Source organism: Rhodanobacter hydrolyticus (assembly GCF_044904645.1).
Genome location: NZ_JADIKK010000008.1, coordinates 3,717,813 through 3,833,155 on the forward strand (window position 1 = coordinate 3,717,813; position 115,343 = coordinate 3,833,155).

Below are 115,343 nucleotides of genomic sequence, written 5' to 3' on the forward strand. Positions count from 1 at the left end.
TCCACAGCGTGACGATGTCCAATGCCGACATGGGCTTCCCGCATGCCGTGCGCCGCTACTACGGCCTGGACACCTTCCTGGAGCATCCGTTCGACGGCAAGTGGTACGCCAAGATCGATTACACCTTCTCGCGCAGCTATGGCAACAGCGAAGGCGAGGGGCAGTCCGACATCAAGGCCATCGGCGGCACGCAGAACGTGGACTGGGATTTTCCGCCGCTCATGGTGTATGCCAACGGCCCGCAGGGCAACGACCACACCAACGTGATCAAGGCCTACGGTTACTACGCGGTCACGCCGGAGTGGCTGGTGTCGGCCAACCTCAACCTGACCTCGGGTGGACCGAAGTACTGCCTCGGTTACTACGGCCCCAATGGCAGCGATCCGGTTGGCTACGGTTCGCTCTACCACTGGTGCAACGGCCAGCCGTCGCCTCCGGGAGCGCAGGGACGTTTGCCCTGGGTGAAGCAGCTTGACCTGGGTGTCCACTATCGCCCGGCGTTCGCCGACCACAAGCTCTCCTTCAGCGTGGACGTGTTCAACGTGTTCAACGGTCAGGCGCCGCTCAACTTGTCGCCAGAGCTGAATACGAGCAGCTCTACCACGTACAGCGCGCTCTACGGCACGCCACTCGTGCTGCAGCAGCCACGGTACGTGCGGTTCGGCGTCACCTACGACTACTGAGCCCGCTTGCAACAACCCGCGCCGCCCGGCAACACCGGGCGGCGCTTTACTTCGAGCCGCATCGACCGGTTTCTCCACGCAAAGGCCCGGTCGATGGCAATGGACCAACACGAGAGGCAACCATGGCAGCATCGCATCCGCATTCCCTTCGTTCGTCGCGCATGAGCGTGCTGGCTTCCTGCCTGCTGGCCGTGCTGACAGGTTTCGGCGCGGCACACGCCGAGGACAGCGTCGCCACCGGCAAGCGGGTGCTCGAACCCGGTGCTGCAGCGTTTGCCGACCGGCAGGGCGCGGAGAGCTTCGGCAATGCCGCGATCGAGGCGAACTGGAAGCTGGATGGCAAGCATCTCGTCGACTTGACGGTGACCGACCGCGTGCACAACCGCACGTTCGCGGTACCCGCGCCGTTCGCGCTGGCAATGGCCGACGGAAGCACGATCAAGGCTTCCGACATGGATCTGCTGTCGGCGCCGCGTGTGGTGGCGCTGCCGGTGGACGTGCAGGCTTCGCGCTATTCCTCGCGCATTCCCGGCAAGGCGGTGGAGGCCAGCTTCGGCGATGCGGGCGGCCGTTTCCGCGTGGACTGGAAACTCGTACAGCGTGACGGCTCGCCCTACCTGCGCGAGGAGGTGAGCATCACCGCGCTGAAGCAGGACGAGAAGATCGCCAAGGTGTCGCTGCTGCAGTCGAAGGTGGAAGCGCCTGAAGTGGTGGGCACGGTGAACGGCTCGCCGGTAGTCGACGGTGACGTTTACCTCGGCTTCGAAAACCCGCTGTCCGACAGCACGGCGTACCACAACCTGGCGAAGCTCACGCTGTCGCGCACGCTGCCGCTGGAGAAGGGCAAGACGGTGGATTACTCCGCGGTGGTCGGCGTGGTGCGCGATGGCCAGCTGCGCCGCGATTTCAACAGCTACGTGGAGCGCGAGCGCGCGCATCCGTACCGCACCTTCCTGCACTACAACTCCTGGTACGACATTGGCTACTTCACGCCGTACACCGAGGCGGAGGCGCTGGATCGCATCAATACCTTCGGCCAGGAACTCGCCGTGAAGCGCGGCGTGAAGCTCGACTCCTTCCTGTTCGACGACGGCTGGGACGACCGCAGCGGCGCCTGGAACTTCAGCAAGGATTTCCCGCACGGATTCGTGCCGCTGCGCGACGCCGCCGCGAAGTACGGCGCCGCGCCGGGCATCTGGCTGTCGCCGTGGGGCGGCTACGGCAAGCCGCACGACGAACGCATCAAGAACGGCAAGGCAGCCGGCTACGAGATCATCGACGACGGCCTCGCGCTGTCCGGGCCGACCTACTACCCGCGCTTCCATCAGGTCGTGATGGACATGATCGACAAGCAGGGCATCAACCAGTTCAAGTTCGACGGCACCGGCAACGTCAGCAGCGTGTTCCCCGGCAGTCGCTTCGACAGCGATTTCGCCGCGGCGATCCAGCTGATCAGCGACATCCGCAAGGACAAGCCGAATACCTTCATCAACCTCACCACCGGCACCTGGGCCTCGCCGTTCTGGCTGCGCTACGCCGACACCATCTGGCGCGACGGCGAGGACGATTGGTACACCGGCGTGGGCACGATGCGCGAGCAGTGGATCACCTACCGCGACCAGCAGACCTACCAGAACATTGTGCTGAAGGGCCCGCTGTTCCCGATCGACTCGCTGATGCTCCACGGCATCATCTACGCGCAGAAGAACCCGCGCCTCAACACCGACCCGGGCCACGACTTCGCCAACGAGGTGCGTTCCTACTTCGCCACCGGCACCGAGCTGCAGGAGATGTACATCACGCCCTCGCTGCTCACGCCGCAGGACTGGGACACGCTGGCCGACGGCGCGAAGTGGTCGCGCGCCAACGCCGACGTGCTGCGCGATAACCACTGGATCGGCGGCGACCCGGGGCGCCTGGACGTCTACGGCTGGGCCGCGTGGTCGCCGAAGAAGGCCATCGTCACCTTCCGCAATCCCGACGACAAGCCGCAGATCGCGGTGGTCGACCTGCAGCGCCAGTTGCAGCTGCCGCCGGGCGTGGCGTGCCGCTTCAGCGTGCACGACGTGTGGAAGAACGGCGGCACTGACGTGCCGAAGACGCTGGACGCCGACCATGCAAGCACGATCACGCTGGCGCCCTTCGAGGTGCTGACGCTGGAACTGACGCCGGCATCCGTGGATTGAAGGGCACCAGCCATGCTCGAGCCAAAGCGAAGGTATTTGCTGACTGGGCGAGGAGGTGATGAGCAGCCGACACATCCGCGATCTGCAAAGCTGCATCGCTTTGCCGGCGTCGCTTTGGCGCCGGCGTTGGCCTTGGCCTGCGCACTGTTCTTTGGTTTCGTGCCGCCTACGCGCGCATGGGAAGCCGCAGGGAATGACGATCACGTTCCTCGTGCGGCAGCCAAACTCGCTCCGGCACAGGATGCAGCAGTGCTCGAGGCGCAAGGTGTCATCGCGCGGGAGTTCGGGCAGGAGGCATTGCGGAATGTGCAGCTTGACCTGATCAAGAGCGCGGATCAGAACGACGTCTTCGAATATGAGGCGACCAAAGGCCGCCTCACGGTGCACGGGTCATCCGCCGTGGCGTTATGCAGCGGGTTCTACCAGTACATCAAGCGGAATCATCTCGGCATCGCGAGCTGGTCAGGGAATCGACTCGACCTCGCGCATGGCTGGCCGGACGCGGCACTCGAGCGTGAGAGCTCGCCGTATCGCTATCGCTACTACCTCAACGTCGTGACCTACGGTTACACGATGCCCTACTGGACCTGGGATCGCTGGCAGCGGGAAATCGACTGGATGGCCTTGCATGGAATCAACATGCCGCTGTCGCTCGTCGCTACCGAGGCCATCGGCGAGCGGGTCTGGAAGAAGCTGGGATTGACGCAGAAGGAAATCGACGCCTATTACACGGGGCCGGCGTACCTTCCCTGGGAGCGGATGGGGAACATCGCCGGACTCGACGGTCCGCTGGCTCCCGATTGGAACAAGAGCCAGATTGCTCTGGAACACAAGATATTGGACCGCGAACGGGCGCTGGGGATGTATCCGGTCGTGCAAGGGTTCGCTGGCTTTGTTCCGACGCAGCTGGACCGCCTGCATCCCGGGATAAAGCTGTCCTCGATGGCATGGGCGGGGTTTTCAAAGCAGTACCGGAACCACATTCTCCCGCCCGATTCCCCGCTCTTTTCCAAGATAGGATCGTTGACCATCAAGGAATGGGAAGCCGAATTCGGCAAGGTCCGCTTCTTTCTTTCGGACAGCTTCAATGAAATGCATATACCGGCCAGCACGGAAGCTGCGAAGGATGCACTGCTCAAGCGCTACGGCGCAGCGATCTACCGTTCGATCCGCGATGGCGATCCCGACGCGGTCTGGGTGATGCAAGGCTGGATGTTCGGCTACATGCGCGATGTGTGGACGAAGGATTCGCTGCGCTCGCTCCTGAGCGATGTCCCCGACGACAAAATGCTCATCCTCGACGAGGCCATGGACTACAACGCCAATTTCTGGCGCAACGGCATGGATCGCGATGTCTACGACGGGTTCTGGGGAAAGCAATGGATCGGCGGCTATATCCCGAACATGGGAGGCAAGACCGCGTTCACAGGTGTTCTCGACTTCTACGCTCATGCGGGCAGCGATGCGCTTGCATCGAAGAATCGCGGCAATCTCGTCGGGTTGGGCATGGCGCCCGAGGGCATCGAAAACAATGAAGTGATCTATGAGCTGATTTCGGACACGTTCTGGCAGTCGGGTCCGGTCGACCTCGATGCCTGGATCGCCAATTACTCGTTCGCGCGTTACGGAGCCCAGGACGACGACATCGCGAAGGCATGGCACCTGCTGATCGAAAGCAGCTACGGATCGTTCGTCGACCACCCGCGTTTCATCTGGCAGCTCGAGCCTGGCAGCAGTCGGTCCAGCATCAGCCCGGATGAGAAGGTGATCGAGGCGGCGGAGCATTTTCTGGCCGCGTCAGGCCGATTGAAGGCAAATCCCCTCTATCGGGACGATGCCATCGAAGTCGTTGCCATGGCGGCAGGAATCCGCGCCGACCAGCTGATCAAGCAGGCGACGAAACTTTACGAGGCGCATGATTTTTCCCGTGGAAGAGCCTCCGCGGACAGGGCGTTCGCGATACTCGGGGATCTCGACAGGCTGCTCGCCTCCCATCCGAATCTGCAGTTGAAGAACTGGGTCGATTCTGCAAGGGCCTATGGGGCGACCCCGTCGGAAAAGGACCATGACGAGCGGGATGCAAAGATGCTCATCACGCTCTGGGGCCGCAATGGGGAAATCGACGACTATTCGAGCAGGATGTGGTCGGGTCTGATCGGCGGCTATTACATACCGCGCTGGCGCATGTACTTCGAAAACCTTGCCGGAGCACACAACGACATCCGGGCGTGGGAAAAGCAGTGGGTGCGTTCGGCTGCCGTGGATCAGCCGCAACCCTTTCCGGACCCCATGGAGGCTGCCGGAAATATCCTCGCCCATTTGCGCGATAAGACGCCGGAATAGGCTTCCCTGATGCGGAGTGTGCGCGGCATGTCGAGCCTGTATTCCCCCTTCACGCGAGCACGGCCACGCTGGCACCTTTCATGGCGCAGGTGCCGAGCCGGCATGGGAGCGCCTGCATGACGGTGCATCACTTGCGACGGTCGCTGCTCCGGTGCGGCGTTGGCGCGCTTGTGCTGGCGTGGCTGCCCATGCCGTCGCTGGCGCAGGCGGCGCAGCCCACGGACGCGGATGCGCGCGCAGAGCGCATCGTGCAGAAGATGCCGCCGGAAGCGCTGCATGGCCTGGTGCAGAGCTACTTCATGGGCGGCACGGCGAAGCAGCCGCCCGGCAGCATCGGCGCGGCTGGTTACGTGCCGGCGCTGCCAGCCTACGGTATCCCCGCGCAGCAGCAGAACGATGCCGGCATTGGCCCGAACAATTATCCGGTGGGTTTCGACGCGCGCGGCTGGCCCACCGGCGTGCGTGGCAACGCGGGCGATGCCACGCCACTGCCGTCGACCTTGGCACTTGCCGCCACATGGAATCCCCGTTTGGCCGAGACCGGCGGCAGGATGATTGCGGACGAGGCCCGTGCACAAGGCATCAACGTGCTGCTGGCCGGCGGGATCAATCTTTCGCGCGAACCGCGCAACGGGCGCACCTTCGAATACTTCGGCGAGGATCCGCTGCTGGCCGGCACCATGGACGGCGCGGAGATCCGTGGCATCCAGTCCCGGCACGTCGTCTCCACCATCAAGCATTTCGCGCTCAATGCGCAGGAGACGAACCGCCTCGCGATCAGTTCCGACATCGGGGAGCGCGCGATGCGCGAGTCCGACCTGCTGGCATTCGAGCTGGCGATCGAGCAGGGCCACCCTGGCGCGGTGATGTGCGGCTACAACAAGGTCAACGGCATCTACGACTGTTCGAACGCGCACCTGCTCAACGACGTGCTCAAGCGCGACTGGCACTACCCGGGCTGGGTGATGACAGACTGGGGCGGCGACCACGGCGTGACGGACGCGCTGGCCGGGGTGGATCAGGTCTCGGGCGAGGATTTCACCGGGGATGACAATGGCAAGGGCAATTTCGGCGCGCCGCTGATGCGCGCCATCGCCGACCACACGATTCCCGTGAGCCGCCTGCAGGACATGGCGCGGCGCATCCTGCGCTCGATGCTGGCGAATGGGTTGTTCGATGCGCCGCCGCCGAAGCCGGTGGATTTCGAGGCCGATGCCAAGGTGTCGCAGGACGCCGAGGAACAAGCACTGGTATTGCTGAAGAACGATGCCGCGCAATTGCCGCTGGACGCCCATGTGCAACGCATCGCCGTGATCGGTGGCCACGCCGATGTGGGCGTGCTTTCCGGCGGCGGTTCCGCGCAGGTGTGGCCGGTGCATGGCCCGGCGATCAAGCCGGTGCATCCCGATCTGCACGACAGCGCCTCGCCATGGATCGTGTACGACCCTTCATCGCCGCTGCGGGCCCTGCAGCAGCGTTTTCGTAAGGCGCGCATCGACTACGTCGACGGCGACGATCCCGCGCGCGCCACAGCATTAGCGAAGTCCGCCGATGTGGCCATCGTGTTCGCGACGCAATGGGAGGCCGAGGGCATCGACTTGCCAAACTTGTCTTTGCCTGGGCATCAGGATGCACTGGTCACCGCGGTGGCAGCGGCGAATCCGCATACCGTCGTTGTGCTGGAAAGCGGCACCGCGGTGCGCATGCCGTGGTTGCCGAACGTGGCGGCGGTGTTGGAAGCGTGGTACCCGGGTGCGCGTGGCGGCGAGGCCATTGCAGACGTCTTGAGCGGTCGCGTGAACCCCAGCGGTCGCTTGCCCATCACTTTTCCGCGCGACGAGCGGCAATTGCCGAGGCCGGTCATTGCCGGCGGCGCTTCCGCCGACTACGACGTCGAAGGAGCGGCGGTTGGTTACAAGTGGTTCGACCGACAGAAACTCGAGCCGCTGTTTCCCTTCGGCTATGGCCTCTCGTACACGCGCTTTGTCTATTCGGATCTCAAGGTGAGCACGGGGCCGCGCGTGACGGTGAGTTTCGTGGTGCGCAACATGGGCTCGCGCGCCGGCATGGATACGCCCCAGGTCTACGTCGACATGCCGACTGCCGATGGTGAAGCGCCGAGGCGGCTGGCCGGCTTCGACAAGGTTGATCTGAAGCCGGGTGAGCAGGCGGTCGTGTCGGCGACGATCGATCCGCGGCTTTTTGCGGTGTTCGACGTTGCCGCGAATCGCTGGCGCATCGATGCCGGCCGCTATACGGTCGAGGTAGGCCATTCGTCGCGCGATCTCGCGTTGTGTGGAACCACCGACATGAAGGCGGCGAGCATCGCGCCATGAGCGCGGCCGCTTCCATTGAAAGTGCCGCCAAGGATGACCGCCTGTTTGATCTTGGCGATCAAGGATGATTGCAAAGGTATTGAGTAGTACGGCCAAGGATGGCTCGTCCATTCGAGCTTCGCGATCAAGGATGATCTCAACGATTCGAGAAGTGCGCCACGGATGGTCGTTGTTTGATCCACGCGATCAAGCGCGATCGCAAAAAACTGAGGAGTGTGCAGATCATGGTGAACAAGTCACGCCGCAACCTGCTCAAGGCCACCGCGCTGCTGCCGCTGGCCGCCGCCTGCGACGGCCTGGTCTGGGGGGCTGACGCATTCGCGGTACAGGCGAACTTCGCGTTGGACATGACTGGCTCGGGGCGGCGCGTCGACACCAGCCTCGCCAGCCTCAGCTACGAGACACTGGAACTTTCCGATCCCACCTTCTTCGCAGCGGACAACCACGGCCTGGTGCGCCTGTTCCGCGAGATGAACCCGCACGGCGTGCTGCGCATCGGGGGCAACACCAGCGACGACACCGTGTGGGGCGGCTACAAGGGCAAGATGCCGACCTATGTCCCGCGCAGACACGGCAAGCTGCTGCAGCCGCATGTGCTCAAGCCCGAGGGCCTGGAAGCTCTGGCCGGCTTCGTGCGCGCCACCGGCTGGAAACTGGTGTTCGGCGTGAACCTGCGCATTGGTTCGCCGGAGATGGCGCTGGACCTGGCGCAGACCGTGCAACATCTCGTGGGCGATCAACTGCTGGCGATCCAGATCGGCAACGAGGCGAACAACTACGAGCACGACTACGCCGAGTTCGATGCGGCGTGGGTACCTTATGCCAAGGTGCTGCATGACGCCGGCCTGCCCATCGCCGGGCCGGACACCGGCGCGAACACCGACTGGGTGATCGAGTACGCGAAGCGCCACGCCGGGGAGAACGTCTTCCTCAGCCGGCACTACTATCGCGAGGCGGCGGAGAACGGCTCGATCCCGGACATGCTTGCCGGCGATCCCGGTTTCTTCGGTGAGGTCGAGCAGATCATGCGCGTGGCGGACCAGTACGCGTTGCCGTTCCGCATCTCCGAAGGCAACTCGTACTACAACGGCGGCCGCGACGGCACCAGCAACGTGTTCGCTTCCGCGCTGTGGGGAGCGGATTTCATGTTGGCACTGGCGCAGCGCGGCGTGGCCGGCATGCACTTCCACGGCGGTACGCTGCTCTCGGTGGAAACCTCGCTGGGGCGCGTGGCGAAGGCGCCCACGGGCGGCGACATCGTGGCGCAGCGTGATGCGCAGGCCTCGCGCTACTCGGCCATCGCCGGCAGCCGCGCTCTGGGCTACCAGCAGCGACCTCTGTTCCATGGCATCACGCTGGCGCAGCGCTTCGCCGGCGCGCAGATGCTGCCCGGCCAGCTCGATGCCGGTGGCGCCAACCTCACGGCCTACGCCGCGAAGCAGGGCGATGCGGTGCTGGTCGCGCTGATCAACAAGGACGCGCAGCGCGATGCCTCGGTAGCGTTGAGTGGTTTGCCGCATGGCGCGAAGGGCGAATTGATGCGCCTGCGCGCGCCTGCACTGGACAGCCGACGCGACGTGAGTTTTGCGGCGGATGGCCATGTGTCGGCGGATGCTGGCGGTGCGTGCCGCATCGCGGTGCCCAAAGCCAGCGCTGCCTGGGTGCGCTGGGCGTGATGACCGCCGTGGCTCGGTTGCGCAAGACCGGGTCTTGTCTCCCCTCTACCGCTTGCGGGCATGCGGAGAGGCGCCATGGATGGCGCCAGCTTTGGGGAGCGAGGAGAGGGGTCGAGGGAGAGGGGCTTTTGTTTCTGCTTTCTCGCAAGCGACGAAGCGGTTTCGAGCCGCTGCCGCGGCCCGAGTTACTTTTCTCTGCGTGGCCAGAGAAAAGTAACCAAAAGAGAGGCCACCCCGATGCGGTGCTCTCCGGGCATCCTGCCCTTCGAGTGCGTGAGGCGTGGCCGGGCTTTTCGGCCGGGCTTCCTGCCCGGTCGAAAAGGCATCGCCGTCCATGGCGATGCCCGCTGCGCGGCCTGATCGTCCACGCCTCACCGTCGCATAGGGGCCCCGAAGAGCAGCGTGCTCCTGCGCGCAGAAGCAAAGCGCAGAAGCAAAGCGAAAAGGCGGGATGCCGCGAGATTCGGTTCCTCAGCTCCCAGATACGACGCGGCATGGCGGTGGCAATGGGCGTGTCGCGGGATGTAGTTCCAGCATCCTCGAAACAGCCCGCTTGTAATTCCGGCGGATTAAGCAAGGCCATTTCTTTGGGTCACCTTTCTTTGGGCCAGCAAAGAAAGGTGGCTCGAGCGCTGGCAGGCGATCGAAAGGCCGCCGCAGGCGAGCCAGGTCGCGGAAGTGAAAGGTTGTCGCGAGCAACCAACCCTCACTCCGTCCCTCTCCTCGGACGGGAGGCAAGGGCCCCGTCGATTGCGACGGAAGAAAATTCAAGGAGTGACCGATGAAAACCATCATGCGAACGACGCTGATGCTGGCGCTGACCTGTCTGCTCCCGATGACCACGGTCGCCACCACCCTCAGCGACCAGCCACTGCCGCTGCCCGGCCCACGCCCCAGCGCCGCCACCGTGCAAGCCTGGCAGGCGCGCAAGTTCGGCCTGTTCATCCACTTCGGCCTGTACTCGGAACTGGGCGGCGTGTGGGACGGCAAGCGCATCACGAATGGCTACAGCGAACAGATCCAGTCCTTCGCACCGGTGCCCATCGACCGGTACGAGGCGCTGGCCAAGCGTTTCGACCCGGAGAAGTTCGATCCGGACGCCATCGTCGCGCTGGCCAAGGCCGCGGGCATGAAGTTCATCGTGATCACCGCCAAGCACCACGACGGCTTCGCGATGTTCCACACCGCGCAGGACGACTACGACATCGTCGACGCCACACCGTACAGGCGCGACGTGGTGAAGGAGCTGGCCGATGCCTGCGCGCGTGCGCACATGCCGTTCGGCGTGTACTACTCGACCATCGACTGGCACTGGATGCACGGCCAGTACCTGCCCGACAACGACAACCCGATCACGCCCGCGCAGGCCGATTTCAACGTGGCGCAGATCAGCGAACTGATGAGCCATTACGGTCCGATCAGCGAAGTGTGGTTCGACATGGGCAAGCCCACGCCGGCGCAGAGCGCGCGTTTCGCCCGAACCGTGCATGCGCTACAGCCGCAGACCATGGTGTCCGGTCGCGTGTGGAACCACCAGGGCGACTTCAGCGTGATGGGCGACAACAGCGAGCCGGGCGAGGGCATGGAGAAACCCTGGCAATCACCGGCGTCGATATTCCCCGAGACCTGGGGCTACCGTTCCTGGCAGGTGCGCAATGACCTGCAGGGCAAAGTGCGCGAGAACATCGCGCGGCTGGTGCGCGTGGTGAGCGGAGGCGGCAACTACATCCTCAACATTGGCCCGGAAGGCGATGGCTCGGTGGTGCCTTACGAGGCCGACGTGTTGCGCGGTATCGGCGCCTGGCTCAGGCCGCGCGGCGAGGCGATCTACGGAACTCACGCGTCGCCGTTCAAGAAGCTGGATTTCGGCTACGCCACGGTGGGCGCCCACATGTTGTACCTGTTCGTGGAGAAGCCGCCGGCGGATGGCGTGCTGCATCTGCCCGGCGTGGTCGATACCCGTTTCGGGCAAGGGCACGTGCTGGGCGATACGCAGGCGAGCGTTGGTAGCGTTGCGGTCGATGCGGCGGATGCGAGCGTGAAAGTGAACGGCCTGGCCAAGGCGGGCTACATGCCGGTGGTGGCGATTCCGCTGGCTGGTGCCCTGCATGTGCGGCCCGATGCCGTGGCGCCGGGCGCGGATGGGCGCATGGATCTTGCGGCCGCGCAGGCCGAACATTTCCTCAACTACAACGGCTATGGCTACGACGATCCATCCACCCTCTACAAGCTGCGCTGGCATGCGCAGGCCGGCGCAGGCGATTACACGCTGACTCTGCGCTACCGCGACGCGCATGCGCCGGCGCAATTGGATGTCTGGGTGGACGGCCATCCCCGCACGCTGGCGCTGCCGGCAGGCAAGGGCACCGCCAGCCTGCGTGTGAGCCGCGACCTGCATGCCTTCCCGTATGCGATGCAGGTCGAGCTGACCCCGGTGGCGCCCTTCCACAAGGGCGACAAGCTGCCGGCGGCCATCGAGGCGGTGGAGCTTGCGCCGCTCACGAATCCATCCACGCCGCAACACGGAGGATGAAGATCGATGCCCCATGCACGTTCACCGAGACCATTCCGCCGGGCAGGCATCGGCTTCGTCCTGGCCGGCCTGCTGCTGATTTTGCCCGCACTGGCCGTCACGAAGCAGGCCCAGCTCTCACACGATGACGAGGCGGATGCGCCCTACAAGGTGTGGAACAGCACGCCGGCGATCACCATGCCGCCATTGCTGCTCGACGTCTCCGGCTCGTCGGTGGTGGTGGAGTGGATGACCGACAGCGACAGCGACGGCAGCGTGCGCTATGGGGAGCACGCGCTGGACCACACCGCGGTGGCCGCACGCGACGGTCTGCTTGATGTCGGCGCCTTTCATCGCGTGGTGATAGCCGGCCTCGAACCGGGCCACAGCTACCAGTACCAGGTGGCCTCGCGCCGCGTGGTGGCGGTCAAGCCCTACTGGCCCGAGCGCGGCAACACCGTGCAGGGCGAGACCCTGCGCTTCACCACGCTGGATGCCATGCGTGGCACGGCACGCTTCGCGGTGATCACCGACACGCACGAGAAGGTCTCGCGCATCCACACCCTGCTCGGCGAGATCCGCAAGACGCCCGAGGACTTCGTGGTGCACCTGGGTGACACGGTGAACTGGGCGGCGAGCGAGCAGCAGTTCAAGGACGTGTTCCTCTCGCCCACCGCGGAGGATCTCGGCGGCAGCACGCCGCTGCTCTACGTGCACGGCAACCACGAATACCGCGGCTCGTTCGCGCGTGAGCTGGGTTCGTACCTGCACGCACAGAACGGCCGCTACGACTACGTCCGCGACGACGGCCCACTGCACCTGATCGCGGTGGACACCGGCGAGGACAAGCCCGACGACACCAACGTCTACGCCGGCCTCAACGACCTGCGCGACTACCGCCGCGAAGGGCTGGTCCGCTTTGGCGCGACGCTGGCCGAAGCACGCACACGCAGCGCGCCGTTCACCGTGGTGCTCGGCCACCAGCCGGACTGGGGCTGGACCGGCGGCGACAACGCGAAGTGGACGCAACTGGCCAACCAGGCGCACGTCGACCTGTTCATCGCCGGCCACCTGCACTATTTCAAGCACATCAAGCCCGGCGAGCAGGGCAATGACTTCCCCATCCTTGTCGTTGGGCAGAACCAGGTGGCACGGGTGGAGGCCACCGACACCGCGCTGAAGGTCAGGGTGACGGACAGCAACGGCAAGTTGATCGACGCGTTCACGCTGGCGCGCAAGACCAAATAAACACAGAGGCCCACACATGAATCCCATCCTGACACGCCGGCAATTCACCAAAGCCATCGGTGGCCTCGCGGCGGCATGCGCCATTCCGCTGGCGGCGAAAGCAAGCGCGGCAACCGCCGCCGCCTCGGACGCGCAAGGCAGCGCAGCGAAACGCGTCTTCCCCAAAGGTTTCGTGTGGGGCACCGCCACCGCGGCCTATCAGGTGGAAGGCGCGGTCAAGGCGGATGGGCGCGGCGAGTCGATCTGGGACGTGTACGCACACACACCGGGCAGGATCGTGCATGGCGACACCGCCGACGTGGCCGACGACAGCTACCACCGTTACCCCGAGGACATCGCCCTGATGCGCGGGCTGGGCGTGGGTGCGTACCGGTTTTCGGTGGCCTGGCCGCGCATCTTTCCCGAGGGCACGGGCAAGCCGAACGCCAAAGGCGTGGATTACTACAAGCGCCTCGTCGATGCGCTGCACGCGGCCGGCATCGAGCCGTATTGCACGCTGTACCACTGGGACCTGCCCGAGGCGTTGCAGCGCAAGGGCGGCTGGCAGAACCGCGACACCGCCAAGGCGTTCGCCGATTACGCCGGCTACATGGCCGGCCAGCTCGATGGTCGCGTGCGGCACTTCATGACCATGAACGAGATCAGCACCTTCATCGGCAACGGTTACGGCAGCACGTCGATGGCGCCGGGACTGGGGCTGAAAGGGCAGGCCCTGGAGCAGGCGCGGCACTACGCCTTGCTGGGCCATGGTCTGGCCGTGCAGGCGATACGCGCGGCCACCAACGCGAAGACCAGGGTGGGTTCGGCCGAAGGCATCAATGCAGCCATGCCGGCCTTCGACGCGCCCGAGCACGTGGCCGCCGCGCGCAAGGCCGCGGTGGAGCAGAACGCCGGCTACCTCACCGCCATGCATACGGGGCGCTACACCGACCAGTATCTCAAGACGCTAGGCGCGGACGCGCCGAAGTTCACCGCCGACGAGATGCGCATCATCGGCAGCAAGACCGATTTCCAGGGCCTCAACATCTACACCGGCGATTACTACATCGCGGCCGACAACGAGCGCGGCTACGAGGTCGTGCCGTTCCCCTCGTCCTATCCGAACATGCAGAGCAGCTGGATCCAGTTTGCGCCGGGTGCCATTTACTGGGGGCCGAAGCTGATGGCGGAGGCGCTGGGCATCAGCGACATCTACATCACCGAGAACGGCACCTCCAGCACGGCAGCGCCGGACTCCCAGGGGCGCGTGCTGGACACCGATCGCGTGATGTTCCTGCAGCAATACCTAGCCGAGCTGCAGCGTGGGATCGCGGACGGCGCGCCGGTGCGCGGCTATTTCCTGTGGAGCCTGCTGGACAACTTCGAGTGGAGCCGTGGCTTTTCCGAACGCTTCGGCATCACGTATGTCGATTTCGCCACGCAGAAGCGCACGCCCAAGCTGAGTTCGCAGTTCTACCGCGGCGTGATTGCGAGCAACGCAATATGAAACGACCACTGCAACGATGGTTGGCTTGCCTGCTGCTGGCCTGTGCCGGCGTACCCGCCGTTTTTGCCGCCACGCCGACGAAACCGGCCTTCGACACTGCACCGGCACGCGCGGCGCTGCAGCGCCTGCTGCCGCGCTGGCAGGCGCAGATCACCCTGGAGACGCTTGATCCCTTGAAAGGGCCGGATCGTTTCGTGATTTACGGCACGTCTGGACACATCGTCATTGCAGGCACCACACCGGCGGTGCTGCTTGCCGGCGTGGAAACCTATCTGCATGAAGTGGCGCACGTCGACATCGGCTGGCCGGGCGACAGCCTGTCGCACTTGTCTGCCACGCTGCCGGCGCCCGACGCGCCGATAAAAAGTTGGGTCGCGGTGCCGGACCGCTACGCGCTCAACGACACCGACGATGGCTACTCGAATGCCTATCTCGACTGGCCAGCGTGGGAGCACAAGATCGACCTGCTCGCCTTGCACGGCATCGACGAAGTGCTGATGACGGTCGGCACCGAAGAGGTATATCGCCGCACCTTCCGGGATTTCGGTTACGACGATGCGCAGATGCGCGCGTGGATTCCCGCCACCGCGCACCAGCCGTGGTGGCTGCTGCAGAACATGTCCGGCTTCGACGCGCCGCTGTCGCCGCAGCAGTACGCGCGGCGCGTGGCGCTGGCACAGAAGATCGTGGCGCGCCTGCGCGAACTGGGCATCACGCCGGTGTTCCCCGGTTACTTCGGCACCGTGCCGCCGGGCTTCGCGGCGAAGCATCCAGGCGCAAACGTGGTGCCGCAGGGCAGGTGGGTGGGCTTCACACGCCCCGACTGGCTCGACCCGCGCGATCCGCTCTACGCGAAGGTTGCGGCGGATTTCTACCGCCAGCAGCGTGCGCTGTTCGGCGACAGCTCGATGTACAAGATGGATCTGCTGCACGAAGGCGGCCGCGCCGGCAACGTGCCGGTGGCGGATGCCGCGCGCGGCGTGATGGCCGCGCTGCAGGCCGCGCATCCGGGCGCACGCTGGGTAATGCTGGGCTGGCAGCACAACCCATTGCCGGCGGTGATTGATGCGGTAGACCGTCAACGTCTGTTGATCGTCGACGGTCTGTCGGATCGCTACGACGGGCTGGACCGCGAGAAGGACTGGCACGGCACACCGTATGCTTTCGGCAGCATCCCCAACTTTGGCGGTCATACCACGCTGGGCGCGAATGCAGACGTGTGGCTCAAGCGCTTCGCTGCGTGGCGAAGCAAGCCCGGCAGCAAGCTGCGCGGCATCGCCTGGATGCCCGAGGCTAGCGGCATCGATCCGGCGGCGTTCGCCCTGTTCACCGCGCTGGCGTGGGAGCCGGTGCCCGATGATGAGTCCGCATGGTTCAAGTCCTACGCCGACAGCCGCTATGGCGGTATCGACACGCATGCCGAAGCTGCGTGGCGCATCCTCGCCGAAACCGCCTACGCAATGCCATCCGACGGCGACTCGGAGCCGCAGGACAGCCTGTTCGAGGCGCGTCCCTCGCAGGACGTGTCCACGGCGGCGAGCTGGTCGCCCAGGGCGATGCGCTATGACGCCGGACATTTCGCGCAGGCCATCTGCGAACTGCTGCAGGTGGCACCGGCGCTGCGCGACACCAGTGCCTGGCGCCATGACGTGGTGGACGTGGCGCGACAGACGCTGGCCAACCGTGCCCGCGTGCTGCTGCCGCGGATCGAGGCGGCCTACGCTGCGAAGGATGCCGCACGTCTGCATGCACTCGATACCGAATGGCTGAGCGACATGGCCCTGCTCGACCGCCTGCTCGCCAGCGATCCAGACTTCCTGCTCGGCAACTGGCTCGCGCCGGCACGCGCGGAGGCGGGCAACGAGGCCGAAGCGGCGCAGTTCGCTTACGACCAGCGCGCGATCATCACCGTGTGGGGCGAACGCGAAGGCGCCGACGTGGGTGGCCTGCACGATTACGCCAACCGCGAGCTGTCCGGCCTGGTGAGCGGTTTGTACGAGCCGCGCTGGCGGCGTTTCTTCGCTTCGCTCGAACAGTCGCTGGCCACGGGCAAGCCGCCGGAAAAGATCGACTGGTACGCGATGGAGCATGCGTGGGCGGTCTCGCATGAGGAGGAGCCGGCCACGCCGCAGGGCGACCCGTGGCAGCTGGCGACCGAAGTGACGCAGCGGCTGGGGCTATGCAAGCCGTGAGACTACCAACGAAAGAGGTAATGCTCCATGCATTTGGATGAGTACATGTCGTTTGCGCAAACGTCGCCGAGTGAATCCCTCTCCCTCCGGGAGAGGGTGGCAGCAGCCGGGAGAGGGTTCGGTCGAAGCGAGGCGCAGCGGTGTACCCGAACCCTCATTCCCAACCCATCTCCCGAGGGGAGAGGGGCTTTGCGTCACGGACTTGCGTTTGCTGCGTTGTTGCTGTTGCCGCTCGCATCCCATGCGCAAACCCTGCACGTCGCGCCTGGGGGGACGGCCAACGGCACCTGCGATGCGTCATCACCTTGCACGCTGCAGTCCGCGCAGGCGCGGGTACGCACGTTGCGTGCCCAAGGCCGCAATGACATCACCGTTCAATTGCAGGACGGCACCTATCGCCTGCAACAGCCCTTGCAATTCGATGCCTCGGACAGCGGCTCATACGGCCATTCGGTGCGCTGGCAGGCCGCGCCGGGCGCGCATCCGGTGCTGTCCGGCAGCCAACTCGTGCAGGGCACGCGCAATGGCGTGCTGTGGAGCTTCGCGCTGCCGTCGAATGATGCGCCATCGAGCATCTACATTGACGGCCAGCGCCGCTGGCCGTCGCGCACCGAAGCCTGCCCGCATTGCGTGGTAGATGCGAAGGGCTTGTCGAAAGTGCCGCCGGCGATCCTGCACAGCCTGCGGGTGGGATCGCTGGCGGTGATGCACGAGCGCTGGCGCGACTTCCGCTGCAGTGTGGTTGCACTGGGTCGGGATCGTGTCGACCTTGCGCAGCCGTGCTGGCGCAACGTCACGCTGGACTCCGTCAAGAACGGCTGGTCGGTGGCCAGTCCCGTGGGCAAGTACTACGCCGGCGTGGACTGGTTCGAAAACCTTGCCGGCGATCCGTCCGCCCCCGGTGGCTATACGGTGGATACGGCGCACCACGTGCTGCGCTATCGGCCGCTGCCCGCTGAAGCCGCGCATGCGCCTTCCATCGAGCTGCCCGTGCTCGAACAGCTGCTGGTATTGAACGGCACCCTCAAGGCGCCGGTGCACGACCTGGTGTTCAGCGGCATCACCTTCGCCGGCACCGAATGGCGCAAGCCGGCATCCGCCGATGGCTACGTGCCGCTGCAGGCGGGTTACCTGGTCGACGGCAACAGCCGCGCAGCACTGCCCGACAATGGCGAGGGCATGACGCGCATAGCCAGCGCGGTGGCCGTGGAGGCCGGCCGCGACATCGTGTTCGATCGCGACAGCTTCCAGCATCTTGCGGCGGCAGGCATCGCCCTGGCGGGCGGCACGCACGGCGCGGCGGTGACGAACTCGCGCTTCACCGACATCGGCGGTGGCGGCGTGTTCGCGGGCGATACAGAGGGGCACCCCGTCGACCCGGCCAGCAAGACCTCCGACATCGTGATCGCCGACAACCACATCGACCATGTGGCGCTGGCCTACCGCGACAACGTGGCGATCATGGCCGGCTTCGTCAACGGCCTCGTCATCGCGCACAACACCATCAGCGACCTGCCGTACAGCGGCATCTCGGTGGGCTGGGGCTGGGATTACGAAGGCGAGGCGCCGGTGCAGTCGTCCATCCACATCGTGGCCAACCGCATCGAACGCGTGATGCTGCAGCTGGCCGACGGCGGCGCGATCTACACGCAGGCGCAATCGACGCCGGGCACCTCGTGCGTGGTTCGCAACGTCACCGATATGCGCCACAGCGGCGAAGGCAACGGTATCTACCTCGACGAGCACAGCACGTATTTCGACGTGGAACGCAACGTGGTGCTGGGCGCCTGGATAAGTGCGTGGGCCTCGTGGAGCGGCCACCTGCGCATTACCGGCAACTGGACGGATGACGCAGGGAAACCGCACAACGCCGGCCCCACCAAAGTGTGGTCGCCCAACTTCACTCATCTGATAACGCTGCCGGCTGCGGCGCTGGCGGTGCAGCAGGCGGCTGGTGCGCGCGATCACGCGATTGCACTAGGCCTGCCGATCCATGTCAACAGGATGTGCCCGGCACCTTGAGATCGGCCATGGGTCGAACGGGGTCGATACGAGCCCCGTACTTCGCGACCAGCCATGTCATGAAATCACAAGATGACGAAACCATTGACAAGAGCGTCTTGCATGGTTACGTTACAAAACGTAAGTATATGTAGTATTTTATGCTTACATTTTCATTCGTGGCTTGCGGTCACTTGAGTGGAGTGACCGCAACATCCAATCGATCCGATAGTTGCCGATCAGGCCACTGGGCCGTCGGATGCGCGGTAGGGGAGGGTGTCGTGGCAATTTCAGATGTTCCTCTGGGGAGCTGTGAAGGCTGTCTGTCCGAGAGAGTCGTCCACGTCGAGTGAGATGCCACTCGCAAAGCAAAGCGTGCCCCTGAATCTGCGGAACCAGGCTGTGTCTGATCTCGCCAGCCCACTGGATGCGAGAACCCGGGCATGCGCTTGGCAAACGCGCACGTTGAGCACGTCACCAAAGACGCTACCTCCGTCTATGGCGGTAGTCGGGTGAGGTGCTGGCGCTTGATCGAGATAGCAAGCAGGTTCACCCGCTTGCGGAAGTTGTCCTGATGCCCGTGCTGATGCCCATGTTTCTTTTCTGGCAGTGGGAGCAATCGGCGCTTTTCGACTTTTCTTTGAAGGAGGTGATGAGCATGCGCAAGGCAATGAAGACATCGGGTCGACAGGGAACAGGCGAGCGCGTTTCACTGACGCTTGCTGTGATGCTTGCACTTGGAGCCTCGGGAGTCGCCTCTGCACAATCCGTGACCGGTGGCATATACGGGCAGGCAGCGGCAGGCGAAACCATCCATATCCAATCCGCGACGACGGGTGTGCAGCGCACTGTGGCACCGGGCGCCAACGGTCAATTCATGATCAATGCGCTGAATCCCGGGTCGTACAGCGTTGAGTTGCTCAAAAGCGGGGCCGTGGTCGGAAGGGCTACCGTGGTCGTGCGTGCGGGCATGATGTCGCCCGCCTCGGTGGCTTCGTCCGCAACTGCACCGGTCGGCGGAGAAAAGTCGGCCACGAACCTCGGAGCAGTGCAAGTCAGCGCAACCGAAGCGCCTGAGAAGCAGAAATTCGACATCAGTCCGATCGACGTGAGCACGTCGCAGCTCATCAGTCACTACAGCATGGACCTGGTCAATGATTTGCCCACGGGACGAAGCGCGGAAAGCATTGCGTTGCTCAACTCGAACACCACATACGATTCGCAAACCACCGGAAGCATCGAGATGAACGGCGCGACATCGGCCGAAAACCGTTTTTACGTCAACGGATTCGATGCGACGAACAACAGTACCAACATCGGCAGCTTCAACATACCGGCCGAGGCCATCGGCAGCACGAACACGATAGACGGCAACTTTGATGCATCCTGGTCGAACACGACGGGTGGCATCCTTGCCTCCACCGTGCGTCAGGGCGACAACACCTTCCGGGCCGGCTATTCGATGTATTTCACGCCCCCTACGTCTGCCCTGTTGATGCCAATCGGTCACAACACGTTCAATTCGATAGGCGATTACTACAGCTACCGCACCACGGCGGATCACTATGCGCCGTCGACCACCCAGTACGAATGGGCATCGGGCCCGATCATCAAGGACAAGTTGTTCGTGTTTGCGGAACTTGGCCAGACCATTCCCGCTACAAGCACTACATACGGTGGATATTCAGCCTCGACCAGCAGCAATCGCGATGACAATCAGCTTCTCAACCTGACGTGGAACATCACCAACAACCAGACCCTGGATGTGCTGGCCATCCACGACTCGGGAAGCTCGTTCTCGACCAACTACACCCTCAACACGCCCTATGTCCCCTCGTCGATCGGCGCTTCAACAGGATGGTCGCATCCGGAGAACTGGTCCCATCTGCTGATCGGCGATTACCAGTGGGACATCAGCGACAACTTCAGCATGCATCTGATGGTGGGCAATTCCCAGCAAGGCAGCGTGACGCCATCCTCGAGCAACAGCGGCATCAGCGCGCCCTACGTTTCCTCGACCAATCCCCTGACCCAGGTCACCACGGTCATCGGTCCAACCAGCCAGTTCTTCGTCTATTCCCCGAGCATGGTGACCGAGCACGGCTACAAGGCTGATTTCGACTGGTGGGTGGGGGAGAACAAGATCAAGTTCGGTGCCGAGTATTACCGTGACTTCCAGTCCGGGCAGTGGGGAACCCAGCCCGACGGCAACTACATGTATTACGACCAGCCGGGTGCCGTGCTGGCCAATGGATCCACGGTGTCGAGTACCAACGGCAACTATGTCGAGCAGTATTTCGACAACGAGTGGTTCGCCGTGCGGAGCCACCGGAAGTCCGCCTATGTGGAGGATACTTGGCAGGCGTCGACCAACGTGGTGCTGTATGGCGGCGTCAGGTGGGACAGCAACACCTACACTGATGGCCTCGGCGACCCGGTCATGACCCTGCCCATCTTCACGCCACGTCTGGGCGTGTCCTGGGATGTGGATGGCGACAGCTCATTCAAGGTGGGTGCGAACCTTGGGCGGTATTCGATCGCCATGCCGGCAAATTTCAATGCCGGTATCGGCATGGCGCAACTGCAGTACGAGAATTTCTATACCTACACCGGGCGTGACGGCAACAACGCACCCACCGGGTTGACGCAAATTGGCCCGACGTTCCTGATGAACAACGGACTGCCGGCCACGCCAGATCAGATTGGTGCGAAGAACATCCATGCGCCATACCAGTACGCTGCAAATTTGTACGCGCAAAAAACCTTTTCCGACGGCTGGAGCGGGCTGGGTGTACTTGGTTTCACGGATCTGAAGCGCTTGGTCGAGGATACCTGCGAGGAGGATGCCATTACGGCATACGCCCAATCGCATGGATATCCCAACTACGTTGCGAGCAACGAGGTTCACCAATGCTATGAAGTGAATCCCGGCAACCACCAGGTGCTGATTCGTGATTTTGCCGGCAATGGCGGATTGCAGGAGTTGGACATCCCGGCGTCCGTGCTCGGCATCAAGCCGCCGCTGCACAAGTATTACCGCATGACGCTGGGCCTTACCCATCAGCCCACGTCGACGGCGCATTATTACCTCGACCTCAGCTACACGTTTGCGAGGTCCTTCGGCAATACCGATGGCCTGCTCGATCTGTCGCACCGCGATCCAGGCTACATCGGGCAGACATACGCGTTCTACTACCCGGAGATACAGGTTGCCGGGGATGGCAACCTGTCCGATGACGTCCGCAATACCTTCGTCGCTTCGGGTGCGTACTACTTCCAGAACGGACTGAAGGGGCTGCATGTTGGTTCGATCCTGCGCATGAATTCGGGTGCCCCCATCAGTTGCCTGGGTAGTTATCCGGATGCTTCATCTCCTGCGAACTACAACGTTGGTCCGAATACCTACTTCTGTGACGGTGTGCCCAACAGTCGTGGTTCGATGCGCTTGCCATGGATGTGGACGCTTGGGTTCAGCGTGGGCTATGACTGGAAGATCGGCAACCAGAACAAGCTCAGCCTGAATCTGCAGGTGCAGAACCTGACCGATCACCAGGGCATCAATGACCGTAACCAGACCTTTGATACGGGCCAGATGATCAGCCAGACGCAGGCGGTGCAAAGCGTCAACTACATGGCTTACACCTTGACCGCGCCCCGGACCACATCGCTGATACTGCGTTACCGGTTCAACTAGTGGGCACGTTGCAGGCAGCGCGACTCGAAAGCTGCACAGGCATGACGGCCTGTGCAGTCCAATCCATGTCCTTGGTCAGGGATTTACAGTCAGGGTGATGCCGGCAGGTCGCCTGTCTGCATCGTCTCCGACTCCACCACATCGCGTGATCCTGCATGACCCAAACTCCCGATCCCGGTGTCGCCGCTGATCCACGACTGTCATCTCCGACGGCGGCCCGTCTCTTCAGGCAGGCCACGACCGAGTTCAATCAGCGGCGATTTGCGAATGCGGCGCATGCGTTAACCAGCGTGCTGGCGCTTGCGCCTGACAATCCCACGGCGCTCAAGATGATGGCGGTCGCCAGCCAGCGCCTGGGCAATCACGCTGGCGCCGTCGAATGTTTCCTCAGGACCACCCGGACCTGGCCCGAGGATCCGATGCTGCGGATCGGACTGGGGGTTTCGCTGACCGAACTGGATCGTGGCGACGAGGCGATCGAACAATTCCGCCTGGCCTGCAAGTTGGCCCCGACCTTCGCGGATGCGTGGTATGACCTGGGCGAGGCGCTTGCCCGGCAGAGCTACACGCAGGAGGCGGCGACTGCGCTGCAAAAGGCGCTGGCACTCAGTCCGGATCATCTGCTGGCCAGGTTGTCCCTTGCCAGGGTCTGGACGAACTTCGGTCAGCTCGACGAGGCCGTGAAGGAGTTCCGCGAGGTGTTGCGCCGTGATCCAGGCAATGCCGAGGGTTGGTTCGGACTTTCGTACCTGAATACCGATTGCTTCGAACCCGGCGATTTCGAGCTGCTCGCACGTGCGCTGGAGCGCCCGGGGCGACCCGCCGACGAGCAGGAGCGACTCTGGTTTGTGCAGGCCAAGCTGCTTGAAATGCGCGGCGATTACATCCGGGCATTCGATGCATTCCGGGCCGCAAACGAACTGGGGCGCAAGCGGGTGCGCTGGAACCCTGCTGCCGCGCATGAACGCGCGCAAGCTGTGCTCGGGGCTTTCCAGGGAACGATTCCGTCCCCGTCAGACACCGAATTCGGCCGCGAGGCCATCTTCGTTGCCAGCATGCCGCGTTCGGGGTCGTCGCTGGTCGAGCAGATCCTCGCCTCACACCCGGAGGTGGAAGGTGCCAACGAGATAAAGAACATGGCGCAGGTTCTGGAAGCCGAGACACGGCGCCGGCGCTCGCTGTTCCCAAGCTGGATACCGGATGCCGGCGCGCAGGACTGGTCTCGGCTGGGACACGAATACCTCACGTTGACTTCCCGCTGGCGCGAGACGAAACCACGATTCACGGACAAGAGCCTGGCCAACTGGCTGTTCGCGGGTACCGCGCTGTCCATGCTGCCGGGGGCACGCGTCATCGTGGTCCGACGCGATCCGGTGGAAACCTGTCTGGCCTGCTACCGGCAGTGCCTTGGTTCCATGTATGGCTTTGCCTGCGATTTGGCCGACGCTGCCGACTATTACATCGATTTCATGCGGCTGACGCGCTTCTGGATCCAGAAGCATCCGGATCGTGTGATGGATCTCGAATACGAGGCGCTGGTGACTGAGCCGGATGCCACCATCCGTCGACTGCTGGACTTCTGCGACCTGCCTTTCGACCCTGCCTGCCTTGCGTTCCACAAGACGCGCCGTGCCGTGCAGAGTTTGCCGAGCGCAGTGCAGATTCGGCAGGGCATGCGCTCCGATACTGCCCGGGCAGCGTGCTATGGCAATCAGCTGGATGCGTTGCGCGCCCGCTTGCGGGCGGGCGGTATCCAGCTCGCCGACGATCCATGACAAGAACGTGCTGCGAACCGTGGTGATCCATGTACATAGCCATGGATACATCGATCCTCAGCAAGGGACTCTGCATCGGCAATTCACCTACTGATGGCTTGAGCGGGCTGCGTGCGGCATGAAAGGTTTGAATGCATGAAATTGTCGCGCCGTGGCTTCAACAAACTTGCGCTGGCCACCTTGGCCAGCCCGCTGCTTGCACGCGCCGGCGCGGCTTCGCTGCAGGGGCAGGGGGCAGGCCATACGCTGGGCTGGAACGACGACTGGCGCTTCAAGCTCGGCGATGAACCTGCGGCATCCGATGCCGGTTTCGACGACGCGGGCTGGGAGCGGGTGAACCTGCCGCACTGGGGGCGGCTGGAGGCTTGGAACGTTTCCCATACCTACCAGGGTTTCTGCTGGTACCGCAAACGGCTGCGCATCGATGAAGACCTGCGCGGACGCAAGGTGTGGTTCCTGAGCGAAGCCGCCATGCAGGTCGCCGACGTGTGGGTGAACGGTGTGCACCGATTGCGGCACGCAGGCGGCTACCTGCCGTTCGGCGTGGACCTTTCCGACGACCTGCGCGCGCGCGGCGAAGCGGTGATCGCGATACGGCTGGACAACCGCTACAACCCCGACGTGCCACCCGGCAAGCCGCCGGAGCAACTCGATTTCTGCTACTTCAGCGGCATATACCGCAACGTCGCGCTGCGCGTCGGTGATGCCCTGCACATCACCGATCCGGTGCTGGCCGGCAGCGTCGCAGGTGGCGGTGTCTTCGCGCGATGCATGCAGGCTTCGGCGAGGCGAGCCGTGCTCGATGTGTCGACGCATGTGCGCAACGACGGCGACGATGTCGCCGCGTTCGTGGTGCATGCGACGCTGCATGATGCGGATGGCCGACTGGTGGCGCGGGCCGAAACCGGCCGCCAATCCTGCAATACAGAGCAAAGCGCGACGGTGCGGCAACAACTCGAAGTCGATTCGCCCGCGTTGTGGTCGCCGGAGTCGCCCAGCCTGCATCGGCTCACGGTACGCCTGCTGCGTGACAGCAAGGTGGTCGATGAAGCGCGCCAGTGCATCGGCATTCGCTGGCTGGAAACCGACCCGCGCCGCGGCTTCTTCCTCAACGGCAAGCATCGCGTGCCGTGCGGCGCAAACCGCCACCAGGCCTACCCATACGTCGGCAATGCATTGTCCGACCGGGCGCAGTACCGCGATGCGAAGAAGCTGAAGGCGGCCGGCTTCGACCTGATCCGTCTGTCGCACTACCCGCAGTCGCCCGCGTTCCTCGATGCCTGCGACGCGCTGGGCATGATGGTGATCGAGTGCATTCCCGGCTGGCAGCACTTCACCGACGACGCGGTGTTCCGTGCCGCGGTGGAGCAGAACCTGCGCGACACGATTCGTCGCGACCGCAACCACGCCTGCGCCGTGCTGTGGGAGGTCACACTCAACGAGACCTACGGCCACGACGATTTTTTCCGGCACATGGTCGACGTGGCACGCCAGGAATACCCGGGCAGCCAGATGCTGACCTGCGGCGATGCCGAAGGCCACGACGACGCGCTGATCCGCAGTTACGACGTGCCCTACAGCGGCTGGGACGATGCAACGCACAGCCGCCCCAGCCGCGCACACGGTGCGATGAGCCTGCACCGCGAATATGGCGACAACCAGTTTGGCGCGTACAGCCGTTACGACCGCGGCAGCGGCGAATACCTGATGCTGGTGCAGGCGTGGAATTACCAGACGGCGCTCAACCAGCAACTGCAGCTGCCGTGGACCTGGGGCCAGTGCGCGTGGGAGGCCATCGACAACAACCGCGGCATGTCCACGCAGGTCGCCACCTGCGGTGCGATGGACCTGTTCCGCCTGCCCAAGTTCCTCTACCACTTCTTCAGGAGCCAGCGCCCGCCCGGGCTGCGCGATCCGCGCTTCGAAAGCGGCCCCGTGGTTTTCATCGCCAATTACTGGACGGCCAAATCCCCGCATGACGTGGTGGTGTTCTCCAATGCCGACGAAGTGGTGTTGCTGGTCAACGGACGCGAGGTGCAGCGGCGGAAACCGGACAGCGGCCCGGACGTTCCCTTTGGCGACGGCAGCGGTTTCGACCTCAATTACTGGCAACACCAGTCCGGCGCGCCGCGCGACGAACGCGCCAGCAACGTGAACCAGCCTATCTACGGCGGCGGCAACGCCAGGGCGCTGGCGCATCCGCCGTTCACCTTCAAGGATGTGACCTTTGAAGCGGGCGAACTGAAGGCGGTTGCGTACATAGGCGGGCATGTCGTGGCGAGCCAGGTGCGCAAGACGCCGGGCGAAGCCGTCGCGTTGGCCATGGATGTGGATCTGCAAGGCATGGATCTTGCCGCGGATGGCAGTGACCTCGTGTTCGTGCATGCCACGGTCGTCGACGCACACGGCACCACGGTGCCGGACGCCACGCAGCTCGTTGCCTTCGAGGTGGATGGCCCGGCTGAACTGATCGGCGACAACCCGCGCATGGCCGAGGCAGGCATCGCTTCGGTGCTGCTGCGTTCGCGCAAAGCGAGCGGAATGATCCGGCTGTGCGCCAAGGCACCATCGCTGGCTGCGGCGGAATTCGAATTGCGTCCCCGGAAACCGGGATAAGCCTCAGAGCTTGGCAACAGGAGAGAACCGATGCAACGCAGACACTTTCTCAAACTCGGTGCGCTCAGCGTGGCTGGCACGCTCGCCGCGGACTTTCGCCTGCGTGCCGACGCACTACCCGCGCAAGACGACCACGCGCCGCGGCCGAACGACGGCAAGCCGCACCGCTTCAGCTTCGGCAAGCGGCAGTTCCTGCTCGACGGCAAGCCGTTCCAGATCAAGAGCGGTGAGATGCACCCGATCCGCATCCCGCCCGAATACTGGCGGCAGCGCATCCGCATGGCGAAGGCGATGGGCCTCAACACCGTCAGCCTGTACCTGATGTGGAACGCCTACGAATCCGAGCCCGGCGTGTTCGACATGACCACAGGTGCGCGCGACTTCGCGCGCTTCATCCGCCTGTGCGCGGAGGAGGGCATGTGGGTGTACCTGCGCCCCGGCCCCTTCGTCGCTGGCGAGTGGGACTTCGGCGGATTGCCGTCGTACCTGCTGCGCGACCCGAGCATCGTCGTGCGCACTAAGGACGACGCGCGCTACATGACGGCGGTGCGCCGCTACTTCGATCATGTCGCACCGCGCATCGCGCCGCTGCTGGTGGCGAACGGCGGGCCGATCCTGATGCTGCAGATCGAGAACGAATATGCCTCGTATGGGCGCGACCTCGGTTACCTCGAAGTGCTGCGCCAGCTGTGGCTGGAGCGTGGCATCGAAGGCCCGTTCTCGATTTCCGACGGACTCAGCCAGATCCAGTCCACACATACCTACCTGCCGGGCGTCGCACTCGGTCTAGATGGCGATACCGATTTCGAGGCGGCACAAGCGATCGCCGGCGATCATCCGGTATGGATGGGCGAGGGCTATCCCGGCTGGATTTCCTCCTGGGGCGAGAAGGATTTCCCGAAGGACGATTTCGAGCCGACGCTGAAGCAACTGCTGGCCGCCGGACGTTCGTTCAATCTCTACGTGGTGCACGGCGGCACCAACTTCGGCCTCACCTCCAGCGGCATTTCGTGCGCGGACGGCGGTGGCTTCCTGTCGGTGACCACGAGCTACGACTACGGCTCGCCGATCAACGAACACGGTGCACCCGCGCCGGCCTATCACCGTTTCCGCGCCTTGCTCGCGCAACACTCACCGCACAGCCTGCCCGAAGTGCCGGCGACGCCAGCCATCGCGGGTTTCGATCCGGTGCAGGCGAAGCCGGTGGCCTCGCTGTGGGATCTTCTCCCGGCGCCGCAGAAGGTGCACGCGCCGCGCTCCAACGAGGAACTGTTCGCGCAGAACCAGGGCATGGTGCTCTATCGCAAGCGTGTGCGCGGCCGGCAACTGCAGCTCACCGGCGTGCACGACTACGCCACGATGTTCACCGACGGCAACTATGTGGACTACGTCTCGCGCGTCGTCGACCCACGCCTGCATACCGCGGGCAAGTTCGTTCTGGACGGGCAGGAGCGTGTGCTCGACCTGCTGATCGACAGCTTCGGCCATATCGGAAACGCGCAGATATACAACGACCGCAAGGGCCTGGTCGGCAACGCGCAACTGGATGGCCAGACGCTGCTGGACTGGGACGTGTACAGCCTGCCGGTGGATGATGCGCTGCTGCAGCGCGTACGCAACGCGCCATCACCGTCGGCACCCGATCGGCCGGGCCTGTTCTTCCGCGCCGAAGTCACGCGCGACGTCGAAGCGGATGCGTACGTGGACATGAGTGCGTGGCGCAAGGGCTACCTGTGGGTCAACGGCCACCTGCTGGGGCGCTACTGGAACCTGGGCCCGCAGCAGCGGCTGTATTGCCCCGCGCCGTGGTGGCGCAAGGGCGTCAACGAAATCCTTGTACTGGATTTCCACCGCACGAGCGGTGTGCCTATTGGCGGGGCCACCAGCTTGCACCGTTGAGATATGTGTCGAGGCTGGCTCTTTCGCTCGCCATCCCGGCGCAGGCCCACCGCTGTCGGGAATAATTTCGAACCCCGATGTCCACGTAGAACGCATGCCGCCATCGTGCTTTGTTCGTCATTCCGGCGCAGGCCGGAATGACGATCTGGGTAGCCGAGGCCTTACGGCAAGCCGATATGCCTCGTGCCCAACGTTTTCGGTTCGCTGGCCGCGCTGCCGTTGATGGCTGCATACGGAAGATTCGCGCTCGGTTGATCGACACGCTGGATCAGATAAGCGTTGCCGGCCTGGGCATCGAAACTCAGCACGTTCTGCTTGTCTGCCCCGGCAACGCGCTTGCCGCTACCTGACTCGACGGCTTCGATCGATTTTCCTGGCCACGGATTGCGCACCGTCATGCGTCCATCGGCTCCCGCCTCGATCACTACCGTGCCAGGCACGCCATCGCGTATCTGCAGGTCGACCTTACTGCGCTGCTTGATGTACACCGTGGCGTCGGCGTTCCAGCCTTTCGGCCATGCAGGCGCGATGCGGATCAGGCCGTCGTGGTCCTGCACCAGCGCGTCCTGCAGCGTGGCGGCGACCACGCCGATCTGTTCGACGTAGAACTCGCCGCCGGTGAATTTGGCGAAGCCGGAGGGGTATTGCTGGTACTTGCCGGTGAGCGTGAGCAGGGCGGTTTTCACCTCATCGGCGAGGCCGAGGCGCGCAGCCTGCAGCGGATCGGAGCTCCAGTCGTTCTCGAACTTGTTCGGGCGCTGCAGGTAGGTGTGCACGCCAAGCGCATGCTGCGGGCCGTCCTCGTCGATCAGTGCATAGGGCCAGACGGGTTCGAGGCCGATGTTCTCCGTGTTCTGGATTTCCGCGCCGGCGTCGTATGACGGACCGATCACGCTGCCGTCGCCGGATTTCTGCGGCGGGAACGCGGGGATCTTTGGCAACGCCCCCCGCAACTCGGCGACCAGCGCGGCATCGGTGTGCAGGGTCTGCGCCGCCTCGATGATGACGGGGAACACCGCCTTCATCGCCGCGATGTCGGTGGTGGGGTCGTGCACGTCCCATTGCGTTTCGTGCGCGTTGGAGGGGAAGGTGTGCCGCAGGCCGTCCACGCCGGGTCTGGCGTAGGCGAGCAGGAAGCGCGCAGAGGCGGCCATCACCGGATAGTTGGCGGCGAGAAAGGTGCGATCCTGCGTGGCGAGGTATTGCTGCCAGATCCACAGCGAGACTTCGGCGCCGGTGCTCAGCGTGCGTGCGTTGTAATACGGCGGCGACTTCGCGCTGCAGTTGATGCCTGGGCCGCCCATCCAGCTTTCGTTCTCGTAGCCGCGACCGTTGAAGCGCATGGTCTCCGGCACGCAGGCGCCGGGGCGTCCATCCATCTGCGCCTTTGTCCATGCCTCGATGTTGGCGAGGTTGCTGCGGTAGAGGTTGAAGTACGGCGCGTTCAATTCGTACAGGCCGGCGCCGAGGTTGGCGGCGACCTGCATGCGCAGATTCCAGTGCCAGTACGCGGAAGGCGCCCAGCGATGCTGGTCGCGCGTGGAGGCAAACAGGTCGGCGAGGCCGGCCTGCGAGCCCGGCAGCGGGCCACGGCTTTCGGCGGCGGTGGCGTACAGGTCGATCGCGCGCAGGTTCTCCATGTATTCCGCACTGCCGTCGGTGGAGCCGAGTTTCATCAGGCCGGCGCGCTGCCAGAACGCGTTCCACCAGTCGCGGTGCGCGGCGTCGGGCATCCTGCCGGCGTCGGCGAGCAGCGCCTGCGCGCGCTGCAGGGCATCGCCGCCTTTCCACTCCGGCGCGGCGACCAGTACGCGGAACGAGCCGTCCGCCTCGGGTCTGAACGACAGCTCCACCGCCTGCGGTCCTTGCACCTGCGCGCGCACGTCGCGGGCCTGCGCCGTGATCGCGGCCAGCGAGCCGAAGGTCTGCCCGGAGGCGCCCGCTTCGCTGTCGTCCCTCCACGTTTCGGCGAGCACGGCCACGCCTTGCTGCGCGATGGCCCGTGGCTTGCGCGGTTGCCACAGGTGCAGCAGCACCGACTGCCGCACATTTGGATCGGCGCCATGCACTTCGACCACGGCAACGTCGGTGTCGGGTTGCACGTAGACCGTGGCCTGCATGCCTGCGCCGCTCTCGCGGAATTCGCCATCGTGGAGGGCGAGCCGGCCCGCGTAGTCGGGAGCTTTGGTCAAACGCTTGAGGCCAGCGAGCACGATCTGGCCCGGTGACAGGCGGCCCGGCAAGGTATCCGCGCGGTTGAGCTGCAGGGTCAGACCGTCTTCCGACCACACGGCGAGGCCCAGGCGCCCGTTGCCCAGCGGCATCGCTTCGTCGGCGCGCAGGTTTGCGTGTTTCAGCACGATGTCGGAGCGGCTCACCACGCCGCCGACGTTCGCGTCGAAGCGCCGGTCGTGCCATGCGGTGGTGGTGTCGGCGGCATGGCATACGGGTATGACTAGACCGGCGGCGAATGCGAGCGTGGCAAGCACAGTGCGCTTCATCACTTGCGCTCCGGGGACAGCGCGCAGGCTTGCAACACGGGTGGTGCACTGCCCAGTTGTCCAGACAGCGCCCGGTACTTCGGCAGCAGCACCGCCGCCTGCGCATACAGCGCGGCGCTGTTGTGCGGATCCCAGGTGCCGCCGTAGCCCTTCAGTCCGGCCTTTTGCCGCTCGATGTCGAAAGGCTCGCTGGTATGTACGAATTCCTGATGTGCGCGCCGGCCCTCGGCATAGGGTTCCAGCCAATCCAGCGCGGCGGCGATGGAGCTGCCGGTGGAGGAGCGGCCCTCGAGCAGGTTGTCCTTGCCATAGGGCGAGAGTGCCAGTGCGGCCTGCACCAGCGGTTCCAGGTCGTAGGTGACGTAGTGCAGGGCGTCGCGTTGTGCGAAGTCCACCGTCCTGCCATCGGGGCGAATGTTGGCGGCCACCTGGAGAAGCAGCCGCTCGCGCGCTGCGGCGATCAGTGGCGGATCGCCCAGCGCGGCGGCACTGACGGCAAGCAGCTTGATGCGATGGCTCTGCCAGTTGTTGATGTCGTTGATGTAGGTGGAGCCGGCCTTGGCCTGCAGGCGGGCGAGGTAGCCCTCGGCAATACGGTGTATCAGTGTGGCCATTGCGTTGCGGGTGGCCGCGGGCAACGCGTCGCGGGTGAGTGCGTAGGCTTGGAACAGATTGGCGAGGTTGGTCTCGTCGATGGGGTTGAAGTCGGGCTGGTAGGTGTTGGCCCAGGCGTCGAGGTAGCGCGCCGTCTGTTGCAGCAGCTCGGGCTTGCCGCTTAGTCGCCATGCCACCGCGGCGCGCAACGCCAGCGGCCAGTCGCGTTCGGCTTCGTCGCTGGCGTCGTGGATGCCTTGGTGCGGCAACAGGCCCTGCGTGTGCACGTGGGCCATGGGGTGTGGCTGGGCATCCAGGTGCGCGAGCGCGTCGGTTACCACGGCATCGTTCGCATGCGCGGGCGATGGTGCGGTCAGCGGGCACCACCAGCGGGGCGCATCGCCGGCGTGGGCTGCGGCGCAGGTGAGAGTGAGCAGGGCGACGGGAATGAGGTGGCGCGTGTTCATCGCGATGTCTCCTTGCTCAGCGCATCGACTTCGCCGGCTGCAAGCAGGAAGGCACCCACGCCGTACACGTAGCTGGCGCCGGGCGGGTAGTCGCCCGGCGCGGCACCGATGGGCTGGATATCGCCGAGGCGGCCATCGGCGTAGATCTCGTCGACCAGCCCGCGCCAGCCGCGCGCTATCACTGGACGATAGCCGGCTTCGTCCAGCACGCCGTGGTGCACGCCCCACGCCAGTGCGTAGACGATGAAGGCGGAGCCGGAGGTTTCGGGGCGCGGGTAGTCCGCCGCATCGAGCAGGCCAGCGCGCCAAAGGCCATCGCGGCCCTGCAGTTGCGCCAACCGTGCGGCCATCTCGCGGAACTGCTGCACGTAGCGCGGACGCTGCGGATAGTCGGCTGGCATCAGCGTCAGCACGCGCGCCAGGCCGGCCATCACCCAGCCGTTGCCACGGCTCCAGAACAGCTTGCTGCCGTTGCGCTCGTGCTTGTGCAGGTAGGAAGCGTCGCGGCTGTAGAGGTGTTCCACCGGGTCGTACAGCAGCGCGCTGGTGATCCACCACTGGCGATCCATGTAGTCGAGGTACGTCTTGTCGTGCGTGGCGTCGGCGAGACCGGCCCAGGTTGCCGGCGCCATGAACAGCGCGTCGCACCACCACCACAGCGGATGCTGGGCGTCGTCGGCTGTGCGCATCTGCATGTCGTAGCGTTCGCGCAGCGGCGCGAGCATCGCGGGGTCGGGCATGCGCGCATAAAGCGCCAACCACGCCTGCGCCACCGCCTGGTCGTCGGCGTGGTGCACGCGCGGGCCGAGACCCCAATGCGTGTGTTCACCCACGCTGCGCACGTAGCCTGCGTAACGCGGGTCATGCAACTGATCGCTGGCGCTGAGAAAGCCGAGGTAGAGCGGAGCGAAGGTCCAGTCCAGGATGTCGTCATCCTTCGCCCGCGCGTATTGCCACGCGGCGACCTTGGCTGCGGCGCGGCGGATGTCGGCTGCACGCATCGCGCCGGAGAGCTGCGCACGCGGTCCGGGGGCGGTCGGCGCGTCGCCGGCCCTGGGGTCGTCGGCGTGCGCCGGGCGTGGCAGGGCCAGCAGCGTGGCAGCCAGCAGACTGAGCACGTACAGCAGCAGGCGCGATGAGAACAGGGGCGGGGCGAGGCGTGCAGCGGGCATGTCGGTTCCGGCGCGGGCTGGCGTGTTGTGACCGGAACCGAGCTTAGGCTAGAGTTTCAAAAAGTTTCAATAACTTTTGAAACTTTCGAATTCTTTCTGTCGGACAAAGCAGACATGACGGCAGCGACACGCGGCATCAGATGGGGCTTGGCGTCGTTGACGGCGTTGTGGATGGTTGCGGCTGCTGCCGCGCCGGTGGCTTCAGCGCCGCTGGAGCTGACAGTGCGCAACCCGCTAGCGCTGGCCAGGCACGGCGAGGTGCTGACGCTGCCGATGGCCGACGTGCTGCAACGCCGGCCGCAGTGGCGCACGCGCGCGCTGGCCGTGCGCGTGGCGGGCAGCGTCGATTGGTTGCCCGCGCAGGCGTATGCCAGCGATGGCGGCAAGACGCCGGATCAATTGCTGGTGCAGTTGGACATCGCGCCGAAGGCGACCGAGCAACTGGAAATCCTTCCCGCGCCTGCGTCGATGCCGGAACCCGCGAACCCGCTGTACGCGCGCCTCGTGCCCGAGCGCGACGACGACTTCGCGTGGGAAAACGAGCAGGTGGCGTATCGCATCTACGGCACCGCACTGGAAAAGGCCGGACAGGTGTTTCCGGGCATCGACGTGTGGTCGAAGCGGCCGCCGCGGCACGTGGTGGATGCCTGGTACAAGCGCGACGCCGAAGGACAGCGCCTGAACGACCCCTCGATGTCGTACCACATCGACCACGGCGATGGCCTGGACAGCTACGACGTGGGGCACACACCGGGCGACGGCGGCACCGCGGGCTGGCTGGACGATGCGCCGGTGGCTTCGCGCAACGCTTCGCAGGTACGCATCACGGCGCTGGGGCCGGTGCGGCTGCGCTTCGAGGTGGACTATCCGCCATGGCACGTGGGCAACGCGCTGCTGCATCAACACAAGGTCGTCACGCTGGATGCCGGCTCGCATCTCAACCGGCAGTTGGTGACGTACCGCATCGAAGGCGCGTCGCGCGCCACCGTGGCCGCGGGCGTGGCGGTGCATGCCGGGGCCGATGTCGTGCACGACGGTGCCACCCGGATCGCCGTGTGGGATACACCGCAGAAAGCCAGCGCCGGCCACATCGCCACAGCGCTGCTGCTGGCGCCGGGCGAAACGGCGCGCTACGCAAGCACGCGCGATGCGTCATGGGCATTGTTCGACGTCAACGATGGCAGCGTCATTCGCTTCGCTTCCGGCTCGGGCTGGTCGCAGGGCGACATGCCGGACTTTCGTGCATGGCAGTCATATTTGTATGATTATTCGATGCGCTGGTCGAATCCCTTGCAGGTGCACTGGCTGCGCGATCGCCAATGACGAAATCCACCGAGGAGTACGCCATGCAACGTCGAACCTTCCTGCGCCTGAGTATGCTGACTCCATTGGCTCTTGGAGCCAGTTGGCGTATCGACAAGGCGAATGCCGCTGCGGCTACGGCCACACCCGGCGTCAGGCCGGATGGCAAGCCGCACCGCTTCGGGCTTTCCGCACAGCATTTCCTGCTCGACGGCAAGCCGTTCCAGATCATGAGCGGTGAGATGCATCCGATCCGCATCCCCGTCGAGTACTGGCGCCAGCGCATCCAGATGGCGAAGGCGATGGGACTCAACACCATCGCGGTCTACCTGATGTGGAACACAATGGAATCGGAACCCGGCGTGTTCGATCTGCACACCGGCAACCGCGATTTCGCGAAGTTCATCCGCCTCTGCCAGGAAGAGTGCATGTGGGTGTACCTGCGTCCCGGTCCCTACGTCTGCGGCGAATGGGACTTCGGCGGCTTGCCGCCGTACCTGCTGCGCCATCCGCACATCCGCGTGCGCGACAAGGACGACGCCGACTACATGGCCGCGGTGCGCCGCTACATCGCCACCGTGGCACCGGTGGTGAAGCCGCTGCTGGCGGAGAACGGCGGTCCGATCCTGATGGTGCAGGTGGAAAACGAGTACGCCTCGTTCGGCCGCGACCTCGCTTATCTCGAAACGGTTCGCACGCTATGGCAGGAAAACGGCGTGCACGGGCCGTTCTCGATCTCCGACGGGCTGGCCCAGGTGCGCGAAGCGAAGACCTACCTGCCCGGCGCCGCACTGGGCATCGACGGCGACACCGATTTCGCGGGCGCGCAGGCCATCGCGGGCGAGCTGCCGGTATGGATGGGTGAAGGCTATCCCGGCTGGATCACCCACTGGGGCGACAAGGAATTCGCGCGCGGCGATTTCGCCGGCACGCTGGCCAAGCTGTTGGCCCAAGGCCGCTCGTTCAACATGTACGTGGTGCACGGCGGCACCAACTTCGGCTTCGGCGCGGGCGCCAATGCGGACAACGATTATTCGAACTTCCAGCCGGTCATCACCAGCTACGACTACGGCTCGCCCATCGACGAACATGGCGCACCCACCGCGGACTATCACGCCTTCCGCAAGCTGATCGCCGCGCACACGAAGCAGCAGCCTCCCGCGTTGCCGGCGGTGCCGCCGATGGCGAGCTTCGCCGCCGTCACACCGCAGCCGTACGCTTCGTTGTGGGACAACCTGCCGGCTGCCCGGCATGTACAGCGGCCGCAGCCCAACGAACTGCTGTTCGCGCAGGACCATGGCATGGTGCTGTATCGCCGCGGCTTGAAGGGCGGCGGCGAACTGACCCTGGACGGCGCGCGCGACTACGCCACGGTGTTCCACGGCGGCCGTTACGTGGATTACGTCTCGCGCGTGAAGCATCCCAAGCTGCGCGCGGACAACAAGGTGCAGCTGCCGGCGAGGCAGGACGAGGCACCGTTGGAAATCCTTGTCGACAGCTTCGGCCACGTGAACTTCGGCCACGCCATGGCGGACCGCAAGGGCCTGGTCGGCGACGTGCAACTCGACGGCAAGCCGCTGGAAGGCTGGAAGGCGGTGGGCCTGCCGCTGGACGATGCGTGGCTGGCCGCGCTGAAACCGCTGCAGGGCAAGCCAGCGCGCCCCGGCATCTTTTTCAAGGGCGCGTTGTCGCTCGCGCAGCCAGGCGACTGCTATCTCGACATGGCGGACTGGGCCAAGGGCTATCTGTGGGTCAACGGCCACCTGCTGGGCCGTTACTGGAACCTTGGTCCGCAGCAGCGCCTGTATTGCCCTGCGCCATGGCTGCGCACCGGCGACAACGAAGTGCTGGTGCTCGACATGCATCGCACCGAGGCGGCGGCGATCCGCAGCGCCGCAGGCTTGCAGTAGCGACCACTATCGCGGCGCCCTGCAATAGAATCCGCAGCCTGCGCGCCTCGGGGCGCGTTCCGTTGCATCCGCATGAACCATCCCTGCCTGAGCTGCGGCGCCTGCTGCGCCTATTTCCGCATCGCCTTCCACTGGGCCGAGGCCGACCCGTCGCTGGGCGGGACCGTCCCCGTCGAGCTGACCGAGAAACTCGATCCGCATCGCGTCGTGATGCGTGGCACGCAGTCGAAGACGCCGCGTTGCGTGGCGCTGGTGGGCGAGATCGGTGTGGCCGCGCACTGCGGCATCCACCCGATCAAGCCTTCGGTGTGCCGTGAAGTGGAGCCGTCGTGGGAGTTCGGTCGGCACAGTCCGCAGTGCGACAAAGGCCGCATCGCCCACGGCCTGACGCCGCTGACGCCGGAGGACTGGATCGATTTTTCGGATGCGGCTCTTCCCGCACCGCCAGAAAACGTCTAGCGCAAGTCGCTGCCGTCCGATGCCTGGCGCAACTTCTGCGTGAATTCGTGCAGGGCGGCTGGATCGACGTCGGAGACCACAACGTACTGCATGCCGCCCTCGGTCCAGCGCAGTACGGTGTAGCCATGCTGCTGTGATTCGCTCAAGGTGGCGCTGGCCGCAGGCGCGGCGGCCGGCCACTCGTACACGCTGATCAGGTGCAGGTGTCGGCGATACACCAGCGCGGCCACGCTGCGCCCGCCCAGGGCATCGAGGCGGCCGCCCACCAGCGGAAAGCCCGCGCCGGCCAGGTCCACCACGCGCGGCGAGAAATCCAGCTTGCCATCGAACCACGGTTTCACCGTGTGCTGGTCGGTCGATACAACGTCCATCAGATGCTGCGGCTGCAACGCGCGCAGGTGGCTGGAGACTGCCTCGTCGGTCAGCATATCGCCGGCCGCGCCGTGCTGCTGCAGGGCATAGAACAAGGGCGTAGCCAGCAGCAGCGCGCCGGCAAAGCCTGCCGCCAGTGCCCAGACGACCGGTCCACGCCGCGATCGATAGGGTGCCGCGGGCGCGACGGCGTCAGCGGGTTCGCGCCGTGGTGTCCAGCGTTCGCGCAGTGCCGCCGGAGCGTGCCGGTACAGGTCCGGTTGGGCCAACGCGTGACGCAGCCGCTCGTGTTCGCGAAAGCCGGCGGCGCAGGTGGCGCAACCCTGCAGATGGGTGGCCATCGCCGCGCTCTGGGCGACGTCGAGTTCGTCATCCAGGTAGGCGTGCAGCAGCTGTCGGGCATCAGCGCAGATCATGACGGCGCGCCTCCCCGGATCGACCGGACAATTCGAGTTTCAATCGCTCGCGGGCGCGGGCGAGCCGGGACATCACGGTGCCGATTTTCTGGCCGGTGATGCTGGCGATTTCCTTGTAGGAACATTCTTCCAGCTCGCGCAGGACGATGACTTCGCGCCACGGCGCCGGCAACCGCTCCAGCGCCTGTCGCAGCGAGCCGATATCGACCGCGAGCAGGGTCAGTGCCTCGGGCGAGGCCTGTTCGTCGACCAGTGGATGCACGTCCTCGTCGATGGGTTCCAGCAGATGCCCGGGCAGCGCCTTCGTGCAGAGCGTGAAGTAGGTGTTGCGTACGATGGCCAGCAGCCACACGCGCGCATCGCCACCGCGGAAGCTGTCGAAATAGCGCAGCGCGCGCAGCATCGCCTCCTGTACCACGTCCTGCGCGTCGGCGTCGTCGCGAGTCAGCCAGCGCGCGAGGTTCCACGCGGCATCCAGCCACGGCAGCACCACGGCTTCGAAGCGTGCGCCGATGGCGGGCTGCAGGGGGGGAGGTGCGGCTGGCGCTTCGATGGGCATAAAGGAATTACCGCGTTGGCGGCGACTTTATTCCCGGCCCGAAAAAACCGGAATAGGGCGCCTGGAGGCACGGTATTGCATGGCGAAGGGCGCCTTCCGCACCCGCCATGGAGTGAACGTACATGACAAACCAGCGCGACAACGAGAACCCGGACCGCCGCGGATTCCTCAAGTGCATGGCCTGGGCCGGAGCCGGCACCCTGCTGATGATGAAGGGCGGCGTGCTGCACGCGCGCGTCCTGGGCGCCGACGCGGGCACCGAGGCGAAAGACGCCACCTTCAGCTTCGCCCAGATCAGCGATTCGCACATCGGCTTCCATTTCGCGCCGAACCCGGACCCGGCCTCGACGCTGCGCGGCGCGCTCGCCCAGGTCGACGCATTGCCGGTGCGTCCGGATTTCCTGTTGCATACCGGCGATTTGACCCACCTCTCGCGGCCGGATCAGTTCGACACGCTGGCCGGGCTGATGCAGGAATCGCGCGCCGGCAAGGGCAAGGCGTTCTACGTGCCGGGCGAGCACGACGTGATCGGCGACAACGGCGCCGAATTCTTCCGGCGCTTTGGCGAGCGGCAGCAGCCCGGTGGCTGGTACAGCTTCGATCATCGTGGCGTGCACTTCGTGGGGCTGATCAACGTGCTTGCCCTCAAGGCCGGCGGCCTGGGTTTCCTGGGTAACGAGCAGCTCGCGTGGCTGAAGAAGGACCTGGCGCCGCTTTCCGCCGAAACGCCGGTGCTGGTGTTTGCGCACATGCCGATGTGGTCGCTGTATCCGGCGTGGGGCTGGGGCACCGACGACAGCGCGGAGGCGATGGGCTATCTGCGCCGCTTCGGTTCGGTCAGCGTGCTCAACGGCCACATCCACCAGATCCAGCAGAAGGTGGAAGGCAACATCACGTTCTACACGGCGCGCTCGACGGCCTATCCGCAGCCGGCACCCGGCGTGGGGCCGGCGCCAGGGCCGCTGAAGACCGTGGTGCCGGATCGGCTGCACAGTTACCTGGGGATCCGCAGCGTGCGCCACGTGCAGGGCAAGGATGCGTTGGCCGTCACCGAGGAGGTGATGGCATGAACCGTCTTGCCTGCGCGGCATGTTTGCTGTCGACCTTGGCGGCCTGGACGCCGCCGCACGCTGCCGCGAGCAGTCGCGTGCCTGCGGAGAAGTCGAATCAGATCGAAATTCGCAATTTCATGTTCACGCCGAAGACGCTCACCGTGCCGGTGGGCGCCAAGGTGGTGTGGATCAACCGCGACGAGGAGCCGCACACTGTAGTGAGCGCAAACGGACAATTCGCGCCGTCGAAGGCGCTGGACAGCAACGACAGCTACGTGGCTACTTTTGGCAAGCCAGGCACCTACGTGTACTACTGCACGGTGCATCCGTTCATGACCGGAACCATCGTCGTGAAATGACGGCCGGGTATGCGACGCTCAGTGCGAGGATGCGATGGAGCTGTTCGGCGCGTAGAGCGTCCAGTCGTCTGCATGGCCGTCAATGGCGACGCGTGCGACAAATGCCACGCAACCGGGGTCCGGGTACGGGCTGTCGCTATCCGTGCCTGCTGTGGCAGGCACATCCATCGCGTAGGCGTGATTGCTATCGATTCCGCGGCACAACGCAGGCAGGCCGGCGACAATCTTCATCACCATAGGCTTGGCGCAATCGTGCTTGCCGTCGAACACCTGACCCTTGAACTCCTCTGCCATACAGGCCGCGAAGCAGGCTCGAAACTCGCGTGCGTGGTTTGCGGCAAGGCGCAAGGTCGATCTCGTCGACCAATGTGGGCATCGTGAACTTGCGGCCGTAAAGCAGGAAGCCATCCGCCACGATCATGCAACCGGGAACGCCGTCCGGCTTGGTTCCTGCCAGCGCAGCGGCTTCCTGCTTGCGTGTCGCGCACCTTGGCATGCACGCCGTAGTGGTCAATCGAAGCGATAGATATCCATCGCCAGAAAGCCCAGGTCGATGCCCGCATCGATGCGTTGCGCATGGGTACCCTCGCCCGCTGCGCCGAGTGCGAAGAACAGCGGCAGAAGATGCTCGTCGGTCGGATGTGCATGCTGGGCGAACGGCGCCTGGCGACGGTAGTCGAGCAGGGCATCGACATCGCCCGCCGCGAGTTTCTGTTCGATCCAGCCGATGAACGGACGCACGTACGGCGCCTCGCGCTCCGCGCTATAGCCGCTGCGCAGGTCATGCAGGTTGTGGGTGATGCTGCCTGAGCCGATCAGCAGCACGCCTTGCTCGCGCAGCGGCGCCAGCGCGCGGCCCAGCGCGTATTGGTGCGCGGGACCTGCTTGTCCGGGCTGGACGGAAACCGGCACCACCGGGATGTCGGCGGCTGGATAGAGCAGGCGCAGTGGCACCCACGCGCCGTGATCCAGTCCGCGCTGTGGATCGAGGCTGGGTGCAAGGCCGGCCTGGTCAAGCAGCTCGACCACCTGTGCGGCGAGCGCGGGCGCGCCCGGCGCCGGGTAGCGCAGCTGGTACAGCTCGGGCGGAAAGCCGTGGAAATCGTGGATCGTTTCCGGCTGCAGGGCGCCGCCGACCAGCGGCGAATGCGCCAGCCAATGCGCGCTGGCGATCACGATGGCCTTGGGGCGCGGCAGGGCACGCGCCAGCTCTGCCAGCCGCTCGCCGGTGGCGCCGGGCTGCAGCGCGGTCATCGGCGAGCCATGGGAGACGTACAGGCTGGGCAGGGCAGGCATGGCGGGTCGCCTCGTGGGGGATCACCCCAGAGTAAGGGCTGCGGCCGCATTTGCAGCAGGCACGACCGGAACGCTGCGTTGCCGCCCGCGAACACTGGTGTTCTCCTCCCGTCATCAGCGGAGGAGGGAGCAGAGTCTTATTTGCGCGGCGGTTTGCCGCCGTGCGTGCGTGGCTTGCGTGCGTCGGATTTGGGGCCACCGGGCTTGAAGCCGCCAGGCTTGCGGAAGCCGCCTGGGCTGCGCGCGGGATGCGCGCCCTGTTCGCCGGCGCCGTCGTCCTTGCCGTCCCACGCATGGATCTGCAACTGCTGGCGCGCCACCCAGACCTTCTTCAAATGCTCGAAGACTTCCTTCGGCATGCCTTCGGGCAGGTCGACCAGGCTGTGGTCGCCGCGGATGCTGAGGCGGCCGATGTATTGGCTGTCCAGGCCCGCCTCGTTGGCGATGGCGCCGATGATGTTGCCAGGCTTCACGCCGTGCTCGTGACCCACTTCGATGCGGTAGGTGATCTTGCCCGCCTCGGTGTGGTGCGGGCGCGGCGCATGGCCGGCGAAGGCACGCGGCTGTTCGCGTTCGTGACGATCGCGCGCCTGGTGCTCGCGCGGCGCGCGTTCAGGCCGGCCATGGTGATCGCCATGTTCACGTGGCGCGGCGGGTTCGCGCTTCGGCGGGGGCGCCAGCAGCAGCGGGCGGTCGCCCTGGGCGATGCGCGCCAGCGCGGCGGCGATCTCGATCGCCGGTATGTCGTGTTCCTGCTCGTACTGTTCGATCACCTGCTGGAACAATTCCAGCTCGCCAGCCGCCAGGGTGTCGCTGATGCGCTGCTTGAACTTGGCGATGCGCTGGTCGTTCACAGCTTCCACCGTGGGCAGCTTCATCTCCTCGATCTTCTGCCGGGTGGCGCGCTCGATGGCATGCAGCATGCCCTTTTCGCGCGGCGTGACAAACAGGATCGCATCGCCGCTGCGCCCCGCGCGTCCGGTGCGGCCGATGCGGTGCACGTAGCTTTCGGTGTCGTAGGGAATGTCGTAGTTCAGCACGTGGCTGATGCGCTCCACGTCCAGGCCGCGCGCGGCCACGTCGGTGGCGACCAGGATGTCGAGCTTGCCGTCCTTCAGCTGCTGGATCACCCGCTCGCGCTGCGGCTGGGCGATGTCGCCGTTGATCGCGGCGGCGGCAAGGCCTCGCGCCTGCAGCTTCTCGGCCAGTTCCTCGGTGGCCTGCTTGGTGCGCGCGAAGATGATCATCGCGTCGAACGGCTCGGCCTCGAGAATGCGCGTCATCGCGTCCAGCTTGTGCACGCCGCTGACAAACCAGTAGCGCTGGCGGATGTTCGCCGCGGTGGTGGTGGCCGCCTTGATGGCGATCTCCACCGGCTCCTTCAGGTGCCGCTGCGCGATCTTGCGGATCGGCACCGGCATGGTGGCGGAGAACAGCGCCACCTGGCGGGTCGGCGGCGTTGCCTCCAGCACTTTCTCCACGTCATCGACGAAGCCCATGCGCAGCATCTCGTCGGCTTCGTCGAGCACCAGGTACTTCAGCTCGGAGAGGTCGAGCGTGCCCTTGTCCAGATGATCGATCACGCGGCCAGGCGTGCCCACGATAACGTGCACGCCCCGGCGCAGCGCATGCAGCTGCGGGCCGTAGCTTTGCCCACCATAGATCGGCAGCACCTGCAGGCCGGGCAGGTGCGCGGCGTAGCGCTGGAACGCCTCGGCCACCTGGATCGCCAGCTCGCGCGTGGGTGCCAGCACCAGCGCCTGCGGCTTGCCGGGCTTGAGGTCGATGCGCGACAGGATCGGCAGCGCGAACGCGGCGGTCTTGCCGGTGCCGGTCTGCGCCTGGCCCAGCACGTCGCGGCCCTCCAGCAACGGCGGGATGGTGGCGGCCTGGATCGGCGAGGGCGACTCGTAGCCCACGTCGGCCAGCGCTTTCTGCACCTCGGGCGAAAGCGCGAGCGCGCCGAAGCCGGCGGCAGCCGGGGCGGAATCGGAGGACGGGGCGGACATGGGGAACCTCGGGGTGGCATGCGCGGCGGCATGCGGGAGAATGGGTGATTGTACCAGTCCCCACGTCATCCCATCGGGAGAGAACCATGCAGAACCGTTTGAAAGACCGCATTGCACTGGTAACCGGCGCCTCCTCCGGCATCGGCGAGGCCACGGCACTGGAGCTGGCCCGGCAGGGCGCAAGGGTGGCGATTGCGGCGCGTCGTCGCGACCGGCTCGATGCACTGGCAAAGGAATTGACGGCACTTGGCGCCGAGCCGCTGGTGCTGGTAGCCGACCTCGCCGACGAAGTCGATGCGCAGCGCATCGTGCACGAGACCGAGCAGCGCTTCGGCCGTCTGGACATCCTCGTCAACAACGCTGGCGTGATGTACCTGGAACCGATCGCCGAAGCCGACCTCGGTCGCTGGCGTCACATGCTGGAGCTCAACGTGCTCGGCCTGATCGCTTCCACGCAGGCGGCGCTGGCCGGCATGCGCGCGCGGCGCGACGGCCATATCGTCAATATCTCCTCCACCGCCGGCCGCATCGCCAACCCGAACGCCGGCGGCTACTCGGCCACCAAGTTCGGCGTGGTGGCGTTCTCCGAATCGCTGCGCCGCGAGGTATACAAGGACAACATCCGCGTCAGCGTGATCGAGCCGGGCGCAGTGGCCACCGAATTGCGCGAGCACATCGGTCACGCCGCCACCAAGGACGCGCTCAATGCCTGGGCCGACAGCATGCGCCAGTTGCAAAGCCAGGACATCGCGGAAGTAATCGCGTTCTGCGTCGGCCGTCCTGCGCACGTCAACATCAACGAAGTACTGATGCGACCGACCGACCAGGAGCGTTGAGATGGGCTTCTCGCCACGATTGCTGACGGAGCGTACGCGCATCCGCCTCGCCGAGGAGGCCGATGCGCCGGAATTGCTGCGTTATCGCGTGGCGAATCGCGCGCATCTCGCGCCGTGGGAGCCGCTGCGCGAGGAAGCCTTTTACACGCTGGGCCAATGCGTGCAGGCCGTCGCCGAATGGCGGGAGCATGCGCGGCTGGATCGCGGCTATCCGTTGCTGGTATTCGACCGCGACGAGCGGGAAGTCCTCGCCACACTTACCTTTGCCAACGTCGTGCGCGGCGCGTTCCAGGCCTGCCATCTCGGCTATGGCACGGCGGCGCGGGTGCAAGGGCAGGGCCTCATGCATGAGGCCCTGCAGGCCAGCCTGGCCTGGGCCTTCGGCGAACTGGACCTGCATCGCGTGATGGCCAACTATTTGCCGCGCAACGAACGCAGCGCACGCCTGCTGGCGCGGTTGGGCTTCGAGCGCGAGGGCTATGCGAAACGCTACTTGCAGATCGCCGGCGCGTGGGAAGACCACGTGCTTACCGCCCTGGTCCGGCCCAGAGTGGAGTAGGAGCGCACCCTGTGCGCGATTGCCTCTGCCTTGTATCGAAGCGCAGGGCAGTCGCGCACGGGGTGCGCTCCTGCGCAAAGGCATGTGCGTCGCGCATGTCGATTTTCCGGTGCGTCATCCGTCGTACCCATGTCGACCGGGTGAGCGGCCACATTGGAGTGGCGGCCTGACATGCCACCGTTGCCTGGTTTCCGAGGGTGGCCGATACGAGAGAGGAGACGCCAGATGCATGACTCCCGATACCGCTGGGTGATCGTCGCCGCGGGCGGCCTGATGGGTTGCGTGGCGATCGGCGCGATGTTTTCGCTGCCGGTGCTCCTGCGATCCATCGCACGCGACACGGGCTGGTCGATGACCGGCATCTCCGCCGCGATGACACTGGCCTTCATCGCGATGGCGTTCGGGAGCATGGCGTGGGGAAGCCTGTCGGACCGCATCGGCACGCGTGCAGTCGTCATGACCGGCGCCGTCCTGTTGCCGACGAGCGTCGCGCTGGCCAGCCGTGCGCCCTCGCTGCTCGCGTTTCAGCTGATCTTCGGCGTTGCCGTCGGCGGTGCGACGGCCGCGGTATTCGCACCGATGATGGCCTGCGTCACCGGCTGGTTCGACACGCACCGCAGCCTCGCGGTGTCGCTCGTGTCGGCCGGCATGGGCATGGCGCCGATGACGATGTCGCCGCTGGCTGCGTGGCTGGTGTCCAGGCACGACTGGCGCACGTCGATGCTGATCCTTGCCGCGTTGGCGGCCGTTGTCATGATTCCCATGTCGCTACTCGTGCGCCGAGCGCCCGCGCTTGAAGGAGCACCGGAAGTGCCGGCCAACGGACCAGCGCCGATGTCGGTCAAGGATGCGCTGCGCTCGCCGCAGTTTGTCGTCCTGCTGCTGACCAACTTCTGCTGCTGCGCGACGCACTCCGGCCCGATCTTCCATACGGTGAGCTACGCGGTGACCTGCGGGATACCGCTGATCGCCGCCGTGTCGATCTACAGCGTCGAAGGACTCGCGGGCATGGGAGGGCGGATCGTGTTCGGCTTCCTGAGCGACCGCATCGGAGCGAAACGCATGCTGGTGGCGGGACTGCTCACGCAGGCGCTCGGTGCGCTCGGCTACTACTTCGTGAACACGCTCGACGGGTTCTATGCGGTCGCGACGCTGTTTGGCTTCATCTACGCGGGCGTGATGCCGCTGTACTCAGTGCTGGCGCGCGAAAACTTCCCGCTGCGCATGATAGGTACCGTGATCGGCGGCTGTGCGATGGCCGGCAGCCTGGGCATGGCTACGGGGCCGGTCGCCGGCGGCCTGATCGTCGACACGTTCGGCAGCTATGGAGGGCTGTACATCGGTTCGTCCGCGATCGGGCTTGGTGCATTCCTGATCGCGACGACGTTCCGTCCGTTCGCCAAGGTGCGGCCCGAAACCGCTGTGGCGTGACGACGCGTCCCGCAATCGAAGCGGGACGGTCTTGGTTTCGCCGGATTGGCGAGGCTGCGCTCGCCTGTCGTCACTAGGGAGGACAGGGAGCGCTGCTGCAAATGCGCCGGTCAGGCCTTGGCGGCGGGACGTGGCCGACGATGGCGCTTGCGGTTGCCCGCAGCGTGCTCGCCGCTGCTCTTCTGTGCATGCCCATGCGGGCGGTGCGCCTGCGACGAGCCTTGCGAACGCTGCTGCTGGGAGCCCTGCGAGCGCTGCGGTGCGCGCGGCTGGCGCTGGCCCTGATTGGGACGCGGCGCGCCAGCGTCCAGGCGCAGCGGCGAGGAGGGCTCGAAGCCGGCCACGTGGTCGATGGCGATCTCGTCCTTGAGCAGCTTGCGGATGTCGCGCAACAGGCCGGATTCGTCGTGGCTCACCAGCGACACCGCCATGCCCTCGCTGCCGGCGCGACCGGTGCGGCCGATGCGGTGCACGTAGTCCTCGGCCACCATCGGCAGGTCGAAGTTGATCACCATCGGCAACTGGTCGATGTCGATGCCGCGCGCGGCGATGTCGGTGGCCACCAGCACGGTGATGCGGCTGCTCTTGAAGTCGGCGAGCGCCTTGGTGCGCGCGTTCTGGCTCTTGTTGCCGTGGATCGCGGCGGTGCGCAGGCCAGAGGCGTTGAGGAAGGTCACCAGCTTGTCGGCGCCATGCTTGGTGCGGCTGAACACCAGCGTCTGCCGACGGCTGTCCTGGCTCAGCACGTGCAGCAGCAGGTCGCGCTTGCGCGAGGCATCGACCGGATGCACGTGATGGCTGACCAGGGCGGCCACGGTGTTCGGCGGCGTCACCGTGACCTCGCGCGGCTCGCGCATGAACTGCATCGCCAGCGCCTTGATCTCGGGTGCGAAGGTGGCGGAGAACAGCAGGGTCTGCCGCTGCCTGGGCAACGCGCCGAGGATGCGCTTCAGCGCCGGCAGGAAGCCCATGTCGAGCATGCGGTCGGCTTCGTCCAGCACCAGCGTCTCGATGCCGGAAAGGTCGATCGTGCGCTGCTGCATGTGGTCGATGAGGCGTCCCGGCGTGGCGATCACGATGTCCACGCCGCGGCGCAGCGCGTTGATCTGCGGGCCCATGCCGACGCCGCCGAAGATGGTGGCGGCGCTGATACGCAAGTGCTTGCCATAGGCCTGCGCGTTGTCGAGGATCTGCGCGGCCAGCTCGCGGGTAGGCGTGAGCACCAGTGCGCGCGGGCGGCGCGTCATGGTGGCCGGCGCGTCGATCAGCTTGTGCAACAGCGGCAGCGCGAACGCCGCGGTCTTGCCGGTGCCGGTCTGCGCGGCAGCGAGCAGATCGTGGCCTTGCAGCACCAAGGGGATGGCGCCGGCCTGCACCGGGGTGGGTTCGGCGTAGCCCTGTTCGGCAAGCGCACGCAACAACGCGGGCGCGAGGCCCAGCGATTCGAAAGACATGGAACGACTCCTGTGCAACCCGGAGCGTTCAAGCAGGACCGCGTTGCGATATTTGAGAGGGAATGGGGGCGGCGAGGCCGCCAACGGCTGGGGAGCCGTGGCGCATAGTGTAGCCGATAAGCGTGGCGGCCGTATTTTTGCTGCATGCTAGCCTGCGCCACCGCCTCACGGAGTGCCTTCCATGTCGCTGCTGTCGTCCCTGCGCGAACTGAACCATGAGCAGCGCCACACCGTGCTGGCCAGCTTTCTCGGCTGGACGCTGGATGCATTCGATTACTTCCTGCTCACGCTGGTGATCGTGGGTGTGGCGCAGGAATTCCACACCGACAACAAGGCGGTGACCTACGGCCTGTTCCTCACGCTGGCCGCGCGCCCGCTGGGCGCCCTGATCTTCGGCCGGCTGGCGGATCGCTACGGCCGGCGGCCGGTGCTGATGGTGGACGTGATCCTGTTCTCGGTGTTCGAGCTGGCCACCGCCTTCTCGACGTCGCTGACCATGCTGCTGGCGCTGCGCTTCCTGTTCGGTGTGGCGATGGGCGGCGAATGGGGCATCGGTGCCTCGCTGGCGATGGAGTCGATACCGCCGAAGTCGCGCGGCCTGGTTTCCGGCCTGTTGCAGAGCGGCTACCCCTGCGGCTTCTTCCTCGCTGCACTGGCGAACTGGCTGCTGGTCGACGCCATCGGCTGGCGCGGACTGTTCGTGGTGGGCGCGCTGCCGGCGGTGCTGGTGCTGTACATCCGGCGCAAGGTGCCGGAGTCGCCGGTGTGGCAGGCCGGGCGGCACGAGCATGCCCGCGCGGACGTGTGGCAGGCGATGCGCGGCCACTGGAAACTGTTCGCCTACATGATCGTGCTGATGTGCGCGTTCAACGCCTTCAGCCACGGCTCGCAGGACATGTACCACACCTTCGAGGAAGTGAACCTGCACCTGCCCACCGGCTCAGGCACGGCCTTCGTACTGGTGGCGCTGCTCAACCTCGGTGCCCTGGTGGGCGGCCTGTGCTTCGGCGCGTGGTCGGAGCGGGTGGGACGTCGCAAGGCCATGATCATCGCCGCGCTGCTGGCGATTCCGGTGATTCCGTTGTGGATGTATGGCGGTTCGCTTTGGCTGTTGGGCCTCGGCGCCTTCCTGATCCAGGTGATGGTGCAGGGCGCCTGGGGCGTGGTGCCCACGCACCTCAACGAACTCTCGCCGGACGCGGTCCGCGGCACCTTGCCAGGCTTCGCCTATCAGCTCGGCAACCTGCTCGCGGCCGGCACCGCCACCGTGCAGACATGGTTGGCCCACCAGCACGGCGGCGATTTCGCCTGGGCGATGTCGCTGTGGATCGCGGTAGTGGCCGTGGTGCTGGCCCTGCTGGTGTGGTTGGGGCCGGAGGCGCGTGGCGTGGGCTTCGGCGAGCATCGGTCTTGAGGGCCTGTTCACGATCTCCCGTGGCCCGTGCCGCGAGCTGTTTGCGCGCCTGCCCAAGGAAGTAAAGAGTGGTGGACGTCCGTCCGCGACCGAGCGATGACGCCTGCATGCGGGCAAACAAACCCGGCCCTTTGGGTTGCGTTGCCGTGGCCATCATGCGGCAGCGCGCGGCATGATCTGTCAGCCAGGGAGGCGCTGCGCCACGCACTACCACCTGGCGGCCACAGCAAGGCAACGCGGGCCACGGGAGATCGTGAACAGGCTCTGGCAAAGCACTCCTGATAAACTTCGCGCTTTGCATCATTCGAGAGACGGGCAATGAAGGCTGGCAAGGACAAAGTCGTCGCGCTGCACTACACGCTGCATGTGGACGGTGAAAAGGTGGAAAGCTCGCACGACAACGGCGAGCCGTTGTGGATCCTGCTCGGTCACGGTCAGCTGATCGCTGGCCTGGAAAAGGCGCTGGAAGAGCACGCTGCCGGCGACGAGGTCAAGGCGACGATCGCACCGGCTGACGGTTACGGCGAGCGCCAGGGTGGCCAGGTCCAGCGCGTGCCGAAGAAGTATTTCCAGCACGCCAAGCACCTCAAGCCCGGCATGACCGCCGTGCTGGCCCTGAAGGAAGGCGGCCACCGTGCCGTGACCGTGCTGAAGGTCGGCATGAGCACCATCGACGTCGACCTAAACCACCCGATGGCCGGCAAGACGCTGGACTTCGACGTGAGCATCCAGGAAGTGCGCGACGCCACCGAGGAGGAAATGCAGCACGGCCACGCGCATCCGCCGGGCAGTGCTCCGCACTGACCGACGGATCAAGGGTCAAAGTAAAACGGCGCCCGGGGCGCCGTTTTTTCGTTTGACCCTCTCCCCTCCGGGGACAGGGCTTGGGTGAGGAGGCCGCGCCCGCGGAAGACTGCTTTCGGCCCAGTCTGCCGGCGAGCAGCCAGCAGCACTTCAATCCAGCACCCGCCTCCCATACTCGAAATGGTCGCGCCAATATGGCCCGTCGATGTCGTCCAGTCGTACGGTGCCGCCGCTGTTGGGGGCATGTACGAAACGGCCCTTGCCCACGTATACGCCCACGTGGCTGATGCGGCCATGGTTGCCGAAAAACACCAGGTCGCCGCTGACCAGGGCGGTCATGCCTCTGATCTTTTCGCCCATATCGGCCATTTCGCCGGAGGTACGCGGCAACTGCATGCCGGTGGCGTTGCGGTAGATGTAGCCGACCAGGCCGCTGCAGTCGAAGCCACCGGCGGGCGTGTTGCCGCCCCAGTGGTAGGGCGTGCCGACCAGGGCCATCGCACGGAACAGCACATCGTTGACGGCGGCGGCCTGGCCGTCGGGCGCACGCGCGGGTTCGTTGGCGAGGGCGGACTCTGTGGCCAAGGCGGATGCGTTGCGTCGCGGTGCACTGGCGCAGGCGGTGAGCAGGGCGAGAACGACGGCCAGCAACGCGAAGCGGGCGATGCGCGTGGGTGAAGCTGCGGATCGGGCGACGGACGGCGGGTTCACCGGACAACCTCGGCGTGGGCTGCGCCGAGGTTATCAGGGTGATAAACCATATTCAAATCAAAAAGCTCTGGGGTGTTTTGAAGCTGATTTATCAGCTTCGTTGGGCGGTCTTTTCAGGAAGCGATTCGAGGTTGAACGTGACGGGGACGCGCGCATAGCCATCGACTGGTTTGCCGTCTTCCATCTGCGGGCTGAAGTGCCATCGTTCTGCGGCCTCCATGGCTGCCCTGCCAAGTGCGGATGAAGCATCGCTTACGGGATCGATGGTGATCTTGCGTGGGCTGCCGTTTTTGTCGACCAGGATCACCAGGACCACCGTGCCCTGCTCTTTGTTTTTGATCGCCGACTCTGGATAGTGAGGCGTAATGTTCGCGTTGTAAGTGAGATCCGCTTCGGCATTCTGGTTTCCACGGCTGTCCGTGGCTGCTTGGGCCATGAACACGCAGCCCGCCAGCAACGCGGCAAGCGTGACAAAACCCGCACGACGGCGCAGGGCGCCGGGACGATGACGCTGGATCATGGTGAGTCGCTCCTTCAGTTGCGATTGGGTCAGCCAGGAGGTCAGCGCCGGCATGGGCGACAGGCCGACGCTGTGCAGCAAGGTGCGGGCGTAGCCAGCTTCGTCGTTCGGCGCATCGCGCAGCACACGTTCGTCGCAGGCCAGCTCCTGGTCGAGCCGGAAGCGCGAACGCGCCAGCCACGCCAGCGGGTGGAACCACAACAATGCGAACACCAGCTCGGCGACGAGGTTCCACAGCGCGTCACCACGACGCAGGTGGGCGAGCTCGTGACGCAGCACGATACGGCGTTCGTCGGCGTCGAAGCGTTCGAGGAGGTCCGCCGGCAACAGCAGCAGGCTGCGCGGTGCCCATAGCAGGGCGGGGCCGGCCGGATGCAGGCGCAGTCGGCGCGGGTCAATGCTATCCAGCTCACTCTGCAAGAGCTCGGCCGTCGCCGCCGGCAACGGGTGGCATTGGCGGCGCAATCGGAGTTGATGCGCGATCAGCCGCAGCATCATTGCGACCGTACCGGCCAGCCACAACCAGTGCGGCCAAGACGAAGATGCGACGACTTGCGGGTCGATGGCGCCCGACGCGGTGGCATCGGGCAGCACGCGGAAGGCCGGGAGTGCCACCCAGTGCGCGGGTAGTTCGGGCAGGCATGGCAGCAGCATCGCCAGCACCGGCAACAACCAGAGGCTAAAGGCGGGGCTGGCGCCGAAGGCGCGCCGAGCAGGGCGGCGGCCCAGCAGGACCAGCACCAGCGCCGCGGTCACGAACAGCAGGTTGCGCAGCAGCATGGGGCCCATTTCAGTGCCCCTTCTTCTCGATGGCATCGAGCAGCTTGCGCAGTTCCGCGATGTCCTTCGCGCCCAGCTTTTCGTGTTCGCTGAAATGCGCCAGCAGCGGGCTGAGCCGGCCTCCGAACACGCGGTCGAGCAGGCTGTGGCTTTCCTGTGACTGCCACTGTTTGCGGGCCAGTGCCGGTGAGTACAGGTAGCGACGGCCGTCTTTCTCTGCATTCACTGCACCCTTGGCCACCAGGCGGCCGAGCAGGGTGCGTATGGTCTTTTCGTGCCAGTCGCTGGCCTGTTGTACCGCGGCGACGATGTCTTCCGAGCTCTGTGGTGCACGGCGCCACAGCACCTCCATTACGTGGCTTTCGGCTTCGCTGATCGTTGGGGTGAGATTGCTCATGAGCGCGCCGCAGAAAAATTACGAGTGTAGTTCTCATTTAGACTACGCTCGTAATTCGTTTGGCGCAAGAGCCTATTGCGGCGCTATGTCGATGCTGCTTTCCGACAGGGTATGGCCGTCGCTGCCGCTGGCGCGCAACCGGTAGCGGCCAGGACGCAGGTAAAGCTCGGTGGATTCGTTGAAACCCATGATGGCGTACCGGTCGGCGGCGATGGCGTCGTTCGGTTCGCCGAAGTAGTGCGCACTGACGAGGCAAGGGATTGTGCCCCGGCACAGTTCTGCACCGATGGAGTGTGGGCGTCGCTTGCCGTCCAGCGAAAGCCAGTTCGCCCGCTGCATTTCATTGTGATCCATCACTTGTGGCAACGGGGCGCCTTCGCCATTGATCCGATACCCGTACTTGTACTTGCCGAAGGCGTCGAGGGTGAGGCTGGGAGGCAGGATCACGTTGACGTCATAAGCCGTCGGTCGCGCGCTCCATGGCTGGCCGGTCTGACGGTTGAGCAGGACCTCGGGCTTTTCCGATGGAAACGTGTGTTCGAGCTGATGGTAGGCGTCCGACGTATCCAGTCCGGTTTCAAGGAAGTCGGTCTGGTCGATGGACAGCGGCACCTGGCCGGTCAGCGCCTGGAGCCGCAATGCCATGGGCTGCAGGTCGCCGAGACGCCCTGTAGCCTTGTCGATGTGCGCGTAGCCGGCATGCACGAACAAGCGCGCCTTGGGATCCTTCGCAAACACCGTTTGGTACAAGGTCTGGGCTTGCGCGTTCTCGCGCGCCTGCCCGTTGAGCCCGTTGTCGTAGGGAACGAGGGTGAAGCCCAGCCGGATCGCCTCGCGCACGATGTCGCCGTACAGCGGATCGCGCAGGTATTCCGTGCCGCTCTTGCGAGTGGGGTAGCCTCGCTTGGCCAAGTCGGGATCGTCCGTGCCCAGCGCTTCGGCGGCGAAATAGGTGAAGCCCAGGGCGCGCAACCGTGGTAGCAATTCGAGAGTGAGCTGGCGGGTATGCGCGTCGTGGTGCGCCTCGTTGACCATCACGAGGTGTCGCTGTGCTGCAAGCGCGACGATGGTGTCGACGGCATCGGCCGACTTCCAATCGGCTGACGTTGGCAGCTTGAGATCTTCAGGCAGGTCGTCCTTCAGCGGAAAACTGAAGACGGCCTGATCGTAGAGCCCGAGTTCGTCCTGTGAGAAGGACATGAACTGCAATGCGAGCACCTGGTCGCTGGATCGCAGCGAAGGCTCCTCGTGGATGAGGTACTGGTAGCGGGCCAGCGTGGTGGGTTCGCGCCCCATCGCCTGCAGCAGTTTGAGCGCGGACGGATCGAACGATTGTGCGGCGGCGCTGGAACAAACCAGCAGCGCGGCGACAAGGCCTGCACGAACGGCGGAATGGGCCAGCATGGCGACGCCTTGAATGAGTAGGCGACTCGCATGGTGCATGCACTGCGAAGCGCGTGCATGACGCGTCGCAGCAGATGGTTACAATCGGCGGATGAATGCGACTCGTGGGGATGTACTGATACTCGGCGGCGGGGTGATCGGCCTCGCCAGCGCCTTGCACTTGTTGCGCAAGGGCGTGGCCGTACAGGTGCTGGAACAGGGCACGCCGGGTTGCGGCGCTTCGCATGGCAATTGCGGCACGATCACGCCCAGCCATGCCGCACCGCTGGCGATGCCGGGAACACTGGGCATTGCCTTGCGTTCGATGCTGCGCGCCGATGCACCGCTGTACCTCAATCCGCGTTTCGACGGCCCGCGTCTGCGCTGGTTGCTGGGTTTCGCACGGCACTGCAACTGGACCGATTTCCATCGCGCGACCGTGGCGCGTTCGATGATCCTGCAGCGCTCGCGCCAACTCCTGGGCGAACTGGTGCGCGACGAGGGGCTGGATTGCGAATTCGCCGAGGAAGGAGAGCTGTACGTGTACCGCACTGCGCGGGCGCTGGCGGCGGACGAACAGCATCATGCCGCCGTGCTCGACCGCCTTGGGGTCGAAGTGCGGCGCTTGCACGGCGACGAGGTGGGAGCGATGGAGCCGGCGCTGAAGCCCGGTGTGACGGGTGGCCTGTTCCATCCCGGCGATGCACGTTTGCGGCCGGACCGCTATGTCGCCGAGCTGGCGCGATGCGTGCGGGAACTGGGCGGCAAGATCGAATCCGGCGCGCGCATCGAAGGCTTCGACACCAATGGCGAAAGCATCGCCCGGGTACGCACTTCGCGCGGCACGTTTGCCGGGGAGCGCGTGTTGCTGGCGTTGGGGGCGTGGTCGCCGCTGCTGGCCCGTTCGCTGGGTCTGCGCCTGCCGATGCAGCCGGGCAAGGGCTACTCGATCACCTATACGCGTCCTGTGCGGGCGCCACGGCATGCGCTGGTGTTGCGCGAGGCGCAGGTATGCGTCACTACCTGGGCCGACGGCTACCGGCTGGGCAGCACGATGGAATTTTCCGGCTATGCCGAGGGCCTCAATCGTGCCCGCCTCGATGCTTTGCGCCGCGGCGCCGCCACGGGCCTGCATGAGCCGGAAGGGCCGCAGCAACTGGAGGAGTGGTGGGGCTGGCGGCCGATGAGCGTGGACGAAGTGCCGATCATCGGTCCGAGCACGCGCTGGGCGAACCTGCACCTGGCCACCGCGCACGGCATGCTCGGCGTGAGCATGTCGGCGGCCACCGGCGAACTGGTCGCCGACCAGCTGTGCGGCAACACGCCGGCGATTGATCCAAAACCCTATGCGCCGGCGCGGTTCGGGCTTTGAATCGCCCCAGGATCCAACCACGGTGTTGCTATGCCCGCACTGCCCTTGGGGCTGTCGGATGGTTGTGCGTGGCATCGTGTCGGACTTGCGCGCTTTCGCTTGGCGGCCACCTCAGGAACAGTGCGTAAGGTTTGATCCATTTGGCCGTGCTCCCAACATCACCTGCCGGGAACGCACGTTTCGTCGCCACTCCGTGGTCGATGCGCAGTTGGCGTGCATACAAACAGTTTCCGGCGCGGTGCGTCTGAAAACCTCTAGCAGGCATCAAGCTGAAGCGTGAATATCCGCGCTCGCACAATTTGGCGGAACCGTGTCCTGTTCAGTCTCGGTATGCCGGTGAAGCTGGTATGGTGGTTGCGTCGCGCCACCCGTGGCGCCGGGGTCCGGCCGGGTTCGCGATACAATAAAATTATCGAGGTTCGCCATCATGCGTAAGTTCGCGATCGCTTCCCTGCTCGTCGCTGGTGTGGCCCTGTCCGCTTCCGTGTTTGCCCAGCAGGCGGCTCCGGCGGCAGCCCCGCAGACTGCCCCGGCTACCGACGCTCCCGCCGCTGCCTCTTCCACCCACAAGGCCGCTGCGCATCACAAGTCCACCACCAAGCATCACACCACCAGCAAGACCCATAAGAAGGCTGCAACCAAGACCGATGCCGCTCCTGCGTCGACCGCTTCCGGCGGTTGATCCCACCGGAATTTCGGCCGTACGAAAAGCCCGCCGATCTATCGGCGGGCTTTTTTTGTGCGTACGGATGGTCGCAGAAACTGCGGTTGGAAGGCGCGAAAAAGGATGGCCGCTTGTGTGCCCCGCGCGATCAGGGAGTAGCGTGCGGATCGATCGCCGCCACGCATTTCAGCTCGATGGCGATGGGCGTGGGCAGCGCAGTGATGCCCAACGTGGTGCGGCACGCGTCCACGCCGGCGAAATGCTCGCTATAGAGGCGGTTGTAGGTGGCGAAATCGCGCGCCATGTCGGTCAGGAACACGGTGACGTCGACCAGATCCTCCCAGCGTGCGCCGCCGGCTTCCAGCACTGCGCGCACATTGGCGAACACCTGCCGGCACTGCGCCTCGATGTCATAGCCAACCAGCTTGCCCTCGATGTCGTAGACGTTGCCGGGGATCGCATTCGTACCCGGTTGGCGCGGCCCCACGCCGGACAGGAACAGGAGATTGCCCACGCGCCGCGCATGCGGGTAGGCACCCACCGGCGCCGGAGCCGCCTCGGTGCGGATGGTTTCAGCCATGGCGCGGAGCCGGGACGCCGCTGAGCCGCTGCAGAGCCGCCTCGTAAGCGGGCCAAAGCGCGTCGCGCGCGTCGACATGCATGCCGAGGTCGTTGATGTGGCCGTTGGCGAGGCTGTAACACCATGCGTGCACGGAGAGTTTCTGGCCGCGCTCCCAGGCATCCATCACCATCGTCGTGTTGCACACGTTGACCACGCCCTCGATGGCGTTGAGCTCGCATAGGCGCGCGTTGCGCAGATCCATCAGCTCGAGCGAACCGAGCAGGCTGTCGTGCTTCCGCGCCACATCGCCCACATGGCGCAGCCAGTTGTCCACCAGGCCGAGGCGGCGATCGTCCAGCACGGCCTGCACGCCGCCGCAGCCGTAGTGGCCGACGATGATGATGTGCTCCACCTTGAGCGCGTCCACCGCGAACTGGATCGTGCTCAGGCAGTTGAGGTCGGTGTGCGACACCACATTGGCGACGTTGCGTTGCACGAAGATCTCGCCGGGAGGCAGGTCGACGATCTGGGTGGCCGGCACGCGCGAGTCCGAGCAGCCGATCCACAGGTATTTCGGTGACTGCTGCTGCGCCAGCTGTTCGAAGAAGCGCGGATCCTGCGCGGTAACGTTGGCGGACCAGCGGCGGTTGCTGTCGAGCAGGGATTGCAGTGGGCTTTTCAAGAAAGACTCCTCGGGGTTTTCAATAGCGGATGCAGACGTTCTTCGCCTCGGTGAAGAAGCGCAGCGCTTCGCCGCCGCCCTCCCGGCCGAGGCCCGAGTGCTTCATGCCGCCGAATGGCGTGCGCAGGTCGCGCAGCATCCAGCAGTTGATCCACACGATGCCGAACTCGAGCTGGCTGGCGAGGCGGTGCGCGCGATTGAGATCGCGCGTCCATAGCGAGGCGGCGAGGCCGTAACCGGTGCCGTTGGCGATGGCCAGGGCTTCCGTCTCGTCCTCGAACGGGATCAGCGTCACCACGGGGCCGAAGATTTCCTGTTGGTTGGTGGCGGCGTCGGCCGTCAGTCCTTCGATCACCGTGGGTGCCACGAACCAGCCGCGCTCGCAGCGGCCCGGTACGGCCACCGCTTCGCCGCCGCAAGCCACGTGCCCACCTTCGGCGCGGGCCTGGCTGATACAGGCCATCACCTTGTCGAAATGCGGCTTGGACACCAGCGCACCCAGGTCGCTGGCGTCGTCGCCGGGATCGCCCACGCGCAGTGCGCGCACGTGCGCGACATAGCGCTCGCGGAAGTCCCGGTAAATCGAGCGCTGCACCAGCAGGCGCGAACCGCACAGGCAGATCTCGCCCTGGTTGGCAAAACCCGATCGCACGATGCTGTCGAGGTTGGCGTCCGAAAGCTCTGCGTCGGCGAACACGATGGCCGGATTCTTCCCGCCCATCTCCAGCGACACCTTCTTGAACTGTGCGGCCGCCGCCGCGGCGATGTGCGCACCGGTGGCGGTGCTGCCGGTGAAGGAAATCGCCTTGATACGCGGGTGCTCGGCGATGGCCTGGCCCACCGTGGGGCCGCGGCCCTGCACGATGTTCAGCACACCGGGTGGCAAGCCGGCTTCGATGCTCAATGCGCCCAGCAGGGCGGCCGTGCAGGGGGTTACTTCCGAAGGCTTGGCCACCACGGTGTTGCCTGCGGCCAATGCGGGCGCGATCTTCCACGTAAACAGGTAGAGCGGCAGGTTCCACGGGCTGATGCAGCCCACCACGCCCAGCGGCTGGCGCAGCGTGTAGTTGATCGCGCCCTGGTCCGGCTGACCCAGCGCCATGGCGTGCGATTCGCCGTTCCACGTTTCGATGGCGGCGGCGAAAAAGCGCAGGTTGCTCACCGCGCGCGGGATGTCCACGCTGCGCGCAAGCTTCACCGGCTTGCCGCTGTCGCGCGACTCCAGCGCAGCGAACTCGTCCAATCGCGCCTCGACCAAGTCGGCGAGGCGCTGCAGCAGGCGTGCGCGTTGTTCGGCGGGCGTGTTGGCCCAAACCGGTGCGGCGCGCTGCGCGGCTTCGACGGCGGCCTCGACGTCGGTGGCATCACCGTCGGGGCAATGGGCGAAGACTTCGCCGGTGGCGGGCTCGAATACATCGAGCCAGCGATCGTTGCGCGGCGGTGCTAGGCGACCGTCGATCAGATTGGCGAGGCGCGTGATGGGCATCCCTGCAAGCTTACGCCGCGCCTCCGGCGATTGCACCGGACGCGGGCGTATTTTCCTGGACATGCGCTTGCTCCCAATGCCTGATTTTACGCGGACGCCAGATTGAAGAGCGAAGGATCGGATGTCCGGCCATGATCGGGTGATGACGTCGGTGCTCGGGCGAACAGCCCGGTCCGATGGCAACTTGGGTCATGGAGAATCGGGAATAGGCGCTTACAGCGAACGCATGCGTCCACCGTCCACCGGCAGGCTGACGCCGGTGATGTAACTCGCGGCGGGTGAGGCGAGAAAAGCCACTGCGGCGGCGATCTCCGAGGCGTCGGCGAAACGGTGCATGGGCACCTCGGCTTCCATTGCCTGCTGCACTTCGATCAGCGGTTTGCCGCTCTTCTGCGCCCGCGCGGCGACGATCTGCTCGATGCGCGGCGTACAGGTGGAGCCGGGCAACACGTTGTTGACGGTGATGCCGAACGGCGCCAGTTCCCCGGCCAGGGTCTTGGCCCAGCTGGCCACCGCGCCGCGCGTGGTATTGGATACGCCGATGCCGGGGATCGGTTCGCGCACCGAGGTCGAGATCACGTTGACGATGCGACCCCAGCCGGCCGCGCGCATGCCGGGCACGACGGCCTGCGCCAGCGTATGGCAGGCCAACAGATGCTGCTGCCACGCGGCGAGGAAATCCTGCGGCGTGGCGTCCAGTACGCTGCCGGGCGGCGGGCCGCCACTATTGTTGACGAGGATATGCACGGGCGCACGGGCGACCAGTGCTTCGGATTGCGCGCGCAGGGCGAGAGCGTCGCCGACATCGACGGCGATGAATCCGTGGTGCTGCTCCGGATGGATGCGAGGCAACGCGGCGGTGAGGGTTTCCAGCACTTCGGCGCGGCGCGCCAGCAGGGTGACATCGGCGCCAAGCTGCGCCAATTCGATCGCGCTGGCGTGGCCGATGCCTTGCGAGGCGCCGCAGACCAGGGCGTGACGACCTTCGAGATTCAATTGCATGGAGGCTCCGGTGGTCTCAGCCCCAGCGCAGGCGCATGCCCAGCGCGGCCAGCCAGCACGACCAACCCAGCCACTGGCTGTAGCGCCAGATGCCGCGCCAGCGGTTGATGTCGCGGTCACCCAGCAGGGTCAGCGCGGGCGAGCGCAGCACGTATTGCATGCGCATCCAGATCCGCAGCGGACCGATCCTGCCTTTGGCCGACTCGATTACTACCTCCCAGTGCTGGGGTTGGCGTTGGCGCATCAGCGAAGCCACCCGGAACGGTGCCACGTAGGAGAGCACGAACAGCACGACGCCGGTGGCCAGCAGGCCGAGGTAGATGGCCAGCACGCTCAGCCCTCCGTGGCCTTGGGGGCAGCGGTATTGGTGCCGGGAGTCGCGCCAGGACTGGTGCTGTTGCTGCCATTCGAGCCGCCACCGTTGCCGCCCCAGGGCAGGGCGGTGCGCAAGGTGTTCAAGAGGCCATCGCCCTGCGGGGGCTTTTTGCAGATCGCATTGTCCACGGCCTTGGCATAGGTGGCATCCATCATACCTACCCAGATCGTGCCATCAGGGCCGTGCGGCACGCTGAAGGTGCCGCTGGCATCCATGCCCAGTGTGGCCTGGGTGTTCTGGGTGGAAAACGCGGTGGGCGACTGCTCCCAGTAGGTCTTGCCCTTCTGCTGATCGGCCGAGCTGTAGATCAGCAGGTAGCGCGCCTGCTTGCTGTTGACGGTGTAGACACCGAACGCACCGGAACTCGCATCGCTCCAGCCCATGTGCTCGCACAGGGAGACGTCGTCGGAGGCGATCGGCTGGAAGCCGCTGTCAAGCAACACCACGGTAGGCGCAAACAGGTAGCTGGACTTCAGCCAGCGGCCGTTCAATTCGGATTTGAACGCCAGTCGGTAGGGCAGCTTGGCGCCTTCCGGCAGGCGAAAGGCGAGGAAGTAGCTGTGCGTGCCGTTGATGTCCGCCACGCTGCTGCCGCTGCCCAGCGTGTACGCCTGCGGCTGCCACGGCAGCATGTCCTGGTAGGAGAAGTCCGCAAAGCTGGTACAGCAGGGCGAAGCGTCGAGCAGTTGCTTCTGCGCCAGCTTGAGCGGTGCATTGCTGGTGTCTGGCGGGCGCAGGTTGGGCGGCACCAGCGTCTTCACGGTGTGACAACCAGCCAGCAGCGTGCCGGCGGCGAGGATGAGGGGCAGGGTGGGGGACCGGCGCTTCATTCGCATCAGTTAACTCAGAATTCGGCCGTCCCTGCCGCACGCGGATAGGGGATGGCATCGCGGATGTTGGAGAGACCGCACACATAGACCAGCAGGCGCTCGAAGCCGAGGCCGAAGCCAGCGTGCGGCACGGTACCGTAACGGCGGAGGTCACGGTACCAGCCATAAGTGGCAGGATCGAGTCCGAATTTGGCCATCCGGGCGTCCAAATGATCGAGGCGCTCCTCGCGTTGTGCGCCGCCGATGATCTCGCCGATGCCGGGCGCCAGTACATCCATCGCCGCCACGGTCTTTTCGTCATCGTTCAAACGCATGTAGAAGGCCTTGATTGCCTCTGGATAGTTCATTACGACCACGGGACGGCCGATATGTTTCTCGGCGAGATAGCGCTCGTGCTCGGTCTGCAGGTCGATGCCCCAGGCCACCGGGTATTCGAATTTCTGCCCGGACCTCTTGAGGATCTCTACGGCCTCGGTGTAATCGATGCGCTCGAACGGCTGGGCGATGAAGGCTTCCAGGCGGCTGATCGCATCCGGTTGCACGCGCTCGGCGAAGAACGCCATGTCGTCCGCGCGCTCCTCCAGCACGGCCTTGAAGATGGCCTTGAGGAAGCCCTCCGCGCAGTCGGCATTGTCGTTGAGATCGGCGAAGGCGATCTCCGGTTCCACCATCCAGAACTCGGCGAGGTGGCGCGGGGTGTTGGAGTTTTCCGCGCGGAAGGTGGGGCCGAAGGTGTAGACCTTGCTCATCGCGAGGCAGTAAGCCTCCACGTTGAGCTGGCCGGACACGGTGAGGAAGGCTTCGCGGCCGAAGAAGTCCTTGCGGAAATCGATCTTGCCGTCCGGCGTGCGCGGCAGGTTGGCCAGGTCCAGGGTGGACAGGCGGAACATGTCGCCGGCGCCTTCCGCGTCCGAGGTGGTGATGATCGGCGTGTTGATCCAGAAGAAGCCCTGTTCGGTGAGCCAGCGGTGGATCGCCGTCATCATGGTGTGGCGCACGCGCGTCACCGCGCCGAACAGGTTGGTGCGCGGGCGCAGGTGCGCCACTTCGCGCAGGAATTCCATGGTGTGCGGCTTGGGCTGGATCGGATAGGTCAGCGGATCGTCCACAAAGCCGGTGACTTCCACCGTGTCGGTCTGGATCTCGAAACGCTGGCCCTTGCCCTGCGACGGCGCCAGCGTACCGGTGACGATCACGCCCGCGCCGGTGGTGAGGTGCTTCACCTCGCTCTCGTAGTTGGCCAGCTTGTCGGTGGCCACGGCCTGGATCGGGTCGAAACAGGAGCCGTCGGTCACGTTGACGAAGGACAGGCCGCCCTTGGCATCGCGGATCGTGCGCACCCAGCCGCGGACCGTGACCACGTTGCCGGCCTCGATGGCACCGGAAAGAGCCTGTTTGACGCTGACCACCGTCATGAATGGGAACTCCTGTTGAAATGTGCCGCAGCGGGCGCATTTAGTAGGGGAACGCGCGTCCTGTGGGGCGCGTGGACAAACCCGCATGATAATCTAGGCCCCGCACGTGCCGCGACCAAAATGGCATGTGTCTTTCCACGTTTCGCACGATTGCCGACAGCCATGACCATCACGATCACCCCCGCCGCCAGCGAACGCATGCGCCGCTTCCTCGCGCAGTCGCCGGACGCCGCCGGCGTGCGTTTCGGCGTGAAGCGCACCGGCTGCTCCGGTTTCGGCTATGTGGTGGATCTGGCCCAGTCGCTGGGCGAAGGCGACCGGCTGATCAGCATCGACGGCGTGCCGCTGGTGGTGGACGACAAGAGCCTGCCGCTGGTGGACGGCACCGTGATCGATTTCCAGAAGCAGGGCCTCAACGCCAGCTTCGTGTTCCACAACCCCAACGCCACCGGCGAGTGCGGTTGCGGCGAAAGCTTCACGGTGGGGTGAACGGGGCGCTACCTATTGCGCTCTTCCCTGAGCGCAAAAGTCAAACGGGCGGCCATGCGGTATTTGTGCGCTCATCCTTGATCGCCAAGGTCAGGCGGGCAGCCATCCATGGCTGCGCTCTTCAAATTCAGTTACTTGCGTCTCCCCTTGCGTTCCCCGTACAATTCCGCTTCTGTCCGCCCCGCAAGGGACGTGATGGGCACTTGCCTCACCGCATCCGGCGGGAGGCTGCGAGGCCATTCCGGCCGCATCCACAAGGAGTCGAACCACGATGTCCCTGCGACATTACGAAGTCGTGTTTCTGGTCCACCCTGACCAGAGCGAGCAGGTCCCTGCCATGATCGAGCGCTACAAGTCGCTGATCGAGGCCGACGGCGGCAAGATCCACCGCCTGGAAGACTGGGGCCGCCGCCAGCTGGCCTACCCGATCGTCAACCTGGCCAAGGCGCACTACGTGCTGCTGAACATCGAAGTCGGCCAGAACGCGCTGAACGAGCTGGAGTCGGGCTTCCGCTTCAACGACGCCGTGCTGCGTCACCTCGTCGTCAAGCGTGACAGCGCCGATACCGAGCAGTCCTTCATCCTGAAGAGCAAGGAAAAGGACGACGCCCGCTCGTCGCGTCGCCGTGATGATGACGTCGACAGCCGCGACAACGACAGCGACAGCGAAGACTGAGAGGAACCACGACCATGTCCAAGTTTTTCCGCCGCCGCAAGTTCTGCCGCTTCACCGCGGAGAAGGTGAAGGAGATCGACTACAAGGATCTCAACACCCTGCGCCAGTACATCACCGAGAACGGCAAGATCGTGCCGAGCCGCATCACCGGCACCAAGGCGCGCTACCAGCGCCAGCTGGCGACCGCGATCAAGCGCGCGCGCTTCCTCTCGCTGCTGCCGTACACCGACAACCACGACGTCTGATGCTCCGGCGCTCTTCTCCTCCGGAGGAGAGCGCCGAAAGCAGGACCTTCGGACAGCCGTCCACGGCTGCGTCGGCCATCCCGGCGCTAACGAAAAGGAATACCCATGGAACTCATTCTTCTGCAGAAAGTGCGCAACCTCGGCGACCTCGGTGACAAGGTCAGCGTGAAGCCGGGCTACGGCCGCAACTTCCTGATCCCGCAGGGCAAGGCCGTACGCGTGAACGCCGCCAACCTGGCTGCGTTCGAGCAGCGCCGCGCCGAGTACGAGGCGCGCGCCAAGAACATGCTGAGCGAGGCCGAAGGCCGCAAGGCCAAGCTGGCCGACGTTTCGGTGACGATCGAAGCGCACGCCAGCCCCGAAGGCAAGCTGTACGGCTCGGTCGGCCCGCGCGACATCGCCGAGGCGCTGCAGGCCGTCGGCCACGACATCCACAAGGGTGAAGTGATCCTGGGCGAAGGCCCGCTGCGCAACGTCGGCGAGTTCGAGGTGGCCATCCACCTGCATGCCGATGTGCAGACCAGCGTCAAGGTGATCGTGGTCGGCGAGAAGAAGTAAGGCCGCCGCCACACGTTTGCGACCACCATCCTTGGTGGTCGCCTTACAGGCCATCGCTGCACGATGTCAAAAATCGCTCCAGGCGATTTTTCGCGAACGGGCGCCTTCGGGCGCCCGTTCGTTTTGGAGCTGGAAGGCGGTTGAGGAGGTGTGCTGCTTATCCCCAACTTTCCCCAGCTTTTCCACAGCTTTCCATCTCGACCCATGAGACGCCGCCGCGCATCATGTGGGTCTTGCCCGCTGTCGAGCGTCGGCGTGTGCCGCGGCGAACGCGGCCGGTTCGTCTTTCCCGAGGTAGCCCGATGTCCTACGTGCCCGAACGCAAGCCTTCGTCGCCGGCCATCGAGGCGCTGCGCGTGCCGCCGCATTCCATCGATGCCGAGCAGGCGGTGCTGGGCGGCCTGATGCTGGCGCCCGACGCGCTGGACAAGGTGGCCGACCGCCTCGGCGAAGAGGATTTCTACCGCCGCGACCACCGCCTGATCTGGCGCGCGATCACCGAACTGGCGAACAAGGGCATGCCCTGCGACGCGGTGACCCTGGGCGACTGGTTCGAGGCCAACGGACTGGCCGAGATGGTCGGCGGCGCGAGCTACTTGATCGAGCTGGCCAACAGCACGCCCAGCGCGGCGAACATCGCTGCCTACGCGGAAATCGTGCGCGAGAAATCCGTACTGCGTCAGCTGATCGATGCCGGCACCTCGATCACCGAGGACGGCTACCGCCCCGAAGGCAAGAGCGTGCAGGAGGTGCTGGAAAGCGCCGAGCAGCGTGTGTTCCACATCGCCGAATCGGGTGCGCGCGGCAAGAAGGATTCCGTCTCCATGCGCGAGGCGGTGAAGGATGCGTTCCGCCTGCTCACCGAGCGCTACGAGAATCGCGGCCAGCTCACCGGCATCACCAGCGGCTTCACCGACCTCGACAATCTCACCTCGGGCCTGCAGCCCTCCGATCTGATCATCGTGGCCGCGCGCCCCTCGATGGGCAAGACGGCCTTCGCGCTGAACATCGCAGAGAGCGCCGCGTTGCGCGCGAAGAAGGCGGTGGTGGTGTTCTCGATGGAAATGTCCGCCTCGCAGCTGGCGTTCCGCCTGATTTCCTCGGTGGGCCGCATCCATCAGCAAGCGCTGCGCAACGGCGACCTCAACGAGGAGGATTGGCCGCGCGTCTCCAACGCCATCGCCATTCTCTCGGAAGCGAAGATCTTCATCGACGACACGCCGGGCCTGTCGCCGGTGGAAATGCGCTCGCGCGCCCGTCGCCTGCACCGCGAGCATGGCGGCCTGGGCCTGATCGTGATCGATTACCTGCAGCTGATGCAGGTGCCCGGGAACAAGGAGAATCGCGCCACCGAGATTTCAGAAATCTCGCGTTCACTGAAGGGGCTCGCCAAGGAACTCAACGTGCCCGTGATCGCCCTTTCGCAGTTGAACCGCTCGCTGGAACAGCGCGCCGACAAGCGTCCGATGATGTCTGACCTGCGCGAATCGGGCGCCATCGAGCAGGATGCCGACGTGATCATGTTCATCTACCGCGACGAGTACTACAACAAGGAATCGGCGGATAAGGGCCTGGCCGAGATCATCATCGGCAAGCAGCGTAATGGCCCCACCGATACGGTGAAGCTCACCTTCCTTGGCCATTACACCAAGTTCGAGAACTACGCTGCCGATTCGTTCGTGGGCAGCTTCGAGTAACCGCGCGCCCCGCATGAGCCGCACAACCGTCGCCACCATTCATCTGGGCGCTCTGCGCCAAAATCTTGCCCGCATCAAGGCCATGGCCGCGCCAGCGAAGGTGATGGCGGTGGTCAAGGCCGACGCCTACGGCCACGGGCTGGAGCGCGTGGCGCGCGCGCTGGACGCCGAGGCCGAATGCTTCGCGGTGGCTGCGCTGGGCGACGGCCTGCGTCTGCGCGCGGCGGGTCACCGCCAGCGCATCGTGGTGCTGTCCGGCCCCGACCAGCCTGGCGACATCGCCGAGATGCAGCGGCTCGGGCTGGAGGCGGCGATCCATCACGAGGCACAGTTGGCGTGGCTGTCCGAAGCCAGCACGGCGCGCGGACGCCTGCGCATATGGTTGAAGATCGACAGCGGCATGCATCGCCTGGGCTTTGCTCCCGAGCGCGTGGCCGAGGTGCATATGCGGCTTGCCGCGATGCCCGGCATCGATGCCGAGATCGGCCTGCTCACACACTTCGCCGAGTCGGAAGTGTTCGACGGCGATGTCACGCGCGTGCAGATCGCGCGCTTCAACGAAGTGACCCATGGCCTCGATGGCCCGCGCTCGCTGTCCAACTCGGCCGCCGTGCTGGGTTGGCCCGAGGCGCGCGCCGACTGGGTGCGCACCGGTGGTCTGCTGTATGGCTTGTCGGTGGTGAACGACAAGAGCGGCGTGGATTTCGGCTTCCGTCCCGCGATGACGCTGTCCACGCGGCTGATCGCGATCAACCGCATCGGCAAGGGCGAGCGTATCGGTTACAACGGCACATGGATCTGCCCGGAGGACATGCCGGTGGGCGTGGCTGCCGTCGGCTATGGCGACGGCTACCCACGCAGCGCGGCCAGTGGCACGCCGGTATTGGTGGGCGACGCGCGCGTGCCGCTGATCGGCCGCGTTTCGATGGATCTTGTCACGCTCGACCTGCGCACGGCACCACAGGCGAAAGTGGGCGACCGCGTCACCCTTTGGGGCGATGGCCTGCCGGCGGAAACCGTCGCAGCCAATGCCGGCACCATCAGCTACGACCTCACCTGCGGCATGACGCGCCGTGTGCTGTTCGTCGAGGACGAAGGCTAGGGCGCTCGCTCGGAAGATGGAGCATGTCCGCGCGCATCCATGTGGCTTGTGCGACCGATAGTCAGCCAGGCGAGAAGCGCACCGCCCAGTTGCACCAGACCACCGGTGACGAGTGCAACGCTGAGCGCATGGGCACCGTTCCCACAGAGCGCGTAGAGCGTGCCTAGGCCGGCGACCCCGAGCGTGGCACCAACCATGCGGGCGACATTGATGAGCGCCGAGGCGGTGCCCGAGCGGGCAGCGGACACCGATGCCACGGCGACGCCCATGAGTGGCCCCGTATTCGCACCCATGCCCAGGCCGGTCAGTACCAGCCCCGCTTGAGCCAGACCCATCGGACGACCGCCTTCGGTCAAGGCGACGACCAGCAGGCCGAGGCCGATGATTCCCGTACCGGCGGCGATGGTCGCGCGTGTGCCGAACCGCTCGGTCAGTGCGCCGGAACACCGGGAGACCATGACGAAGATTGCGGCCATCGGCAGCAGACCCAGGCCGGCCTGCACGGGGTCGAGCGGACTGGCATTCGCGCCAGCGGTCTGCCAGCAGAGCGGCAGCAGGAACAGCAGGCCGTACATCCCGAAGGTCATCGCGGCCGTCGCGCCGATGGCTCCCGTGAAATCCGCTATGCGGAACAGGGAAATCGGCACCAGGGCGGCGTCGCCATGGCGGCGCTCGACTGCCACGAACAACGCGATGGCGAGCGCCGTGACCGGCAGCGTAACGGCGAGCAGGCCGGGTGTTTCGCGGCCTTCGATGGCAGTCAATGCCAGGCCGCCTAGGGCGACGGCACCAAAGATCTGGCCGGCCAGATCGAAGCGTCGACCTTGCGGGTCGGCCGATTCCGGCACGGACAGCCGCGCGAGTACGCAGGCCAGGGCACCCACCGGCAGGACAATCAGAAACACGCTGCGCCAGCCGAAGCCCTGGATCAACAGGCCGCCAAGCGTCGGACCGATCGCGAAGGCCAGACCGTTGCAACCGGCCCAGATGCCCAGCGCACGACCTCGTTCTGCCGGGTCGGTCCATTCGACCCGCAGTATCGCCAGCGACGCAGGCAGCAGAAATGCCGCCCCCAATCCGGCGACGACACGGCCCAGAATGAGTACCGCTGCGTCGTTGGCCACCCCGCAGGTCAGACAGCCGGCGCAGAAGATGGCGACGCCGGCGGTGAAGATGCGGCGCCGGCCGAACAGGTCACCCAGCAGTCCGCCGGTGAGAAGAAAAAGCGCGTACGTCAGGTTGTAGCCATCGACGATCCACTGCAGCGGAGCAACCCCGAGACTCAAGGCGGTCGCTATGGGATGCAACGCGAGGTTGACGACCGAAGTGTCGATCTGCGCAAGCAGGACGCCGAGACACAGGGTCAACAGGAGGCAGCCGCGTCCCTGCGACGACCGATGCGTCGGCACTGCCGTTGCTGCTGCATGGTGTGTGGAAATGGATCGGCGCGATCGCACGAGTGTCGGTCACTGGTGGCAGAGTAGGGGATGAAACTTACGCGGCCTCTGCTGACAGCCTGTTGTCAGCAGACGCGTACGTGGCATCGCGGGGACACGGGTCTCGTGATTTGTGACGATGGGCGACTAAGCTCACTACTTTGCGCTCCGGGAAATGAATCCATGGCCAAGCCCAAGACCGCCTATGTCTGCACCGATTGCGGCGCCGAGCATCCCAAGTGGCAGGGCTCATGCGTGGAGTGCGGGGCGTGGAACACACTTTCCGAGATCGTGCTGCAGCCTGCGGTGAAGTCGGCTGGCGCCGCGCGCGGCGGTTATGCAGGCAAGGCAGCCGGCGCCAGCCGGGTGATGCCGTTGACTGAAGTGGCGGTGACTGCCGAGGCGCGCACACTCACCGGCATTGGCGAACTGGATCGCGTACTGGGCGGCGGCCTGGTCGAGGGCTCGGTGGTGCTGGTGGGCGGCGACCCGGGCATCGGCAAGTCGACTCTGTTGCTGCAGATGCTTGGCACGCTGGGTGTGCAATTGCCCAGCGTCTACGTCACCGGCGAGGAGTCGCTGGCGCAGGTGGCGTCGCGCGCGCAGCGCCTGGGCCTGCCCCTGGCGCCGCTGCAGGCGCTGGCCGAAACCTGCATCGAACGCATCCTGGAACAGGCTGCGGTGGCGAAGCCGCGTGTGCTGGTGATCGATTCGATCCAGACGATCTGGACCGAGCTGCTCACCGCCGCGCCGGGTTCGGTGTCGCAGGTGCGCGAATCAGCGGCGCGGCTCACGCGCTTCGCCAAGGAAACCGGGACCAGCGTGTTCCTCGTCGGCCATGTCACCAAGGAGGGCGGCATCGCCGGTCCGCGCGTGCTGGAGCACATGGTGGACGCGGTGCTGTATTTCGAGGGCGAATCCGGCAGCCGCTTCCGCGTGTTGCGCGCATTCAAGAACCGCTTCGGGGCGGTCAACGAACTGGGCGTGTTCGCGATGGGCGACAAGGGCCTGCGCGAGGTGCCCAATCCGTCCGCGATCTTCCTTTCCGTGCATGCCGGCCCCACGCCGGGCAGCGCGGTGATGGTGACCCGCGAAGGCACCCGGCCGCTGCTGGTCGAGGTGCAGGCATTGGTGGATCAATCTTCGCTGGGCAATCCGCGCCGGGTGGCGCTGGGCCTGGAGCAGAACCGCCTGGCGATGCTGCTGGCCGTGCTGCACCGGCATGGAGGCGTGGCTGCCTATGACCAGGATGTGTTCATCAACGTGGTGGGTGGCATCCGGGTGCAGGAGACCGCCGCGGACCTGCCGACGCTGCTGGCGGTGTTGTCCTCACTGCGTGACCGGCCGCTGCCGGAAAAGACCATCGCGTTTGGCGAAGTGGGCCTGTCCGGCGAAATCCGCCCGGTGCCGAACGGCGAGGAACGCCTGAAGGAGGCCGCGCACCACGGTTTCCGCCGCGCCATCGTGCCCAAGGCGAACGCGCCGAAGTCCGGCCGCGTGGGCGAACTGGAAGTGGTCGGTGTGGAACGGTTGGCGCAGGCGATCGACGCTTGCCGTTGATCGCCGAACGGGGCGTGGGGTTTCGGGTTGGTACAGGTTCCGCGGGCGGCACGGCAAAGGCCGTCGCAAACAGACGGAGTCGCGGCATCGTCCGCCGGTCGGGCAACAGGGGCGCTTCGAGGATTCACGCAAGGTTGAGGGTGTTGGTTGGATCGTGGGGTTGCCACGGTAGGTCTTGTAACCGGACAGGAGCCAGCAGGTGCGTTGCAGCATCGCGGGCCTTGGAAATTGACCGAGGAGGATTCCATGAAGAAGCTTATTGGCGTCATCGTGTTGAGCGGTTCCCTGCTGGCTTCGGCCGGCGCCGCTGTCGCCCAGCAGTACGGGCCACCCGGCCAAGGCTATCCGCCGCCGGGTCATGGCCCGCAGCACTTTCACGGCATGTATGACCAGGGACGCCACGAGGGTTGGTACAAAAGGGGCGGTCACCTGCCGCCCTCGTATCGCGGTCGGCAATACGTGGTATCCGATTGGCACAGCGCCCATCTGCGCCCGCCACCGCGCGGCTATCACTGGGTACGCAGCGACAACGGCGACTTCCTGCTGGTGGCGGTCACCACAGGCGTGATTGCCAGCATCATCGCGGCCACGGCCGGCCACTGATGTCGTTCGATCTCCTGCCGATGCCATGGCATCGGCAGGAGACTTCAGGTCGACTCCATGACGTGCGCAAGCGCGGCGGTTGAAACCAGGGCGGCGAATGGCGTGGGCGACGGCGGTGGAATCGTCGCCGCCTGCAACTCCTTCTGCCACACGCCCACGTCCCACCAGCGGCCCAGTTTCCAGCCGCTCTGTCGCCACACGCCAGCCGGTGCGAAGCCCATCGCTTCGTGCAACGCCACGCTGGCCGTGCCGGGCAAGGTGATGACGCCCACGGCCTGCGTAAGGCCCTGCAGGCGCATCGCATCGAACAGGCAGCCGTAGAGTCGGCGTGCAATGCCGCGGCCCTGCGCGTCGGCATGCACGTAGATCGAGGTCTCGGCGATCCAGTCGTAAGCCGCGCGCTCGCGGAAACGGTAGGCATAGGCATAGGCCAGTACTTCGCCGCCTTCCTCCCATACCAGCCACGGGTAGTGCGGCAATCGTGCGCGCACGCGTTCGCGCATCGCGTCCACGCCGGGCAGCACGGTTTCGAACGTGGCCATGCCATCGGTGACGTGCGGCGCGTAGATCGCGTGGATGGCGGCGGCGTCTGCTTCGTGTGCAACGCGGATCATCGGACGGCGGTCCTCATTTCTCGTATTTCCAGTTGCGACGCTTGCCTTCGGCCAGCCACTCCAGTGTGGTGGCGAGGCGTTTCTGGCGAGTGGCGTCGGTTTTCGCCTCAACGATCCAGGCGATGTACTCGCGTTTGCAGCCATCCGGAAAAGCTTCCCAGGTCTTGCGGGCGGCGGCGTGCTTGCGCTGGGCGAGCAGGGCAATGAAATCCTCGGGCGGTGTGAGCGGCGGTTTGGTGCCCGCTTTGGCACGCGCCGACTTCACGCCCGCTTCGTTCAACGCCATCGCCTTGCCGATCAGGGCGATCAGCGTTTTCTTCGCAGGCAAATCCTTCGTCGAGGCGAGTTTGCCGAACTGGCCCATGCCGTCTTCCGCGTCGCTGCCCGTGACCTGCTTGCTCAACCAGAAGCCGAAGCCGCAGTGCTGCTTGAACGAGGCCATCATGCACAGCGGGGCGTCGCGATAGACGAAGAACGGCATGCCCCACTTGATCGCTTCCTCGACTTCCGGGCAGGCCGAATGCACCACCGCACGCAGGTATTCGAGGATAGGGCGGGCGAACTCGGCGGACTTGGCAATGTAGGCGTCGATGCGCGGATCCTGGTTCGCCATGGCCTGCCTCAAAGCTCGCGTATGAAGAAACGGTCGCAACTGAAGTGCCCGGTGCCGCCCATCGGCGCGCACAGCAGAGTGAAGCCGGACTTCGTGTAGAGCGCCTGTGCCGCATCCATGCCGGTGAGCGTTTCCAGGTAGCAACGGCGGAAGCCGTGCGTGCGCGCCGCGTCGAGGCAGCGCTGCATCATCGCCGCGCCAGCGCCGATGCCGCGCGCCTCCGGCAGGAAGTACATCTTGCGCAGCTCGCACACGTCCGCTTCGCCGTTCACCAGCGGCGCGATGCCGCCGCCGCCGATCACCCTGCCGTCGCGCTCGACTACGAAGTAGCTGCAGTGCGGTTGCGCATAGGCCGCGCTCATCGCGTCCACCTCGGCGTCGTGGATCGCGAAGCCGGGGCCGTCGGCGCCGAACTCGGGCATCACCGTGCGGATGATCGCTGCAACCGCGGCGTCGTCGCGCGGCTCAATGGGACGGATCAGGAGCTCTATGGGATGGATCGGGATCGGCGGCATGTCGGCTCCGGCGGGTGGTCGTGCCGATTATTCCATTCCCCGCTGCGGGCGCCAGTGGCGCATTGAATCCAATCGCCCGGTTCTTTGCATCCAAGCCTTCGACATCCGCGCTTGTGCGGACAGGACACCGATCAGGAGAGCGCAATGAGGAACCGACCCATCCATGCCCGCTTGCCCAAGGTACGGGGGCGTTTGCTGGCCTTCGTTCTAGCCTCCGCGGCAGGCATGCCCGTAGCCATGGCGGCGACCCAGACGATGAACCCCGCACTGCCAGACACGCCCGTCGGAAAGCTCGCCGGCACGCTGGTCCGGCATATCGATACCGACAATCCGGCGCAGATCCGGCAGTGGGCTCCCAGCATCCTGTCGGCGTCCGTCGACCCCGACGACAAGACGGACTTCATTGCCGGCCTGGTTTCGGCCGTGCGCGACGAAGGCGGCGTGGACGTGTTCGACGTGCGTACGGATCCGCATCAGCCGGGATTGCTCGAAGTCGCGGTCAAGGGACGACGCAATGCGCAAACCGGTCTGTTCTGGCTGGTCGCCGACCCGGCGCATCCCGACCGGTTCACGCAGGTGCACCTGGTCGGGATGGACAACCCGCTTTACGCCGACTGGCCCAAGGGACCGGTGTCGCATGCGGAGCTGGGTAAACAGATACACGCCATGCTGGACCGGCTGGTGAGCGTGTCCGATTTCTCCGGTTGCGTGACCGTACTCGATGGCGGCGAGACCGTATTCGACGAATGCCGCGGGCAGGCCGACCGCAGCTTCAACGTGCCGGTCGATCACCAGACGAAGTTCCATGTCGGCTCGGTCGGCAAGATGTTCACCGCGGTCGCCATCGCGCAACTGGTCGAGGCCGGCAAGCTGTCATGGGACGACACGCTGGCGAAGCGGGTGCCGGAGTATCCCGATCAGGCGACGGCGAAGAAGATCACCGTGTGGGAACTGCTGCACCACACTTCGGGCCTAGGCGATTTCATGGTGCCGGACTATTTCGAGCACGCCCAGCACTACGTCAACCCGGCGGACTACCTGGGTCTGATCGCCCGTCAGCCCAAGGTGGGCGAACCGGGCAAGGGGCTGAGCTACAGCAACGCCGGCTACGTCCTGCTCGGCCGCATCATCGAGAACGCCTCCGGCGAAAGCTATTTCGACTATATCCAGCATCACATCTTCGAGCCCGCACATATGACATCCAGCGGCTTCGACAGCGAAGACGAGATCGTGCCCGGGCTGGCGGTCGGCTACTACCACGACGACGGGGTGTTCTCTCGCAAGTGGAAGGCCAACTGGGTGCTGGGCGTCTACAAGGGCAGTCCCGCCGGTGGCGGTTATTCCACCAATGCCGACCTGTTGCGGTTCGTCGCGGCCCTGCACGGCGGCAAGCTGCTCAAGCCCGCCACGCTGGCGAAGATGTTCGACGGCGAAGTGCCGAATGAAGGCGGCCCCGGTGCCATTGGCGCCGGCATCGACGAACGCCTCTCGCACGGCCGTCACATCCGCGGCCACCAGGGCGGCATCGAAGGCACCACGGCAGACCTGGAGATGATTTCGGAAACCGGCGCGGCCGTGGCCCTGACCAGCAACGAAGGGCCCTCGCAACATTGGTTGCTGGCCGAGCAGATTGCCGATCTGCTTGCCGCCGAAGGCGCGAAGAACTGAGTTTCGGAAAGCGCGTCGTCCAATCAATCGTCATCAAAGCCGCACGGCCCGATACATCTTCTGGAGCAAGCCCATGGAATTCCTTTTCATTCCCTTCGTGGTGATGTCGGCCCCGGTCCTCATCGTCCTGATCCTGCTGCGTTACCGCTATCTGCAGACACAGGCGCGCTACCGCACCTTGATGCAACTGGCCGACAAGGGCGTGGAGCTGCCGCCGCAACTGCTGGTGGAGCCGCAGGTGGCCTATTGCGAACGGCGTCGTGCGCTGGTGCTGATCGGCATCGGCCTCGGGCTGATGGCGATGCTGCTCGCCTTGCCTGGCCAGCTCGACGACGGCCGCAGCATCGGCAGCTTGTGGGGGCTGGGCCTGCTGCCCCTGATGACCGGCCTGGGCTATCTCGCCAGCTGGTGGTTGAACCGGCGCGACAGCCGGCATGGCTGACGGCGATGCCGAGGCACGCATCGACCAGGCCCTGGTGGCGCGTGCCCTGCTGGACCAGGACCGCAGGGCGTTCGAGCAGTTGGTGCGCCGCCATCAGGGCATGGTGCGCGCCCAGCTGCGCCGGCTGCTGCACGGCGACGAGGCGGCGGCCGACGATCTGGCGCAGGAAAGCTTCCTGCTCGCGTGGCGCAAGCTGGGCCAGTTCCGTGGCGAATCGCGCTTCTCCACCTGGCTCTATCGCATCGCCTACAGCTGTTTTTTGCAGGCACTGCGCAAGCGGTCATGGACCGTCGACGAAACTGGCGAAGGCGAACTCGAACGGTTCCCGGCGTCGTCCCAGTCGGTCGACTTGCAACTGGATATCGAGCGCGCAATGCAGCGCCTCTCAGCCGGCGAGCAGGCGGTACTGCTGCATTGCGTGCAGCTCGGCCTCAGTCACGAAGAGGCAGCCTATGTGCTGGCGATGCCGTTGGGTACCGTGAAGACCCATGCGCTGCGCGGCAAGACGAAACTCAAGGCCTGGCTCTCGGCCTGGCAGGAAACCATCGGTGAGGAGCGGACATCATGAGCCACACATCTGACGATGAACTCGATGCATTGCTGCGTCGGAGCTTCGATGGGCCCGTGCCAGACGAGGGCTTCAGCGAGAAGCTGATGCAGCGACTGCCACCACATAGGCGCCGCATCGCATGGCCGTTGTGGAGCGGCGTTCTGGCCGGGGTAGGGGCTGGCGGGTTGAGCTTGCTGCGCGCGCCCTTGCTGGGTGACGGCCTGCGCGACTGGCTGCGTGGCGAGTGGTCGGCACCGGCGGTTGCGCTGTTGTTGGCGGCGACCGGCATGTCGCTGCTGGCCTGCTGGTGGAGCATGGCCGAGGCGGATGCGCGCTGACCCGCAAGGTGGTCACTCACGGGCAAAAGTCGCCTGAAGCGACTTTGACTAAGTGCCAGGGATGGCCTGAAAGGCAGCCGGCAAGGTCGGTGGCCGCAAAAAAAGCCGGCATCAGCCGGCTTTTTTCGTGACGTGCGAAGCGAGCGGCTTACGCCAGCTCGTGGATCTTCGCGTTCAGGCGGCTCTTGTGGCGAGCGGCCTTGTTCTTGTGGATCAGGCCACGCGAAGCGTAGCGATCCATCACTGGCTGGGCAGCGGCGAAAGCTTCCACGGCCGCAGCCTTGTCCTTGGCCTCGATGGCCTTGACGACCTTCTTCAGCGCGGTGCGCACCATGGAACGGGCGCTGATGTTGCGCAGGCGGCGCTGCTCGGACTGGCGCGCACGCTTCTTCGCGGACTTGATGTTGGCCAAGGTAAAACTCCCGAATCGCGGGTTGCAGGTTGGAGAAAGATGGAAATTATGCGGGTGATTCGCCCACGCGTCAAGCATTTAGGCAGCAACGGATAGGGGCGCCCGCATTCGGCCATGATCCACCGATGATCTTGCCCGCGACGGCTGGCAGACTGTGCGCCCATTGCCCGCACTATCCAGGATTCCCTACCGGATGAAGTCCCCCAGCATGTTCCGCGGGCTGCTCTCGTTCAGCAGCATGACGATGATATCGCGCGTGCTCGGACTGGTCCGGGATATGTCGCTCAACGTGGTGTTCGGCGCCAATGCGGTCACCGACGCGTTCTGGGTGGCGTTCCGCATTCCCAACTTCATGCGCCGGCTGTTTGCCGAAGGCTCCTTCTCCACGGCTTTCGTGCCGGTGTTCACCGAGGTGAAGGAAAAGGGTACGCACGAGGACCTGCAGCGCCTGATGTCGCGTGTTTCCGGCACGCTGGGCGCGGTGCTGCTGCTGGTTACCGCGTTGGGGCTGATCTTCGCGCCGCAGGTGGCCACGGTGTTCGAGCCGGGCGCGCTGGACCAGCCGCACAAGTTCGACCTCACCATCGACCTTTTGCGGCTGACGTTTCCCTTCCTGCTGTTCGTCTCGCTGACCGCGCTGGCAGGGGGTGTGCTCAACAGCTTCCACCGCTTCGCCCTCCCGGCGCTGGCGCCGGTGATCCTCAACGTGTGCATGATCGTGGGCGCGCTGTGGCTGTCGAAGCACCTCGCCGTGCCGATCATGGCGATGGGCTGGGCGGTGCTGGTGGCGGGCGTGCTGCAATTGCTGTTCCTGCTGCCGTCGCTGCGCAAACTCGACCTGTTGGTGTGGCCGCGCTGGGGCTGGAGCCATCCGGAGGTGAGGCGCATCCTCAAGCTGATGGTGCCTACGTTGTTCGGCTCATCGGTGGCGCAGATCAACCTGCTGCTGGATACGGTGATCGCCTCGTTGCTGATCACCGGGTCGCAGAGCTGGTTGTCGCTGTCCACGCGTTTCCTCGAACTGCCACTAGGCGTGTTCGGTGTGGCGCTGGGCTCGGTGGTATTGCCGTCGCTGTCGCGCCATCACGTGAATACGGATCGCGAGGGTTTTTCGCGGGCGCTGGACTGGGGGCTGCGGCTCACCTTGTTGATCTCGGTGCCGGCGATGTGCGCGCTGCTGCTGCTGAGCGAGCCCATCGTGAGCACGTTGTTCCAGCATGGTCGTTTCAATGCCTTCGATACGCACATGTCCACGCTGTCCATCCTCGCGCTGTGCTGCGGCTTGCCGGCCTTCGCGCTGGTGAAGGTGCTGCTTCCGGCGTTCTATGCGCGGCAGGACACCAAGACCCCGGTGCGCGCCGGCGTGGCAGCGATGGTGATGAACATGCTGTTCAACGGCGTCTTCATCGCGATGCTGTTCGAAATGTGGGCGACGCCGGCGGCGCGGCAGGTGGGCTGGCTGGCCGGGATCGCGCAGGTGCCGGGGCTGCACCTGGGACTGGGTATCGCCAGTTCGCTGTCCAGCTACCTCAACTTCGTGCTGCTGTGGCATTGGCTGAAGCGCACCGGCGTGTACCAGCGCCAGCCGGGCTGGCTGCGCCACTGGGCACGGCTGGCGCTGGCCTGTGCCGCGATGGTGCTGGTGCTGGCGGCAGGCCGCTGGCTGTGGCCGGACTGGGACCATGCCGCCACCTTCACCCGCGTCTGGCGCCTTGCCGTGCTGGTGGCGGCGGGCGGAGCGGCCTACGTCGCGACGCTGTTTGCTGCCGGCTTGAGGATGCGGGACCTGCGGGCGGTTTGAATGTGACCCCTCACGGGCGAAGATTGGCAGGCGGATATCCATGGCCGCGCTTTTTTGGATGCAGTTTTCCGCGGTCGCGAAGACGCAGGCGGCAGGCCACCCTGCCTGCACTTTTCATCGAAGCCATGCCAATCGGCGGCGTAATCGGGGGCAGCCCGATATACTGGTGCTATGACGAAACTTTCCCGCGATTTGGCCGGCCCATGTCTTGCACCCAACGGCAGCGTGGTGGCCATAGGCGCGTTCGACGGCCTGCATCGCGGGCACCAGGCCTTGTTTGCACAAGTGCAGCGCCGTGCACGATCCTTAGGCTGCGCCTCGGCGGTGGTGACGTTCGAGCCGCTGCCGCGGACCTATTTCTCATCCGAACCTGTGCCACGCCTTTCCAGCGTGCGTGAAAAACTGCTCGGCTTTGCGGCGGCGGATTTCGAACAGGTGCACATGCTGCGCTTCAATGACGAGCTGGCCGCCATGTCTGCCAGGGACTTCGTGCAGCGCGTATTGGTCGAACGCCTGGCAGCCAAAGAAGTATGGGTGGGCGCGGACTTCCGCTTCGGACACAAGCGTGGCGGCGATGTGGCCTTGCTGCGCGAACTGGGCGAAAAGGCCGGGTTCGCCGGCTGCGTGATGCCGTCGATCCTGCTGGATGGCGCCCGCGTCTCCGCCAGCCGGGTGCGCCAATTGCTGGGCGCAGGCGATTTCGCTGCTGCTGCTGCGCTGCTCGGTCGCCCGTTCGTGATCGAGGGCAAGGTGGAATACGGCAACCAGCTTGGTCGTACGCTGGGTTTCCCAACGGCCAACGTGCATCTGCGCGAGCGGGTCAGCCCGGTGCAGGGCATCTTCGCCGTGCGCGTGGGGTTGGGCGAGGGCGAATGCAGCTGGCCGGGCGTGGCCAGCCTGGGCGTGCGCCCCACGGTGAACCAGGTCAGCCGGCCGCTGCTGGAAACCCACCTGTTCGATTTCGAGGGCGACCTGTACGGCCGGCGCATTGCAGTGGAGTTCGTCGCCAAGCTGCGCGACGAACAGAAATTCCAGGACCTGGATGCACTGAAGGCGCAGATGAATCATGATGCGCACTCGGCCCGGGAAATCCTGGGCATGAATCCGGTACTGGCCCGCGCATGAGCACCTGCAAGCCCAACCTGCCGCATTCCATGCGCGAGCGCGCCAGCGCAGTCGCGGCGATCATTATTATTTGAAGGCATCCGCCCGCAGCGCGAGCGCCTGCCGCCGCGCGCGGCGGGCGGCACGATAGCGCCTCGGGCCGGCCGGCTCCGGGGCGGGAACCGAGAGGCACCCGAAGCGATGAGCACCGATTACAAGAGCACGATCAACCTGCCGCAGACGGATTTCCCGATGCGCGGCGACCTGCCCAAGCGCGAGCCGGGCTGGCTGGCCGGCTGGGAGACGGGCGGCCGCTACGCGCGGATCCAGCAGGCCACGGCAGGGCGCGACAAGGCCTTCGTGCTGCATGACGGGCCGCCCTACGCGAACGGCGCGATCCACATCGGACACGCGGTCAACAAGATCCTCAAGGACATGGTGGTGCGCTCCAAGCTGCTCGCCGGCCACCGCGCGCCTTATGTGCCGGGCTGGGACTGCCACGGGCTGCCGATCGAGATCGCGGTGGAGAAACAGCACGGCAAGCCCGGCGAGAAGCTCGACGCGCGCGCGTTCCGCCAGAAGTGCCGCGAATACGCCGCCGAACAGATCGACACCCAGCGCGCCGGCTTCAAGCGCCTGGGCGTGCTGGGCGACTGGGAAAACCCGTACCGCACGATGGATTTCAAGTACGAGGCCGACATGGTGCGCGCCTTGTCGCGCATCGTCGCCAACGGCCACGTGGTACGCGGCGCCAAGCCGGTGTACTGGTGCTTCGATTGCGGCTCGGCGCTGGCCGAGGCGGAGATCGAATACGGCGACAAGGTCTCGCCGGCGGTGGACGTGGCCTACGACGCGGTCGATCCCAAAGAGCTGGCTGCGAAGTTCGGCGTGGACGCTGGCGATGCCGTTGTCGCCGTGCCGATCTGGACCACCACGCCGTGGACGTTGCCGGAAAGCCAGGCCGTGTCGCTGGGCGCGGAGCTGGAGTACGCACTGGTCGATGGCCCCGCGCGCAACGGCAAGCGCGTGCTGCTGGTGATCGCCGCTGCGCTGGTGGAGAAGGCGCTGGCGCGCTACGGCGTAGAGTCGCCCACGGTGCTCGGCCATGCCAGCGGTGCCGCGCTCAATGGCACGAAGCTGCAGCATCCGTTCTACGAGCGCGTCGTGCCGGTGATCCTCGGCGACCATGTCAGCGCCGAGGACGGCACCGGCGCGGTGCACACCTCGCCCGACCATGGCGTGGAGGATTTCGTGGTCGGCCGCGAGAACGGCATCGGCCTGCTCAACTACATCGGCGCGCGCGGCACCTACCGCGACGACACGCCGAAGGCCGGCGATCTGGACCTGGCCGGCATGCACGTGTGGAAGGCCAACGACGCCATCGTCGAGCTGCTGCGCGCGCGCGGCGTGCTGCTGGCTTACGCGAAGATCGAGCACAGCTATCCGAACTGCTGGCGCCACAAGACGCCGGTGATCTTCCGTGCCACGCCGCAGTGGTTCATCGGCATGGAACAGGCCGGGCTGCGCGCCACCGCGCTGAAGTCGATCAAGGACGTGCGCTGGGTGCCGGGCTGGGGCGAGGAGCGTATCGCCGGCATGGTGGCCGGACGTCCCGACTGGTGCATCAGCCGCCAGCGCACCTGGGGCGTGCCGATCGCGTTGTTCGTGCACAAGGCGACGCAGGAGCCGCATCCCGATTCCGTGGCGCTGATGGAACAAGTGGCCAAGCGCATGGAGCAGGGCGGCATCGACGCGTGGTACGACCTCGATTCCGCCGACTTGCTGGGTGACCAGGCGAAGGACTACGACAAGGTCACCGACGTGCTGGACGTGTGGTTCGACTCCGGCGTCACCCATTTCGGCGTGATCGGCCAGCGTCCCGAGCTGCAGAAGGGCAGCGCGTCGCAGTACAAGGTGATGTACCTCGAAGGTTCCGACCAGCACCGCGGCTGGTTCCAGTCCTCGCTGCTCACTTCGGCGGCGATCCATGGCCGCGCGCCCTACGACGACGTGCTCACCCATGGCTTCACCGTGGACGCCTCGGGCCGCAAGATGTCCAAGTCGCTGGGCAACGTGGTCGCGCCGCAGAAGGTGATGGACACGCTGGGCGCCGACGTGCTGCGCCTGTGGGTGGCCTCGGCCGACTACCGCAACGAGATGAGCGTCTCCGACGAGATCCTCAAGCGCGTGTCGGATGGCTACCGCCGCCTGCGCAACACCGCGCGCTTCCTGCTCGGCAACCTCGACGGCTTCGATCCGGCGAAGCACCTGGTGAAGGTGGAAGACAGCTTGCTGCTCGACCAGTGGGCCGTGCAGCAGGCCTACGACGTGCAACAAGCGGTGGCCGCCGCCTACGAGCGCTACGACTTCCCCGAGGTGGTGGCGCGCGTGCAGAACTTCTGCACCAACGAGATGGGCGCGCTGTACCTGGACATCACCAAGGACCGCCTCTACACCATGCCCACCGACAGCCACGGCCGGCGCAGCGCGCAGAGCGCGATGTACCGCATCGCCGAGGCGCTGGTGCGCTGGCTGGCGCCGATCCTGGCCTTCACCGCCGAGGAAATCTGGCAGGCGCTGCCGGGCGAACGCGGCGAAAGCGTGCTGCTGGAGACCTGGTACGAAGGCCTGGTAGCAACGCAGGCTTCGCCGGAACAGCGGCGCTGGTGGAGCGACCTGCTGGCGGTGCGCGACGGCGCCGCGCGCGTGCTCGAAGGCATGCGCAAGGCCGAGCAGATCGGCGCGGCGCTGGAGGCGAGGCTGGCGATCAACGCCGACGCCGCCACGGTGGCGCGCTATGCGCCGGCGCTGGACGAACTGCGTTTCTTCTTCATCACTTCCGACGCGAGCCTCGCGGCCGCCGAAGCCCAACCCGCCGGCGCGGAGGCCGTGGAACTGGATGGCGCCAAGGCCTGGGTCTCGGCCAGCGTCAGTGAGGCCGCCAAGTGCGTACGCTGCTGGCACCGCCGCGACGACGTGGGCAGCCACGCCGATCACCCGGAACTCTGCAGTCGCTGCGTGAGCAATGTGGAAGGGCCGGGCGAGACGCGCCGCTGGTTCTGATGCTTTGCTTTTCCTCCTCTCCCCTTCGGGGAGAGGAGCGAGGTGAGGGGCGGGTGCTCGCGGAAATCCCTCCTGACACACGCTCCGATTTAGCCTCACAGCAAGATTGACACCTCACCCCAGCCCTCTCCCCAAAGGGGAGAGGGAGCAAAACCAACCAGATCGTGACCATGACCGTCAAACCCAACGCACTCCCCTGGCTGCTGCTTTCCGCCCTGGTCATCGCCCTCGACCAGCTCAGCAAATGGTGGGTGCTGGCCGCCTTGCAGCCTGCCGGCGTGCCGCACCCGGTGATTCCCGGCTTCCTCAACTGGACGCTGATCTACAACCGCGGCGCGGCATTCAGCTTCCTCACCTGGGCCGGCGGCTGGCAGCGCTGGCTGTTCGTGGCGCTGGCGCTGGTCATCAGCGCCGTGCTGGTGGCCTGGCTCGCGCGCACCGCGCGACGCGACTGGCGCACTGCGCTGCCGCTCTCGCTGATCGTCGGCGGCGCCATCGGCAACCTGATCGACCGCCTGCATGCGGCCCAGGTCACCGACTTCATCGACGTGTACTTCCGCGACTGGCACTACCCCGTGTTCAACATCGCCGACTGCGGCATCACCGTGGGTGCGGTGATGCTGGTGGCGTTCGGCCTGTTCGGGGGCAAGGGGCAGGACGGCGTGCGATAATCGTCATCCGCCTGCAGGAGCGCACCCTGTGCGCGAATGCTTTCGCTTCGATCAGGGCGCAACGCAATCGTGCACAGGGTGCGCTCCTACGGCTATCTCTCCTGCCGGTGCTTCCATGGACATCCTGCTCGCCAATCCCCGCGGTTTCTGCGCCGGCGTCGACCGCGCCATTGCCATCGTAGAACGCGCGCTGGAGTCCTACGGCGCGCCGATCTACGTGCGCCACGAGGTGGTGCACAACCGCTACGTGGTGGACAAGTTGCGCCACGACGGCGCCGTATTCGTGGAAGAACTGCACGAGGTGCCCGATGGCGCCACGGTGATCTTCAGTGCCCACGGCGTGTCGCAGGCGGTGCGCGAGGAGGCCGAACAGCGCGATCTCAAGGTGTTCGACGCCACCTGTCCGCTGGTCACCAAGGTGCACATGGAAGTGGCGCGGCTGGGTCGCGTGGGGCGCAGCGTGGTGCTGATCGGCCACGCCGGCCATCCCGAGGTGGAAGGCACCATGGGCCAGTGGAACCCGACCAATAGCGGCGAGATCCTGCTGGTGGAATCGGTGGAGGATGTCGCCGCGCTCGTGCCGAAGTTCCCGCACCTGCTGTCCTACGTCACCCAGACCACGCTGTCGGTGGACGACACCAAGGCGATCATCGAAGCGCTGCGCCTGAAGTTCGCCGACATCGAAGGCCCGCGTAAGGACGACATCTGCTACGCCACGCAAAACCGCCAGGACGCCGTGCGCCGCCTTGCCGACGCGGTGGATCTGATGCTGGTGGTGGGTTCGGTCAACAGCTCCAACTCCAACCGCCTGCGCGAGCTTGCCGAAAAGCAGGGCGTGCGCGCCCACCTGATCGATGGCGCCGAATACATCGAGCGCTCGTGGCTGGAAGGCGTGCAGCGCATCGGCCTCACCGCTGGCGCCTCCGCCCCCGAGAAACTGGTGCGCGACGTGATCGCCCGCCTGCAATCCTGGGGGGCGGGCGCAGTGCGCGAGCTGGACGGCGAACCGGAAACCATCACCTTCGCCCTGCCCAAGGAACTGCGCTTGTCGGCGGGCGGACAGACAGCGGGCTGATCCGCTCCGCCAGACACAAAAGGCCCGCATCGCTGCGGGCCTTTTGCTTGTTCAATGGTGCCGGAAACAGGAGTCGAACCTGCGACCTACGCATTACGAATGCGCCGCTCTACCAACTGAGCTATTCCGGCGATGTTGAATCGCGGATTTTACGGGGCGGCCGGGTGGGGCGCAAGCCGCGCGGCCAGGCCGGAGTGGCGCTGGGTGCGGCGGGCGATGGTCTGTTCGACGATGGCGGCGCTGCCGACCAGGCTGAAGCGACGGCGGGCGCGGGTGATGGCGGTGTAGAGCAGTTCGCGGCCGAGCATGCTGTTGAAGGCGGAGCCGTCCGGATCGTGCGGCAGCAGCAGGGCGGCGTGTTCGAACTCCGAGCCCTGCGACTTGTGCACGGTCAATGCCCACGCGGTTTCCGCGTCCGACAATCGCGAGGGCGAGACGAAGCGCAGCCGCGTGCCGTCTTCGTGGTTCGTGTCGGCGGCGAGAAAGGCCACCGCCAGGCGCGTGCCGCCGCTGCCGTCGGCGACGGGCAGGCGCAGGCACACGCCCACATCGCCGTTCATCAGGCCGAGGCTGTAGTCGTTGCGGGTGAGCAGCACCGGGCGACCTTCGTACCAGCCAGGATTGTCGAGGGCATGGCCGCCGTCGATCAGGCCGCGTGCGCGCAGCGCGGCAGCGAGTTGCCGGTTCAGCCCTTCCGCGCCGTGTGGTCCGCGGCGCAGCGCGCACAGCAATTGGAAGCGATTGAATGCTTGCAGCACGCCGCGGGCCCAGTCCGCGTGTGCCGCTTCGCCGGCATGGGCCGCCGGGCGATGCGCGCTTAGCCATTCGAGGTAGTGGCGATAGCCGCCGACGTTGTCGTGTGGCGAAACCGAGCCGTCGATGGCCAGCGTCGTCAGTGTGCCGGCATCGCCATGCGGCTCCCACGCGAGATCCGGCGCAGGTGTTTGCAGAAGTGCCAGCGCGGCGCGTGCATCTCCCGTGTTCACCGCCTGCGCCAATCGGCCGATACCGCTGGTCGCGCCGAAGCGATGGCTTTCGCGCAGCATCGCGATGCGTTGGTCCAGCGGCTGCGCATCGGTCTGCACGAAGGCGGCAATGTCGTCGCCGGTGGTGTTGGCGATCCATTGCACGGTGGCGTCGTCGTAGTGGCCGGCTTCCGCGCGTCGGCACAGATCGCCGAGCACTGCGCCGGCTTCCACCGAGGAGAGCTGGTCCTTGTCGCCGAGCAGGATCAGCCGCGCCGACGCCGGCAGCGCGTCGAGCACGGCGGCCAGCATTTCCAGGTCGACCATCGAGGCTTCGTCGATCACCAGCACATCCAGGTGCAGCGGGTTGCGACGGTCGTGGCGGTAGCGGCGTGTGTCCGGCCGCGCGCCCAGCAAGCGATGCAGGGTGAGTACTTCGGCGGGGATCGCCGCACGCGCGGCATCGTCCACGGCCAACCGCTCGAGTTGTCCGGAGATCGAGGCATTGAGTCGCGCCGCAGCTTTGCCGGTGGGCGCGGCGAGGCGGATGCGCAGTGGTTGCGCGTGTCCCCGCAAGTGCAGCGTCTGCAACAGGCCGAGCAGGCGCACCACGGTGGTGGTCTTGCCGGTGCCGGGACCACCGGTGATCACGCCGAAGGCACCGCGCGCGGCGAGTGCGCAGGCGATGCGCTGCCAGTCGGGCGATGTGGCATCAGGGAACAGTCGCGCGAGTTCATCGGCGAAATGCGCGGCGGGCGCTTCGTCGCGCGTCACGCGATCAAGGATGCCTTGCGCCACGTTGCGCTCGTGGTTCCAGTAGCGACGCAGGTAAAGCCGCGTACCGTCCAGCACCAGCGGTGCGTCAATGGGCGTGCCGTTGCTGGTCGCTGCAAGCAAGGGTGAGGCTGGCAGGTGCATGGTGTCGCCATCGCGCAACGCGTCGGCGAGTACGCGCCAGTCTTCGGGCCAGTCCTGTTCCTGCGCCAGCGAGGGCAGCAGTTCGAGGTCCAGGCAGAGGTGGCCGTCGGCCAGTTGCCGGCTCAGCATGGCGGCCAGCCACAGCAGCGCGGGGGCGATTTGCGCATCGCGTTCGGCGAGGAAATGCGCGAAGGCCACGTCCAGCGGGCGCAGGCGCTGTTGTTCCAGCGCGCGGTCGAGCAGGGCGGATAGGTGCTCATGCCGCATGCGCGATGTCCCCCTTGGCAAACAGCTTGTCCAGCGCATCGACCAGCTCGAACGGCAGGCGCTCGCGGTGCACGCCATGGCCATCGCCATCCACGCCGCGCAGATAGAGGTAGAGCACGCCACCCATGTGGCGCTCGTAGTCGTAGCCGGACAGGCGTGCCTTGAGCTGGCGGTGCAGGGCCAGCGTGTAGATCGCGTATTGCAGGTCGTAACGGCTTTGCAGCACCGATTCGCGCATGGCCTCCACGGTGTAGGCCCCGGCGTCGCGGCCCAGCCAGTTGGACTTGTAGTCGGCTACGTACCAGCGGCCCTCGTGCTCGAACACCAGGTCGATGAAGCCCTTGAGCATGCCATTGACCAGCTTGGGCGCGATGGCGGGCCGCGGCGCGCCGGCCAGGGTGTGCGTCGTGACGAGCTGATCCAGTGCCTGCGCCTGCACGTGCCTGGCCTCGAACCAGAACTCCAGTTCGGCGCGGTAGCGTTGCGGATCGGTGAGCGCGGCCAGCGGCATCGCATCGCCGCTGGACAGCGGCAGGGGCGTGCGCAGCAGGGTGGGCAACCAGGTGCTCAAGGGCGCGATCCAGCGTTTCCAGTTGTGGGCCTGGCAGCGCCGCGCGATGGTTTCCAGCAGCAGCGGCGAGGGCGCGGCTGCGCGGGCGAAGCCCTCCTCGGCACAGTGCTCCAGCAACTCATGCAGGAAGGTGCCGGGCGCGGCGCCGCGGTCGAAGGCGTGGATGCCTTGCGCGGCAGGAGTGGTATCGGCAGCGGCGTCCGCGTGCGCGGTTTCGGCCAGCGTGGATTGGGCGGCGGTTTCCGGTGCGGCATGCGGCGTGGCCTCGTCGTGCTGGGCCAGCGCGCTGTAGCTGGCAATCCACCACGGCGTGTGCGAAGTCAGCGTGCAACGGCGCGCATCGCGCGGCTGCATCGCGTTGCCCTGGGGCAGGTAGCGCTGCGTGTCGCCCTGCTCGGGCAGTTCGGCAACGTCGATGGCCGGCTGGCCTTCGGCGAGCTGGTCGACGCGCGTGCGCAGCTCCGCGGGCTCGATGGGCTGGCCGCCGGCCAGCACGTAGCCGAAGGCGGATTTGTGCAGTTCCGACGCCTTGCCGTTGCCGTTCTTCAGGCAGGCCACGCCCAGCCAGCACAGATGGCGGGCGCGGGTGAGCGCCACGTAGAGCAGGCGCAGATCTTCCTGCAGGCGTTCGGCCTCGGCCTGCTTCCAGGCGTCGGCATCGGGGCGCAGGTCGAAGTGCGCTGCGCCGTGCATGTCGTGCCACAGCAGCGGTTTCTTGTCGCTGGTTTCGCGGAAGCCGCAGACGAAGGGCAGCAGCACCACGGGGTATTCCAGACCCTTGGATTTGTGGATGGTGACGATCTTGATCAGCGCGGCCTCGCTCTCCAGCCGCACGATCTGTTCCTCGGCGGCCTCGCCGCCGACGGGGTTGGCGATCTGTGCGGCGAGGTGACGGATCAGCGCGTGCTCGCCGTCCAACCCGGTAGCGGCCTGCTGCAGCAGTTCGGCCAGGTGCAGGAGATTGGTGAGCGCGCGCTCGCCGTCGACACGGGCAAGCAGACGCGCCGGTACACCGAAGCGGTGCAGCAGTTCGTGCAGCATCGCCAGCACCCCATGGCGCTGCCACAGCGCGTGCAATTGGCGGAAGTGTTCGCCGCAGGTTTCCCAGTGCGCCTCGTCGGTGTTCAGGCGCTCCAGTTCGGCCACGCTCTGCCCCATGCACGGCGTGGCCAGCGCGGCACGCATGGCGCGATCGTTGCCGGGCTGGGCGCAGGCGGCCAGCCACGCGAGCAGTTCGGCGGCCTCGGTGCTGGCGTAGACGGACTGGTTGTCCGAGAGATACACGTGGGCGAGGCCGCGCGCGTGCAGCGCCGTGCGCATCGCTGCGGCGTCGTGCCTGTCGCGCACCAGGATGGCGATATCGCCGGGTTGCAGCGAGCTGAGCTGGCCGTCCTCGTCCGCGAAGCCGCAGCGGCCTTGCTGCGCGGCGGCCAGCCACGTCACCAGCTGCACGGCGGCGTGTTCGGCCATGGTCTCGCGCCAGACGCCCGAGCTGAGTGTCGACGTGGACGCATGGACGGCCATTTGCATGGCGGGCAGGTTTCCGCCATCGAGCCGCAGTTGCTCCTTGCGGCCCTTGGCGTCCACCGCGATGAAGGGCAGCGCCTTGCCGAAGCCGAAGGCGCCGTCGTCGTATTGGTCGGCAAACAGGAAGACCCGATTGACGGCCTTGACCAGTGCTTCGGTGGAGCGGTGGTTGGTGCCCAACGTCCAGTGCGGTTCGTTGGCTTGCTCGCGCGCGACGAGGTAGGTGTGGATGTCGGCGCCACGAAAACCGTAGATGGCCTGCTTGGGGTCGCCAATCAGCAGCAGCGCCTTGCCTTCGACACCCACGTAGCAGCGTTGCAGGATGCGCCACTGCAACGGGTCGGTATCCTGGAACTCATCGACCAGGGCCACTGGGTATTGCGTGGCGATCAGCTGTGCCAGCGCATCGCCAGTCGCGCCATGCAGGGCGGCGTCCAGTCGCTTCAGCATGTCGTCGTAGCCGAGCTGGGCCAGCCGGCGGCGGGCTTCGTCCATGTGCTGAGCCACCCATGGTGCGGCGTGGGCAAGCAGCAGCGGGGGAAGCGCCGAGGTTTCGGCCCGCCGGGCTTGCAAGTGCTCCAGCGCGGCAAAGGCAGGATGCGAAGGAGCTTGCCTGTCCTTGGCAGTGCACTCGACCAGGCGCGGTTGCGTGAAGCGAGCCAAGGTGTCGTCGTCGAGTTCGTTGCCCTGGGCCCACGCGCGCATGGTGGCGAGGTGGCCGGGAAGGTTTTTCGGTACGACCAGGTTGCCCTTGAGCACCTTGGTTTCCGAAGCCGTGAGCAGCATGGCCTCGATCGCATCGACAGCGGCCAGCCAGGTTTGGCGGGCCGTGGCCTCGGCCTCGTGCAGCGCGCCGGCGGGGGCGTCGAGCAGGTCCTTCGGCGCGCGCGGCGCGGGCAGGGGCTGGCCGCCCAGCTGCAGGCGACCCGCGTGGGGCAGCAGGGGCGCGAGCGCCTTTTGCAGATCCGCCGGGGTCTTCCATGCGCCGAGGAACACGGCAGCCGCCTCGCGACCCAGCGTGAACACATGGCCGCGCCAGTAGTCGCGCACCGCTTCGGCCAGCAGTTCGGCTTCGTCGGTTACCTCGTCGCTGGCGGCCGCCTCGCCGCTGGCGAAGGCGTGCTGACTGAGCATGCGCTGGCACCAGCCGTGGATGGTGAACACCGCGGCCTCGTCCATCCATTGCGCGGCCAGTTCGAGCTGGCGTGCGGCGCGGGCGCGCTGCTCGGCATCAGGGTAGTCGGCGATCAACGTGGTGAGGAAGTCGTCGGGGGGGCGCTTGCCACGGAAGGCTTCGGCCGCTTCCGCGAGCCGAGTGCGGATGCGCTCGCGCAGCTCGGCGGTGGCGGCCTTGGTGAAGGTCATCACCAGGATCTGCGCGGGCAACAGCGGCGTGCCGCCGCCGTGGCCCAGCACCAGGCGCAGGTACAGCGCGGCGATCGTCCAGGTCTTGCCGGTGCCGGCGCTGGCTTCGATGAGCTGGGTGCCGGCCAGCGGCAGGCGCAGCGGGTCGAGCGCTTGCGTGCTGCTCATGCGGCACCGTCCACAGCGCACGCGGCGTCGAACAGGGGGCGGTACAGGTGTAGCCAGTTTTCGAAGCCGGCGGCATGCAGGGAGGCGAAGTCGGGCCAGCTGCGGGCGAGGGCGGGCTCCTCGTCCACTTCGCCGCGGCCGTGCTCGCCGTCGCTGTGGTCGTAGCGCTTGCTGGCGACCGCAACGGCTGCGTCTGCGAGGGCGGCGGCGGACTTCTGTTTGTCCGGCGGGGCTTTTGCGTTTGCCGCCTCGACCTGCAGCCAGGCGAAGGCGGTCTTGCGCGCGAGCGGCAGCGGCGCGCGCAGGCCGGCGGCGAACGCAACGAGCAGCGCGTCGAGATGGCGCTTCGCGTCGGCGGTATCCAGCGGGCGCAGTTGCACCATGGCATCGGGCGCCACGATGTGGGTAGTGGTGGACAGCGCATTGGCGTTCACCAGCAAGTGCGTCGCCCAATAGGCCAGCAGCTTGTCGTGGCGCAGCTTCTTGTCCGGCATGAGCTGGCTCGCCGTGGCCACGAGGCAAACGTGGCCGCCGTCGTCGTCCGTGCGCAAATCGTCCAGCGTGTCCTCGATGCTCAGCCCGTGCGCCGCGCCGTGCAGCGCGTGACTTTCACCGGTGCGTGGATAGTGGGCGTCCAGCGCGTGCCAGCGTGTGGCGGCGCGCCTGGCGGCGGCTTCCATCGGTGCCAGCGTCAGTGCGCCGAAACTGCCCGGCGGCAGCTCGCCCTGTTCGTGCAGGCGTTGTGCGGCCGGCGCCAGCGCGGCGTCGCCGGCGTGGATGGCGGTGCGGAGCAGGGCGTCGGTGAGCTGATGGTTTTCCAGCGGGCCGAGGGCGAAGGGCTCGTTGTCCGTGTCGGCATCCTCGTCGCCGGCGAAATGCACGCCCAGGCGCTCGGCGTAGAAGAGCTTGGCCGGTGAGCGGAGGAAGCCTTGCAGCAGGGCAAGGTTCAAGGGCGTTTCGCGCGGCCACGGCGCGAGCGGGACGGCTTCGGTCTCGCGGCGTGGCTGCCGCGCGCGCTGCCACTCGGCGGCGTAGGTGAACAGGCGTGCGTCGCTGGCAGCGTCGAAATAGCTGGGACTGAAGGCTTGCAGTGGATAGTCGGTGGTGAGGGCAAAAAGGGGGTCAGAGTCGCCTTTCGATGACGGGTCCGTTTCTGATTCGATTGCCTCGCTCGAAAGGCGACTCTGACCCCTTTTTTGCCAGCCGGCGGCGAGGTAATCGCGCAGCTGGCCCACCAGCACCGAGGGTGGCAGCTCGCTGTTGTCGCGCGCGCTCTTGCCCACCCAGCTCACGTACAGGATGTCGCGGGCGGAGAGCAGAGCTTCCAGGAACAGGTAGCGGTCGTCCTCGCGGCGCGAGCGGTCACCGGGGCGTTGCTGGCCGGGCGTGGCCATCAAGTCGAAATCCGGTGCGTTCGTGCGGCGCGGGTAGTCGCCGTCGTTCATGCCGAGCAGGCAGACCACGCGGAACGGAATCGCGCGCATCGGCAGCAGGGTGCCGAAGCTCACCGCACCGCCGAGGAAGCGTTGCGACAGGCGGCTTTCGTCGATGGCGGCCAGCCAGTGCTCGCGCACCACGGCGAGCGGCAGCGTGCCGTCGAAGCCGGCCTCGGCGCAGGACTGTTCCCACGCGGAAAGCGCATCGTCCAGTCGCTGCAACACGAGTGCGTCGTCATCGTCGCGGCCGGCGTCAAACATGTCCGCAAGGAGGTTGCGCAAGCGTTCGATCCAGTGCGCGGGTGTGGCCGGCATGACGAACAGGCGCCACCAATGTTCCAGCCGCTCCAGCAGCATGGCGAGCGGGCCGATCAGCGCGGCGTCGAGGCCGCCGACCTCGGCGTAGGGCGCGATGCCGTGCAGCGACGCGCCGTCGCCCACCGCATAACCCAGCAGCATGCGGCGCAGGCCGAAGCGCCAGCTGTTCTGCTCTTCGGGCGGCAGGCCGAGGCTTTCCTTTTGCGCGCCGTCCAGGCCCCAGCGGATGCCGGCGCCTTCGATCCAGCGGCGCAGCACGGGCAGGTCGGCCTCGTCCATATGGAGGCGGCGGCGCAGTGCGGGTGCGTCAAGCAGATCCAGGATGTCGCCTGCGGCGAAACGCGATTCGGGCAGGCGCAGCAGCTGCTCCAGCGCCACCAGCAGCGGGGCGCTGCCGCGCGCGGGGCGGTCGGCGACGCTGCACGGCAGGTAGCGCGGATCGTCGGGCGGGATGCGGCCGAACACGGCCTGGATGTGCGGCGCGTAGGTCTGGATGTCCGGCACCATCACCATCACGTCGCGCGGTGCCAGCGGCCGGCCTTCGCGCGCGGCGCGCTCGAACAGCGCCAGCAGTTCGTCGTGCAGGACCTCCACTTCGCGCTGCGGGTTGTGTACCACGTGGAAGCGCAGCGACTCGTCGTCGTCTCTCCATGGCTGGCGTTGCGCAGGATCGGCGGGCAGTGGCTCGAGATCGAGGATGGCCTGCTGCACCTGGTGCAGCAGGTTGTCGCGGCCCGGCTCGGTGAACAGGTCGATGTCGCGGTTCAACGCGGCGAAGCGCGCGCGGTAGATCTCCGGCGCGTCGAAGCCGTCGAGCAGGCGGATGTAGTCACGGCCCTGCTTGCCCCAGGCGGCGAGCAGCGGATTGGCGTGCAGATGCAGTTCCTCGTATTGCGGCATTTCCGGTGATCCGGGCTTGGCCGCCTGGCGATGCCGCTCGGCCTTGAGCAGTTCGCGATCCTCGATGATGTCGGCCCAGTAGTGCCGGCACGGATTGGTGACCAGCAGGAACACCTGGCACACGCGGCCCAGCGCGGTGAGGGCTTCCAATGTCTGCTGTGGCAGCGAGGAAATGCCGAACACCACGATGCGCCGGGGAAGTGCGGCAGGGCGCGCTTCCAGCGTGGCAGCGCGTGCGAGGAAGGCGCGATGCATGGCGGCACGATGGCTGCCGCGCTGCGCGGCGCCCACGTCGCGCAGCAGTGCGCGCCACAGTTGCGCCTGCCAGCGCTGCGTGGCGGGCAGCGGCAGGCGTTGTCCGCGCGGGTCGTCGCGCAGCACGTCGCGGCCATGTTCCCAGTCGTCCAGCCAGTCGGCGCGATAGACCTGGTACTGGTCGAACAGGTCGGCGATCTGCTGCGCGAGCTGGAACAGCCTGGCCGGATCGACGCGGCCCTCGCCGAGGAACTGGCGCAAGGGCGCGAAGGCTTCATCGCCAAGCTGCGTGGGCAGCAGGCGCATCAGGCGCCAGGCGAGGCGCGACTTGTCGAACGGCGAATTCGCCGGCACCGCCTCGCGGCCCAGCACGGCGCGATACGCGCGCCACAGGAAGCGGCCGGGCAACTGCATGTCCACCGCCGCGCTGATGCCCATGCCGCCCGCGTCGCGCGGGCGCGCCAGCGCCAGTTTCAACCACTGCGCGATGCCGTTGCTCTGCACCAGCATCAGCTCGTCTTCCAGCGGCGCCAGCGGCGCACGCGCCAGCCATTCGACCAGCAGGTCGCGCAGGTCCTCCAGGCGGTTGCCGTGCACGACCATCAGGCCGGGCTGGATGTCTTCCATGGGGGGCGGAGCTGTCGGCATCCGCAGATTCTGCCCAGCTTTCGTCTCGGCGTCTGCGATTCGGGAAATCGCAGGGAGCGATTCCTGTCATTCCGCCGGCAACGGCATGCAAGGCGGTCGCTCGTAACGGAAGCAAAAAAACGGCCCGGAGTGTCCGGGCCGTTTCCTTGAGTAGGGCGGCCATGGATGGCTGCCACTTTGATTCTCGCGATCAAGGACGATCGCAAAGACCCATCTCAGCCGTTCACCCAGACGCCCACGTGGAAGTGCCAGCCATCGCCGCGCTGCTCCCAGTGCGGGTGCACGTAGTGGTAGCCCGGACGGATCGTCTCCCAGTGGCCGCCCACGCCGACATAGCGGTGGCCGTTCCAGTGCCAGTAGCCGCGTGCCCAGATGAAGCCGGGACGGGGCGGCGGAATCACCTCCTCGATCGGCGGCGGCGGAGGCTGCGGCGCGATCACTTCCACCACCGGCGGCGGGGGCGCCTCGTAGATCACCGGACGCGGGCGCGGACGCGGCGGCGGTTCCACCACGCAACCCGCGGCGGACACAGCCGCGGCGGAGACAATCAACAGACCTGCAAGACGACGTGACAGCATGAGGTTCCTCCCTCGTTTGATGTAGCGAAGCGGATTCGCGGCGTTGCCGCGCCGCGAAAGTGGTTGGAGTCTAGAGGCGATCGGCGCGATGGAAAGGGTGTCTTGGCACCGATTCCATCGCAGGTTGTTGCTTATTCAGCGCGCCCAGTAACCGTCGCTGAAATGCCAGTTGCCGTGCGGCCCGCGGTCCCAGTGCGGCGGCAGGTAGCGCCAGCCGGGGCGCCCGCGTACCCAGCGGCCGCCGACCCACACATGGCGATGCATGCGCGGGCTCCACATCCAGTAACCGGGTGCCCAGACGTAGCCGAAGCGCGGTGCCGGCACCGGCTCGTAACGCGGCGGCGGCGGGGGTACGCCGATGCCTACGCTTACACCCACGCCGATCCCCTGGGCTTGCGCGGCAGGCGTGGCCACGAAACCAACGCAGGCCAGCGCCAAGCCGGCGCACAGGATCAGGGCGGAAGACTTGCGGTTCATCGTGCTCTCCATGATCGCCGCGAAAGGCGGCGTGCAGGTCGGGAAACGCCAGCGTGCCCGAGTGTGTTGACGTCGCGCCAGTGGCGCGTTCAGGAAAGAGTGGGGCGGCGCCTGGGATGGCTGAGCTGCAAATTCAGAGACAACGGGCGAGTTGTCGGATGCCCTCCTGGATAGCGTGTTCGTCCACGCTGCCGTAACCCAGGATCAGCCCGCTGCGCCGCACCTCGCCGCGATAGCAGGGCGACAGCGGCCGCACCGACACGCCCGCCTGCGCCGCTCGTCGTGACACGGCTACGTCGTCCACGTCCGGCGGCAACAAGGCAGTCAATTGCATGCCAGCTTCGGCACCAACGATCTGCAGCACATCGGGCAAATAACGCTGGATCGCTGCCTGCAGCACCGCGCGCCGCGCCGCGTACAGCATGCGCATGCGGCGGATGTGCCGCGCGAAGTGGCCCTCGCGAATGAAGTCGTGCAGCGCACGCTGCGGCAGCATCGGCGAACAGGTGTCCAGCGCGTCGCGGGCCGCGCGGAAGGCCGGCAGCAGATCCTTCGGCACCACCAGGTAGCCGAGCCGCAGCGCGGGGAACAGCACCTTGCTGAAGGTGCCCACGTAGATCACCCGCGCGTCGGCATCCAGTCCCTGCAAGGCGGCGATCGGCTTGCTGCCGTAGCGGTATTCGCTGTCGTAGTCGTCCTCGACGATCCAGCTGCCCGCGCGCGTCGCCCACTGCAGCAGCTCGATGCGCCGCGCCGCGCTCATCGTGGCGCCCAGCGGAAACTGGTGCGAGGGCGTGACGTAGGCCAGGCGTGCCGCCGGCGCGCGGCGGATGCCCGCGGCCACGTCCATGCCGTCGCCATCGACCGGCACCAGCACGGGCAGGGCATTCACCGCCCCCAGCGCCTGGTGTGCGCCGGAGTAGCCGGGCTCCTCCACCCAGGCCTGGTCGCCGGGGTCGAGCAGGGCGTGCGCACAGATCTGCAGGCCGTGCTGCGAGCCGCTGGTGATCAGGATCTGTTCGGCGTCGGCATGCACCGCGCGCACTGTCGCCAGGTATTCGGCGATCGCCGCGCGCAACGGCGCGTGGCCCATGGTGTCGCCGTAGACCAGCGCGTCGGTGCCGACGTGGCGCGCATGCCGGCTCAGCAGGCGCGACCACACGCCGTGCGGGAAGTGGTCGAGCGCGGGCACGCCCACGCGGAACGCACCCTGGCTCTCCAGCCAGGTCTGCGGCGGCGAGGCCATCGCCGCCACCCGCGCGGCGACCCGGCGCGGCGCGGGCGCGGCGGATGCCACCGGTGCGCGTTGCACGCGGCGACGCGGCGTGGCTGGTCCCTCGTGTGGAATCGCCGCGGCCACGCAGGTGCCAGTGCCGGTGAAGCTCTCCAGATAGCCCTCGGCATGCAGCTGCTCGTAGGCGCCCAGCACCGGCAGGCGCGAAACGCCGAGCTCGCCGGCCAGCGAGCGGGTGGAGGGCACGCGCTGCCCCGGGCGCAGCCGACCCTCGGCGATGGCGCGGCGAAACCACTCCGCCAGCTGCAGGTAGATCGGGCCGCTGCCCTCCAGTGCGATCGACGGCACCAGGCTGGCGGACGCATGTCTCATGGCGGGTTCCCGAGTGGTCATGTCATATTCTCGCTTGGTGGCTATTTGTTCGAACCACCTGGCTGCCTAGTCTGCCCGTGAAGCGCAAACGGTGGAGGTGTCGGTGGTCATGCTGGGAAGGGCGACAAAAGCACACGCATGGGGGCGCTGCCTCGCCGTGCTGCTCCTGCTGCTGTCCGGCATGGGGGCGGTCATGGCGCAGGACAGCGTCCCGTCGCGCCAGTCGCTGGACGACGCCTGGTGGACCGGTCCGATGCTGGCGAATTCCGCCGAGACGCTGCCGCAAGGGCACATCCTGGTCGAACCCTATTTCTATGACGTTACTTCGAAGGGCTCGGACGCCTTCGGTTCGCGCGCTTACGTGCTCTACGGGCTGACCGATCGGCTTACCGTGGGCCTGATCCCGATCATCGGCTACAACCGCGTAAGCAACGGGCCGAACAGTTCGGGCATCGGCCTCGGCGACCAAATCCTGCAGGCGCAGTACCGACTCACCCGTTTCCACGAAGGCAGTTGGCTGCCCACGCTCGCCGTGCAGTTGCAGGAAACCTTGCCCACCGGCCGCTACGACCGGCTCGCGCGCGCCAGCGACGGCATGGGCGGCGGCGCCTGGGCCACCACGCTGGGCCTCAATGCGCAGAGCTATTTCTGGATGCCGAACGGCCGCCTGCTGCGCGTGCGGCTCAACCTCACGCGCACCTTCAACGGCGATGCCGACGTGACCGGCGCCAGCGTCTACGGCACCGCGCCCGGCTTCCGCGGCACGGCGCGTCCGGGCGACGCGTTCTACATCGGCACCTCGGCCGAATACAGCCTCACCCGACGCTGGGTGCTGGCGCTGGACCTGTTCCGCAGCTACGGCGCGGCCACCCGCGTCGACGGCAGCACCGACCCGGTCGATGCCTTGCCCGTGCCCACCCACCTGCAGGCCGGTCCCAGCGACGTCTATGGCTACGCGCCCGCGGTCGAATACAACTTCTCGGCGAACCTCGGCGTGCTGTTGGGCGCGCGCGTGATCGTGGGCGGCCACAACGCGACGCATTCGGTGACGCCGGCCATCGCGATCAACTATGTCCATTGATGGTCATGGAACGACGCGGGAAACCTGGCTGACGGTTGGCCGCAAGTAAGGGCAGATGCGATCAAGGTCGACCCGTCGGAGTTTCAGTTGTGATGGGGAAACTTCATTCCACGCTGGCACGTAATCCAATCAAGAGAGCGACCACATGCATACCACGAAGATCCTCCTGCGCGCTTGCACGCTTGCCCTGGCAGCCATGGTCGGATGGCAATCGCCGTCGATCGCCGGCCCGGCGCAGGGCGACGACCAGCAGCACGCCTTCGATTTCCACTTCGGCACCTGGAAGACCCAGATCATGAGCCGGGACGTCACGGCATCGGGCGTCGGTGCATGGGGCAAATTCGCCGGCACGGTGATCGACCAGCCCCTGTGGAACGGACACGCCAACGTCGAGAAGATCGAAGCCTCCGGCTCCGGCGGCCACTTCCAGGGCGTCACGCTCTTTCTCTACAACCCGAAGTCGCAGCAATGGAGCGAACGGTTCGCGGGCAGCGACGACGGCACCCTGCAGGATCCTTCGTACGGCGAGTTCAAGAACGGGGTCGGCGTGTTCCATGCCTGGACCGAGTCCGGCGGCAAGAAAGTTCTCCAGCGCGACATCTGGTCGAACATCACGCCGGACTCGTACCACTACGAGATCGCGGTTTCGCTCGACGGCGGCAAGACCTGGACCACGGATTTCGTCGCGCAGCTCACCCGAGTGAACAAAGCGCCGGACTACGAAGTGCACCACACCCCGGGCACCGGGCCGGAGCACGACTACGACTTCAACATGGGGCAGTGGACGACCCGCATACGCGCCGTGCTGAATCCGCTGTCCTCGCCCAGCGCATGGAGCAATTTGAACGGCACGCACGCCGTGTATCGCCTATGGGAGGACTGGGCCAACATTGGTCAACTCGAAGTCGATGGACCCGACGGCCACACCGAGGACCTGGCGCTTCGCCTCTACGACCGCAAGACGCAGCAATGGCGCGTCTATTTCGCGAACAGCAAATCCGGCACCCTCAATCAGCCGATGGTGGGCAAATTCGAGAATGGCGTGGGCACCTTCGTCGGCATGGACGAGATCGATGGCAAGACCGTGTTGATCCGGAACATCTGGTCGGGCGTCACCGCGAAATCCTGCCAGCAGGATTGGGCCATCTCGACGGACGGCGGCAAGACCTGGGTGCCCACCTGGACATCCACCGACACATTGGGCGGCTGATCCCGAGGCACTGCCCTTCGACGGGGAGACACCATGGCTTCGATACACCGGGAAATACTGCTGGATGCCGATCCCGCGGACGTGTGGGCAGCCATCAGCGATATCGGCGCGGCCCACGAACGCCTCGTACCGGGCGTTCTGGTGGACACGCAGCTTGAAGGAAACGCCAGGGTCGTCACCTTCGCCAATGGCCTGGCGGTGCGCGAGCTGATCGTCACGCTCGACCATGACGCCCGCCGCTTCGTCTATGCCTCCGTCGGTGGGCGGGCAACGCACCACAATGCGTCCTTCCAGGTCTTCGCCGACGGCGACCAACGCACGCGCCTGGTCTGGATCACCGATGTCCTGCCGGACGAACTGGCCGGTCCTATCGGCCAGAACGTCGAACTGGGCATCGCCGCCATCAAGCGAACGCTGGAAAGGAAAACCGGCGCCTCGTGACGTCGACGATGGCCTGCGCGGTTGCGGCGCACACGACCCGAACATCATCAGCGTGCACAGGACTATCGCCTCCGCTTGACGGCCGCTTTATTCCGCATCACCCAAGCTGACAGGCCCGTCCCCACGGAGCCCCGTCATGCCTTACCGGAGTATCAGCCAGTTGCCCGACGCAGTGCGCGACAACCTGCCAAAGCACGCCCAGGAGATCTACAAGGAAGCCTTCAACCACGCCTGGGAGGAATACGCCGACGAGAGCAAGCGTCGCGGTGATGATTCGCGCGACGAGACGGCGCGCAAGGTGGCCTGGTCGGCGGTGAAGCAGGGATACGCCAAGGGCGACGATGAGCGCTGGCATGCGAAATAGGCAGCGTGGCGCTGTCGCGCCCATGTAGCGATGCAGGCGAGCGGATACGGAGAAGCTGCGCCCTGCAGGCATTGTGCCTGCAGGACTTCATCGCCTGTCAGCCATGATTGGGTGCCGCGAGCAGAGTCGGCCCCGCGCCGTCCGTCTGCATGCTGTCGTCGGCGAGGGCGTCGGCCGCATTCGCGTCGGGTTTGTCGACCCATGGTGCCGGCGTGTAGGGCCCGGGGAGGTAGGTTTGCCAAACAGCGGTACTGGATTCGGGTGTTCCGTGTGTTATCACGTTGAAGTTGATGGTAATGGGGACATGTATGGTCCAGCTGTCCTGCTTGGCCAGTGCGCCGGTCGTGGGCAGCGTATAGGTCCAATGACGTGCTGCCGAAAGGCTCGAGTGGGCCAGGATCGCGCGATACTGCTTGAGCACGCCTTCCGGTCCACGATTGGCAAGGTTGACCTGCTCGGCGACGGCATCGGTCACGTGACCGCTACGGTCTACACGCAACGCCAGATACACCGTCGCCTGCACATGGGCATGGATCATTTCTGCAGGGAAATACGGCTGGAACTGTTTATTGCCTTCTGCAGCATGCACCGTACCGGTGTCGTTCGGGTCGTTGTCACCGAACGTAACGCCCTTGATGTGCGCGTTGTAGTTGCCGTCGGGTTTCTGCGTAAGCACGACGCGGGCATGCATGCTGGCCTTGGCGACCACGGGCTGGCCGTCCTGCAGCACGGGCTGGAAGTGCCACTGCAGCGCCGCGTTGCGCACCATGTCCGCAATGGGCTGGCCGTACTTGGCCGGGTCATCGATGACCGCGGTCTGCACCGTACCATCCTTGGCCAGCACGATGGTGCCGTTCACGACCGCGGATGACTCGACGGCCGGTTGGGTCCCAGCCTGGGTGCCCATCGCCGTCATGGCGAGGAGTGCACCGAGTATTGCCTTCTTCATGCGATTTCCTTGGCTTGCGTTCAGTCAATCGATTCGACGGCAATGGCGCTGCTGTGCGTCAGCCGTGGTTGGATGCAGCGGGGAGCGGGGTCGGGCCCGCGCCATCCGTCTGCACACCGTCATCGGCAACAGCGTCCGCAGCATTCACGTCGGGTTTGTCGACCCAGGGCGCCGGTATGTACGGGCCGGGCACGTAGGTTTGCCACACATGGCTGGACTTTGGGGCTCCCAACACATTCAAGTTGTAGGCAACGGGCACATGGGCCGTCCAACTGTCGTCCTTGGCCAGCTTTCCCGTCGTGGGGGGAAGGAAGGTCCACTCGCGAATCGTCGAGAGAGCTGAGCGCGCCAAGACTTCGCGGTAGTGGGTGAGCACGGCCTCCTGGCCCTGCACGCCGAGATTGACCTGCTCGGCGACTGCCTGGGTCACGTGGCCGCTGCGATCCACATGCAGGGCCAAGTAAACCGTGCCTTGGACGCGCGCTCGTATCGCCTCCTGCGGGTAGTGCGGAAGGATCCGCTTGTCTCCGCGTAGCGCGCTGGTGTCGTTCGGGTCGTAGTCACCGAACGTAACGCCCTTGATGCGCGCGGTGTAGTTGCCGCCAGGCATCCGCTTCAGCACGACGCGTGCATGCATGCTGGCCTTGGCCATCACCGGCTGGCCGTCTTGCAGCACAGGCTTGAAGCGCCATTGCAGCGCGGCGTTGTGCACCATGTCCGCGATGGCTTGGCCGTAAGCTGCCGGGTTGTCGATCACCGCTGTTTGTACCGTGCCGTCCTGGGCCAGCACGATGCTTCCGTTTACGATCGCGGATGCCTCGACGTCCGATTGGGTCGCGGCCTGAGTACCCATCGCCGCCATGGTGAGGAGTGCGCCGAGCATTGCCTTCTTCATGTGATTTCCCTTGAGTTGCGTTGAGTCCATGGATCCTGCACATGCAGCCATCGGCAGCATGGAGCCAGCGGTGCGTTCGCCATCCTCACGTTAGACGGCTTCCTGCCTGGCATGGCGGCCACTTCGCTGCTTTCTGCTGATTTATCCCCTTAGCCGGGCGCTCGGATGGCGCCATGCCGTTGACGCCCAGTATGTAGGCAAACCATGACACGCGTAAGCTGGTTTTGGGGCCGAACACTGCCCGGGGTCAGCGCCCCATACGCCCCGGTACACGCGCTGCAGCAAGCTCTTCACGCCGATCCCCACTAAAATCGTCCGGTTCATCGCACACGATGTCGGAGTCGCCATGAGTTCCCCCGCCAAGCACGTCCCCGTCGGCTCGCCCCAGGCCGAGACCACCCCGCTGCGTTTCGTCACCGCGGCCAGCCTGTTCGATGGCCACGACGCGGCGATCAACATCATGCGCCGCATCATCCAGAGCCAGGGCGCGGAGGTGATCCACCTGGGCCACAACCGCTCGGTGGAAGACGTGGTGCGCGCCGCGCTGCAGGAGGATGCGGACGCCATCGCGCTGTCCTCCTATCAGGGCGGCCACGTCGAGTACTTCAAGTACATGGTGGACATGCTCAAGGAGCGCGGCGCCGCGCACATCCGCGTGTTCGGCGGCGGCGGCGGCACCATCACACCGGAAGAAATCAAGGAGCTGCAGGCCTACGGCGTGGAGCGCATCTACCACCCCAACGACGGCATGAAGCTCGGCCTCACCGAGATGATCGAGGACGTGATGCAGCGCGCCAGCCGTGCCGCCGCGCAGCGCGCGCCCGACACCGCCGAGTCCAAGGTGGACGTGGACGATGAAATCTCCATCGGCCACATGCTCAGCGCCATCGAGGAGGGCAAGCTCTCCGCCACCGACCTCGACCACCTGCGCAAGCAGTGGAAACTGGCCGGCAAGGCCACGCCCGTGCTCGGCCTTACCGGCACCGGCGGCGCGGGCAAGTCCTCCGTGGTGGACGAACTGCTGCTGCGCTTCCTGCATGCCTTCCCCGATATGCGCATCGCGGTGCTCGCGATTGATCCCACCCGCCGCCGCTCCGGCGGCGCGCTGCTGGGCGACCGCATCCGCATGAATGCGCTGCGCAGCCACCGCGTCTACATGCGCTCCATGGCCACGCGCCGCCAGCACGCCGCCACCAACGAAGTGCTGCACGACTGCATAGACTTCCTCAAGGCGCAGCCCTACGACCTGGTGATCGTGGAAACCGCCGGCATCGGCCAGAGCGATTCCGAGATCGTCGACCTGGTGGATTTCCCGGTCTACGTGATGACCAGCGACTACGGCGCGGCCAGCCAGCTGGAGAAGATCGACATGATCGACTTCGCCGAGCTGGTGGTGCTCAACAAGTTCGACAAGCGCGGCGCGGAAGACGCCCTGCGCGACGTGCGCAAGCAGTGGAAGCGCAACCGCACCGCCTTCGCCGTCAAGGACGAAGACGTGCCGGTCTACCCCTCCATCGCCAGCCAGTTCAACGACCCCGGCGTCACCTGGATGTTCGCCAACCTGTGCCGCTTGATGCGCGACAAGCTGCACCTGCCTGCGGAGAAGTGGACGCCGCAGCTCGACACCACGCTGAAGGAGCCGCGCGCCACCGTGCTGATCCCCGGCAGCCGCGTGCGCTACCTCGCCGAGATTGCGGAGCAGGGGCGTGGCATCAACGCCTCCGTGGCGCACCAGGCCGAGGCCGCCAGCAAGGCGCAGCACTACTACGAGTCGCTGAAGGAACTGGGCGACGACAAGTTGCCCAAGCCGCTGGAGCTGTATCACGCCGAAGACCTGCAGGCGCACGACGCGCAGGCCGCCGACCGCACCCTGCTGCTCCTCCGCCAGCGCTACAACGTCGCCCTCAAGGAACTCACCCACGAGTCCATCCACCTGCTGCGCGACTGGCCGAAGCTGCGCGAATCGGTGACCAAGGACGTCAACGAATACAAGGTGCGCGACAAGACCATCCGCGTCGAGAACTACCGCGAATCCCTGAGCCACCAGAAGATCCCCAAAGTCGCGCCCCCCAAGACCGCAAGCTGGGGCGACCAGCTGCTGTTCCTCGGCAAGGAAAACCTGCCCGGCCACTACCCCTACACCGGTGGCGTGTACCCGTACCGCCGCAGCGGCGAAGACCCCACCCGCATGTTCGCGGGCGAGGGCACGCCCGAGCGCACCAACCGCCGCTTCCACTACCTCAGCCAGGGCGGTGCGGCCACGCGCCTCTCCACCGCGTTCGACTCCGTCACCCTGTACGGCGAAGACCCGGCGCCGCGCCCCGACATCTACGGCAAGATCGGCAACTCCGGCGTCAACATCGCCACGCTGGACGACATGAAGAAGCTGTACTCCGGCTTCGACCTCAGCGCGCCGACCAGCTCGGTGTCGATGACCATCAACGGCCCCGCGCCGATCATCCTCGCGATGTTCATGAACACCGCGATCGACCAGAACGTCGAGAAGTACCTCAAGGAAGATCCCGCGCGCTGGGCCGCGGCGGAAAAGCAGATCGCCGCCATGTTCCCCCATGGCCGCCCGCAGTATTCCGGCGAGCTGCCCAAGGGCAACGAAGGTCTGGGCCTGGGCCTGCTCGGCGTCACCGGCAACCAGCTGGTGGACGCGGAGACCTACGCCCGCATCAAGGCCGAGACGCTCAGCAGCGTGCGCGGCACCGTGCAGGCCGACATCCTCAAGGAGGACCAGGCGCAGAACACCTGCATCTTCTCCACCGAGTTCGCCCTGCGCATGATGGGCGACATCCAGCAGTACTTCGTGGAGCACAAGGTCCGCAATTTCTACTCGGTCTCCATCTCCGGCTACCACATCGCCGAGGCCGGCGCGAACCCGATCAGCCAGCTCGCCTTCACCCTGAGCAACGGCTTCACCATCGTGGAGTACTACCTCGCGCGGGGCATGAAGATCGACGACTTCGCGCCCAACCTGTCGTTCTTCTTCTCCAACGGCATGGACCCGGAGTACACCGTGATCGGCCGCGTGGCCCGCCGCATCTGGGCCCGCGCCATGCGCGAGCGCTATGGCGCCAGCGCGCGCAGCCAGATGATGAAGTACCACATCCAGACCAGCGGCCGCTCCCTGCACGCGCAGGAAATCCAGTTCAACGACATCCGCACCACGCTGCAGGCCCTGTACGCCCTGTTCGACAACTGCAACAGCCTGCACACCAACGCCTACGACGAAGCCATCACCACGCCCACCGAAGAAAGCGTGCGCCGCGCCGTGGCCATCCAGATGATCATCAACAAAGAGCTGGGCCTCAATTTCAACGAGAACCCCTGGCAAGGCAGCTACGTCGTCGAAGAGCTCACCGACCTGGTGGAAGAGGCCGTGTACAAGGAGTTCGAAGCCATCAGCGAGCGCGGCGGCGTACTCGGCGCCATGGACACCATGTACCAGCGCGGCAAGATCCAGGAAGAGAGCCTGTACTACGAGCACAAGAAGCACGACGGCAGCCTGCCGCTGATCGGCGTCAACACCTTCTTGCCCAAGGACCACGGCGGCGAGATCGCCACCGAGATCGAGCTGATCCGCTCGACCGAGGAGGAGAAGGGGCAGCAGATCGCCAACGTGCAGGCCTACCAGAAGGCGCGCAACGCACTGGCGCCTGCCGGCGAGACCTCACACGCGCATGGCACCGACTCCACCGACGCGCCCGTGGCGCAGGTGCACGACAACCACGGGCTGGCTTATCTGCAGAACACCGCGCGTGATCGCAAGAACGTGTTCAATGCGCTGATGGAGGCGGTGAAGACGCACTCGTTGGGGCAGATCAGTCATGCACTGTATGACGTGGGCGGCGAGTATCGGCGAAATATGTAAGACGCTGCTATCAGTCCTCGGGTGTCCTTGAATTTGGGGCCTGCAGAGATGCAGGCCCCTTTTCATTCTTCCTCACAAGCACCGGTGCCCGCCTCATACCTGCTAACGGCCCCTTTTTCTGACGCCTAAACGGGCTTAGGCTTAAGGAAAATGGATCAGGGGAAAATTATGCAGACTGACTCGACCCGGGATGAGATTCGGAAGCTTCACTTCATCCATGATGAAGCAGCGACCACGGATGAGTTCGGAAGCCATGATCGAGTCGCGTCGGCAGTGGCACAGGTCATCAGTGAAGATCACAAATTAAAGGTAATAGGCCTACTAGGGCCGTGGGGAAGTGGCAAATCGACTGTAGTCAGCCTTGTGCAGCAAAAGCTCAATGACGATAGTGATGGTGCGAAAAAGATTAGGTCATACGTCTTTACGTATGATGCGTGGCAGCATCAGAACGATCCGCCGCGTCGTGCCTTTTTGGACACGCTGATCCAATTTCTAGTCACGCAAAAACTCACAGAGGATAAGTTGTGGCGAGAAAAGCTAGATCGTCTGAATCGAAAGATCGACGACACTACGGTGACCAGCACGCCAATGCTGACCCCTTCGGGCAAGTGGATATTGTTGTCGTTGCTCGCTGTTCCGTTCGGTCAGGCGCTCATAACAAAAGCGAGTTTTAAGTCGCTGTTCCACGCGTCCGGCTGGACTACATTTGATGGAATTTTGTGCGCCATAGGTATCGTTCTGGCCATTGCACCTTTGATTGTGGCGATTGGTATTTATATTGCGTGGCGCCCAACCTGGAATCCGCGCAATCCCACCTTTAAGACGCGCGGAAACTGGCTGCAACACAAAAGAGAGCACGAGGAATCGTCGATCCTGTCAATATTCATGAATAGACAGATCACGACTAATCGCAATCGTGTGATACGAGAGCCCGATCCTACAGCTATCGAGTTTCAAAATATCTTCAGAGAAATTATGGAGGCCGTTGCGTCTGTTAACGGCCGATATCGCTTCATTTTTGTTATTGACAATCTCGACAGATTGCCAGAAGCCGATGCGATCGCCATGTGGGGAACCATAAGAAGTTTCTTCCTGGGGGCTGAAGAAACTCAAGCACTTCGAAAGGTCACTTTATCGCCGACTGTCTTGCTTCCTATTGATGAGAAGGCCGTGAGGGCTATCTTCAGGGGCGAATCTGAGGCGCGCGCAAATTCCTTCATGGATAAGACGTTTGACCTATCATTTAGAATTACCCAGCCAGTGACGAGTCGATGGGATACGTATCTCGCCAAGAAGATGGGATCCGTATTCGGGTCAGAGATGGATCGGGAGTGGCCTAAGATTGTCTCGCGATTCTATTTGAGTAGCCAAACACAAAATTCTGGCATGCCAATTACACCTAGGGGGATTAATAAGCTCGTCAACGACATCGCGACATGTTGGTTGCAGTGGCATAAAACGGAAAATATCTCGTTTGCTGCAATAGCATATTATTGTGTGTTTCAAGTGTCGATAGAAAATAACCCTGTCGCTGAGATAAGTAGTCCTCGCGCAGGAGTGACCGAGATCGATCCCGATTGGGCGCAATCGGTCGCTGCGATCCATTACGGAGCCAAGCCAGAAGAGGCGAAGCAAATCCTCATCGAGCAGCCGCTTCGAAACGCAATTCACAACAACAATATCTCAACCTTTGAAGAGTTGTCCAAAATTCCTGGATTCGGCATGGTTCTACTTAGAATCGCTGAGGGTTGGCGTGCCCAAGCTGTATCTACACCGGATGAAATTTTGCTAACAGTGGGCTTACTTGATCGTATGTCGCTCGACGATCTAAGCGATCTTCGGCAAATCAAACAAATTTTGAGGCTCGCAATCCAATCTACGAGCTCATGGGGAAGTTTCAGTCCCGAACAATCTAAAGCCTTGGCCTCTCTGATTCCTGATAATCGCGGATTTGGTCGCTCGGAATTTCTCGCGAAGATGTCTGAGATCCTGAGGGTCGCCTTGTCAGGTGCGGCGGCGGCTGCGAAATTCCCTGAAGCATTTGTCGCCTTTTGGGCGGCGGCAGCTAAATCGGATAGCGGTATAGGCGCGCTTCCTGTTCACATTTACGTTCCAGGCGATGCCAGGAATTTCTTTAAGGTCAAGCTGGCGTTTCAGGGTAATGATGCACTAAGCAGCAGATTCGCGACCGACGCTGATGCAGGGTTAGCGTTACAGGGTCTCGCGAGTGACACAAAAGTCTCGACCGATGCTGCTCTGGCAGTACAAACCGCACGCATTGCTATGGAAGTCTATAAAGAGGCGGATTGGAAGCCGCTTGTCCAAGAATTGGCATCGTATGCGCGCGACAATGGCAGCAATACACCAGCCGTTTCAGCCGCGACACAAATTATTGGTCTGTTAAGGCCGACACGGCCCGAGGCGAAGGCACACATCGATCTCATGATTGCCGGCGGTCAAATCGCAAACAAGCTAAAGCTTGCATATGGCCAAAACGATGATGCCTTTGCAGGGACGTGCCTAGCGCTCTTTATGGTCAGTGATACGGATCCGGTTGACCCTAACCCGGATACGCTCGCTGTGGCGCTATCGGAGCGACTGGGTATGCTGAACGCGCTAGACAAGGGCCTGCAAGAGTTTAGAGGTGAAGATGATATCGTCGGGTTTCTTTATGACGCGGTGACACGAAGCGCCGCGATTAGCGGTATCGCGAAACGCATTTTTTCACACCGGGTTTTGCATGACCGGATTGGTACTTTGCGAACTGCTCAAATAATTAAAAATTATGATGGATATTTGGCATTTCTAGATGCGGATCTTGTGGAGAATTTTTTAAAAATATTTACCGGCTATGGATCTTTCTGGAAGGTGATGGATGACGAGCCGCTTGGTGGGAACGTCACGAAGATCTACAAGGTCTTGATTGCGTGCGATGATTCTTCTATCCAGAGTTTTGCGAGGCAGAAGCTCTCCATTAGGCTTGGTACAGTCGATGGCGACGAATGGAAAGCAGCCATCAGATCAGGGGCGAGTCCGTACGACATTGCGGCGGATTTCGCAAATGTTTTGCCGGAAACGCTTGGCCTTACGGCGTTGTGGACACCACTGAATGAGATGACGGACGAGGTGCTTCAAAGCACAACGCACGATGTCCGGGTGCGCTGGTTTGTATGCGCTTCGTTTTTAAACGATTCGGGTAGAAAGACGCTATATCATAATGTTGGCGAGCAAATCACGCATGGGGCTGCTGTTGCTGAAGTGCATGAGCTCTTGGAGTTAGGAGGGCAGAGCTTTATAGATGAAGGTGGCTTTGCGCAGGCTTCAGATCAATCTGTTCGTCGGGTCGTATACCCATCACTAGAAAATCAGGCCGGTTTGGAATCACTTCTTCGATGGGTGTCGGCGGTAAAAGGTTGGGTAGATGATGCACGTGCTGAAACGCGTGAGCAGCTCGCAACGTTGCTTATCGAGCAAAAATCAAAAAGCGACCCTGTGCTGGCCGAGCGCTTTGCTGCGTTATACGAGGGGCTTGCGTTACCGCCGATTTCATTCGAAATTAAAGAAGATGGAGCCGGTGACTCGAATCCAACTTCATAGAACTCGGATGAAGTGCTCGGAATTTGAATAAAACGGGGTCAAGTTAGCTTTCTTTCTGCGTATGCGCTGATGGGGCGGAGCAATTAAAGGCGCTTAATTGCTTACGGCCCCCTTTGCATCGAGCTTAGGAAAACAGGGGTCAGAGTGCACTTTCTATCCTGAAAGGTGCGCTCTGGCCCCTGTTTTTCCTTGGTGCTTAGAAAGACACGTCGTCCGAATTGATCGCCGAAGTTATGGGCAGTTGGCTGAGCCCTTCGGCTTGTTCGCTTAGGAAGTACAGGGCGGCGAAGAGGCCTTCGGTGGTTGAGGCATCCAATGGGCAAGAGCCGGGTTCGACGGTGTTGCATTGGCTGCTAGCGTGGAGTTCGCGGAAGGCTTCGCTGTTGGCGAGGACGCGGGCGAGGGCGTGAACCGCGATAGTGAGGCCAGCTAGGGTGGCGGCATCGCGTTGGTCGGGGGTAGCTTCGGCGAAGGTCCAGTAGGGCCGCGAGAGCGGGTTGGTGGGGATGCGCGCATCGTCGCGCGCGACTGCCGTATGATCGGGCTTAGCCATGATCAACTCCTGTGAAGTTGGTGGTGGTCAGCGGGTCGTATGGGTTCCAGCCCATGCGGCCCGCGCTGCTTTTGGTCTTGCGGATTTCCTTCGGTTGGCTTTTCATCTGTCGACAGCATTGCGCTGCGACAGTTTTCATAATAAGGCGCCAGTAAAATAAAGTCTGTCGACGAATGGAGTTAATGTGTAGGCATTGGACTTTATTTTGTGGTCGATGGATTTTGATTAATGGAAGATCGGTGAATGGCGCTTTTTGAACGGAGATAAAAAGGCCAAGTGATCTTCGCGACTACCGCAGTGTCAGTAGCTGGCGACGCCGCGCTCACGTCCCCAGACCACGGCGGCGCCGCGCCGTTTCACGCCGATCTTGCTGTACAGGTTCGCCACGTGGTTGCGGATGGTGTGGCGTGAAAGGTGCAGTGTGTTCGCGATTTCGGCGTCGTCGTGGCCCTTGCAGATGAGTCCGAGGATTTCCAGCTCACGCGGCGTCAATGCCGCCAGTTCGCTGCTGGCGCCGCCCGGCTGGCGTATCTGCGCCAGTTTTTCCATCACGGTGTGACTGAACCACGTGGTGTCCTTCATCACGGTCTCGATGGCAAGAATCACGTCGGCTTCCGCGCGTTTGCGTTCGGTGACGTCCTGTACCACGCACAGCACGCAAGCCTCGTCCTGGATGGTCACCGGCTGGGCGGAAAGCAGGCAGTCGATGGCCGCGCCGTCGCGCGTTACCAGCGGCACTTCGAGGTTGCGCGTTTCCTGTCCGGCATCAAGGCCGACGCGCAAGTCATCGAGGATCCTGGCGCTCTTCCAGAGCCCGGTTTCCCGAAGGGTCTGACCCTGGATGTCGGGGTGGTGGTATCCGGTCGCGTCGCCAAAGGCGTCATTCGCCGCCATGATGCGCCAGTCCGACCGTGCGCAGATCAGCATCGGCACGGGCGCCGAGCGGAACGCCTTGGCGAATTGCTCCTCGCTGCGGAGCAGTGACATTTCGGCGCGTTTGCGCGCATCGAGATCGGCGAAGGTGAACAGCATGCAGGCTTCTTTGTCCATCTCGATCGGCTGGGCTGCGACGATTACGAACTTGTCGGTGCCGTCGCTCACCCGCGCCAGTGCCTCCTGTTGCGGGATGGAGCGGTGCTCGCGCATGGACTCGAGCGCGGCCTCCCGGTGCTCGGCTTCGCGCAGCACGTCCAGTTCATGGAAGGGGCGGTCGATCACCGCTTCCTGCGTGAAGCCGGTCATTTCGAGGAAGCCGCGGTTCACCCGCACATAGCGCGAGTCCGCAAGCCGCAGGATCACCGCGGGTGCGGGATTGGCCGCGAACGCACGCTCGAAACGATCGGCGGCACTCTCGAGTTCGGTCACGTCGCTGACGATGAGCACCAGCGATTCGATGATCTTCAGCGAGCTGACGACCGGGAACCCGCGAAGCTCCAGTACGCGGCGGAATTCGTCCTGTGACCGATGGGTCACTTCCACCTTTACGTTGTCGAAGCGTTCTCCGGCGACAAGCCGGTCCAGCGGGTATTGCCTGGTCGTGAGCCGATGGTTGTTGAGGTAGCGCAACGCAAACTGCTTGCGGTAGCCCACCTTGCCGGCGCCCAACTGAGCGAGCTCGGCGCAGCCGTGCATCTCCAGCGCGGCGTCGTTCGCCCAGGCGATCGAGCCGTCCAGTTCGGCTACCAGCACACCCTGGATCAGGTTCGCGAGGATCTGCTGAAGTTCGCTGCGATCCCTCGGTGCTTTCGATGCTTTGGCGCTCATCGGAAATCCTGCAAGTCTCTGGGAGGGGATCATTTCGCGAGCGAACGCTGCGCATTGCAACCGGTAGAAACCTACCAGGCGCACTGGTAGCAACTTCTCTATCACAAAGCGCACGAGGTCCCTAGGGTGGATTGCGGCCGACAACCGGCCGTTCGAGAAAGGAGTTCCCCATGCAGACCACACGTACACCCAAGCAGGGCAGCCATTCCGACAAACCGCAGGAGCCATCGCCGCCGCATCGTCCGGAGCGTAAGTCACCGGGCCACGAGGGGCAGGGTGACGGCCGTCATGCCGACACGCAGCGCCGTCCCGGTGAAGACAAGCCACACGAAGACCGCAAGCCAGCGAATCGCCGCTGAGGCGGAATCGTCGACCGAACCTGGAGGCAACCCCGCATGAAAGCATTCCGCACGATGCCGATACTCGCCCTCGCCGTAGCGCTTGGGGCGGGAATGATGGCCAACGCCGCGCTCGCCGCGCCGCAGACGTCGTCGAGCACTGATCACTCGGCCGACGCAGGCCAGGCGGTCAGCGATGCGTGGATCACGACCAAGGTGAAAAGCGAACTCGGAACCACCAAGGGTGTGAAAAGCATGGACGTGACGGTGAAGACCGTAAACGGCGTAGTCACGCTGACCGGGGTGCTCGCCACCCAGACAGACGTCAGGAAAGCGGTCGCCGCGGCCAAGAGCGTGAAGGGCGTCCAGGACGTCGATGCGTCCGGGCTGAAGTCGAAGGACTGACCAGGGCAGCGCGGCTGCCCAGGAACCCGCCGCATCGCGATGGAGCGCATGCGAGCGCCACGACAGCGTCAGCGAAGCGTGGCCGCGGATCCCGGCGCGGCGTTGCAGGATCGCGACGCATCGACAAGCTTGAAGCGCTGCCGCAGACCCGCGCATTCCACTGCGGCCTGTGGCAGGAAGCGCACCCGGCCCTGGCATTGCTGCCTCGGCAAAGAGCGAATCAACCCCTACCGGAGAACCAGCCATGAATGAAGACAAGATCAAGGGCCGTTGGAAGCAGCTCCACGGCAAGCTCAAGGCACGCTGGGGCAAGCTGACGGACGACGACCTCACGGTCGCCGACGGCAGTACCGAGTACCTGGCGGGCAAGCTGCAGGAGCGCTACGGCATCGCCCGCGACGAAGCGAAAAAGCAGATCCGGGATTTCGACCTCGATCTGGATCTGTAAGCGTCGGTGACGAGGGTGCTCCAGGGTGGAGCACCCTCGCTCGGGTCTTTGCACGTGGGAAGCGCCTCCACCAGGCGTTTCCGTGTGAAACCACCGATGGCACCAGGCTGGGCGGTTCGCTCCCTGCGAAGCCGCCGGAAACCTGCAGGGTGCCGACAGCACGGCGGGCTTCACGCATGGCAAGCAGACACGAATGCGTCTGCGCGGAGCGCTTGTCCGCCGGCAACCCGGCGATGCCACGGCCAGTGACCGATCGGCCCCGGTTGCACGCCATGCCCAGCCATGGACGGCGCCGTGGCGCAAACAGGCGGCTGCGGGATCGTCTGTCCAGCCGCCGCCCGTTACACGACAAACGTTTCTCCATCACGCAGAACGGACATCCCTCCCCGGCCACATCCATTCCCCACACTGAGGAAAACGCCATGCTCTGGTACGCCGTCGTATTTCTGATCATTGCCATCATCGCCGGCGCCTTCGGCTTCTTTGCCGTTGCAGGCGTCGCCGCGACGATCGCCAAGATCCTGTTTGCCGTCTTCCTCATCCTGTTCCTCGTCTCCCTCCTCTCCGGGCGCAGGCGGGGCTAGGCATGGCCTTGCACGGGCGCGGCCCGTGCTTCGCGTCGTCATCCACGCGCTGGGCCATTGTGCAGCGGCACGTTTGGCCGCCATGACGGCCCTGCAGCCTTAGTCACCGACGGGTTCATCGGCGACGCCGGCCACCGCGTGGTGGTGGCGATTCGCGGGGACGCCAAGTTCACCTATGCCCCGGAGAAGGCGCCGAGGCGAGCCGCGCGAACGCACTGGGCGAGGCGTTTTCGAAGCGGTCCACCAGCAGCTGCACGAACGCGCTCACCCGTGCGCTCACATGCCGATGCGAGGGATACAGCGCCCAGACTTCGATCGGCCGGCCGGCGAGCCTGCCCCAGTCCACCAGCCGGCCGGCGTCGATATCGGCCTGCACCAGCGAGCGCGGCATGGCGGCGGCGCCGGCGCCGGCGAGTACGGCGTCGTGGATCATGGCCATGGAGGAGAGGCGCAGCACGTTGCGGGTGGCCACGGTCAACGTGCTGCGCGTGCGATGCAGTTGCCAGGTGGCTTCGGACGGCGCGCGGGGCAGGGTGACGACGGGCACGGGCAGGTCGCGTGGCCTCGCCGGGCGCGGCAGCGAGGGGGCGGCCACGGCCACCAGCGTGTCGCGCAGGAAGCAGCGTCCCGCCAGTTCGGTCGAGGGGTCGGGATTGGCGCGGATGACCAGGTCGAAGTCGTCGTCCACCGGATGGACGAAGCGGTCTTCGGCGACCACTTCCAGCTGCACCTGCGGGTAGGCAAGCGCGTAGTCCGCGGCGATGCGGCCCAGCCCGCGCTGGCCGAACAGCACCGGCGCGCTGATGCGCAGCCGGCCGCGCGGCGTGCGGATGCCTTGCCGCAGCGTGTCGCCCACCTCGTCGATGTGCTCCAGCAGCGATTGCGTCTGCTCCTGCAGTTCGCGGCCTTCCTCGGTAAGCCGCAGCTCGTGGCCGCCGCGTTCGAACAGACGCACGCCGAGCGCGTCTTCGAGCTGGCGCACCCGGCGCGACAGCGTGGCCTTGGGCCGCCCGGTGACCCGCGCGGCGCGACCGACGCCGCCATGGCGTGCCACGTCATTGAAATCGGCCAACGCGAGCAGGTCCATGGGTGTTCCATTGGTGGGACAGGATGTCCAGATTATGCGGCTATCGTTGGCTACGGTGAAACAGCAGGATGGGGCCGTCCACCACCCAACCCCATCATTGAAGGAGACACCCCATGAAGATTCTCGTTACTGGCAGCACCGGCACCATCGGCGGCCTGGTCGTCCGCGGGCTGGCCGCCCAGGGCGCGCAGGTGCATGCGCTGACGCGCGATCCGGACAAGGCCGTGTTTCCGGCTGGCGTGACTGCCGTCAAGGGCGACATGACCGATGTCCCGTCGATGCGCGCGGCATTGAAGGAGGTCGATGCGCTGTTCCTGCTCAACGCGGTGGTCGCCGACGAGGTGACCCAGGCGATCGGTACGCTGAGCCTGGCGCGCGAAGCCGGCATCCAGCGCATCGTGTACCTGTCGGTGCTCAACAGCGACGCCTACACCGACGTGCCGCATTTCACCGGCAAGTACACGGTGGAGCGGATGATCGAGCAGTTCGACCTGCCGGCGACGGTGTTGCGCCCGTCCTATTTCATGCAGAACGACGCCATGCTCCGCGACGGCCTGCTGAAGCATGGCCGCTACGGCATGCCGATCGGCGATGTCGGGGTGGCGATGGCCGATGTGCGCGATATCGCGGAGATCGCGGTGGCCTCGCTGCTGCGGCGTGCGCGTGCGCAGGCGCCATTGCCGCGCGAGGTGATCGAGATCACCGGGCCGGACGTGCTGACCGGCAAGGACCTCGCGGCGATCTGGTCCGACGTGCTCGGCCGGCCAATCACCGATGGCGGAACGGACCTCGACGCCTACGAAGCGTTCATGGCCGGCGTCATGCCGTCCTGGGCGGCGCACGATCTGCGTCTGGTGCTGGGGCGTTTCCATGCCGACGGTATGCTCGGCAAGCCGGGTGCGGCCGATGTCCTCACCGGTCTGCTGGGCCACGCGCCGCGCAGCTATCGCGATTTTGCGACGGAGTTAGCGAAGACGTGGCAGCCGGCCTGACAACGCATCGCGCCAGCCAGGCCCAGGTCACGGAGAAGGTGTCGGGCGTAGTCTCCCGACACCTTTCCCGGAGGGGGCTGCAGCGCATTCGTTTCCACTCTCGATGGCGTCGGGAACACTGTGAACTGCCTACGTGCCACCTGCGCCAGTTTTGCCGGGGAAATGTCTGGCACAGGCTGCGGATGGCATTCCGTGTCGGGCCGCAACGGTGGCAATGCCGCTGGCGCAGCCTCCGTCGCTCCGAAATTCACCGGGACTCGAACATAGGCGGAGGCTGGGAACGCTGGACAAGAACGCGCGTGCTCGTTGAGCCGAGAGATCAGCTCAGGCCGGCTTGGTGCACGTCCGCGTCACGGCGCGAGTGCTTTTTTTAAGAGCATGTCGTACTGCTCCAGTCGAAATCGCACCATGACCTGCAACATGCTCTGCCAATAGACGCCCATCAGTAGGGCGAACAGGAGGACCTCGGGCCAGCTTGCCTGTGGCGGCCAGTGCATATCCTTGAACTGGATGACGAGGGCGGCGAGGAGCGGCAGGATGCCCAGCTTTTCCATCCCGCCGGTCAATAAGGGGAGTTTGCTATGCAGCCGCTCCACGCGGAGGGTGGCGAAGTCGCTCATGGCCTGCAGGCGCTCGCGCGGAAAATCCCGCAGCCAGTCGATCAGCGCTTCGTGATGCGGCATGTCGAAGTCCAGGATCTCGGCAGACTCGCGTCGCTCGCTGGACGGCTTCAAGTTGAAGCCGGGTTGTTGCGCGGTGAAGGCCACAAAGAATCCCGACAACTCGATGACCAGCAGCACGGCTACAGCGGCAAGTGCCCAGCGGCTGTTGGGCAGTGTCTTGGCGATGATCTGGCCCAGCAGGGCCGATGCAAAGGCTATGCTGCTGCCCCATCCCATGCGACGGCTGGGGGTGAACTGGTAGGACGGATGTAGCGGCAAGCTTTCGATCCGCTTGTCCAGCATGGCAAACGTCAGTGTCGATGATTCCATTCGCGTTGATCCCCTGTGATCGACGTTTGTGAGGCTCCTAGCCTGCCACGGAAACCTGAGCCCTGTCCTCTTTCCGGAGGAGACCTGAGCGGAGGAAGTTTCAAGGTTTTTGCTTGACTTCCTCCATCCTGTTTTCGCGCATTTGCCGCTGTTTTTGTTTTTTGCCGCGGCAGCATGTCGTTCGTCGGGATGACGACCGGCACGTGAGGCCAGGCTCCCACAGGGTGTATCACCTTCCGTGGATCGGGCCGGGATTGACTACGCTGCCGTACAGCATCGAACCCGCAGGGGAGGGCACCATGTCGCGAGAATGGGCGCTGAAAATCGTGATGGTCGTAAGCGGGCTGCTTTTTCTGGCGGCCGTCTATCCGCTGGCCATGTCGTTATGGCAGTGGCAGCACGTCGATGTCCTCATGCCGATGTTCCTCAGCCTTTACGTCACGCTCGGGGCTTTCCTGCTGATGGCGGTGCGGAACCCCTCGGAGCATCGCAGCCTCATCGGGTTCGCGGCGTGGTCCAGCTTCGCGCATGCGGGCGTGATGCTGGTCCAGGCCTACGGCAACGTCGCCGGTCGCCCGGAGTTGTTCGGCATGTCCGCCATCTTGATCGTGATCGGCGTGCCGCTGATCGTTCTGATGCCGAGGAAGCCGTCTACGGCATCGGCAGTCGCGTCCCGGGTTTAGGGAGCCAAACGCGGGGTCCGAAAGCGGGGTCAGGTTCATTTATTTGACCCTCAAGT

Annotated in this window: 92 protein-coding genes and 1 tRNA gene (1 of these 93 only partly in view); 55 read left to right on the plus strand and 38 right to left on the minus strand. The window is 65.3% G+C overall.

The genetic code is table 11. From position 1 onward, the window contains the following. The 14 genes from ISP25_RS19265 to ISP25_RS19330 all read left to right on the plus strand — a co-directional run. Positions 1-683 carry the end of a TonB-dependent receptor gene (locus ISP25_RS19265; protein WP_404616031.1) on the plus strand. The gene continues 2,344 nt to the left of window position 1, outside the view, so the window shows 683 of its 3,027 coding nt (coding positions 2,345-3,027); the start codon falls outside the window, past its left edge; its stop codon occupies positions 681-683. Between the two features lie 122 nt (positions 684-805). Continuing rightward, on the plus strand, positions 806-2,869 hold the full coding sequence (locus ISP25_RS19270) for an alpha-galactosidase (RefSeq protein WP_404616032.1): 2,064 nt from the start codon (positions 806-808) through the stop codon (positions 2,867-2,869). Between the two features lie 12 nt (positions 2,870-2,881). Next, the gene (locus tag ISP25_RS19275) at positions 2,882-5,212 is read left to right on the plus strand and encodes an alpha-N-acetylglucosaminidase (RefSeq protein ID WP_404616033.1); all 2,331 of its coding nucleotides are present in this window, start codon (positions 2,882-2,884) and stop codon (positions 5,210-5,212) included. A 116-nt stretch (positions 5,213-5,328) separates the two neighbouring features. After that, complete coding sequence (locus ISP25_RS19280; protein WP_404616034.1) at positions 5,329-7,548, plus strand: beta-glucosidase family protein; 2,220 nt, start codon at positions 5,329-5,331, stop codon at positions 7,546-7,548. Positions 7,549-7,772: 224 nt separating this feature from the next. After that, the gene (locus ISP25_RS19285; RefSeq protein ID WP_404616035.1) at positions 7,773-9,224 is read left to right on the plus strand and encodes a hypothetical protein; all 1,452 of its coding nucleotides are present in this window, start codon (positions 7,773-7,775) and stop codon (positions 9,222-9,224) included. A gap of 781 nt (positions 9,225-10,005) precedes the next feature. Next, the gene (locus ISP25_RS19290) at positions 10,006-11,757 is read left to right on the plus strand and encodes an alpha-L-fucosidase (RefSeq protein WP_404616036.1); all 1,752 of its coding nucleotides are present in this window, start codon (positions 10,006-10,008) and stop codon (positions 11,755-11,757) included. Positions 11,758-11,763: 6 nt separating this feature from the next. Beyond that, positions 11,764-12,984 (plus strand): metallophosphoesterase, encoded by a 1,221-nt coding sequence (locus tag ISP25_RS19295; RefSeq protein ID WP_404616037.1) that lies wholly within the window; start codon positions 11,764-11,766, stop codon positions 12,982-12,984. Positions 12,985-13,000: 16 nt separating this feature from the next. Beyond that, on the plus strand, positions 13,001-14,470 hold the full coding sequence (locus tag ISP25_RS19300; RefSeq protein ID WP_404616038.1) for a GH1 family beta-glucosidase: 1,470 nt from the start codon (positions 13,001-13,003) through the stop codon (positions 14,468-14,470). After that, the gene (locus ISP25_RS19305) at positions 14,467-16,662 is read left to right on the plus strand and encodes an alpha-N-acetylglucosaminidase (protein WP_404616039.1); all 2,196 of its coding nucleotides are present in this window, start codon (positions 14,467-14,469) and stop codon (positions 16,660-16,662) included. Before ISP25_RS19300 ends, ISP25_RS19305 begins: the two co-directional genes overlap by 4 nt. A gap of 189 nt (positions 16,663-16,851) precedes the next feature. Further along, on the plus strand, positions 16,852-18,684 hold the full coding sequence (locus ISP25_RS19310) for a right-handed parallel beta-helix repeat-containing protein (protein WP_404616040.1): 1,833 nt from the start codon (positions 16,852-16,854) through the stop codon (positions 18,682-18,684). Positions 18,685-19,237: 553 nt separating this feature from the next. Further along, the gene (locus tag ISP25_RS19315) at positions 19,238-22,357 is read left to right on the plus strand and encodes a TonB-dependent receptor (protein ID WP_192156465.1); all 3,120 of its coding nucleotides are present in this window, start codon (positions 19,238-19,240) and stop codon (positions 22,355-22,357) included. A 155-nt stretch (positions 22,358-22,512) separates the two neighbouring features. Then, entirely contained in the window at positions 22,513-24,132 is a 1,620-nt protein-coding gene (locus tag ISP25_RS19320) for a tetratricopeptide repeat-containing sulfotransferase family protein (RefSeq protein ID WP_404616041.1), read from the plus strand. Between the two features lie 135 nt (positions 24,133-24,267). After that, positions 24,268-26,748, plus strand: a complete 2,481-nt coding sequence (locus tag ISP25_RS19325; protein WP_404616042.1) for a glycoside hydrolase family 2 protein — start codon at positions 24,268-24,270, stop codon at positions 26,746-26,748. Between the two features lie 30 nt (positions 26,749-26,778). After that, positions 26,779-28,647: a beta-galactosidase gene (locus ISP25_RS19330; protein WP_404616043.1), complete on the plus strand. Its 1,869-nt coding sequence runs from the start codon at positions 26,779-26,781 to the stop codon at positions 28,645-28,647. A 161-nt stretch (positions 28,648-28,808) separates the two neighbouring features. On the opposite strand, the gene ISP25_RS19335 is transcribed toward ISP25_RS19330, so the two are convergent. Genes ISP25_RS19335 through ISP25_RS19345 form a run of 3 tightly spaced genes read right to left on the minus strand, consistent with a single transcriptional unit; the run spans position 28,809 to position 33,381 of the window. After that, complete coding sequence (locus tag ISP25_RS19335; protein WP_404616044.1) at positions 28,809-31,148, minus strand: glycosyl hydrolase family 95 catalytic domain-containing protein; 2,340 nt, start codon at positions 31,146-31,148, stop codon at positions 28,809-28,811. Continuing rightward, positions 31,148-32,209: an alginate lyase family protein gene (locus ISP25_RS19340; protein WP_404616045.1), complete on the minus strand. Its 1,062-nt coding sequence runs from the start codon at positions 32,207-32,209 to the stop codon at positions 31,148-31,150. Before ISP25_RS19340 ends, ISP25_RS19335 begins: the two co-directional genes overlap by 1 nt. Next, on the minus strand, positions 32,206-33,381 hold the full coding sequence (locus ISP25_RS19345; RefSeq protein WP_404616046.1) for a glycoside hydrolase family 88/105 protein: 1,176 nt from the start codon (positions 33,379-33,381) through the stop codon (positions 32,206-32,208). Before ISP25_RS19345 ends, ISP25_RS19340 begins: the two co-directional genes overlap by 4 nt. 114 nt (positions 33,382-33,495) lie before the next feature. On the opposite strand from ISP25_RS19345, the gene ISP25_RS19350 reads away from it, so the two are divergent. From ISP25_RS19350 to ISP25_RS19360, 3 genes are all read left to right on the plus strand, one after another. After that, positions 33,496-34,704 (plus strand): DUF4861 family protein, encoded by a 1,209-nt coding sequence (locus ISP25_RS19350; RefSeq protein WP_404616047.1) that lies wholly within the window; start codon positions 33,496-33,498, stop codon positions 34,702-34,704. A 23-nt stretch (positions 34,705-34,727) separates the two neighbouring features. Beyond that, complete coding sequence (locus ISP25_RS19355; RefSeq protein WP_404616048.1) at positions 34,728-36,593, plus strand: beta-galactosidase; 1,866 nt, start codon at positions 34,728-34,730, stop codon at positions 36,591-36,593. 72 nt (positions 36,594-36,665) lie between these two features. Further along, the gene (locus tag ISP25_RS19360) at positions 36,666-37,052 is read left to right on the plus strand and encodes a YkgJ family cysteine cluster protein (RefSeq protein WP_404616049.1); all 387 of its coding nucleotides are present in this window, start codon (positions 36,666-36,668) and stop codon (positions 37,050-37,052) included. Here the strand turns inward: ISP25_RS19360 and ISP25_RS19365 are convergent. Both ISP25_RS19365 and ISP25_RS19370 read right to left on the minus strand, forming a co-directional pair. Beyond that, the gene (locus ISP25_RS19365) at positions 37,049-37,840 is read right to left on the minus strand and encodes an anti-sigma factor family protein (protein WP_404616050.1); all 792 of its coding nucleotides are present in this window, start codon (positions 37,838-37,840) and stop codon (positions 37,049-37,051) included. The genes ISP25_RS19360 and ISP25_RS19365 overlap by 4 nt on opposite strands. After that, complete coding sequence (locus ISP25_RS19370; protein ID WP_192156443.1) at positions 37,827-38,399, minus strand: sigma-70 family RNA polymerase sigma factor; 573 nt, start codon at positions 38,397-38,399, stop codon at positions 37,827-37,829. The genes ISP25_RS19365 and ISP25_RS19370 overlap by 14 nt, the downstream gene beginning before the upstream one ends. Before the next feature lie 122 nt (positions 38,400-38,521). On the opposite strand from ISP25_RS19370, the gene ISP25_RS19375 reads away from it, so the two are divergent. Further along, the gene (locus tag ISP25_RS19375) at positions 38,522-39,469 is read left to right on the plus strand and encodes a metallophosphoesterase family protein (protein ID WP_404616051.1); all 948 of its coding nucleotides are present in this window, start codon (positions 38,522-38,524) and stop codon (positions 39,467-39,469) included. After that, positions 39,466-39,810, plus strand: coding sequence for a cupredoxin domain-containing protein (locus tag ISP25_RS19380; RefSeq protein ID WP_192156439.1), 345 nt, complete (start codon positions 39,466-39,468; stop codon positions 39,808-39,810). The genes ISP25_RS19375 and ISP25_RS19380 overlap by 4 nt, the downstream gene beginning before the upstream one ends. A gap of 18 nt (positions 39,811-39,828) precedes the next feature. On the opposite strand, the gene ISP25_RS19385 is transcribed toward ISP25_RS19380, so the two are convergent. The 3 genes from ISP25_RS19385 to ISP25_RS19395 all read right to left on the minus strand — a co-directional run bounded on the left by ISP25_RS19385 (position 39,829) and on the right by ISP25_RS19395 (position 43,115). Further along, positions 39,829-40,104 (minus strand): hypothetical protein, encoded by a 276-nt coding sequence (locus tag ISP25_RS19385; protein ID WP_404616052.1) that lies wholly within the window; start codon positions 40,102-40,104, stop codon positions 39,829-39,831. A gap of 216 nt (positions 40,105-40,320) precedes the next feature. Further along, a complete protein-coding gene (locus ISP25_RS19390) occupies positions 40,321-41,106 on the minus strand; it encodes a dioxygenase family protein (RefSeq protein ID WP_404616053.1) in 786 nt (261 codons plus the stop codon). A 137-nt stretch (positions 41,107-41,243) separates the two neighbouring features. Next, positions 41,244-43,115, minus strand: a complete 1,872-nt coding sequence (locus tag ISP25_RS19395) for a DEAD/DEAH box helicase (protein ID WP_192156433.1) — start codon at positions 43,113-43,115, stop codon at positions 41,244-41,246. 86 nt (positions 43,116-43,201) lie between these two features. Here ISP25_RS19395 and ISP25_RS19400 point away from each other — a divergent pair, with 86 nt between their 5' ends. The 3 genes from ISP25_RS19400 to ISP25_RS19410 all read left to right on the plus strand — a co-directional run bounded on the left by ISP25_RS19400 (position 43,202) and on the right by ISP25_RS19410 (position 45,941). Then, positions 43,202-43,951: an SDR family NAD(P)-dependent oxidoreductase gene (locus tag ISP25_RS19400; RefSeq protein WP_192156431.1), complete on the plus strand. Its 750-nt coding sequence runs from the start codon at positions 43,202-43,204 to the stop codon at positions 43,949-43,951. A 1-nt stretch (position 43,952) separates the two neighbouring features. Further along, positions 43,953-44,510, plus strand: a complete 558-nt coding sequence (gene rimJ, locus ISP25_RS19405; RefSeq protein WP_404616054.1) for a ribosomal protein S5-alanine N-acetyltransferase — start codon at positions 43,953-43,955, stop codon at positions 44,508-44,510. A gap of 282 nt (positions 44,511-44,792) precedes the next feature. Beyond that, on the plus strand, positions 44,793-45,941 hold the full coding sequence (locus tag ISP25_RS19410) for an MFS transporter (RefSeq protein WP_404616055.1): 1,149 nt from the start codon (positions 44,793-44,795) through the stop codon (positions 45,939-45,941). Positions 45,942-46,051: 110 nt separating this feature from the next. On the opposite strand, the gene ISP25_RS19415 is transcribed toward ISP25_RS19410, so the two are convergent. Beyond that, a complete protein-coding gene (locus ISP25_RS19415; RefSeq protein ID WP_404616056.1) occupies positions 46,052-47,395 on the minus strand; it encodes a DEAD/DEAH box helicase in 1,344 nt (447 codons plus the stop codon). A 181-nt stretch (positions 47,396-47,576) separates the two neighbouring features. Here ISP25_RS19415 and ISP25_RS19420 point away from each other — a divergent pair, with 181 nt between their 5' ends. Continuing rightward, entirely contained in the window at positions 47,577-48,809 is a 1,233-nt protein-coding gene (locus tag ISP25_RS19420; RefSeq protein ID WP_404616057.1) for an MFS transporter, read from the plus strand. Between the two features lie 318 nt (positions 48,810-49,127). Beyond that, positions 49,128-49,613 carry an FKBP-type peptidyl-prolyl cis-trans isomerase gene (locus ISP25_RS19425; RefSeq protein ID WP_404616058.1) on the plus strand — a complete coding sequence of 162 codons (486 nt, stop codon included), beginning with the start codon at positions 49,128-49,130 and terminating at the stop codon, positions 49,611-49,613. Between the two features lie 150 nt (positions 49,614-49,763). Here the strand turns inward: ISP25_RS19425 and ISP25_RS19430 are convergent, their stop codons facing one another. From ISP25_RS19430 to ISP25_RS19445, 4 genes are all read right to left on the minus strand, one after another. After that, a complete protein-coding gene (locus ISP25_RS19430; protein ID WP_404616059.1) occupies positions 49,764-50,324 on the minus strand; it encodes a C40 family peptidase in 561 nt (186 codons plus the stop codon). Between the two features lie 91 nt (positions 50,325-50,415). Continuing rightward, positions 50,416-51,624 carry a M56 family metallopeptidase gene (locus tag ISP25_RS19435; RefSeq protein WP_404616060.1) on the minus strand — a complete coding sequence of 403 codons (1,209 nt, stop codon included), beginning with the start codon at positions 51,622-51,624 and terminating at the stop codon, positions 50,416-50,418. A 10-nt stretch (positions 51,625-51,634) separates the two neighbouring features. Continuing rightward, complete coding sequence (locus tag ISP25_RS19440; protein WP_192156419.1) at positions 51,635-52,021, minus strand: BlaI/MecI/CopY family transcriptional regulator; 387 nt, start codon at positions 52,019-52,021, stop codon at positions 51,635-51,637. A 72-nt stretch (positions 52,022-52,093) separates the two neighbouring features. Then, a complete protein-coding gene (locus ISP25_RS19445) occupies positions 52,094-53,425 on the minus strand; it encodes a hypothetical protein (protein WP_404616061.1) in 1,332 nt (443 codons plus the stop codon). A gap of 91 nt (positions 53,426-53,516) precedes the next feature. Here ISP25_RS19445 and ISP25_RS19450 point away from each other — a divergent pair, with 91 nt between their 5' ends. Next, complete coding sequence (locus tag ISP25_RS19450) at positions 53,517-54,776, plus strand: NAD(P)/FAD-dependent oxidoreductase (protein ID WP_404616062.1); 1,260 nt, start codon at positions 53,517-53,519, stop codon at positions 54,774-54,776. A gap of 427 nt (positions 54,777-55,203) precedes the next feature. Next, complete coding sequence (locus tag ISP25_RS19455; RefSeq protein ID WP_192156412.1) at positions 55,204-55,458, plus strand: hypothetical protein; 255 nt, start codon at positions 55,204-55,206, stop codon at positions 55,456-55,458. Between the two features lie 130 nt (positions 55,459-55,588). Here the strand turns inward: ISP25_RS19455 and ISP25_RS19460 are convergent, their stop codons facing one another. From ISP25_RS19460 to asnS, 7 genes are all read right to left on the minus strand, one after another. After that, a complete protein-coding gene (locus ISP25_RS19460) occupies positions 55,589-56,020 on the minus strand; it encodes a RidA family protein (protein ID WP_404616063.1) in 432 nt (143 codons plus the stop codon). Continuing rightward, positions 56,013-56,684 (minus strand): carbonate dehydratase, encoded by a 672-nt coding sequence (can, locus tag ISP25_RS19465; RefSeq protein WP_404616064.1) that lies wholly within the window; start codon positions 56,682-56,684, stop codon positions 56,013-56,015. Before can ends, ISP25_RS19460 begins: the two co-directional genes overlap by 8 nt. Before the next feature lie 19 nt (positions 56,685-56,703). After that, complete coding sequence (locus ISP25_RS19470; protein ID WP_404616065.1) at positions 56,704-58,170, minus strand: aldehyde dehydrogenase; 1,467 nt, start codon at positions 58,168-58,170, stop codon at positions 56,704-56,706. A gap of 213 nt (positions 58,171-58,383) precedes the next feature. Beyond that, positions 58,384-59,172 carry an SDR family oxidoreductase gene (locus ISP25_RS19475; RefSeq protein WP_404616066.1) on the minus strand — a complete coding sequence of 263 codons (789 nt, stop codon included), beginning with the start codon at positions 59,170-59,172 and terminating at the stop codon, positions 58,384-58,386. A gap of 16 nt (positions 59,173-59,188) precedes the next feature. Beyond that, a complete protein-coding gene (locus ISP25_RS19480; protein WP_404616067.1) occupies positions 59,189-59,503 on the minus strand; it encodes a hypothetical protein in 315 nt (104 codons plus the stop codon). A gap of 2 nt (positions 59,504-59,505) precedes the next feature. Beyond that, positions 59,506-60,378, minus strand: coding sequence for a MalM family protein (locus tag ISP25_RS19485; protein WP_404616068.1), 873 nt, complete (start codon positions 60,376-60,378; stop codon positions 59,506-59,508). A gap of 14 nt (positions 60,379-60,392) precedes the next feature. Further along, entirely contained in the window at positions 60,393-61,793 is a 1,401-nt protein-coding gene (gene asnS, locus ISP25_RS19490; protein WP_404616069.1) for an asparagine--tRNA ligase, read from the minus strand. 162 nt (positions 61,794-61,955) lie between these two features. On the opposite strand from asnS, the gene ISP25_RS19495 reads away from it, so the two are divergent. The 6 genes from ISP25_RS19495 (at position 61,956) to alr (ending at position 66,560) form a co-directional block, all read left to right on the plus strand. Further along, positions 61,956-62,282 carry a HesB/IscA family protein gene (locus ISP25_RS19495; RefSeq protein WP_404616070.1) on the plus strand — a complete coding sequence of 109 codons (327 nt, stop codon included), beginning with the start codon at positions 61,956-61,958 and terminating at the stop codon, positions 62,280-62,282. A gap of 271 nt (positions 62,283-62,553) precedes the next feature. After that, entirely contained in the window at positions 62,554-62,958 is a 405-nt protein-coding gene (gene rpsF / locus ISP25_RS19500; protein WP_192156394.1) for a 30S ribosomal protein S6, read from the plus strand. Between the two features lie 14 nt (positions 62,959-62,972). Next, positions 62,973-63,203 carry a 30S ribosomal protein S18 gene (rpsR, locus tag ISP25_RS19505; RefSeq protein ID WP_008213232.1) on the plus strand — a complete coding sequence of 77 codons (231 nt, stop codon included), beginning with the start codon at positions 62,973-62,975 and terminating at the stop codon, positions 63,201-63,203. Positions 63,204-63,308: 105 nt separating this feature from the next. Further along, positions 63,309-63,761 (plus strand): 50S ribosomal protein L9, encoded by a 453-nt coding sequence (rplI, locus tag ISP25_RS19510; RefSeq protein WP_192156392.1) that lies wholly within the window; start codon positions 63,309-63,311, stop codon positions 63,759-63,761. Between the two features lie 302 nt (positions 63,762-64,063). After that, a complete protein-coding gene (locus tag ISP25_RS19515; protein WP_192156390.1) occupies positions 64,064-65,458 on the plus strand; it encodes a replicative DNA helicase in 1,395 nt (464 codons plus the stop codon). Between the two features lie 13 nt (positions 65,459-65,471). Then, on the plus strand, positions 65,472-66,560 hold the full coding sequence (gene alr / locus ISP25_RS19520) for an alanine racemase (RefSeq protein ID WP_404616071.1): 1,089 nt from the start codon (positions 65,472-65,474) through the stop codon (positions 66,558-66,560). On the opposite strand, the gene ISP25_RS19525 is transcribed toward alr, so the two are convergent. Continuing rightward, on the minus strand, positions 66,557-67,927 hold the full coding sequence (locus ISP25_RS19525) for an MFS transporter (RefSeq protein WP_404616072.1): 1,371 nt from the start codon (positions 67,925-67,927) through the stop codon (positions 66,557-66,559). The genes alr and ISP25_RS19525 overlap by 4 nt on opposite strands. Before the next feature lie 252 nt (positions 67,928-68,179). Between ISP25_RS19525 and radA the strand changes: the two genes are divergently transcribed. Beyond that, a complete protein-coding gene (radA, locus tag ISP25_RS19530) occupies positions 68,180-69,556 on the plus strand; it encodes a DNA repair protein RadA (protein WP_404616073.1) in 1,377 nt (458 codons plus the stop codon). A gap of 246 nt (positions 69,557-69,802) precedes the next feature. Next, positions 69,803-70,159 (plus strand): RcnB family protein, encoded by a 357-nt coding sequence (locus tag ISP25_RS19535; protein WP_192156384.1) that lies wholly within the window; start codon positions 69,803-69,805, stop codon positions 70,157-70,159. A gap of 44 nt (positions 70,160-70,203) precedes the next feature. Here ISP25_RS19535 and ISP25_RS19540 read toward each other — a convergent pair whose 3' ends face one another. From ISP25_RS19540 to ISP25_RS19550, 3 genes are read right to left on the minus strand one after another with little or no spacing between them, the layout of a single operon-like run. Further along, positions 70,204-70,773, minus strand: coding sequence for a GNAT family N-acetyltransferase (locus tag ISP25_RS19540; RefSeq protein ID WP_404616074.1), 570 nt, complete (start codon positions 70,771-70,773; stop codon positions 70,204-70,206). A gap of 13 nt (positions 70,774-70,786) precedes the next feature. Beyond that, positions 70,787-71,386 (minus strand): YdeI/OmpD-associated family protein, encoded by a 600-nt coding sequence (locus ISP25_RS19545; protein WP_404616075.1) that lies wholly within the window; start codon positions 71,384-71,386, stop codon positions 70,787-70,789. An 8-nt stretch (positions 71,387-71,394) separates the two neighbouring features. Then, positions 71,395-71,901 carry a GNAT family N-acetyltransferase gene (locus tag ISP25_RS19550; protein ID WP_404616076.1) on the minus strand — a complete coding sequence of 169 codons (507 nt, stop codon included), beginning with the start codon at positions 71,899-71,901 and terminating at the stop codon, positions 71,395-71,397. A gap of 144 nt (positions 71,902-72,045) precedes the next feature. Between ISP25_RS19550 and ISP25_RS19555 the strand changes: the two genes are divergently transcribed. The 4 genes from ISP25_RS19555 to ISP25_RS19570 all read left to right on the plus strand — a co-directional run bounded on the left by ISP25_RS19555 (position 72,046) and on the right by ISP25_RS19570 (position 74,899). Further along, the gene (locus tag ISP25_RS19555) at positions 72,046-73,569 is read left to right on the plus strand and encodes a serine hydrolase domain-containing protein (RefSeq protein WP_404616077.1); all 1,524 of its coding nucleotides are present in this window, start codon (positions 72,046-72,048) and stop codon (positions 73,567-73,569) included. A gap of 73 nt (positions 73,570-73,642) precedes the next feature. After that, positions 73,643-74,011 carry a DUF6249 domain-containing protein gene (locus ISP25_RS19560; RefSeq protein ID WP_404616078.1) on the plus strand — a complete coding sequence of 123 codons (369 nt, stop codon included), beginning with the start codon at positions 73,643-73,645 and terminating at the stop codon, positions 74,009-74,011. Further along, entirely contained in the window at positions 74,004-74,579 is a 576-nt protein-coding gene (locus ISP25_RS19565) for an RNA polymerase sigma factor (RefSeq protein ID WP_404616079.1), read from the plus strand. The genes ISP25_RS19560 and ISP25_RS19565 overlap by 8 nt, the downstream gene beginning before the upstream one ends. Then, a complete protein-coding gene (locus ISP25_RS19570) occupies positions 74,576-74,899 on the plus strand; it encodes a hypothetical protein (RefSeq protein ID WP_404616080.1) in 324 nt (107 codons plus the stop codon). Before ISP25_RS19565 ends, ISP25_RS19570 begins: the two co-directional genes overlap by 4 nt. 148 nt (positions 74,900-75,047) lie before the next feature. On the opposite strand, the gene rpsT is transcribed toward ISP25_RS19570, so the two are convergent. Beyond that, positions 75,048-75,311, minus strand: a complete 264-nt coding sequence (rpsT, locus tag ISP25_RS19575; RefSeq protein WP_192105491.1) for a 30S ribosomal protein S20 — start codon at positions 75,309-75,311, stop codon at positions 75,048-75,050. A 193-nt stretch (positions 75,312-75,504) separates the two neighbouring features. Here rpsT and murJ point away from each other — a divergent pair, with 193 nt between their 5' ends. The 5 genes from murJ (at position 75,505) to ispH (ending at position 83,025) form a co-directional block, all read left to right on the plus strand. Further along, the gene (murJ, locus tag ISP25_RS19580; protein WP_404616081.1) at positions 75,505-77,112 is read left to right on the plus strand and encodes a murein biosynthesis integral membrane protein MurJ; all 1,608 of its coding nucleotides are present in this window, start codon (positions 75,505-75,507) and stop codon (positions 77,110-77,112) included. Between the two features lie 171 nt (positions 77,113-77,283). After that, positions 77,284-78,237, plus strand: coding sequence for a bifunctional riboflavin kinase/FAD synthetase (locus ISP25_RS19585; RefSeq protein WP_404616082.1), 954 nt, complete (start codon positions 77,284-77,286; stop codon positions 78,235-78,237). Between the two features lie 180 nt (positions 78,238-78,417). Next, complete coding sequence (gene ileS / locus ISP25_RS19590; protein ID WP_404616083.1) at positions 78,418-81,279, plus strand: isoleucine--tRNA ligase; 2,862 nt, start codon at positions 78,418-78,420, stop codon at positions 81,277-81,279. A 170-nt stretch (positions 81,280-81,449) separates the two neighbouring features. Beyond that, positions 81,450-81,950 carry a signal peptidase II gene (gene lspA / locus ISP25_RS19595; protein ID WP_192156370.1) on the plus strand — a complete coding sequence of 167 codons (501 nt, stop codon included), beginning with the start codon at positions 81,450-81,452 and terminating at the stop codon, positions 81,948-81,950. A gap of 115 nt (positions 81,951-82,065) precedes the next feature. After that, complete coding sequence (gene ispH, locus ISP25_RS19600; protein WP_404616084.1) at positions 82,066-83,025, plus strand: 4-hydroxy-3-methylbut-2-enyl diphosphate reductase; 960 nt, start codon at positions 82,066-82,068, stop codon at positions 83,023-83,025. A gap of 55 nt (positions 83,026-83,080) precedes the next feature. On the opposite strand, the gene ISP25_RS19605 is transcribed toward ispH, so the two are convergent. The 7 genes from ISP25_RS19605 to pdxR all read right to left on the minus strand — a co-directional run bounded on the left by ISP25_RS19605 (position 83,081) and on the right by pdxR (position 95,024). Then, positions 83,081-83,156: transfer RNA gene (locus ISP25_RS19605), tRNA-Thr, on the minus strand. 18 nt (positions 83,157-83,174) lie between these two features. Beyond that, positions 83,175-85,175, minus strand: a complete 2,001-nt coding sequence (gene recD, locus ISP25_RS19610) for an exodeoxyribonuclease V subunit alpha (RefSeq protein ID WP_404616085.1) — start codon at positions 85,173-85,175, stop codon at positions 83,175-83,177. Next, entirely contained in the window at positions 85,165-88,806 is a 3,642-nt protein-coding gene (gene recB / locus ISP25_RS19615; protein WP_404616086.1) for an exodeoxyribonuclease V subunit beta, read from the minus strand. Before recB ends, recD begins: the two co-directional genes overlap by 11 nt. Further along, positions 88,803-92,342, minus strand: a complete 3,540-nt coding sequence (gene recC / locus ISP25_RS19620; protein WP_404616087.1) for an exodeoxyribonuclease V subunit gamma — start codon at positions 92,340-92,342, stop codon at positions 88,803-88,805. The genes recB and recC overlap by 4 nt, the downstream gene beginning before the upstream one ends. Before the next feature lie 236 nt (positions 92,343-92,578). Next, positions 92,579-92,941: a YXWGXW repeat-containing protein gene (locus ISP25_RS19625; protein ID WP_192156364.1), complete on the minus strand. Its 363-nt coding sequence runs from the start codon at positions 92,939-92,941 to the stop codon at positions 92,579-92,581. A 135-nt stretch (positions 92,942-93,076) separates the two neighbouring features. Next, positions 93,077-93,418 (minus strand): hypothetical protein, encoded by a 342-nt coding sequence (locus ISP25_RS19630; protein WP_225578266.1) that lies wholly within the window; start codon positions 93,416-93,418, stop codon positions 93,077-93,079. Positions 93,419-93,551: 133 nt separating this feature from the next. After that, on the minus strand, positions 93,552-95,024 hold the full coding sequence (gene pdxR, locus ISP25_RS19635) for a MocR-like pyridoxine biosynthesis transcription factor PdxR (protein ID WP_192156362.1): 1,473 nt from the start codon (positions 95,022-95,024) through the stop codon (positions 93,552-93,554). 109 nt (positions 95,025-95,133) lie between these two features. On the opposite strand from pdxR, the gene ISP25_RS19640 reads away from it, so the two are divergent. The 4 genes from ISP25_RS19640 (at position 95,134) to ISP25_RS19655 (ending at position 98,120) form a co-directional block, all read left to right on the plus strand. Next, positions 95,134-96,105, plus strand: coding sequence for a transporter (locus tag ISP25_RS19640; protein WP_404616088.1), 972 nt, complete (start codon positions 95,134-95,136; stop codon positions 96,103-96,105). 145 nt (positions 96,106-96,250) lie between these two features. After that, positions 96,251-97,315 (plus strand): hypothetical protein, encoded by a 1,065-nt coding sequence (locus tag ISP25_RS19645; RefSeq protein WP_404616089.1) that lies wholly within the window; start codon positions 96,251-96,253, stop codon positions 97,313-97,315. 33 nt (positions 97,316-97,348) lie between these two features. After that, positions 97,349-97,756 carry an SRPBCC family protein gene (locus ISP25_RS19650; protein ID WP_404616090.1) on the plus strand — a complete coding sequence of 136 codons (408 nt, stop codon included), beginning with the start codon at positions 97,349-97,351 and terminating at the stop codon, positions 97,754-97,756. Between the two features lie 136 nt (positions 97,757-97,892). Further along, complete coding sequence (locus tag ISP25_RS19655; RefSeq protein ID WP_404616091.1) at positions 97,893-98,120, plus strand: ChaB family protein; 228 nt, start codon at positions 97,893-97,895, stop codon at positions 98,118-98,120. A 97-nt stretch (positions 98,121-98,217) separates the two neighbouring features. On the opposite strand, the gene ISP25_RS19660 is transcribed toward ISP25_RS19655, so the two are convergent. After that, positions 98,218-99,069, minus strand: coding sequence for an energy transducer TonB (locus ISP25_RS19660; RefSeq protein WP_404616092.1), 852 nt, complete (start codon positions 99,067-99,069; stop codon positions 98,218-98,220). Between the two features lie 58 nt (positions 99,070-99,127). Continuing rightward, on the minus strand, positions 99,128-100,024 hold the full coding sequence (locus ISP25_RS19665; protein ID WP_404616093.1) for an energy transducer TonB: 897 nt from the start codon (positions 100,022-100,024) through the stop codon (positions 99,128-99,130). Positions 100,025-100,310: 286 nt separating this feature from the next. Between ISP25_RS19665 and ISP25_RS19670 the strand changes: the two genes are divergently transcribed. Together ISP25_RS19670 and ISP25_RS19675 are read left to right on the plus strand one after the other, a co-directional pair. After that, entirely contained in the window at positions 100,311-103,844 is a 3,534-nt protein-coding gene (locus ISP25_RS19670; RefSeq protein ID WP_404616094.1) for a methylmalonyl-CoA mutase family protein, read from the plus strand. A gap of 168 nt (positions 103,845-104,012) precedes the next feature. Next, on the plus strand, positions 104,013-107,441 hold the full coding sequence (locus ISP25_RS19675; protein ID WP_404616095.1) for a P-loop NTPase fold protein: 3,429 nt from the start codon (positions 104,013-104,015) through the stop codon (positions 107,439-107,441). Between the two features lie 196 nt (positions 107,442-107,637). On the opposite strand, the gene ISP25_RS19680 is transcribed toward ISP25_RS19675, so the two are convergent. Next, entirely contained in the window at positions 107,638-107,994 is a 357-nt protein-coding gene (locus ISP25_RS19680) for a hypothetical protein (protein WP_404616096.1), read from the minus strand. 300 nt (positions 107,995-108,294) lie between these two features. Continuing rightward, positions 108,295-109,758: a helix-turn-helix transcriptional regulator gene (locus tag ISP25_RS19685; RefSeq protein ID WP_404616097.1), complete on the minus strand. Its 1,464-nt coding sequence runs from the start codon at positions 109,756-109,758 to the stop codon at positions 108,295-108,297. A gap of 170 nt (positions 109,759-109,928) precedes the next feature. Between ISP25_RS19685 and ISP25_RS19690 the strand changes: the two genes are divergently transcribed. The 4 genes from ISP25_RS19690 (at position 109,929) to ISP25_RS19705 (ending at position 111,533) form a co-directional block, all read left to right on the plus strand. Then, positions 109,929-110,117 (plus strand): hypothetical protein, encoded by a 189-nt coding sequence (locus ISP25_RS19690; protein WP_404616098.1) that lies wholly within the window; start codon positions 109,929-109,931, stop codon positions 110,115-110,117. 36 nt (positions 110,118-110,153) lie between these two features. Continuing rightward, complete coding sequence (locus tag ISP25_RS19695; RefSeq protein ID WP_404616099.1) at positions 110,154-110,501, plus strand: BON domain-containing protein; 348 nt, start codon at positions 110,154-110,156, stop codon at positions 110,499-110,501. 244 nt (positions 110,502-110,745) lie between these two features. Further along, entirely contained in the window at positions 110,746-110,949 is a 204-nt protein-coding gene (locus ISP25_RS19700; protein WP_404616100.1) for a CsbD family protein, read from the plus strand. Positions 110,950-111,371: 422 nt separating this feature from the next. Beyond that, positions 111,372-111,533 (plus strand): DUF1328 domain-containing protein, encoded by a 162-nt coding sequence (locus ISP25_RS19705; RefSeq protein WP_192156331.1) that lies wholly within the window; start codon positions 111,372-111,374, stop codon positions 111,531-111,533. 169 nt (positions 111,534-111,702) lie between these two features. Here the strand turns inward: ISP25_RS19705 and ISP25_RS19710 are convergent, their stop codons facing one another. Further along, positions 111,703-112,620, minus strand: coding sequence for a LysR family transcriptional regulator (locus tag ISP25_RS19710; RefSeq protein WP_404616101.1), 918 nt, complete (start codon positions 112,618-112,620; stop codon positions 111,703-111,705). Between the two features lie 113 nt (positions 112,621-112,733). Between ISP25_RS19710 and ISP25_RS19715 the strand changes: the two genes are divergently transcribed. After that, positions 112,734-113,612 (plus strand): NmrA/HSCARG family protein, encoded by an 879-nt coding sequence (locus ISP25_RS19715; RefSeq protein ID WP_404616102.1) that lies wholly within the window; start codon positions 112,734-112,736, stop codon positions 113,610-113,612. Positions 113,613-113,962: 350 nt separating this feature from the next. Here the strand turns inward: ISP25_RS19715 and ISP25_RS19720 are convergent, their stop codons facing one another. Further along, positions 113,963-114,604 carry a hypothetical protein gene (locus tag ISP25_RS19720; RefSeq protein WP_404616103.1) on the minus strand — a complete coding sequence of 214 codons (642 nt, stop codon included), beginning with the start codon at positions 114,602-114,604 and terminating at the stop codon, positions 113,963-113,965. A 254-nt stretch (positions 114,605-114,858) separates the two neighbouring features. Here ISP25_RS19720 and ISP25_RS19725 point away from each other — a divergent pair, with 254 nt between their 5' ends. Next, complete coding sequence (locus tag ISP25_RS19725; RefSeq protein ID WP_404616104.1) at positions 114,859-115,287, plus strand: DUF6632 domain-containing protein; 429 nt, start codon at positions 114,859-114,861, stop codon at positions 115,285-115,287. The last annotated feature ends 56 nt before the right edge of the window (positions 115,288-115,343 follow it).

What these genes read in the sequence shown, in the direction of transcription:
- ISP25_RS19685 (WP_404616097.1), bottom strand. Translation starts at nt 109,758, where the DNA reads ATGAGCGCCAAAGCATCGAAAGCACCGAGGGATCGCAGCGAACTTCAG.
- ISP25_RS19435 (WP_404616060.1), bottom strand. Translation starts at nt 51,624, where the DNA reads ATGCTGCTGCGCAACCTGCTGTTCGTGACCGCGGCGCTGGTGCTGGTC.
- ISP25_RS19475 (WP_404616066.1), bottom strand. Translation starts at nt 59,172, where the DNA reads ATGCAATTGAATCTCGAAGGTCGTCACGCCCTGGTCTGCGGCGCCTCG.
- ISP25_RS19455 (WP_192156412.1), top strand. Translation starts at nt 55,204, where the DNA reads ATGCGTAAGTTCGCGATCGCTTCCCTGCTCGTCGCTGGTGTGGCCCTG.
- ISP25_RS19710 (WP_404616101.1), bottom strand. Translation starts at nt 112,620, where the DNA reads ATGGACCTGCTCGCGTTGGCCGATTTCAATGACGTGGCACGCCATGGC.
- ISP25_RS19395 (WP_192156433.1), bottom strand. Translation starts at nt 43,115, where the DNA reads ATGTCCGCCCCGTCCTCCGATTCCGCCCCGGCTGCCGCCGGCTTCGGC.
- ISP25_RS19550 (WP_404616076.1), bottom strand. Translation starts at nt 71,901, where the DNA reads ATGCCGCCGATCCCGATCCATCCCATAGAGCTCCTGATCCGTCCCATT.
- pdxR (WP_192156362.1), bottom strand. Translation starts at nt 95,024, where the DNA reads ATGAGACATGCGTCCGCCAGCCTGGTGCCGTCGATCGCACTGGAGGGC.
- ISP25_RS19440 (WP_192156419.1), bottom strand. Translation starts at nt 52,021, where the DNA reads ATGAGCAATCTCACCCCAACGATCAGCGAAGCCGAAAGCCACGTAATG.
- ISP25_RS19630 (WP_225578266.1), bottom strand. Translation starts at nt 93,418, where the DNA reads ATGAACCGCAAGTCTTCCGCCCTGATCCTGTGCGCCGGCTTGGCGCTG.
- ISP25_RS19545 (WP_404616075.1), bottom strand. Translation starts at nt 71,386, where the DNA reads ATGGCGAACCAGGATCCGCGCATCGACGCCTACATTGCCAAGTCCGCC.
- ISP25_RS19650 (WP_404616090.1), top strand. Translation starts at nt 97,349, where the DNA reads ATGGCTTCGATACACCGGGAAATACTGCTGGATGCCGATCCCGCGGAC.
- rpsR (WP_008213232.1), top strand. Translation starts at nt 62,973, where the DNA reads ATGTCCAAGTTTTTCCGCCGCCGCAAGTTCTGCCGCTTCACCGCGGAG.
- ISP25_RS19705 (WP_192156331.1), top strand. Translation starts at nt 111,372, where the DNA reads ATGCTCTGGTACGCCGTCGTATTTCTGATCATTGCCATCATCGCCGGC.
- ISP25_RS19350 (WP_404616047.1), top strand. Translation starts at nt 33,496, where the DNA reads ATGACGGCAGCGACACGCGGCATCAGATGGGGCTTGGCGTCGTTGACG.
- ISP25_RS19655 (WP_404616091.1), top strand. Translation starts at nt 97,893, where the DNA reads ATGCCTTACCGGAGTATCAGCCAGTTGCCCGACGCAGTGCGCGACAAC.
- ISP25_RS19335 (WP_404616044.1), bottom strand. Translation starts at nt 31,148, where the DNA reads ATGAAGCGCACTGTGCTTGCCACGCTCGCATTCGCCGCCGGTCTAGTC.
- ISP25_RS19450 (WP_404616062.1), top strand. Translation starts at nt 53,517, where the DNA reads ATGAATGCGACTCGTGGGGATGTACTGATACTCGGCGGCGGGGTGATC.
- ISP25_RS19370 (WP_192156443.1), bottom strand. Translation starts at nt 38,399, where the DNA reads ATGCCCATCGAAGCGCCAGCCGCACCTCCCCCCCTGCAGCCCGCCATC.
- ISP25_RS19340 (WP_404616045.1), bottom strand. Translation starts at nt 32,209, where the DNA reads ATGAACACGCGCCACCTCATTCCCGTCGCCCTGCTCACTCTCACCTGC.
- ISP25_RS19535 (WP_192156384.1), top strand. Translation starts at nt 69,803, where the DNA reads ATGAAGAAGCTTATTGGCGTCATCGTGTTGAGCGGTTCCCTGCTGGCT.
- ISP25_RS19400 (WP_192156431.1), top strand. Translation starts at nt 43,202, where the DNA reads ATGCAGAACCGTTTGAAAGACCGCATTGCACTGGTAACCGGCGCCTCC.
- lspA (WP_192156370.1), top strand. Translation starts at nt 81,450, where the DNA reads ATGACCGTCAAACCCAACGCACTCCCCTGGCTGCTGCTTTCCGCCCTG.
- ISP25_RS19485 (WP_404616068.1), bottom strand. Translation starts at nt 60,378, where the DNA reads ATGAAGCGCCGGTCCCCCACCCTGCCCCTCATCCTCGCCGCCGGCACG.
- recB (WP_404616086.1), bottom strand. Translation starts at nt 88,806, where the DNA reads ATGAGCAGCACGCAAGCGCTCGACCCGCTGCGCCTGCCGCTGGCCGGC.
- ISP25_RS19290 (WP_404616036.1), top strand. Translation starts at nt 10,006, where the DNA reads ATGAAAACCATCATGCGAACGACGCTGATGCTGGCGCTGACCTGTCTG.
- ISP25_RS19720 (WP_404616103.1), bottom strand. Translation starts at nt 114,604, where the DNA reads ATGGAATCATCGACACTGACGTTTGCCATGCTGGACAAGCGGATCGAA.
- ISP25_RS19380 (WP_192156439.1), top strand. Translation starts at nt 39,466, where the DNA reads ATGAACCGTCTTGCCTGCGCGGCATGTTTGCTGTCGACCTTGGCGGCC.
- ISP25_RS19645 (WP_404616089.1), top strand. Translation starts at nt 96,251, where the DNA reads ATGCATACCACGAAGATCCTCCTGCGCGCTTGCACGCTTGCCCTGGCA.
- ISP25_RS19300 (WP_404616038.1), top strand. Translation starts at nt 13,001, where the DNA reads ATGAATCCCATCCTGACACGCCGGCAATTCACCAAAGCCATCGGTGGC.
- recD (WP_404616085.1), bottom strand. Translation starts at nt 85,175, where the DNA reads ATGCGGCATGAGCACCTATCCGCCCTGCTCGACCGCGCGCTGGAACAA.
- ileS (WP_404616083.1), top strand. Translation starts at nt 78,418, where the DNA reads ATGAGCACCGATTACAAGAGCACGATCAACCTGCCGCAGACGGATTTC.
- ISP25_RS19670 (WP_404616094.1), top strand. Translation starts at nt 100,311, where the DNA reads ATGAGTTCCCCCGCCAAGCACGTCCCCGTCGGCTCGCCCCAGGCCGAG.
- ISP25_RS19640 (WP_404616088.1), top strand. Translation starts at nt 95,134, where the DNA reads ATGCTGGGAAGGGCGACAAAAGCACACGCATGGGGGCGCTGCCTCGCC.
- ISP25_RS19585 (WP_404616082.1), top strand. Translation starts at nt 77,284, where the DNA reads ATGACGAAACTTTCCCGCGATTTGGCCGGCCCATGTCTTGCACCCAAC.
- ISP25_RS19565 (WP_404616079.1), top strand. Translation starts at nt 74,004, where the DNA reads ATGGCTGACGGCGATGCCGAGGCACGCATCGACCAGGCCCTGGTGGCG.
- ISP25_RS19700 (WP_404616100.1), top strand. Translation starts at nt 110,746, where the DNA reads ATGAATGAAGACAAGATCAAGGGCCGTTGGAAGCAGCTCCACGGCAAG.
- ISP25_RS19675 (WP_404616095.1), top strand. Translation starts at nt 104,013, where the DNA reads ATGCAGACTGACTCGACCCGGGATGAGATTCGGAAGCTTCACTTCATC.
- ISP25_RS19555 (WP_404616077.1), top strand. Translation starts at nt 72,046, where the DNA reads ATGAGGAACCGACCCATCCATGCCCGCTTGCCCAAGGTACGGGGGCGT.
- ISP25_RS19415 (WP_404616056.1), bottom strand. Translation starts at nt 47,395, where the DNA reads ATGTCTTTCGAATCGCTGGGCCTCGCGCCCGCGTTGTTGCGTGCGCTT.
- ISP25_RS19540 (WP_404616074.1), bottom strand. Translation starts at nt 70,773, where the DNA reads ATGATCCGCGTTGCACACGAAGCAGACGCCGCCGCCATCCACGCGATC.
- asnS (WP_404616069.1), bottom strand. Translation starts at nt 61,793, where the DNA reads ATGACGGTGGTCAGCGTCAAACAGGCTCTTTCCGGTGCCATCGAGGCC.
- ISP25_RS19285 (WP_404616035.1), top strand. Translation starts at nt 7,773, where the DNA reads ATGGTGAACAAGTCACGCCGCAACCTGCTCAAGGCCACCGCGCTGCTG.
- ISP25_RS19390 (WP_404616053.1), bottom strand. Translation starts at nt 41,106, where the DNA reads ATGCCTGCCCTGCCCAGCCTGTACGTCTCCCATGGCTCGCCGATGACC.
- ISP25_RS19355 (WP_404616048.1), top strand. Translation starts at nt 34,728, where the DNA reads ATGCAACGTCGAACCTTCCTGCGCCTGAGTATGCTGACTCCATTGGCT.
- ISP25_RS19660 (WP_404616092.1), bottom strand. Translation starts at nt 99,069, where the DNA reads ATGAAGAAGGCAATACTCGGTGCACTCCTCGCCATGACGGCGATGGGC.
- ISP25_RS19680 (WP_404616096.1), bottom strand. Translation starts at nt 107,994, where the DNA reads ATGGCTAAGCCCGATCATACGGCAGTCGCGCGCGACGATGCGCGCATC.
- ISP25_RS19420 (WP_404616057.1), top strand. Translation starts at nt 47,577, where the DNA reads ATGTCGCTGCTGTCGTCCCTGCGCGAACTGAACCATGAGCAGCGCCAC.
- ISP25_RS19275 (WP_404616033.1), top strand. Translation starts at nt 2,882, where the DNA reads ATGCTCGAGCCAAAGCGAAGGTATTTGCTGACTGGGCGAGGAGGTGAT.
- ISP25_RS19385 (WP_404616052.1), bottom strand. Translation starts at nt 40,104, where the DNA reads ATGGCAGAGGAGTTCAAGGGTCAGGTGTTCGACGGCAAGCACGATTGC.
- ISP25_RS19330 (WP_404616043.1), top strand. Translation starts at nt 26,779, where the DNA reads ATGCAACGCAGACACTTTCTCAAACTCGGTGCGCTCAGCGTGGCTGGC.
- ISP25_RS19315 (WP_192156465.1), top strand. Translation starts at nt 19,238, where the DNA reads ATGCCCGTGCTGATGCCCATGTTTCTTTTCTGGCAGTGGGAGCAATCG.
- ISP25_RS19325 (WP_404616042.1), top strand. Translation starts at nt 24,268, where the DNA reads ATGAAATTGTCGCGCCGTGGCTTCAACAAACTTGCGCTGGCCACCTTG.
- ISP25_RS19295 (WP_404616037.1), top strand. Translation starts at nt 11,764, where the DNA reads ATGCCCCATGCACGTTCACCGAGACCATTCCGCCGGGCAGGCATCGGC.
- ISP25_RS19425 (WP_404616058.1), top strand. Translation starts at nt 49,128, where the DNA reads ATGAAGGCTGGCAAGGACAAAGTCGTCGCGCTGCACTACACGCTGCAT.
- rpsF (WP_192156394.1), top strand. Translation starts at nt 62,554, where the DNA reads ATGTCCCTGCGACATTACGAAGTCGTGTTTCTGGTCCACCCTGACCAG.
- ISP25_RS19695 (WP_404616099.1), top strand. Translation starts at nt 110,154, where the DNA reads ATGAAAGCATTCCGCACGATGCCGATACTCGCCCTCGCCGTAGCGCTT.
- ISP25_RS19460 (WP_404616063.1), bottom strand. Translation starts at nt 56,020, where the DNA reads ATGGCTGAAACCATCCGCACCGAGGCGGCTCCGGCGCCGGTGGGTGCC.
- murJ (WP_404616081.1), top strand. Translation starts at nt 75,505, where the DNA reads ATGAAGTCCCCCAGCATGTTCCGCGGGCTGCTCTCGTTCAGCAGCATG.
- ISP25_RS19305 (WP_404616039.1), top strand. Translation starts at nt 14,467, where the DNA reads ATGAAACGACCACTGCAACGATGGTTGGCTTGCCTGCTGCTGGCCTGT.
- ISP25_RS19690 (WP_404616098.1), top strand. Translation starts at nt 109,929, where the DNA reads ATGCAGACCACACGTACACCCAAGCAGGGCAGCCATTCCGACAAACCG.
- ISP25_RS19375 (WP_404616051.1), top strand. Translation starts at nt 38,522, where the DNA reads ATGACAAACCAGCGCGACAACGAGAACCCGGACCGCCGCGGATTCCTC.
- ISP25_RS19270 (WP_404616032.1), top strand. Translation starts at nt 806, where the DNA reads ATGGCAGCATCGCATCCGCATTCCCTTCGTTCGTCGCGCATGAGCGTG.
- rplI (WP_192156392.1), top strand. Translation starts at nt 63,309, where the DNA reads ATGGAACTCATTCTTCTGCAGAAAGTGCGCAACCTCGGCGACCTCGGT.
- recC (WP_404616087.1), bottom strand. Translation starts at nt 92,342, where the DNA reads ATGGAAGACATCCAGCCCGGCCTGATGGTCGTGCACGGCAACCGCCTG.
- ISP25_RS19470 (WP_404616065.1), bottom strand. Translation starts at nt 58,170, where the DNA reads ATGCCCATCACGCGCCTCGCCAATCTGATCGACGGTCGCCTAGCACCG.
- ISP25_RS19365 (WP_404616050.1), bottom strand. Translation starts at nt 37,840, where the DNA reads ATGATCTGCGCTGATGCCCGACAGCTGCTGCACGCCTACCTGGATGAC.
- ISP25_RS19345 (WP_404616046.1), bottom strand. Translation starts at nt 33,381, where the DNA reads ATGCCCGCTGCACGCCTCGCCCCGCCCCTGTTCTCATCGCGCCTGCTG.
- ISP25_RS19665 (WP_404616093.1), bottom strand. Translation starts at nt 100,024, where the DNA reads ATGCTGCCGATGGCTGCATGTGCAGGATCCATGGACTCAACGCAACTC.
- radA (WP_404616073.1), top strand. Translation starts at nt 68,180, where the DNA reads ATGGCCAAGCCCAAGACCGCCTATGTCTGCACCGATTGCGGCGCCGAG.
- ISP25_RS19715 (WP_404616102.1), top strand. Translation starts at nt 112,734, where the DNA reads ATGAAGATTCTCGTTACTGGCAGCACCGGCACCATCGGCGGCCTGGTC.
- alr (WP_404616071.1), top strand. Translation starts at nt 65,472, where the DNA reads ATGAGCCGCACAACCGTCGCCACCATTCATCTGGGCGCTCTGCGCCAA.
- ISP25_RS19360 (WP_404616049.1), top strand. Translation starts at nt 36,666, where the DNA reads ATGAACCATCCCTGCCTGAGCTGCGGCGCCTGCTGCGCCTATTTCCGC.
- ISP25_RS19320 (WP_404616041.1), top strand. Translation starts at nt 22,513, where the DNA reads ATGACCCAAACTCCCGATCCCGGTGTCGCCGCTGATCCACGACTGTCA.
- ISP25_RS19515 (WP_192156390.1), top strand. Translation starts at nt 64,064, where the DNA reads ATGTCCTACGTGCCCGAACGCAAGCCTTCGTCGCCGGCCATCGAGGCG.
- ISP25_RS19560 (WP_404616078.1), top strand. Translation starts at nt 73,643, where the DNA reads ATGGAATTCCTTTTCATTCCCTTCGTGGTGATGTCGGCCCCGGTCCTC.
- ISP25_RS19625 (WP_192156364.1), bottom strand. Translation starts at nt 92,941, where the DNA reads ATGCTGTCACGTCGTCTTGCAGGTCTGTTGATTGTCTCCGCCGCGGCT.
- rimJ (WP_404616054.1), top strand. Translation starts at nt 43,953, where the DNA reads ATGGGCTTCTCGCCACGATTGCTGACGGAGCGTACGCGCATCCGCCTC.
- ISP25_RS19280 (WP_404616034.1), top strand. Translation starts at nt 5,329, where the DNA reads ATGACGGTGCATCACTTGCGACGGTCGCTGCTCCGGTGCGGCGTTGGC.
- ispH (WP_404616084.1), top strand. Translation starts at nt 82,066, where the DNA reads ATGGACATCCTGCTCGCCAATCCCCGCGGTTTCTGCGCCGGCGTCGAC.
- ISP25_RS19570 (WP_404616080.1), top strand. Translation starts at nt 74,576, where the DNA reads ATGAGCCACACATCTGACGATGAACTCGATGCATTGCTGCGTCGGAGC.
- ISP25_RS19495 (WP_404616070.1), top strand. Translation starts at nt 61,956, where the DNA reads ATGACCATCACGATCACCCCCGCCGCCAGCGAACGCATGCGCCGCTTC.
- ISP25_RS19445 (WP_404616061.1), bottom strand. Translation starts at nt 53,425, where the DNA reads ATGCTGGCCCATTCCGCCGTTCGTGCAGGCCTTGTCGCCGCGCTGCTG.